The organism is Rhizobium phaseoli (genome assembly GCF_010668805.1).
GTDB classification, from domain to species: domain Bacteria; phylum Pseudomonadota; class Alphaproteobacteria; order Rhizobiales; family Rhizobiaceae; genus Rhizobium; species Rhizobium phaseoli_A.
On record NZ_WUFT01000001.1, the window covers coordinates 390968 to 505258 of the forward strand.

The following is a 114291-nucleotide window of genomic DNA, read 5'->3' on the forward strand; positions in this document are numbered from 1 at the left end:
GGTCGAGTTTGTCGCGCTCGGCCTTGACGGTCGAGCGGAAGATTGCCTCGGGCACAAAATCGTCGATCGGCATCACGCTGAGCACGGCGTTGAGAACGGGCACGAGATAGTGGCCGTCGAGCCGGATCAGCCGGCGCGCATCTTCGACGCCCGGATAGTTGCCGTCGACGATGGCGATCTCGTCGCCGTGACCCATGGATCGCAGCGTAAAAAGCAGCTCCGGGCTCAACAGCGGATCAAGTCCTTTCAGCATGGTCTACCTCCTTGAAAAGTACGTTCTGGTCGGTGAGGTAACGCGCAAAGATCGGCAGGCTGGCGCCGCCGATGGCGCGTGCTTGGGCGCCGACCGCGCCCTCGATAATTTCGGGCATGACGACGCCCTGCAGGTCGAGCTTGGCAGCTTCGTCGATCGTCGCCTGCACCACGCGGCTGCGCACCCACTGGGGAAAACCGCCGTCGATCACGGCGGCGCTGAAATCGACGATCGAGGCGGCGGCGACGATCGCCTGCGCCAGCGCCTTGGCGCTATCCTGGATCCAGGTCTCCATCGGCTCACCGAAATCCACCCAGTCGTCGGCCGAATACCACAGCGGCTCGGGATCGATGCCGCGCTCGCGCAGCATGTTTTCCAGTACGAAGATCGAGGCGATTTCCAGCAACTGCATCGTCTCGCCGTTTTTCCCCCGCACCGGCAGCGGCCCGATGGCGCCGGCAGTGCCGGTCCGGCCGGAAAAGATCGCCGAGTTCAAGACGATGCCGCCGCCGATGAAGGAGCCGATGAAAAAATAGACGAAATCCGGATAGGACGGTCCGACGCCGAAGACCAGTTCGGCGCCGCAGGCGCTGGTCGCATCGTTTTGCATGAAGACCGGATGGGAGACGCGCGCGGCGATGTCGGCCTGCAGGTCGACGTCGCGCCAGACCTCCATGGCGCCGGCCGGCGCGCCGACCTCTTCGGCCCAGTTCCAGAGCTCGAAGGGTGCTGCGATGCCGAGGCCGGCAATGCGGCCACGCTGCTTTTCGTCGAGCCGGGCTTCGAGCTCCTGGATGCCGAAGGTGACGAAGGCGAGGATTTCATCCGGCAGCGGATAGGCATAGGTCCGGTGCAGCTGCATGCGGATGCGGCCGACGAAATCCATCAGCACCAGATCGGCGCTGCGCCGGCCCATCTTCAGGCCGAAGGAATAGACGGCATCGGCATTGAGATGCATCGGGATCGACGGCTGTCCCACACGGCCGCGCACCGGCGCCCCACGCAAAAGCAGCCCTTCCTTCTCAAGCACCCGCATGATGACAGAGACGGTCTGCGCCGACAGCCCGCTGCGGCGTGCGATGTCGGCCTTCGACAGCGCGCCGTAGAGGCGCACCAGCGACAGCACGAGCCGTTCGTTATAGGCCCGCACCCTGACCTGGTTCGCACCGCCGGCCGGATTCAGAATTGGTGGCGGGACCGGTGTATGTTCCGGTCCATCCAAGGACGACATGGCCGCTCCTCCCGATTGTTGGCCTATGCCTGATTTCCACGGAGCATGCCACATCGAATTAATAATTCAATTGGATTTATTTATTGACAAGCCAATTTCTTTTCGCTTTTAATTGCCGTCGTCAAGGACACGGGACGGCTTTGGAAGCTTAACAATCCACGGCAAAGTGTCATATCTTAAAATTCCGGCCCGCAGGGGCGGCGCCGGCAAACTCTGGGAGGAGTTCCATGAAGAAATCTGTTCTCGCTTTCGGCGCGCTCGCGCTTGGTGTCACCTTTTCCGCTCCTGTCATGGCGGCTGACGTTGCTGCCTGCCTGATCACCAAGACCGACACCAACCCCTTCTTCGTCAAGATGAAGGAAGGTGCCACGGCCAAGGCCAAGGAACTCGGCGTCTCGCTGAAGTCCTATGCCGGCAAGATCGATGGTGACAGCGAAAGCCAGGTAGCAGCGATCGAAAGCTGCATTGCCGACGGCGCCAAGGGCATCCTGATTGCCGCTTCCGACACCAAGGGCATCGTCTCTTCGGTCAAGAAGGCGCGTGAAGCCGGCCTGCTGGTCATCGCTCTCGACACGCCGCTCGAGCCGGCCGATGCCGCCGACGCCACCTTCGCCACCGACAACCTGCTCGCCGGCAAGCTGATCGGCCAGTGGGCCAAGGAAACCATGGGCGACAAGGCCAAGGACGCCAAGGTCGGCTTCCTCGACCTGACCCCGTCGCAGCCGACGGTCGACGTTCTGCGCGACCAGGGCTTCATGATGGGCTTCGGCATCGATCCGAAGGACCCGAACAAGATCGGCGACGAAGACGACAAGCGCATTGTCGGCCATGACGTGACCAACGGCAATGAGGAAGGCGGCCGCAAGGCCATGGAAAACCTTCTGCAGAAGGATCCGAGCATCAACGTCATCCACACGATCAACGAGCCGGCTGCTGTCGGCGCCTATCAGGCGCTGAAGGCCGTCGGCATGGAAAAGAACGTGCTGATCGTCTCGGTCGACGGCGGTTGCCCAGGTGTCAAGTCGGTCAAGGAAGGCGTCATCGGCGCCACCTCGCAGCAGTATCCGCTGATGATGGCAGCCCTTGGCGTCGAGGCGATCAAGAAGTTCGCCGACAGCGGTGAAAAGCCGAAGCCGACCGAAGGCAAGTCCTTCTTCGACACCGGCGTTTCGCTCGTCACCGACAAGCCGGTCTCCGGCGTCAAGTCGATCGACACCAAGGAAGGCACGGACAAGTGCTGGGGCTGAGCCCAATCTCTTGAAACTAGAACGGCCGGGGGCTTGATCCCCGGCCGTTTTCGACGGACGATGTACCGTTGCCTCACGAACCGGCTAAGCAAAGACCGGAAGGATATCGGTGACGACCCCCGCGCGAATTCGGCGCGCGGATGCGGAGGAGGAACCATGACCGGAACACAGGAATTCGAACGCGTCCTCGACGGCAGCGACAAAAGCGTCGCCTCCTTCGAGCACCAGAATGTCTCGCTGATCAAGCGTGCCCAGCATTTTCTGCACTCGACGCCGGCCGCCGTGCCGCTGATCGTGTTGGTGCTGGCAATCTTGATCTTCGGGATGACGATCGGCGGGCGGTTCTTCTCGTCCTACACGCTGACGCTGATCCTGCAACAGATCGCCGTCGTCGGCATTCTCGGCGCGGCCCAGACGCTGGTGATCCTGACCGCGGGCATCGATCTTTCGATCGGCGTCATCATGGTCATATCTGCCGTCATCATGGGCAATGTCGCCATCACCTACGGCATACCGACGCCGATCGCAGTGGTCGCCGGGCTTGTCGTCGGCGGCCTTTGCGGATTGCTGAACGGCTTCCTCGTCGCCTACATGAAATTGCCGCCCTTCATCGTCACGCTCGGCACCTGGAATATCGTCATGGCGACGAATTTCATCTATTCGGCCAATGAGACGATCCGCGATACCGACGTCGACGAACAGGCGCCGCTGCTTCATCTTTTCGCCGTGAGCTTCAAGCTCGGCAGCGCCGTGCTCACTCTCGGCGTCATCGCCATGGTGCTGCTCGTCGCGCTGCTCTGGTATGTCCTCAATCACACGGCCTGGGGCCGGCATGTCTATGCCGTGGGCGACGATCCGGAGGCGGCCAAGCTCTCCGGTATCCAGACCAAGAAGGTGCTGCTGACCGTTTACGCTATATCCGGCGTCATCGCCGGCCTGGCCGCCTGGGTCTCGATCGGCCGCAATGGCTCGATCTCGCCGTCTTCGGCCGTGACGGATTTTAACCTGCAGGCGATCACCGCGACGGTGATCGGCGGCATCTCGCTGTTCGGCGGCCGCGGTTCCATTCTCGGCACGCTGTTCGGCGCCATGATCGTCGGTGTCGTGTCGATGGGCCTCAACATGCTCGGCGCCGACCCGCAATGGAAAGTCCTTTTGACAGGCGTGCTGATCATCGCCGCCGTCGCCATCGACCAGTGGATCAGAAAGGTTTCGGTGTAATCATGGCTCGCGAACCCCTTCTCACCGCCCGCGGTCTCGTCAAGCGCTACGGTCGCGTGACCGCCCTCGACAATGCCGATTTCGACCTTTACCCGGGCGAAATCCTCGCCGTCATCGGCGATAACGGCGCCGGCAAATCCTCGCTGATCAAGGCGATATCGGGCGCCGTCACCCCGGATGAGGGTGTGATCACCCTCGAAGGCAAGCAGGTGCAGTTCCGCTCGCCGATGGAAGCGCGTGATGCCGGCATCGAGACCGTCTATCAGAACCTGGCTTTGTCGCCGGCGCTGTCGATCGCCGACAACATGTTCCTCGGCCGCGAGATCCGCAAACCCGGCGTGCTCGGCTCGATGCTTCGCATGCTCGACCGGCCGGCCATGGAAAAGCTGGCGCGCAACAAGCTGTCCGAACTCGGCCTGATGACCATCCAGAACATCAATCAGGCGGTGGAAACTCTCTCCGGCGGCCAGCGCCAGGGTGTCGCCGTCGCCCGCGCCGCCGCCTTCGGCTCCAAGGTCATCATCATGGACGAACCGACGGCCGCCCTTGGCGTCAAGGAAAGCCGCCGGGTGCTGGAGCTGATCCTCGACGTCCGCGCCCGCGGCATTCCGATCGTGCTGATCTCCCACAATATGCCGCATGTCTTCGAGGTCGCCGACCGGATCCATATCCACCGCCTCGGCCGGCGCCTGACGGTGATCGATCCCAAGGAATACACCATGTCCGACGCCGTCGCCTTCATGACCGGCGCCAAGGCGGTGCCGACGGAGCCGGTCGCGGCATGACGGCCAGTACCGAGGAAATTGCCGGCGAGGTCCTCAGCCGCGCCGGTGGTTCCAGACGCTTCCTCATCGGCATTGCCGGCCCGCCGGGGTCGGGCAAGTCGACCATGGCCGACAATCTGGCGGCGGCGTTGAAAGCCAGGGGCGAAAGCGCCGCAGTCCTGCCGATGGACGGCTTCCACATGGATAACGCCATCCTGATCGAACGCGGCCTTTTGGCCCGCAAGGGCATCCCCGAAACCTTCGATGTCCGCGGTTTCCTCGACATCGTCCGTGCCGTCAGGCCAGCCGACCAGGAGGTTCTGGTGCCGGTCTTCGACCGCTCGCGCGAACTCGCAATTGCTTCCGCCCGGCCGATCGATCCCAAGGACCGTTTCATCATCGTCGAGGGCAACTATCTGCTCTTCACGCAAGGCAAATGGGCAGAACTCGACGGCATCTTCGATTACACGATCATGTTGGCGCCGCCGATCGAGGTGCTCGAGGAACGGCTCTGGGCACGCTGGCGCGGCTATAATCTCACTGAGGATGCCGCCAGCGCCAAGGTCTACGGCAACGATCTGCCGAACGGCCGGCTGATCCTCGAAAATCGCCGCCCGGCCGATGTGACGCTGGAGATCGCGCTGGCGTGATGCCGCGACGACGACAGGCATCAAATAAAACAGCTGAAGCGCGGCGCATGAATCGATTTCAATGCGCCGCGCTTTAGTGTTATTCGAAGCCGCAGACGCATCGCTTCGGAGGCCTGCCATGCAATCGATCACCATCCGCCGCCCTGACGACTGGCACCTGCATCTGCGCGACGGCGCAATGCTGGAAGGCGTGATCGCCGATACGAGCCGCACCTTCGCCCGCGCCATCATCATGCCCAATCTGGTGCCGCCCGTCGTCACCACATCGGATGCGACGGCCTATCGCCAGCGCATCCTGAAAGCGCTGCCGGCCGGCCATCGTTTTCAGCCGCTGATGACGCTTTATCTCACCGAGCATACCAGCCCCGACGATGTCGAGGCAGGCGCCAGGAGCGGCCTGATCACCGCCGTCAAGCTCTACCCGGCCGGCGCCACGACCAACTCGCATGGCGGCGTGCGCGATATGGAAAAGGCGATGCCGGTGCTGGAGCGCATGGCAAAGATCGGCCTGCCGCTCTGCGTCCACGGCGAGGTGACGACGCCTGAAGTCGATATTTTCGACCGTGAAGCCGTCTTCATCGACACCGTGCTCGATCCGCTGCGCCGACGCCTGCCCGAGCTGAAGGTGACGATGGAGCATGTGACGACATCGGATGGTATCGACTACATCAAGGCAGCCAAGGCCAATCTCGCCGGCTCGATCACCACCCACCATCTGATCATCAACCGCAACGCCATCCTGGTCGGCGGCATCCGCCCGCATTATTACTGCCTGCCGGTCGCCAAGCGCGAGAACCATCGGCTGGCGCTGCGCGCCGCGGCCGTCAGCGGCGATCCACGCTTCTTCCTCGGCACCGATTCCGCCCCGCATGTCGACCCGCTGAAGGAATGCGCCTGCGGCTGCGCCGGCATCTACACCTCGGTCAACACGATGAGCTGCCTTGCCCATGTCTTCGAACAGGAGGCCGCGCTGGAAAATCTCGAAGCCTTCGTCTCGCTGAACGGCCCCGCCTGGTACGGGCTGGAGCCTAACGAGGACCGCATAACCCTGGAAAAACAGGCCGAGCCGGTCGTCTTCCCCGCCAGGATCGAAACCGGCGCCGGCCCGGTAACAGTGTTCGATCCGATGTTCCCGCTGCATTGGCAGGTGGTGGCGTAAGCGCAGCCGCAGAATTTCAATTTAAAACGGGAGTAAGACCCCGCCCCGACCCCTCCCCACAAGAAGGAGGGGCTAATGCGCGGCGGCCGACCGCGACACGCCTAAACCTTTCCGCGGATGAAACGGCAAAATGAAATGCGGCCCGGCGGCATCCAAGTCCCTCCCCCTTGTGGGGAGGGGTTGGGGAGGGGTCTTCGCTGATATTCATGAAACCGGTTCCCTATGCCCTGAAGCCCAGGTTACCGCCCTACATTTCTGTGTGCAGTGCATCATTTTTTAACGGAATGCATAAGACATTCCTCACTTCAGGTCACATAGGTTGCCAGGATTATCGGCCTGGCTGCAGTCGCGGAGACTGAAAAGAGCATGATGCTTGACTATAACTCCCTGTTGCTGGCGCTGGGCGTTTCCACGGCATGCCTTGCCGTGACCTTGATGGGGAGCTGGCTGGTGCGTCGGGCCGAAACCGTGCTGCTCACCGCGGCCATCGGCCTGGTCTTCGTCATTGCCGGCATTTTTGTCTACGGCGCTTATGTCAACAGGCCAGAGATATGGCTGGGTGTGGCCAATTTCGTGCTGTTTCATGCCGGTTTTGCCACCATATGGGGTGCCGGCAGACAGTTTCTCACCGGACGGCTGGCTTTGCCGGCCATCGCGATCCGGGCTCTGGCCGCGATTGCCCTTTCGGTAGGGCCGCTGCTGGCAGGTTATGACGGCCTGGCCTTCATCGCTGACAATCTTGCCATCGCTTTGCTGCTCTTTGCCACCGCCCGGCAATATTGGCTCGCCCGCGCCGAAGCGCCGGCGCCGATCCTCGGCCTGACCGCGCTCTATACGCTGACGGCGATCTCCTTCGTGCTCTGCGCCGCCGTGCTGATTTCCGACGGCAAGCTGGTACTCGGCAAGGCGCCGAACAACTGGGCCGAGGATCTGAGCCTTGCCGTCTGCATCGCCGGCATGACCGGGATCGGCGCGCTGTCGCTGGCACTGCACCAGTGGCGGCTCGCCGCCCGCCATCGGCTCGAGGCGATCACCGATCCGCTGACCGGGCTGCTCAACCGCCGCGCCCTGTTCGATCAATACGGCACGCGCCCGATGGGCTCGACCACCGCCGTCATCGTCTTCGATATCGACCACTTCAAATCCGTCAACCACCGCTTCGGCCATGCGAGCGGCGACCGCGTGCTCACGGTTTTCGCCGGCGAACTCGCCGGCCATTGCCGCCCCGGCGACATCGCCGCGCGGTTGGGCGGCGAGGAGTTCGCGCTGGTGTTGAAGGAGACCATGCCCGGCCGGGCGGAACTGGCGGCCGAGCGCATCTGCAGGGCTTTCGAGGCGCGCGAGATTCCGATCGACGACGAGGTGCTGAAATGCACCGTCAGCGTTGGCGTTGCGCCCGGGCGCGCCAAAAGCCTGGATTTCGATGCCATGCTGAGTGCTGCCGACAAGGCGCTCTACGCCGCCAAGCGGGGCGGCCGCAACCGGGTCGAGCTCGCCGGCCACCTGCAGGCCGTTCCCGTCGAAGTGGCGCGCACCGCGTCTTGATTCCTGATTGTTCCTCTCATAATATCGCCCCTGGCCGGATGCGGCCAGCCGCCCCGCGACGCTTCTGCGTTATGGTGAATGCATCCAGAAAAATCCTTCACATCCCTTGCCGTTTGGCGATCGATGGCGAACGGGTCAGCAGACGCGGGCACTGATCGTCCTGTTTGCCGCCAACGGAAGGATGAGATATGCGCGACTTTCGCGATGCCAAGCTCATGGCAAAGACATTGCGGCAGGCCCTTGCCGACCGTGATATTTCGCTGAGCCACAGCGAGACCCTCGAAATCGTCGCCCGGCAGTTCGGGCTCGAGCAATGGAATATCCTCTCGGCCAAGATCGATGCGGCGGGTGCTTCCCGCTCCGCTATTGGCATCCAGCCGCCGACGCCGATCTTCCGCATCTTCTCGGTCGAGAAAGCCATGGAATTCTATTGCGGTTTCCTCGGCTTCCATCTCGATTGGGAGCACCGCTTCGGCGAAAACTTCCCGCTCTATTGCCAGGTCTCGCGCGACGGCATGGCGCTGCATTTGAGCGAACACTCCGGCGACGCCAGCCCCGGCGCCAAAGCCTTCGTCCGCGTCGCCAATGTGCGCGCCTATCACGCCGAACTTTCCGGCAAGGACTACCGCTATGTGAAGCCCGGCGTGGAAGAGGCGCCCTGGGGACTTGAGATGACCGTCACCGACCCCTTCAGCAACCGCATCGCCTTTTGCGAGCAGGCATAGGCGGGGCTGGCAAAGTCCGCTGCCCCCCCCTGTGACACCCCCCGGGTCGAAGCCAGAGGACAGGAGGGAGGGCGTGGTAAGTGCCGGCCGAATGAAGCACCCGCTGCGGTGCGTCTCTGCACGCCTACGGCGAGTTTGGCAACAACGCCTACCCCACTCTCCGTCATCCCAGGCCTTGAGCCTGGGATGACGGAGAGTGGGGTAGGCACGGGAAACCATTCACAACGCAGCGCACGGTCAGAGGCGCCATCCGCTAGTGAAACCAGACAATGTCAGTCACGGCCTAAATTGACTTGGTAAGGGTGGTGAGCCCGCGTGGCCACCGGCACCGCTTTCTCAAACCATCATCAGCGCCCTGACGAAGGCGACCGAGGCGAGCAGCGAGGCCACTGTCCGCACATGGTTCCACCACGTCCAGTCCCTGACATAGGCCATCCAGAGCTCGACTGCCTCCGCCCCGCTGCCGCTCACCTTCCCCAGCGCATCATTCATCGGCACGTTGAAGATGATGGTCGAGAGGAAGGAGGCGAGGAGATAGAGGGCAGCACCTGCCAGCATCAGCGTCGAGGCGCCGCCGCGCCAGTCGATCAGGGCGAGCACTGATATGACGATGCAGAGGATCGCCGTCGGCACGAAGAGGGCCATGAACGGCGAGCGGACGATCGTCACATTGATCGCGTTCATCGCCGCAATGCCCTGTTCTGCCGGGATTCTGGCGAAGGCGGTCATGATGAAGGTTGAGAAGGCGAAGAAGATGCCGGCGACGAGGCCGCTGCCGATTGCCGCGGCGACGAGCGAAAGGATGAGGACGATCTGCATGTCGAAGCTCCTTCCAAAGGGTTTGAAACAAGAGAAACTCTCTCATTTGCCAAATGAGATAAACTCTCTTATTTTATTTGTCAACCTGAGGAGCAGACGATGTCGCAGCAGCCGGTCGCAACACGCAGGCGTCAGCCGCAACATACCGGCCAGCCGCGCCGCATCCCCAGCCAGCAGCGTGGCCGCGACCGCTTCGAAAAGATCCTCGCCGTCGCCGCCGAACTGATCGAAAGCCATGGCAGCGACGGCTTGAAGATGAGTGAGATCGTCGAAAAGGCCGGCCTGTCCTTCGGCGCGCTTTACCAATATTTCCCCGACAAGAGCGCGATCATCCGCACATTGGCCGAGCGCTTCAACGAGGAGGGCAGGCGCTGCGTCGAGGCGGAACTGGCTGAGGTGACCGACGCTGCGGCGCTCACCGGCGCGCTTGCCAATATCGCCGACGAATATTACGCCTTTTTCCGCCGCGAGCCGGTGATGCGCGACATCTGGCACGCAACCTATACCGACAAGCTGCTGCAGCAGATCGATGCCGAGGACATGGAATTTCACGCCCAGGCATTGCTCGCTGTGCTCGCCCGCCTGTGGCCGGATCGCGACCGCGACGAACTTCTGGCGATCGCGCGGCTGACGATGCAGCTGCTTGCCGCCGCCGTGCGTTATGCCGTTTCGCTTGGTGCCAAGGAGGGCGATGCGGCGATTGCCCTGTTCAAGAAGATGCAGGGAGCCGATATCGGCCGTCTGTTGCGCTAATACGATCGTCCAGCGTCTGGAAACTCAGGGCTCTTGCTGCTATTCCCGCAGGGAACCGAGCCGAAGGAGAGCCGCATGATCCAGACCACATTTCCCGACCGCGCCGTGATGGCCGAACTGGTGGCCAAGATGCTCTGGGAAATCAAGGCGGTGCATTTCAATGCGGGAGCGCCTTACAAACTCTCGTCCGGCATGGCGAGCCCGGTCTATATCGATTGCCGCAAGCTGCTTTCCTTTCCGCGCATCCGCTCGACGGTGATGGATTTCGCCGCCAGCACCCTGCTGCGCGATGCCGGCTTCGAACAGTTCGATTGCATCGCCGGCGGCGAGACCGCCGGCATCCCCTTCGCCGCCCTGCTTGCCGATCGCCTCGGCCTGCCGATGATCTATGTCCGCAAGCAGCCGAAGGGCCATGGCCGCAATGCCCAGATCGAGGGCAACATGCCGGAAGGCTCGCGCGTGCTGGTCATCGAGGACCTGACGACGGCCGGCGGCAGCATGTTCAAATTCATCGATGCCGTCCGCGCCGCCGGCGGCGTCGTCGATCACGGCATCGCCCTGTTTTTTTACGACATCTTCGGCCAACAGCGTTTTACCGACGGCAAGGTCCGGCTGCATCACATCGCCACCTGGCGTAATGTCCTGGCCGTCGCCAAGGCGCAGAAGCTGTTCGACGGCAAGACGCTCGAGGAGGTCGAAGCCTTCCTCGATGCGCCGCTGGCCTGGTCGGGACGGAATGGTGGCGTAAGTGAGCTTTCGCTCTAGTCTGTTGACAAAAGCTCGCTTTATCGGTTGATGAACGTATAGGTCTGTTGGGAGGAATCTGATGATTTTGTGCTGCGGCGAAGCCTTGATCGACATGCTGCCGAGGGACACGACCCTTGGTGAAAAGGGCTTTGCCCCCTATGCCGGCGGCGCGATCTTCAATACCGCCATCGCGCTCGGCCGCCTCGGCATCCCCACCGCCTTTTTCACCGGCATTGCCGATGACATGATGGGAGAAATCCTGCTGGCGACGCTGAAGGCCGCCAATGTCGATTACAGCCCCTGCGCCATCACCCCGCGCCCCTCGACCATTGCCTTCGTCAAGCTGGTCAACGGTCAGGCGACCTATGCTTTCTACGACGAGGGCACGGCCGGCCGGATGATCACCGAGGCCAACCTGCCTGTCCTTGGCGATGATTGCGAAGCGCTGCATTTCGGCGCGATCAGCCTGATCCCCAGCCCCTGCGGCGAAACCTACGAAGCGCTGCTCGATCGAGAAGCCGCAAGCCGTGTCATCTCGCTCGACCCGAACATTCGCCCCGGTTTCATCAAGGACAAGCCGGCGCATATGGCTCGTATCAAGCGCATGGCCGCCAAATCCGACATCGTCAAATTCTCCGACGATGATCTCGACTGGTTCGGGCTTTCAGGCGACCACGATACGCTCGCCGCCCACTGGCTGAACCACGGCGCCAAGCTGGTCGTCATCACCAAGGGTGCCGAAGGCGCCTCCGGCTACACCAAAGAGCGTAAGGTGACGGTGCCCAGCCAGCGCGTCACGGTGGTCGACACCGTCGGCGCCGGCGATACCTTCGATGCCGGCGTGCTGGCCTCGCTGAAGATGGACAATCTGCTGACCAAGGCACAGGTCGCCTCGCTCGACGAGCAGGCGCTCCGCAACGCCCTGACGTTGGGTGCGAAGGCAGCGGCCGTCACCGTGTCGCGTGCCGGCGCCAACCCGCCCTGGGCGCATGAGATCGGGCTTTAAGGTTTAAGCCGGGGTCTTCATTCCGCGGCCGCCATCGTCCTTAGGGCTCCCGCAAGCGGGCGAAAGAGGATGCCGCAGCGGCTCGATTCCCTCTTCTCCCAGCGGGGGTCCAACGGACGGGTCGAGACCTATGGCTCGACCCCGGTTGGTGCCCGTAGGGCGGATGAGGGGGCCGGCGAAGCCGGTCTGCCCAACTCGTAAGCGCGCCCGGGCTCGAGCGGTCGGCATCGTCTTGCCTGCGCTTGCTGGCAGGGCTCGGTCTGGCGTCGGCGATCAAGCTCCCGCACATGATCGTGCCACGGCGAGGCCTGAGGCGCGTCGACGTATCCGAACGGCCGGTGGCAGTCATTCGCCATCTCACGCGGCGGGTCAGGCGGAATCTCGCCCATGAGTGCGATATCCACTCCAACAAGCCGTAAATCGCACGATGAAGCCTTGGCAAGCTTTCGAATCGTGCTTTAGGTTGCGGCCCGAAAAGCAAACGGGTCGAGCAAAAGATGCGCCTTACAGACTGCTATAATTTTCACGATTTCCGGCGCATGGCCAAACGTCGTCTTCCCGGACCGATCTTCGACTATATCGATGGCGCCGCCGATGACGAGGTGACCTATCGGCGCAATACCGCGGCCTTCGAGAATTGCGATCTGGTGCCCGACGTTCTGAGGGGCGTGGCCGAGGTCGACATGTCGGTGACGGTCATGGGCCAGAAGCTGGCCATGCCGGTCTATTGCTCGCCGACGGCGCTGCAGCGGCTCTTTCACCACCAGGGGGAGCGGGCGGTCGCGGCAGCGGCGGCAAAACACGGCACGATGTTCGGCGTCTCCTCGCTCGGCACGATCAGCCTGGAGGAAGCCCGGCAGATCAGCGACGGGCCGCAGATCTATCAGTTCTATTTCCACAAGGACCGCGGCCTCAACCACGAGATGATGGCGCGGGCGAAAAATGCCGGCGTGCAGGCGATGATGCTGACCGTCGACAGCATTACCGGCGGCAACCGCGAGCGCGACAAGCGCACTGGTTTTGCCATTCCCTTCAAGCTCAATCTTGCCGGCATGACGCAGTTCGCCATCAAACCTTCCTGGGCGATCGACTGGCTGACGCATGAGCGCTTTAGGCTGCCGCAGCTCGAAAACCACGTCAAGATGGACGGCGGCTCGCTGTCGATCAGCCGATACTTCACCGAAATGCTCGACCCCTCGATGTCCTGGGACGACGTGGCGGCGATGGTGCGCGCCTGGGGCGGGCAGTTCTGCCTGAAGGGCATCATGTCGGTCGAAGACGCCAAGCGTGCGGTCGAGATCGGCTGCACCGGCATCGTGCTGTCGAACCATGGCGGCCGCCAGCTCGACGGCTCACGCAGCGCTTTCGACCAGTTGGCCGAGATCGTCGATGCCGTCGGCGATCGCATCGACGTCATGATGGATGGCGGCGTGCAACGCGGAACGCATGTCCTCAAGGCCTTGTCGCTGGGGGCAAAAGCCGTCGGCCTCGGCCGCTACTATCTCTTCCCGCTTGCCGCCGCCGGACAGCCCGGCGTTGAACGGGCGCTGCAGACGATGCGCACCGAGATCGAGCGCGACATGAAGCTGATGGGCTGCACCACGGTCAGCCAATTGAGCCGGCGGAACCTGCGCTTCCGCTCTTGAGGGCGGGGGCGGGGCGGGTCCGTCCCTCATCCGGCTGCCGCCGCCGTCCTTCGGAGTAAACGGGGTGAAGGGGCCGCGACCTCTCGTTCCCCGCCTACACCACGTATGGCACGTCCCTCGCCCCGCAGGCGGGGAAAGGGTCAGGGTGAGGGACAATCCAGAACGCCTACTTCGTAAGCTTTGCCAGCGCCGCAACCAGGCCCTGGGTCGAAGAGTCGTGCGATGCGGCACTCTCTTTACCTTCGACAACCGGCAGCAGGCCCGTTGCCAGCTCCTTGCCGAGCTCGACGCCCCACTGGTCGAAGGAGTTGATGCGGAAGAGCACGCCTTCGACGAAGACCCGGTGTTCATAAAGCGCGATCAGGCGGCCGAGCGCGTAAGGGGTGAGCTTGTCGTAGACGAAGGTGATCGACGGCCTGTTGCCCTGGAAGACGCGGTGCGGGGCGATGAAATCGGCCTTTTTGTCGTCCATGCCCTTGTCGGTCAGCTGCTTCTTGGCTTCGTCGAAGGTGCGGCCCTTCATCAGCGCTTCCGATTGGGCGAGAACGTTGGAGATCAGCAGCTGGTGCTGATGGCGCAGTTCCGGCTCGAAGGCATTGGCGGCGATCATGAATTCGGCCGGGATGATGCTCGTGCCCTGGTGGATCAGCTGGTAGAAGGCGTGCTGGCCGTTGGTGCCGGGTTCGCCCCAGACGACCGGGCCGGAATTTCCCTCGACCGGCGTGCCGTCGATGGTGACGCCCTTGCCGTTCGATTCCATGTCGAGCTGCTGCAGATAGGCGGGGAAACGCGACAGCCGCTGGTCGTAGGGCAGGATGGCGCGGGTGGAATAACCGAGCACGTTGCGATGGTAGAAGCCGATCAGGCCGAGCAGCATCGGCAGGTTCTCGGTAATCGGCGCCTTACGGAAGTGATTGTCTATGGCATGAGCGCCGTCGAGGAACTTGCCGAAATTATCCGGACCGACGGCAATCATCAGCGGCAGGCCGATCGCCGACCAGATCGAATAGCGGCCGCCGACCCAGTCCCAGAAGCCGAAGACGCGGGCGCTGTCGATGCCGAAGGCAGAAACCTTGTCGAGCGCCGTCGAGACGGCGGCGAAGTGGTGCTGCACGGCCGCTTCGCCAAGCGCCTTGGCGATGAAATTGCGCGCCGTCTGCGCATTGGTCATCGTCTCCACGGTGGTGAAGGTCTTCGAGGCGACGATGAACAGCGTCGTCTCAGGCTGCACCAGCTTGAGGATATCGGCGATATGGGCGCCGTCGATGTTGGATACGAAATGCGCCCGCGGGCCGTCATGGAACGGGGCAAGCGCCAGCGTCGCCATCACCGGGCCGAGATCCGAGCCGCCGATGCCGATATTGATGACATCGGTGATCGCCTTGCCGGTGGCGCCCTTCAGTGTGCCGGAGCGGATGTCGTCGGCAAACTTGCCCATGGCGGCGAGCACGGAATTGACGTCGGGCATGACGTCCTTGCCGTCGACCAGAACCGGCGTGTTGGAACGGTTGCGCAGCGCGGTGTGCAGAACGGCGCGATCCTCGGTGAAATTGATCCCCTTGCCGGAGAACATCTCCTCGCGCTTCTTTTCGACGCCGCCCTCTTCGGCAAGCTTGACCAGCAGCTTGAGGATGTCGTCGTTCACCGCCGTCTTGGAAAAATCCATCAACAGATCGTCAAACGAAACCGAAAAGCGCGAAAAGCGCTGGGAATCGGCGGCGAAGGCGGCACGGATATCGGTTGCCTTGGTGGCATCAGCGGTGCTTTTCAGCTGTTCGACGATGGCGTTCATGGGAGGCTCCTCTGGAGGCGGAAAGGTTGCGGAAACTATTCGCTTTATCGGGGGCAAATCAAGTTCAGCCACCGCTCCAGATACAAAAAAGCCATCCGCGGCGAACGGATGACCGTCAATTTCATGAGGTTGTTAAATTAGCCGCGCAGGTCCTTGCGCAGGATCTTACCAACAGGCGACTTTGGCAACTCGGTGCGGAATTCGATGAAGCGCGGGCGCTTGTAATTGGTGAGGTTGGCGATGCAATGGGCTTTCACCTCGGCTTCCGTCAGCTTCGGGTCCTTCCTGACCACGAAGAGTTTGACCGCCTCCCCCGAATGCCCGTCCGGCACGCCAATGGCGGCTGCCTCGAGGATGCCGGCATGCATGGCGGCGACTTCCTCGATCTCGTTCGGATAGACGTTGAAGCCTGAAACGAGGATCATATCCTTCTTGCGGTCGACGATCTTGGTAAAGCCGCGTGCGTCCATGTAGCCCATGTCGCCCGAGCGGAAATAGCCGTCCTCGGTCATCACCCGCGCCGTTTCCTCCGGCTTCTGCCAATATCCGGCCATCACCTGCGGCCCGCGAATGCAGATCTCGCCGACATCGCCGAGCGGCAGCGAATGGCCGTCCTCATCGCGGATATCGAGGTCGGTGGAGGGCATCGGCAGGCCGATCGTGCCGGTGAACTCGGCCGAATCGAAACGGTTGGCGGTGGCAACCGGCGAGGTCTCGGAAAGGCCGTAGCCCTCCGTCACCGGCGTCCCCGTGATCGTCAGCCAACGTTCGGCGACCGGGCGCTGCACGGCCATGCCGCCGCCGAGCGACATGATCAGCGGCGAGAAATCGAGCTTGGCGAAATCGGCATTGTTCATCAGCGCGTTGAACAGCGTGTTGAGGCCGGGGAAGATATGCACGTCGGACTTGCCGAATTCCTTGACGAGGCCGGGAATGTCGCGCGGATTGGCGATCAGGATGTTGCGGGCGCCGAGCGACATGCCCATCAGCGAATTCACCGTCAGCGCGAAGATGTGGTAGAGCGGCAAAGCGCAGAGGAAATTCAGCACCTCGGGCTGCTTCTTGCGCTCGAAGGCCGAGCGCAGCCAGAGCGACAGCTGCAGTTTGTTGGCAAGCAGGTTTGCATGCGTCAGCACCGCGCCCTTGGCAACACCCGTCGTGCCGCCGGTATATTGGAGGAAAGCGATGTCGCTGCCCGTAAGCGCGACCGGTTGGAGGGCTTTTTTCCCGCCTTCGCGCAGCACCTGGGCGAAGCTCTTGTGCTCAGGGATCGACCATGAAGGAACGAGCTTCTTCACCTTGCGCACGGTGAAATTGACGATCAGCCCCTTGACCCCCAGCATTTCGCCGAGCGAGGTGACGACGACATGGCGAAGGTCGGTCTTGTTCAGAACCTGCTCGACCGTGCGGGCAAAATTCTCCAGCACGAAGATCGCCTTGGCGCCGGAATCGCGCAGCTGGTGCTCGAGCTCGCGCGGCGTATAGAGCGGGTTGACGTTGACGACGACGAGACCGGCCCTGAGGATGGCGTAGGTCGCGACCGGGTTCTGCAGCACGTTCGGCATCATCACGGCGACGCGGTCGCCCTTTTGAAGGCCAGTGCTCTGCAGCCAGGCAGCGACCTTGCGCGTCTGGCTCTCCAGCTCGCGGTAGCTCATTGCCTTGCCCATGCTGGCAAAGGCGGTCCGGTCGGCGTAGCGGGCACAGGATTTTTCCAGCAGTTCCGCCAGCGAGGCATATTCCAGCGGCGGAAGCTCGGCCGGAACCACATCCGGATAGGCGGCAAGCCAGGGTTTTTCAGGCTTGGCTGCGTTCGGATGGACGGAAATGCTGTTCATCGTGTCTCTCTCCCTTGCGGCCGCCGCGCCGACGATCGGTCGGCAGATCGACCGAAAGATCCTCCATCTTCCAGTCCGGCAGCTTATGCCATTGCTCGAATGGTTCAAGCCGAATGAAGCTATACTAACCTTGACGTAAACGTCAACGATCGCCGATCGCGCAATCTTGCCGGAGAGGGAACTTTGAACCCGCCATGACGTTGATCCTGCATACCCAATCCGAGGAAACCCAAAGGAGATGCATCATGCTCAATCAGGAAACTGACGCCAACCGCCGTGACCCGGACGCCAAGAGCACGCATTCGCTGATCGCCAGCGACCGCGTCGAAGGCACCCGTGTCTATGGCGCCGACGGCAGGCATATCGGCTCGATCGAACGGCTGATCATCGGCAAGCTCGACGGCCGCGTCGCCTATGCCGTGCTGAGCTTCGGCGGCTTCCTCGGCATCGGTCACGATCACTATCCGCTTCCCTGGGAAAAGCTGAACTACGACACCCAGCTGGATGGCTACCGCATCGACCTGACCAAGGAACAGATCGAAGGCGCCCCGAGCTATGCGGACGATGACGACAGCTGGTACAACGACAATGGCCGCCGGGTTTACGATTACTACGGCGTGCCGCCCTACTGGATGTAACGTCGTCCGATAGGCCGAACTGGAAGGGCCCCGTGCGATGCGGGGCCTTTTTCGTGGTTGGAGCGGCTGGAGAGGAGACGTGCCTTGCAATGGTTGCAAGGAGCGGGGACGGAGCGGCATGTCCCTTCTCTCCAAGGGGAGAAAAGGGAATCGAGATGTTGTGGCAGCCCTTTTTAGCGCCCCGCCACAAGATCATTGGCCGACCGCAGCACTGTGCCGATCGTGATGTCCTCCGCAACGATCCTCTTGCCCGTCTTTACCGCAAACACATGGCTCTCGCCCGGCAGCAGCGTCACCAGCATCGTGTCGACCACAGCATCCGGGTCCAGCCGATCCGCCATCAGGCAGAGATCCTTCAGGAAACTCTCAGCCGTGACCGCAACCGCAAAGCCGCCATCGATCGCGCTGACATCGACGCTCAGCCGCGGCGCCGGCAGGGCGAGTTCGATATCCTCGACGAAATAATGGAAGGCCCGCCTGTCGAGCATTTCGACGACGATAACCTCGTCCTTCGGTAAGTCTGTCCTAACGATATCCTTGGGCAGTGGAAATTCCTTGGCCTCGAAGCGGTCGCAGAGCAGCCGCCAGAATTCGAATTCGGCCAGCACGCTGCCGTCGAGCCGCAAACGCCGGCCGCTGATCTTCGCCCGCCAGAACAGCGTGCGTTCATTGACCGCCACTGCCGCCAGTCCGTCGCCGCGCGGCTGAATGGTCAGCAGGCGTGGATCATAGGCGGCCTTCAGCGCATACCAGAGCGGCTTGCGGCGGCCGGCCGAATCCAGCGCCGCCCATGAGGTCACCGGCCAGCAGTCGTTGAACTGCCAGACCACCGCACCCTTGCAGATATCCCGGTGCGACCGCATGTGCTCGATGCCGAAGCGGATGGCGCGGGCCTGGTTGAGCTGAGTGGCGAAGTGCCAGTCGTCCATCGTCTTTGGCTCCGGCAGATGGCCGGCGAGACCGCGGATCAGCTTGTCATTGCCTTGGGTGGCCTTCTGATGGTGAAAGACGCCGTTCGATTGCGGCGTCAGCGGCTGATCATGCACGCTCTCTTCGATCGTCGCCCAGGCGGCCGGCGCCTGCCAGCCGAATTCGGAGCAGAAGCGCGGGATATAATTGCGGTAGACCTCGTAGCCGACATCGTTCCAGACGTCCCAGATATGTTTGCAGCCATGGCCGTCGGCATTGGGTTCGATCTCCATCGAGCCGGAATAAGGGCTGCCGGGATAATAGGGCCGGTCGGGGTCGAGTTCGGCGCAAAGCCTCGGCAGCAGGTCGAGATAATAACCGAGCCCCCAGCTTTCGCCTGCCTTGATGATCGGCCGCCAGCCCCATTCGTCGAAGCCCCAGATATTCTCGTTATTGCCGTTCCAGAGGATCAGGCTGGCATGCGGCATCAGCCGCACGACATTGTCGCGCACTTCAGCCTCGACCTCGCTTCTCAGCGGCTCGTCCTCCGGATAGGCGGCGCAGGCAAAGAGGAAATCCTGCCAGACCAGCATGCCCATGCGGTCGCAGGCTTCGTAGAATTCGTCGCGCTCGAAGATGCCGCCGCCCCAGACGCGAAGCATATGGATATTAGCAGCCTTGGCCTCCTCGATCCGCCCGGCATAACGCTCCACCGTCACCCGCGACGGAAAACAATCGTCCGGAATCCAGTTTGCGCCGGCGATGAACAGCGGCACGTCGTTGATGACGAAGGTAAAGGCGGAGCCATGCGCGTCGGCCGCGGTGTCGAGCCTAAGCGAGCGGAAACCGAGTTCGCGTTCGTAAGTGTCGAGCAGATCGCCGCTGGCATCGTCGACGAGTTCAAGCGTCAGGGAATAAAGCGGCTGCGCGCCGAGATGGTGCGGCCACCAAAGCTGCGGCGAGGGGAGGGTAAGCTCGAAAGAAACCTCCTCTTCGCCGGCGCCAATCGTAACCGTCTTGGTCATGCCGCCGATTGTCGCGACAAGCCGGCATGCCGCCCCGTCGCCATGCCGCGCCACAATCGCATGCACCTTCACCAGCCCGTCGCCGCCGGCAAGCGTGGCCGACACCCGTGTTTCGGCAAGCCGCGCCCGATCCCAGCTTTCCAGCCTGACCGGTTTCCACAGGCCCGCCGTCACCAGCGTCGGCCCCCAGTCCCAGCCGAAATTGCAGGCCATCTTGCGCATCAGATTGCCCGGTCCCGGATAATTGTTGGGACGGTAGCCGTAATGCCTCTCCATCTCGGCGCCATGGGCATAGGCGGAACGGAAGGTGACGCTGAGGTCGTTCCGGCCGGCCTTCAGCAATCTCGAAACATCGAAACGATAGGTGCGGTTCATATTGAATGTGCGGCCGATCTCTTCGCCGTTGAGCGCGATCGTCGCGATCGTATCGAGCCCGTCGAAGACCAGCTCCTGCACCCTGCCATCGTCAGGCGTTGCCTCGAAGCGGCAGCGATAGCTCCAGTCAGTTTTGCCGATCCAGTCATTGGTGATCTCGTTGACGTCGATATAGGGATCGGCGATCAGCCGGCTGGCGAGAAGGTCGAGATGCACGCAGCCCGGCACCGTTGCAGGGATGGCATCAGGCAGGCCGGACCTTGCTGTATCGTTGCTGCAGGAGAGCGCCCAGCCGGAATTCAGCGTGGTCTTCTCGATCATGGATGGCTCCTGATTATGCCGCTCGAAGCTGTGGGATGAGGTGTTTTGGGAAGGGTGCCGCCGCGATCGGGCGCGGCGTCAGATCGCTCAGAGAAACCGGCCGTGGCGCTGCAGCACCTCGATCTTGTAGCCGTCGGGATCGCTGATGAAGAAGAACAGGCCGAACAGCCTGCCGTCGCGGTTGAGCTCTACCAACTCGCCGGGCTTCAGCCCCAGTTTCGCCAGCCGTTCGCGCTCGACCGCCACCTCTTCGACGGAGATGGCGAGATGGCCATAGCCGTTGCCGAGATCATAGGGCGCGGTCCGGCCCTTGTTGACCGTCAATTCCAGCTCGAAGCCGGTCTCGGAATTGCTCAGATAGATCAGCGTGAAGGTGTCGAAATCGACCCGGTCGGCGACCGAAAGGCCGAAGGCCCTACCGTAGAACTCGACCGAGCGCGCCTCGTCGAGAACCCGGATCATCGAGTGGATCATCTTCGCCAAGTCTGCCTCCCGTTGCATCACGGTGCCGCGCGTCTTTTTAGACGCACAAAGGACGCCGTAGAACTTTGAATTATGCATCGATCACGGCAGTCTTGGTACTCGTCCTCTTACGCCGTGCGCAAGCCGATTCTTCGGGTGATCGCCGCTTCGACCATGCCCATGGCGTCATAGATCAGCACCGCCATCAGGCCGACGATTAGCCCGCCCTGCAGGATGAAGGCGGTATTGTCGGAAATCAGCCCGGCGATGATCACCTCACCGAGGCCCTTTGCCGCAACCGTCGAGCCGATCGTCGCCGTGCCGATATTGATCACGGTTGCGACCTTCAGCCCTTCGAGGATCAGCGGCAGGGCCAGCGGCAGCTCGACGCGCAGCAGCCGCTGGGTGCCGTTCATGCCCATGCCGTCGGCGGCATCGAGAACCTGCGGGGACACCTGCTTCAGGCCGGCGACGGTGTTTTCGAAGATCGGCAGCAGCCCGTAGAGAAACAGCGCGATCAGCGTCGGCATGGCGCCGAAGCCGGTGGCGGGAACGGCGAGCGCCAGCACCGCGACCGGCGGAAAGGTCTGCCCGGCATTGGCGATGGCCCGCGAAAGCGGCAGGAAATCGGCACCGCTTTCCCGGGTGACGAAGATGCCGCCGGCAACGGCGAGCACGGCGCTGCAGGCAATCGATCCGATCACCAACTGCAGATGGCCGGCGGCGAGCGAGGCAAGGCTGTTCTGCGTATAGACGGCCGGCGCATTGTTGCTGGTCAGCGGCACGAGCAGGAAGGAAAGCCATTCCGTCCTGAACAGCAGGATCAGCAGCAAGACCAGCGCCGCCAGGCGGAAGAGATTGGCAACGACGAGTTTCATGCCTTGCGGCCCAGTTCGAGCAGCCGCGTCATCGAGATCGATCCGACAGGCGCCTTCTCGCCATCCTGCACCGTCGCCTCGTCGACACCCTGCCAGATCATTTCGGCCAGCGCATCGCGCAGGCTGAGCGACTGCGGCAAGGTATAGGCGAGGCCTGTTTTGGCCGGTTCCATGCTCTCCTTCAGCGGCAGCAGCGACATCAGCTTCAGCGCCCGGTCGGAGGTGCCGGTCAATTGCTGGACGAAGGGATCGGCCGGTTCGGTGAGGATCTTCTCCGGCGTCGAGCATTGCAGCAGCCGGCCCTCGCTCATCACCGCGATCTGGTTGCCGAGATGGAAGGCCTCGTCCATGTCGTGAGTGACAAGGATAACCGTCGTGCCGAACTGCTTCTGGATCGCCAGCAGATCGTCCTGCGCCTTGCCGCGGATGACCGGATCGAGCGCCCCGAACGGTTCGTCCATCAGAAGCAGTTCCGGTTCGGCCGCCAGCGCCCGGGCGACGCCGACGCGCTGCTGCTGTCCGCCGGAGAGCTGGTGCGGATATTTGTCGGCAAAGGTTGCCGGGTCGAGGTTGAACAATCCGAGCAGTTCCTCGACCCGCCTGGAAATACGTGTGGACTCCCAATCGAGAAGCTGCGGCACGGTGGCGATATTCTGCGCCACGGTGCGGTGCGGAAACAGGCCGTGTCCCTGGATGGCATAGCCGATCTTGCGGCGAAGCTCGGTCACCTCGACGTCGATGACATTCTGCCCGCCGACGTAAATCTCACCTTCGGTGATCGGCACCAGCCGGTTGATCATCCGCATCAACGTCGATTTGCCGGAGCCCGACGTGCCGACGATGACGGTGATCTCGCCCTTCTCGACACGCATCGAGACATTGTCGACGACGGTGGCAGCGCCATAGCGTTTGGTGACGTTCCTGATCTCGATCATGCTCATGCGGCGGATCCCCGGATGCTGTCGATGACCGCATCGAGGATGACGGCCGATGAGAAGGCGAAGAACACGGTCGGCACGGCGCCGAGCAGGACGAGGTCCATGGCCGTCTGGCCGAGCCCCTGGAAGATGAAGATGCCGAAGCCGCCGCCGCCGATCAGCGCCGCGATCGTCACCATGCCGATGGCCTGCACCAGCACGATGCGGATGCCGGTGAGGATGACCGGAAAGGCAAGCGGCATGTCGATGCCGGTGAGGATCTGGCGCCGCGTCAGACCCATGCCGGCCGCGGCATCCCGCACCGAAGGGTCGACGCCCTCAAGGCCGACGACGGTGTTGGCAACGATCGGCAGCAGCGAATAGAGCACCAGCGCGATCAGTGCCGGCGCCGTGCCGATGCCGCGAATGCCGATCGCAGCCGCCAGCGGCACGTGGGTGGCGAGATAACCGAGCGGCAGCATCAGCAGTCCAAACAGTGCGAGGCTCGGGATCGTCTGGATCAGGCTGAGCCCCTGCAGCACGATCGCCCGCAGCTTCGGCACCCAGAAACAGAGGATGCCGAGCGGCAGCCCGAGAATAATGGCGATGGCCAGCGACCCGAAGGCCAGCAGCAGATGCGAGATTGCTTCCGTCTCGAATTGCGGCGCCCGCGTCGAGAATTCCTTCATGATCGACAGGCTGTCGAGCAGGCCGGAGGAAAGCGAGAGGAAAAGCAGCGCCGCATAGGCCGCAAGGGCTGCGACCCGCATCCACGGCGCCAGCCGGATCTTCACCAGCGCATCGGAGATGACGAGCCCGATCACCGCAAACAGCGCCCAGAAACCACCGCCGGGCGTCATCCGCGCCACCGTGCTGCCGGGCGGCGTCGCCGCCGTCGAGACCAGGCCGATCGCAACGATCAGCGCCGCAAGGCAGAGTGTGGCGATGGCAAGCCGGGCAAGGGCGTTGCGCAGCAACAGCGTGGCGACAGCGGTGAGAACGAGCAGCACGGTGAGGATGATGACGGAGGGCTGGGGAAGAAGCTGCGTCAGCAGCATCGGCTTGCCGGCGGCGATGCGGTTCGCCTTGATGTAGATGAAAGGCATCAGCGCCATCGCCGCGATGCCACCGGCCACCAGAACCACGCCGAGCCGGTCCAGCCTGCGGACCGCTGAGGTTTCTTCCATCAAATCAACCCTGTCTGAGCAATCCCGTCCGGCCAACCCTATCAGCAAAGAGAGGCTCCGCCCGCAATCGGGCGGAGCGAGTGATGACTATTTCAGGAAGCCTTTTTCCTTCAGATAGGCTTCGGCGACGGACTTTGCCGGCTCGCCGTCGACCTGGATCTTGGCATTGAGCTTGCGCAATTCGTCGGCGGTCAGGCTCTTGAAGATCGGCGAAAGCACTTCCTCGATCTTCGGATTGGCCTTCAGAACCTCCTCGCGGATGATCGGGGTCGGCGCATAGACCTGCTGCACGTTCTTGTCGTCTTCGAGAACGGTCAGTTCGGCCGCCTCGATCGCGCCGTCCGTGCCGTAGACCATGGCGGTGTTGACGCCATTCGTCTGGTCGGCGGCCGCCTTGATCGTCGCCGCCGTGTCGCCGCCGGACAGAACCACCATCTGGTCGGGCTTCAGCTGGAAACCGTAGGTCGTCTGGAAGGCGGGAAGCGCGCCTGCCGAATTGACGAATTCGGCGGAGGCGGCAAGTTTGGCGGCACCGCCGCCGGCAACCCATTTGCCGAAGTCCGTCAGGCTCTTCAGCTTGTTCGGTTGGGCAACATCGCTGCGCACGGCGAGCGCCCAGGTGTTGTTGGCAGGCGACGGCGTCAGCCAGACGATCTTGTTGGCGTCGTAATCGAGCTTCTTTGCCAGCTCATAACCCTGGTCGATATTCTTCCAGGCGGCGTCATCGGCCTTGTTGAAGAAGAAGCCGGCATTGCCGGTATACTCAGGATAGATGTCGATTTCGCCGGCGGTGATCGCCTTGCGCACGACGGGTGTGGCGCCAAGCGCGATGCGGTCCTGCGTCTTGATGCCGTTGGCTTCGAGCGCAAGCGCGATGACGTTGCCGAGCAGCGTGCCCTCCGTGTCGATCTTCGACGAGACGACGACATCGGCGGCGTGAGCCGCACCCGCCGCGAAGGCGGAGAGCGTGACGGCGAGTGCGAGTTTCTTCAGCATGGAATATCCCCTTGGTTGACACCGTTAGCACTTTGAATTGCTGCATTATGCAGGTGCGCAAACCCCCGGCGGGAGGTTTGCGCACAAGAAGACCGCCGGCCAGCGCGATGAGATCGCATCATGCCGGAATTGCATGCGTGGTTGAAATAGCGTGCACGCCTGAAAAATCGATGCAAGCCCCCTTTAGTATTTACAGCCGCGCCGCGATTATGGCGGCGAATGCCCCTCCGCGCGCGGAAACGCATTCCCTTTTCCAGGGCCGGCGCGATTTGTTTTTGTCCCCTTGCGTGTTTCCGCGATGTTCCGGTGCTCTGTTGCGGATTTCCGCCGCCCGGATTTTTCTATGCCGAAACGATAGCCCGCCTCTGCGAAAGCAGGGATATCTTTTTTCATGAACACATCATATCGTCCGGTTTTTCCAGCGCTTTTCGGAGGTGGCTCGTTTGCATCTTGGCGCCCTGTTCACCGCCCACCATGTTTTGACCTCCGGCTCGGTGCGCGAGACGGGGCGGCGCTTCCAGCTGTCGCCCTCGACCGTATCTGCGGCCATCCATCATCTCGAAACCGAGCTGGCGATGAGGCTGACGGAACGCGCCTCCGGTGAACTGGTCATGCTCATTGCCAGCGGCAGGGTGCTGGAAGGCCTGGCGCCGATCACCGCCGCGGTCAGTGAGCTTGGCCAATTGACCGGCCATGACGGTACGACCGCGGACGCCACCGAGGTCACCGATACTTGCGAGGCCTGGGCATCACGCATCCCCGTCAAGGTCGTCACCATCGAGCGTTTTCTTGAGGTGGCCGACCAGGGCAGCATCAATCGGGCCGCCCGCCGCCTTGGCTTGGGGCAGCCGCAGCTTTCGCTTCAGCTTGCCAATCTTGAGAAATTTCTAGGTCACCGCCTGTTCGAGCGGCAGGCGCAGGGGTCGGTGCTGACGGAGGAGGGCAGGCGCGCCTATCAGATCTTCACGACGATCAGCCAGGCCTGGAACGATCTGAAGTCATCGGCCGACGAGCGCTATCGCCGCGCCGCCCGGTCGCTACGCATCGGCTCGATCATTCCCACCGGATCGGAAAGCTGGGTGGCGCGCTGCCTGGGTTCGCTGGTCTCCGAATGGAATGCGCGCCGCAACAACAATGCGATATCGCTGGTTTCGATGACCGCCGACGATCTGCGCGAGGCGCTGAAGAGCGGCCGCATCGATGTGGCGATCCTCGATTCGGTCTTCGGCCTTGAAAGCTTCCGCCATCGCGAACTGCTGCAGACCGAGATGGTGGTGATCGCACCGCCGTTCAGTACCGAAACCACCGTCGCCGATCTCGTCTCTGCCCACGCGATCTGCATGCCGAGCCCGCGCACCGGCCTCGGCCACGCGGCCATGGCCTTCAGCGACGAGCGTGCGCCGAACCGGCGCTTGCGCAGCCGGGATATCACGGCGGCGGATTCGCTGCCTGTGATCGTCGACCTCGTCGCCAATCACGGCTATGTCTCCTTCCTCGGCCGGGTCAGCGCCATGCCGATCGCCGACAAGGTGCGCATCGTCGAACTCGACGAGCATCTGCCGATGTCCTATCACGTCGCCTTCAATCATCGTAAAGCCGCCGCCGATGCCTGCGCCGTCATCATCGAGGCGGCGGCGAGAATAACGTCTGAAACTGTCGCGCCGACCATGGCACGCGGCAAAGCCAGGGAGAGTGCCGCGTGACCGTCCTGCTGGAAGTGTGTGTGGATAGTGCCGCCGGCCTCGCCGCCGCCATCGAGGGCGGCGCCGGCCGCATCGAGCTTTGTTCGGCGCTGGAGCTCGGCGGTCTGACGCCGCTGCCGAGCCTGATGCGGATCGCCGCCAGGGCGCGCATACCAGTCTACGCGATGATCCGCCCGCATGCCGGTCCCTTCATCTTCGACAGGGCGGACGAGGAAGCGATGATGCTCGATATCGATGCCGTGCGCGCCGCGGGCCTTGCCGGCGTCGTTATCGGCGCCAACCGGCCGGATGGCACGCTCGACATGCCGCTGATCCACCGCCTGAAGGCGCATGCTTCAGGCCTGGGGTCGACCTTGCATCGGGCTTTCGATCTGGTGCCGGATGCCGATCAGGCGCTGGAACAGGCGGTCGAACTCGGCGTTGAGCGCATCCTGACCTCCGGCTGCGCCCTGAAGGCGGCCGACGGAACCGAAACCCTGAAACGCCTCTCGGCAAAGGCGACTGGGCGCATATCCATCATGCCCGGCAGCGGCATCCGCCCCGCCAATGTCACCGCCATCTTGCAGGCAACCGGCGCTCGCGAGGTCCATGGTTCCTGCAGCTCACCTATAGAAAGCGCCGATCCCCGCGCGGTGGCCTTCGGTGTCGAGGCGAAGAGCGCGAACCGGACGGATAGTGCGGTGGTCAGGGAGATGTGCAGGGCGATTGCGTCAATGGAGCGTTAGTGGTCTCGCAATTCCGGACGGAAAGCGTTTTGCGCTTTGAAACGCAAATGCAGTGCTTGCGGCATGGGTCCTCGGGTCAAGCCCGAGGACGACGGAGTGTGGTGTGGGCGCTGCGGCAAGCACAGTCAGCGCGTAGTGGTTTGTAGGAATTGCCGACTTTATTTACGCGATTCCGGCGCAAAACCCGCCCCGCATTTTGCTGGAATTCCTCCGGACGTTCCGCTTCTTGCCGCACAGGTTTCCCCACTCTCCGTCATACTCGGGCTTGACCCGAGTATCCAGGCCGAGCACTCCACGCGCATGTTCTGCGTCGCACTCTACCCACCAACCCTGATCACCGCCTTGATCAGCCCGCTCTTCTCATGCGCCCAGCGCGCGAGATCTTGCGGCGTATCGGCCAACACCGTCCGGTGGGTAATCAGCTTGTCCACCGGCACCAGCCCTTTGGCGATCGAAGCGGCCACATGTTCGAAATCGGCGCGGGTGGCGTTGCGGCTGCCGATCACCATCATTTCGCGTTTGTGGAATTCGGGGTCGGAGAAGCGGATATCGTCCTTGACAACGCTGACCAGCACCAGTGCGCCGCCATGAGCGACGAAGGAAAAGGCCTTTTCCATCGACGGGCCGTAACCCGTCGCGTCGAAGACCACGTCGAAACCGTCGCCATTGGTTTTTTCCCGCACGGCATCCACTGTCGCCTCGTTGGCGACGATGCCGGAGGTGAAGCCGAAGCGCTCCGAGGCCATCTGCAGCCGCTCGCCACTGGTGTCGAGCAGGGTCACTTCATGGCCGGCGATGCGCGAGAAGATCGCTGCCCCCAGCCCGATCGGCCCGGCGCCGATGACGAGTGCGCGCGCGCCGGCGCCGGTCATCGAGCGGCGCACCGCATGGGCGCCGATCGCCAGAAACTCGACCGTTGCCGCAGCCTCCAGGCTCAGTCCCTCGGCGGCATAGAGGTTGCCTGACGGAACCAGGATCTCCTCGCAGAAGGCACCATCGGTATGGACGCCGAGCACCTTGATATTGGTGCAGCAATTCGGCTTGCCCTTGATGCAGGCGACGCATTGGCCGCAGGAGAGATAGGGATTGACGATGACCGGTGTTCCCACAGCCATGGCGACGCCGTCACCGGCTTCCAGCACCGTTGCCGAGATCTCGTGGCCCATGATCCGGGGATATTCGAGGAAAGGGTGTTTGCCCTCGAAGATATGATAGTCGGTGCCGCAGATGCCGACATGGCTGACCGCCAGGCGCACCCAGCCGGGCGCCGGTGCCGCGGGCGAAGGACGCTCGACGATCTCGAGCACGCCGGGCTCCCGGCAAACAACTGCTTTCATGACGGGTCTCGCATTCCTGGAAATTGAAGAGGCCGGCCTTTCGGCCGGCTCTCTGGTGTGTCGCTCAATTGCTCTTGCGGCGGCGCAGCTGGTCGAAGAAGACGATCACGATGATCAGGAGACCGGTGATGATGCGCTGCCAGAAGGAGTTGACGTTCAGAAGGTTGGCGCCGTTGTTGATGGTGGCGAGGATGAAGGCGCCGATCAGCGGGCCGTGTACCGAGCCGACCGCGCCGAACAGGCTGGTGCCGCCGATGACGGAGGAGGCGATCGCCTGCAATTCCCAGCCGTCGGCCTGCGTCGCATTGCCGATCGCGATGCGTGAGGCAAGCAGCACGCCGACGAAGGCGGCAAACGAAGCCGAGAGGATATAGGCGAGGTAGATCATGCCCTTGACGTTGACGCCGGAAAGGCGGGCAGCTTCGGCATTCGAGCCGACTGCGAAGAGATAGCGGCCCCAGCGGCTCAGATGCAGGAAGATGAAGGAGGGCACCGCCACCAGGATGACCATCCAGAACAGGCTCGGAATGCTGAGCAGATCGGCGCGGGCGAAATTGCTGAAATTCTCATTGGTAATGTTGATCGTCGAGCCATTGGTGATCAACAGGCCGATGCCGCGCAGCGACGTCAGCGTCGCCAGCGTGATGATGAACGGCGGCAGGCCCATATGGACGATGCCGAAGCCATGGAAGGCGCCGATCGCCACACCGATGGCGAGCGTCAGCACGATCGCACCCCAGACCGGCACGCCCGCCTGCAGCAGCCAGGCGATGATGACGGTACAGAAGCCGACGATGGCGCCGACCGAAAGATCGATGCCGGCGGTGATGATAACAAAGGTCTGGCCGAGAGCCAGGATCGCCGTCATCGCCCCCTGGCGCAGCAGGTTCGAGATGTTGAGCGGCGTCCAGAAGCTCGGGGTGACCAAGCCGAGCACGATCCAGAGGAAGATCAGAAGCCCGATCAGCGTCAGGCCGAACAGGATGTTCATTTTCCGGCGCGGCGGCGGGGCGACGATTTCGGTAGGGGTGGCAGTCATGAATTTTCTCCCTCTTAGAGCATTTCCGCTTTCTTCAAACCGCGGAAATGCTCTATCTCTTTGTTCTTACGCAATTTCCGGACGCAATACCGCTACGCGGTCTGCTGGAATTGCTTATGCTCAGACGCCGATCGCTTCGCTGAGCACTTCTTCATGCGTTGCCGCGTGGTAATCATGGCTCGCGACGATTTTGCCGCCGCGGAAGACATGCAGCCGGTCGGCCAGTTCATAAACTTCAGGCAGGTAGGAGGAGATCAGGATGATGCCCGCGCCCTCCTTCAGAAGCTTGGCGAACAGCCGGTAGATTTCCGCCTTGGTGCCGACGTCGACGCCGACTGTGGGTTCGTCGAAGATGAACAGCCGGGCGCCGTGGCTCAGCCACTTGCCGATGACGATCTTCTGCTGGTTGCCGCCCGACATGCTGGAGGCCGGAACACGCCGGCTTGGCGTCTTGATGCTGAGATCGCGGATCTGCTTGTCGGCATTGGCCGATTCCCGCGTGTGGTTGATGACAGGCCCGTGGCCGAGGCGCCCGAACACCGGCAGGTTGATGTTGAGGCCGATCGGCAGGTTGAGGCAAAGCCCCTGGTCGCGCCGGCTTTCCGGCGCCAGCGCAATGCCGAGCTCCATCGCCGTGCGTTCGTTGCGGATGTCGACACGTTTGCCCATCCACTCGACATCACCGGCTGTCGTCGGCTGGCGGCCATAGAGGCCGAGCGCGAATTCGCTGCGCCCGGCGCCGATCAGACCATAGAGCCCGACGATCTGCCCGGCCTTGACGCTGAGCGACACGCCTTCGAAGCCCGGGCCGGAAAGCCCGCGGACCTCGACGATCGTCTCGCCGATGGCGATCTCTTCCTTGTGATAGATCTGCTCGATCGAGCGGTTGATCATCAGCGCGATCAGCTCGGCATCATTGGTCTCGCCGATCAGCCGCGTGCCGACATGGGTGCCGTCGCGCAGCACCGAGACACGGTCGGCAAGCTCGAAGACTTCCTCCATGCGATGGCTGATATAGACGATGGTGACGCCTTCGCCCTGCAGGCGGCGGATTAGCTTGAACAGCTGCGCGGATTCCTGGCGCGTCAGATAGGCTGTAGGTTCGTCGAAGATCAGGAACTGGGTGCCGCGCATGGCCGCGCGCGCCGTTGCCACCAGCTGCTGCTGGCCGATCGTCAGCGAGCTGAGCAGCGCGCCGGCCGGCAGGCCGAAGCCGAGATCGTCGAGCACGGCCTGCGCCAGCTTCTGCATCTGCTTCTTGCGCATCAGTCCGTAGCGGTTGACCTCGTCCCCGAGGAAGAGATTGGCGGCGACCGTCAGATGCCGGCAGAGCACGACTTCCTGGTGGACGGCGTTGATGCCGCGGGCGATTGCCTCGTTTGGCGTCGACAAGCCGACAGGCTGGCCGCACCACAGCACTTCGCCGGCCGTGCGGGTAATGACGCCGGTCAGCAATTTGATCAGGGTGGATTTGCCGGCGCCATTTTCGCCGACGATGGCATGGATTTCACCGGCGAGAAAGGTCAGCGTCGCCGGCTTCAGCGCCTGTACATGACCGTAATTCTTCTGCAGGCCCTTGAGTTCGAGGATAGGCGATCCGGCGGGGATACGATTGGCTTCTTTCAGCGTGGCGCTGTCATCATGGCGATGACTGACCTCTTCCAGTCCGATCATGGACCTCTCCTCCTTGTGTCACGTCTGCTCTCCATCCCTGGTAACCATAACATGGATGGAAAAAGCCGCGCCGGTTTTTGAAGCCGGCGCGGCCTTGCTGTCTTGCTTACTTGATCTTCGGGTTCAGCAGCGCGTCGATCTTCGGATCGGCCATATTCGCCTTGGTGACGAGGTTGGCACCGGTGTCGACATTGGCTTCAACCTTCTCGCCCTTGGAGACGGCAAGCGCGGTCTTCACGCCGTCATAACCCATGCGATAGGGGTCCTGAACGACCAGGCCGGCAATCGAGCCCTCCTTGAGGAAGCCGACCGTCTTGTCGTCGCTGTCGAAGCCGATGACCTTGATCTTGTCGCCGAGCTTGTTTTCGGCGATCGCCTGACCGACGCCCTGCGCCAGGATCAGGTTCGAGGCGAAGACGCCCACGAGCTTCGGGTTGGCCGTAATCAGGTCGGTCATCATGTTGAGGCCGGTCGTCGCCTGGCCGTCGCCGTACTTGTCGGCAATGACCTTCAGGCCCGGATGCTTGGTCTTGATCTGATCCAGGAAGCCTTCGCGGCGCTGTTCCAGCGAGCCGACGCCGGGAAGGTTGGTGAGGATGACGATTTCACCCTCTTCCTTGCCGGTCATGCCCTTGATGGCGGCGGCAAGACCGTCGGCGGCGATACGGCCGCCCTGGACGTTGTCGGTCGTCAGGAACGACTTGAACGCCTTGGAGTCGGCGCCCGAGTCGATGCCGATGATCGGAACCGACTTGGCGGCTTCATCGATCGGCTTGCCGAGCGCCTTGAATTCGGTCGGCGAAATGACGACAGCGGCCGGCTTGCCGGCAACGGCATTTTCCAGAATGCTGATCTGGCCGTTGACGTCGGACTCTGCCTGGGCGCCGAGTTCCGGTACCTTGACGCCGAGATCCTGGCCTGCCTTGCGGGCGCCGGCCAGAACGATCTGCCAGTAGAAGGACGTCGTGTCCTTGACGATGATCGGGATCGTCACGTCGGCGGCAAAGGACGTAACCGGCATCGCGGTGGCGATAACGGCAGCGCCGGCAAGCGCCGTAAAGGCGCGACGGGACAGAAGGGATTTCACGATAGTCATAAGGGTTCTCCTCTCAAGATGCGTTCTCCTCCGAATAAATCGGCCGCTGAACGCAGGCGGACGATTTTTATCGATAAAAAACATTTGCAGGGAGAAGCTAGCCGAGGCGCAATCAAATTGCAAGAGCGTCAAACCGGCTTTTTTGCTTTGGTAAATTCCCTCCAAGCAACTGATTTTATTCCAATACAACCATAACCTAAAATAGCTACCGGCTCAGGTCTATCTCATGCGGATGCACGACGCCCTTTTTTAAAATCAGGTTTCCGTACAGCCGGAATTCCGTCGTCGCGACGATATAGGTGGCCTTGCGGGCCATCACGTAGAAGGCAAAGCGCTCCACAGGCACGATCGGAAAATCGCCGGCGCGCCTGGCAATGATCTGCTGGAACTCGGCACAGACCTCCGGCACGGCGTGCGGGTCGCCGACCACCTCCATCCGCCACGCCGCTTCCGGCACGAAGGTGTCGAGCGGCATGTGCGCGAGGATCGCCTCGGCCATATCGGTGGCGCTGACGCCGTCGGCGCGAATGACCGGCGGGCCCATCGAGCCCGAGGGGAAATTGGCGTCCGATATGACGATGTCGTCGCCATGTCCCATCGTCTTCAGCGCGTGAAGCAGGTCGGGGCCGAGCAGCGGATGAATACCCTTGAGCATAGTGTCTCCTCAGACGCGGACAGCTTCGGCGCCGAGCGGCGGCGCGACCAGCGTATAGGGTTCGAATTCGGCATAGATCTCATCGGCAAGCAGCGGTTCGACGATTTCCATGTTGCGGATCAGGCTCGACGGCTTGGCTGTACCCATCAGCACCGATGCGACGATCGGCTCGCGCAGCGGAAACTGCAGGGCGGGTGCGGCGAGTGGCACGCCGTGGCGCTTGGCGATCGCCTCCATGGCGCCGACCTTGGCAAGCACCTCGTCATCTGCCGGCATATAGTCGAAATGCGCGCCCGGCACCGGGCCGGTGGCGAGAATGCCGGAGTTGAAGACGCCGCCGACGACCAGCGACGTGCCCTTCTTCAGGCAGAGCGGCAGAAGTTCGGCGACCGCCGAACGATCGAGCAGCGTGTAGCGGCCGGCCATCAGGATGCAGTCGAGATCGGCATTGCGCATGACGTCGAGGCAGACGGGCACTTCGTTGACGCCGAGGCCGAAGGCGGAAATCGCGCCCGAGGAGCGCAGTTCTTCCAGCGCCTTGATGCCGGAATCGAGAAGCTGCTTCTGGTAGACGGCGTTCTTCGCCGCGCCGTGCGTATAACCACCGATATCGTGCACATAGAGAATATCGATGCGGTTGAGGCCGAGGCGCGCATAGCTGAACTCGACCGAGCGCATGATGCCGTCATAGGAATAGTCGTAATCGGCATCGAAAGACAGCGGATCGACATAGCTGTAATCGGGCACGGTTCCGGTCGGCACCGGCCGCAGCAGCCGGCCGACCTTGGTCGACAGCACGTAGGAGCCATCCGGCTGGTCGCGCAGGAAATCGCCGACCCGGCGTTCGGCGAGGCCGAGCCCATACCAGGGCGCCACGTCGAAATAGCGGATGCCGCTGTCCCAGGCCGCCTGCAGCGTTTCCATCGCTACCTCGCGCGGGCAGGCGCGGAAAAGACCGCCGAGCGCTGCCGCGCCGAAGCTGATTTCGGTCACTTCGAGCTTGGTCTTGCCGATCTTTCTCGTCTTCATCATGCCTCCTCGCCAAGTCTTGGGATTGCGTAAAGGATTTCAGGGCAATTCCAGGAAAAGTGCGAAGCGGTTTTCCGTCCGGAATTGCGTAAAACAAAGGATTAGAGCGTCGCTCCCAGATGCCAGGGCACGAATTCATTGTCGCCGTAGCCGAAGAGTTCGCTCTTGGTCTTCTTGCCGGAGGCCGTGTCGACGATGAGCTCGAAGATCTCACGGCCCTTGCCGCTGATCGTTGCGTCACCGGTGGCGATCGTGCCGCAATCGATGTCCATGTCCTCTTCCATCGAGGCATAGAGCGCCGAATTGCTGGAAAGCTTCAGCGAGGGCGCCGGCCGGCAGCCGAAGCAGCTGCCGCGGCCCGTGGTAAAGGCGATCATATTCGCCCCGCCCGCCACCTGGCCGGTCGCCGAGACCGGGTCGTAGCCGGGTGTGTCCATGAAGACGAGGCCGGGAGCGGTGACCCGCTCGGCATAACCATAGACCGCCGTCAGCGGCGAGCGCCCGCCCTTGGCAACCGCGCCGAGCGATTTTTCCAGGATGGTGGTGAGACCGCCGCGCTTGTTGCCGGGCGAGGGGTTGTTGTCGAGCGAGGCGCCGTGCAGGGCGACATAATCCTCCCACCAGGCGATCTTCTCGTCGAGCTTGTTGGCCACCTCGTCGCTGACCGCGCGGCTGCGCAGCAGGTGTTCTGCGCCATAGATTTCCGAGGTCTCCGACAGGATCGCCGTGCCGCCGGCCGCTGCCAAGAGATCCGCCGCGACCCCCAGCGCCGGATTGGCGGTGATCCCGGAGAAGCCGTCCGAGCCGCCGCATTGCAGGCCGATGATGATCTCGCCGATCGACATCGGTACGCGCTTTTCCTTGCCGACATCGGCGGCGATTTCACGCAGCATGCCCATGGCGCGCTCGACGGCGCGGCGTGAGCCGCCGGCATCCTGAATGTTGAAATGCCGCTTCGAGGCGCCGGCGCCGCTTTGGCCGTAGAGCGTCAGCTGGTTGACTTCGCAGCCGAGGCCGATCATCAGCACACCGCCGAAATTGACATGCCTGGTATAGCCGGCAAGCGTGCGATGCAGCACGTTCATGCCGTCGCCGGTCGAGCTCATGCCGCAGCCCTGGTCATGCACGATCGGCACGAAACCGTCGATGCCTTCGTAATGCGGCAGGATCGTCCGGTTGGCCTCGTCGGCGATTGCCCGGCAGACCGTGGTGGAACAGTTCACGCTGGCGATGATGCCGATGTAGTTGCGGGTGGCCGCCCGCCCATCGGCGCGGCGATAGCCCATGAAGGTGCGCGCTTTGTCTTCACCAGTCGCCATCTCCGGCGCCGAATTGGCGGTGGCCGCCAGCCGGTCGTTTTCGAAATGCAGGTTGTGGCTGTGCACATGGTTGCCGGCCTTGACGTCGGCCGTCGTGCGGCCGATCGCCTGTCCGTATTTCACCACGGCGGCGCCGAGCGGAATATCAGCGATCGCCACCTTGTGGCCGGGATCGATTTTTTCAAGCGTTTCAATGCCGGCAACCGTTGAACCCGGCGCGATGGCCGCCGTTGCGACCGCGACATTGTCACCGGCCGACAGGATGATCCAAGGCAGTTTGTCCAAGTCTCTTCTCCCTAGAGCATGACACCGAAAAATCTGGGCGGTTTTCGGCCGACATCATGCGCCAACTCTTGAATTCAGGAAACACTCGCTGCATCGGCGAATGCGCATTGATTTTGTTTTTTATCTACAATAAACATTTTCAAGTCAACGGGAATATTGATCCTGTGGACGAGCGAGGCAATGAGCCGCAGGCGACCGGAAATAAGCTAAAAGGTCGTTTGAACAAGCCCCGGTCTGTTCGCCCCTGCTTTGCAGAGGCGGTGGACACGAGGGCGGAAAGCGGGGGTCTGGTGGCACGGCAGAATACGGTCTTCAAGGAAGCCTACAATAGGTATGCCGTGGCTCTGCGCACGGATAGCGCACTGCCCTCTGAACCGGAGATCGCCGCCCAGCTCGGCGTCAGCCGCTCCACCGCGCGCGCCATCCTGACCCGTCTCAGCGAGGAAGGCATCATCCGCTGGAACAAGCGCCAGAAGACCGTGCTGCGCCAACCCACAGACCGCGACCTTTTTCCTTCTGAGGAAACCGACTCCCTGCACGATATCATCGAGCGCAGCTTCATGCAGCGCATCCTCGCCGATGATGCGGCCCCCGGCATGCAGATCAACGAGCTGGAGCTGGCCCGCGAAATCGGCACCGGCACAACCAGCGTGCGCGAATTCCTGATCCGCTTCTCCCGCTTCGGCCTGATCGAGAAACGGCCGAACAGCCACTGGACGCTGAAAGGTTTCACCCGCGAATTCGCCCTCGAACTGGCCGATGTGCGCGAGATGTTCGAGCTGCATTCCGCCGCCGAATTCGGCCGGCTTGCGAGGGACAGCCAAGCCTGGATCGATCTCGCCGCCATCCGCGACGATCATCACGCCATGCTTGCCGACATCAACCAGCGCTACAAGGATTTCTCCGTCCTCGACGAGCGCTTCCACCTGTTGATCCACCGCGCCTCGAAGAACCGTTTCATCGCCGATTTCTACGACGCCATCGCCATCGTCTTCCACTATCACTACCAATGGAACAAGACCGCCGCCCGCGAGCGCAACGAGCGCGCCATCCACGAACATCTGGATTATATCGCAGCCCTTGAATCCGGCGACCAGGCGGCGATCGAAACCGCCTGCCGCGTCCACCTGCGTTCCGCCCGCCAGACCCTGCTGCAATCCCTGCCGCAGCTGGCGACCGAGAGCGACTGAGTGTAAGCGAAGGGTGACGAAAGGGGCTGCACGGCACAACGCTAAACGTCGGCACCATGAAACCTTCTGATCCATAAGCCGTTATCTCGCTTATGAGCGGCGCAAAACTTAAACCGAAATCGGTCGACGGCACTGAACCGCAGGGTTCCGAGGCGGCGGCCAAGGAGAAGCCATCGACTGCCGAGGCCGTGCCGCCGCCAGATGTGCCACTGCCAGAAGTCCCCCCGCCAGATCCCATCGAACCCGGTCCGGAACTCACGCCCGAGGAGGCCGAGCAGGCGCGCAAGAAGTATCTGCTCAAACGTTTCTGGATCAGCGCGCGCCACTACTGGGGCCGCGGCGGCGACAGGCTCGCTTGGCTGTGCACACTTGGGCTGCTGGCCCTGATCGGCATCAATGTCGGTTTCCAATACGGAATCAATCTGTGGAATCGAGGGATTTTCGACGCCATCGAGCGACACGATGCCGGCACCGTCTATTTTCTGAGCGCCGTCTTCGTGCCGCTGGTGCTCGGCACCGTCGCCGTTGTCACCACCCAGGTCGCGCTTCGCATGATGATCCAGCGCCGCTGGCGTTCCTGGCTGACGACCGCGGTCATCGGGCGCTGGCTGGCAAACGGCCGTTACTATCAGCTGAACCTGATCGGTGGCGACCACAAGAACCCCGAAGCGCGCATTTCGGAGGATTTGCGGATTGCCACCGAAGCCCCTGTCGATTTCATCGCCGGGGTCATTTCCGCATTCCTGGCGGCCTCGACCTTCATCGTCGTGCTCTGGACGATCGGCGGGGCGTTGACGCTGCCGATCGCCGGTTTCACGGTCACCATTCCCGGCTTTCTCGTCGTCACCGCGGTTCTCTATGCCGCGATCACCTCCAGTTCGATGGCGTTCATCGGCCGCCGTTTCGTCCAGGTCTCCGAGGCCAAAAATCAAACCGAAGCCGAATTTCGCTACACGCTGACGCATGTGCGCGAAAACGGCGAGAGCATCGCCTTGCTCGGCGGCGAAGAGGAGGAGCGCAACGACCTCGACAAGACCTTCACCAATGTGCTCGGGCGATGGGCGCTGTTGGCCCGCCAACACATGCGCACGACGCTGGTGTCGCATGGATCCATGCTGATTGCCCCGGTCGTGCCGGTCCTGCTCTGCGCTCCAAAATTTCTCGAAGGCAGCATGACGCTCGGTCAGGTCATGCAGGCGGCCTCCGCCTTCGCCATCGTCCAGGGCGCGTTCGGATGGCTGGTCGACAACTATCCCCGTCTTGCCGATTGGAACGCCTGCGCACGCCGCATCGCGTCGCTGATGATGTCGCTCGACGGGCTGGAGCGGGCCGAGCAGAGCGACGCGCTCGGGCGCATCAAGCGCGGCGAAACGGAAGGCGAGGCGATGCTCAGCCTGAACGACCTCTCCGTATCGCTCGACGACGGCACCGCCGTGGTCACGGAAACCCAGGTGGCGATCGAACCCGGCGAGCGGGTGCTCGTGTCCGGAGAATCCGGGTCGGGCAAGAGCACGCTGGTGCGGGCGATCGCCGGTCTTTGGCCCTGGGGTGACGGCAGCGTCAATTTCCACGCCGACCGACGCTTGTTCATGCTGCCGCAACGGCCCTACATTCCTTCCGGGACGCTGCGCCGCGCCGTCGCCTATCCCGGCGCTGTCGATAGCTGGACCTCGGATGAGATCAAGACGGCCCTCGACAAGGTGGGACTGGCTTACCTGAACGACAAGATCGAGGAAGACGCGCCCTGGGACCAGACCCTGTCGGGCGGCGAAAAGCAGCGGCTCGCCTTTGCGCGCCTGCTGCTGCACACCCCGGATATCATCGTGCTCGATGAAGCAACCTCGGCACTCGACGAAAAGAGCCAGGACCGGATGATGCAGATGGTGATCCATGAATTGCCCGAGGTGACCATCGTCAGCGTCGCGCACCGCGCCGAACTCGAAGTCTTCCATAGCCGCAAGATCACCCTCGAGAGGCGCGAGGGCGGCGCAAAGCTCGTCAGCGATATCGATCTGATCAAGCGCAAGAGAAAGCGGACCTTGCTGTCACGCGTTCTGGAGAACCGTCGCTCCCCGCGAAAGGCCGGCACGGCGTCGAACAAGGCGCGCAGCCCCTGAATAGAACTGGCCTTCGCTCGGTCGCATTCGTCAATCGCCCGCTGAGGTCTCCGCGCCGGCAATCCGATCCAGATTGTCGATCAGCCGCTTGAGCAGTTCGACGAGCTGGGCTGCTTCCGCCTCCGTAAACCCTGCCAATGCCTCGCTGTTTCCCTGGAACAAGGCCGCAATGGCTGCCGGCATGCTTGCCCGGGCCGCCTTCGTCAGCACGATGTGGCTGCTGCGCCCGTCGGCCGGGTCACGCGTTCGCTCGATCAAGCCATCCCGCTCCATGCGGGTAAGCATCTGCGCCATCGGTGGTTGCTCCACTTTGGCAAAGCGGGCGAGGTCGCGCTGCGTGCTTGCCTTGCCATCTCCAAGTGCCACCAGCACCGGCAACTGGCCGACACCGAAGCCGAGCGGTCTGAGACGCGTCTCGCTCAGCCGAGCAAACCCTCGCGCCGCAAGACTGATGAGATGCCCTGGCGTTGACAGCACGTCTTCATCCATTCCTCTTGCCCTTTTTCACGCGCTTGACCGCTAGATATATATGTACATATGTATATCGGCCGGCGGCATTCGACAATGCCGTTTCGACAACGAGTGTTTTCAATTTTCGTCGAGGAAAACGATATGCCGCAAAATAATGTCGAGATGATCAAGCGCATCTATACCAGCTTCAATGCGAGAGACATCGACGCGGTCCTCGCCCTGCTTTCCGATGATGTCGCCTGGGCCAACGGCATGGACGGCGGCCATATCCATGGCCGTGACGCCGTACGCGATTATTGGACCCGTCAGTGGGCCGTCATCAGCCCGCACGTCGAGCCGGTCGCATTCCAAAAAACCGACGATGGCGCCCTTGCTGTCGAGGTGATCCAGACGGTCTTCGACTTGGACGGCCGGCCGCTGCAGGGGCAAACCCACGGCCTCCGGGACAAGACCGTCACGCATATCTTCCGCATCGAAGGCGATAAGATTACTCGCTTCGATATCGGGGATGGCGTGTCAGCCCAGGCTTGAGCGTCGAGAGCCGAACCGCTTAATGCGAGGTCGCCTCGCTCGCGACGGCCGCGCCTTCGCTTTTCCGGCCATGCCCGACCGGGATCAGCCAGGTGGTGAAGAAGGTCAGCACCGCCACGACCACCACGCCCCAGAAGCTCCAATGCAGCGCCACATTGAAGACCGAGCGGATCGCCGGGTCGGCGGCGAGTGCCGACAGCCCGGTCGGCTGGTTCAGCGCCTCGTGCAGGCCGGCCGCCGCCTCGCCGCCGGCATAGTGATTGATGCCGGCATTGAGGATGGCGCCGAGCACGGTGGCACCGAGCGTATTGCCGAGGCTGCGGGAAAAGATGATCGAGGCTGTGGCGCTGCCGCGCATCGACCATTCGACGCTGTCCTGCACCAGCACGATGCTGGTGAGGCTGATGAGACCCATGCCGAAGCCCATGAAGAACGAGCCGGCGCCGGCAACGATCGGCGAACTGTCAGGGGTCAGGAACAACAGGAAAGAGGCGCCGAAGGGAAACATCAGGCTGCCGACGCGCAAGGTGCGGCGGATGCCGAAGGCCCTGTAGAAACGACCTGAAAGCATCACCGCCAAAGGCCAGCCGACGACGAGCATGGTCAGCGTGAAGCCGGCAACGATCGGCGAACGGCCGAGCACCCCCTGCACATAGATCGGCAGGATTGTCGAAAGCCCAATCAGCGCCATGCCGGCAAGCAACGTTGCCGCATTGCTGGTGGCGATCAGCCGGCGGCTCCAGAGCGGGATCGAAATGATCGGCTCCGGCGCCCGCTTCTCCTGGGCGAGGAAGAGCAGGCCGGAGACCACGAAGACGGCAAAAAGAGACAGCAGGATCCGGGCGCTGGCATCGGTTTCCGTCAGCATGACGAGAAGTGCTACGATCGAGATCGAAAACAGCACCGAGCCGAGGTAATCGATCTTTGCCTGCTTGTGCGCCACGTCCTCCTTCAGGAAGAGCATGAAGGCGATGATCGAGATGATGCCGATCGGCAGGTTGATCCAGAAGATCCAGGCCCAGGAGATATTGTCGACGATGATGCCGCCGGCCAACGGCCCGACGACGGCCGATGTCGCCCAGACGGTTGCCATGAAGCCCTGCACGCGGCCGCGCTCCTCGAGCTTGAAGAGATCGCCGATGATCGTCGTCGTCACCGGCTGGATGGCGCCGGCGCCGAGCCCCTGCAGCAGCCGGAACAGCACCAGCGACATCATCGACCAGGCAAGCCCGCAGAGCAAAGAGCCGACCAGGAAGATCAGGATGCCGCCGATCAGCACCGGCTTGCGCCCGAAAATGTCGGAAAGCTTGCCGTAGATGACAGTCGTCGTCGACTGCGCCAGCAGGAAGGCCGAAAACACCCAGCTGTAATAGGAAAAACCGCCGAGCTGCCCAACGATGCGCGGCATCGCGGTCGCCACGATCGTCGCCTCGATCGCCACCATGAAGGTCGCCAGCATGATGGTGGCGACGACAAGCACGCGGTTCGAGCGATGCGCTGCATTCGACATGATGATCCTCTTCGGGTGCTCCGCAGATGCCGGAAAATGGCAGGCTGGGTAGGGCGATCGCCGCTTGCGGAGGGGTGCGGTACTATTACGTCCTGGAAACCGGCCGGTAAAGCAGTTCTCACGGCAACCGTTATTTTATGCGGTTTCACGGCAGCCGAAACGAAGGCCCGGCGCTCAGCCCCGGGCCTTTCTCCTGTCAGGCGGATATCCGCCTATCCTCACTGCGGGCAGGCCTCGCCGCCCGAGCCGGCATCCCCGGAACCGGCGGTGCAACCCGGCGTCGGTTTGAGATCGGGATTGACGCCGCCCGGATTGATCGTGCTACGGCCGCTGTTGAGCTCGACGCCGCCATTGCCGCTCGTGCTGCCGGTCGTGCCGGGATCGGTGCCGACGGAACCGCTGCCCGCCGAACCAGTGCCAGCGGATCCGGTGCCAGCCGAGCCCGAGCCGGAACTTCCCGAGCCGCCGATAACAGGCGCCACCGAAAGCCGCCCGCTGGAATTCGCTCCACCAGCCGTCTGAGCCATGGCCGAGCCGGCAAGGCCGATGGAAAGGAGGGATATTGCGATGAGTTTGCAGGACATGGTTTTCTCCGTGCTTGTTGTCTCAAGGGGAGAACCATTCCGGCGAGGGCATGTTCCTATCGGAGCCGCGTTTTCATGGTCGTTTGACAGCGGCCGCTGGCCTTTCCCCTTCCGGTAGATCTTTCTGGTTCAGAAAAATTCACGCGACGATTGTTTTCTTCACGGCGACTGCTATCGTTGCCTTACGATATTGAAGGTTTCATCTTTGTCTCTGCGCCGATTATCGTTTGTTTGTTTTGCTCTGTTGTTTGTAATTTCCACTCCTGCCGCCGCCGAAGACCGTCGATCCTTTGGCGTCAACGAGCCGTTGCCGGGTGAGGATCCTACATGCGGCGAAGCAAATCGCGCTTTTGAAAACACGTATAATTCCGGCAGATATTCAAGTCGGATCTATCTGGCGGATGGCAGTCTGTTCGCGGAACATCGATTCAACGGAAAAACGCTGTATGAGCGAAAAGAAGAAGGGGGAATATGGTCTTTGTTTACTCGGTTCCCGAGCGAAACCGTAACAGACGCGGGACCAGTCCTCACCGATTGCAAGCTCATTTCGTATGAAAAGAATGACAATACCAACGTGGGAATATTCTCCGCCAGGTGGCATCGCGATCCTTATTACGCCTCGGTTAAGATATGGCTGTCGACAACAGATCGCCTAGTGCTCAAGACCGAGCGGCTTTTTGCCGCCGGCGCTGGGCCTTTTCCCACTCAAACGGCTGTGGACGTTTTTGAAACCGATCGCGACAAAGTGGTGGTTCCGAGCGGTTTCCTCATCGACCACTCCTGGATTCGATGAAGTTCCCGACAGGTAGACGGTGGAGAGGGACTGCATCATCTTTTGCCCATCAATCGGCAGGGTGAGTGAAGCGCGAGTCTGTGTGATATTACGCAGCCACCCCTGTCATTCGCCATCCATCATTTTAAACTTTCGCGCCGCCCGAGGGCAGAGCATCGTGAACTGCTTGATCAGCGGCGGCATGCCTGAGGAGCACGAAACATCTGCATCCTCTGGTAATGGGAAAGTCACGCGCAGCGGTTCTCCGCTAGCAGGAAGGAAGGACAGGGTACCCTTGCGGCAATCGGCGGTGGAACGATAGGTGTCTTTGCCACTTTCTTTCAGATACATCGCCACGCACTGCTCGACAGTCAGTTTCCCGCCATGTGCGACCGTCTCGCATCCCGGATCTCGCTCGCAGTATTCCTGAAAGTTGGCCTGATTGACGTTCCCTTCCATAACCGCAGCGCGTGAATCGGTGCCGGTCCTGCTGACCAGCGTTCCGTCCCACCCACTACATGAGGCGAGAGGGAAATCCTCGGCCTGTGCCGAGGACATGGCAAAGGTGAAAACCACGATACTGAGAAGCGATATCCGCATAAATCCTCCTAATTGGCAGCATGCTCGCGCTCGATCGACATCCAGCCGCTCATGCGAACTGAAGGGCAGCCCGACCGCTTTGAGTGAAGAAGCCCACGATCTGTTGAAGCTTGCCCGCCGAGCGGCCAAACGTAGCTAAAGGTGGACGCAGGATACTAAAAGAGGCTTGTAATGGAGGTTGTTAGCACGCGATTGAGGAAAAATGGTGCCGCTTGCAGGACTCGAACCTGCGACCCCATCATTACGAATGATGTGCTCTACCACCTGAGCTAAAGCGGCATCTCAGGGCCGAAGCATGCGGCCCGCGATTTGCATGGCGCTGATACAGCCATTGTCCGAAGATTTCAAGCACCCTGTCATGGCTTTGGCAAAAAAGACGGCGGGGGCGGCGAGAGCCGGTTCAGAGGCTGAGCCGGGCGCGGGCGGCCTTGTATTCGGCCTCCAGCCGGTCGACGAGTTTTGCCACCGGCTCGACGGCCTTGACGGTGCTGATGCCCTGGCCGCTGCCCCAGATGTCCTTCCAGGCCTTGGCGCCGCCGACTGCCTGTTCGAAATCCATCTTCGAAACATCGGCTGCGGGCAGGTTGTCCGGGTCCATGCCGGCGGCGACGATCGAGGGCTTGAGATAATTGCCGTGCACGCCGGTGAAATAGTTGGAATAGACGATATCGCCGGCAGCGCCGTCGACGATCGCCTGCTTGTAGGCCTCGGTGGCGCGCGCCTCTTCAGTGGCGATGAAGGGCGAGCCGATATAGGCCATATCGGCGCCCATCGCCTCTGCGGCGAGAATGGCGCCGCCGGTGGAAATCGCGCCGGCGAGCAGCAGCGGCCCGTCGAACCATTCGCGGATTTCCTGGATCAGCGCAAAGGGCGACAACGTGCCGGCATGGCCGCCGGCGCCGGCCGCCACCGCGATCAGCCCGTCGGCCCCCTTGCGGATTGCCGAATGGGCGTGGCGGTTGTTGATAATGTCGTGCAGCACGATGCCGCCATAGGAATGCACGGCGGCGTTCACCTCCGGCACGGCGCCGAGCGAGGAGATGACGATCGGCACCTTGTATTTGACGCAGAGTGACAGATCGTGCTCCAGCCGCTTGTTCGACATATGGACGATCTGATTGACGGCAAAGGGGGCGGCCGGCCTTTCCGGGTGGGCGGCGTCGTGGCGGGCAAGCTCCTCGGTGATTTCGGCCAGCCATTCGTCGAGCTGGCTTGCCGGCCGGGCGTTCAGCGCCGGAAAGGCGCCGATGACACCCGCCTTGCATTGCGCCAGCGTCAGCACCGGATGCGAGATGATGAACAGCGGCGAGCCGATGACCGGCAGTCTCAATTTGTCGCTGAGGATCGGGGGCAGGGCCATGGTTCATCGCTTCCATTGACGTTTACGAAAACGTCAATTTCATAACAGAGAAGAAAACACGATAAAAGGGCGGCTGCCATGCCTTCGTCGATTTCAGCCCGAATATATATGTCTGTGATGGCTGATAAAATAAGGCCCGTCAGCGGTGAAACCCGGCAATAATCCCGCCGATGAACCGCAGCCGGGCCTGCAAGGCTTGCGGTTTGCCGCGCTTGCCGCTACCGAATTTTGATGGAGAACGGCGGGGATTGCAGTCCGATGCCGGGTTCAAGGTGAAGGACTGAATGTGAGCGGATTAGAAACGGCCATCAGAACAGCGCTTGAGAATTCCGATCGCGACAATCCGGAGGTTCGAGCGAGGATCTATCAGTCGGCCCGCCAGGCGCTTGAGGCCGGCCTGCGCAAGCAGGATATCACCGATACCGAGGTCGTTGCCCATCACCGCCATCGCCTGGAAAGCACCATCCACGCCATCGAAGGCGAGGAGCGCGACCGCCTTCATCCACGCCAGAGGCCGCCTGAAGTGCCGGTGCCGCCCGTCGTCGAAATGCCGGCGCCGCCGGTTCATCAAGGTGATGAGGATGATATCGATAATCGCATCGACAGCCCCGTGGCCCAAGAGACCCGCGCTCCCGAGGTGGCCCATAGCCGCGGCGACGATTTCAGCCTCGACGACGTGCATGCCGGCAGTGCCGATCACCTCGCAGCCGCCCCCGTCGGCGAGGAGCGGCTTGCCCGCGGCCAGCGCGCCACCACCATGGATTTCCGCCCGGAGCGGGCGGCAGGCCGCCGCAAGCCGCGCAAGTTCTTTTCCAGGCTGCTGGTCTGGTGCGTCCTGCTTGCTTTCATCGGCATCGGTGCCTGGTGGGCGCACACCTCAGGCCTGCTGCTGACGGCGGCCGAGCGCGACACCAGCGTTGCCAATCCCCCGGCGAGCACTCAGCCCGAGGATTTCACCGGCAATGACGACAGCGCCGGCAAGGCCGCTCCTCACACAGACGAGCCGGTGACCATCGATCCGCAGAACAGTTTTTCCGCCGATTGGATCCCGCTGTTCAAGCCCGAAGAGGCCGACAAGATCCAGAGCGGTCCGCGGGCGCGCACCGAAAAGATCACCGAGAATGACGGCCCCGCCATCCGCCTGATTTCACAAAGCGGCGCGGCCGACGGCAATATCTCGATCAGCGTTCCCGCCACGGTGCTGCAGCAGCTGGCCGGCAAATCTTCGACCATCGCGCTGACGCTGCAATCCACAAGCGACGAGCCGACGCAGGTCACCGTCGAGTGCAATTTCCAGTCGCTCGGCAATTGCGCCCGCCATCGCTTCAATGTCACCCGCGAAAAGTCGGATGCGTTGCTGCAGGTGAAATTCGACCGATCGCTGGCGCCGAATGCGCCGGGCACGCTGACGATCAACAGCGATCTCGACGGCAAGGCGCGCGGCATCAACCTCTTCGCCATCCGCATCCTGCCGGGGCAATAACCCAGCCTCGGCGAAGCCGATGGCGCCGGCCTCGGCGAAGCCGGTAGCTTTCCGCCCGCCGCCTGTTTCAAAAAAACCTATTTCAGGAACCCAGGCCCTGAGCCGATGATCTCTTCGTCGACCTCGCCGAGCGCCTTCTCGTCCTTGCCGTCATAATCCATCCGGTTCAGCATGTGGCGGATGAGTTCGAGCCGCGTCCGCCGCTTGTCGTTGGCGCGGATCACCGTCCAGGGCGCGAAATCCGTGTGGGTTTCCTTCAGCATCCGGTCGCGCTTGTCGCTGTAGTCGCCCCATTTCGTCAGCGCGGCGATGTCCATCGACGACAGTTTCCAGACTTTCAGCGGATCGTGCCTGCGGTCGTGAAAACGCTTCAGCTGCATTTCGCGGCCGATATCGAGATAGAATTTGAAGAAGAAGATGCCCTCATGGGCGATGATCTTTTCGAGCTGCGGCGCCTGTTTGAGGAAATCCTCATATTGCTGCGGCGTGCAGAAGCCCATGACCGGCTCGACGCCGGCGCGGTTGTACCAGGAGCGGTCGAACAGCACGAATTCGCCAGCGGTCGGGAACTGGGCGACATAACGCTGGAAATACCATTGTCCTTGTTCGCGCTCGGTCGGCTTGGTCAGCGCGACGACGCGTGCAAGGCGGGGGTTCATATTCTCCGAGGAGGCCGAGATCGCGCCGCCCTTGCCGGCAGCGTCGCGTCCTTCAAACAGCGCCATCACCCGCTTGCCCGATGCCTGCAGCCAGAACTGTACCTTCACGAGTTCTATCTGCAGCTTTTCCAGCTGCTCCACATAGTCCTCTTCCTTGAGCTTCTTCTTGTGGGGAAAGTCGCCGGATTCCAGTGCGTGTTCATCCACCCAGTCCGGCAGGACGGGATTGTCGACATCGAAGGTGCGCTTCTTGCCGCGGATCTCCAGCTCCACAGCCCTGTTTTCGACGGTCTCGGCCATATGCTCCTCCTCAGCGATCGGTTCTTTCTTGCAGGCGAGCATAGTTACCGTTGAAAATCAAATCTTTCGCGTTCGGCCGGTATTTTTTGTGGGTTTCGCCCGCGGCCTTTCGCATCGGAGCGGCAGCCCGAAAACTACTGTCATGAATTGCCGCTATCAGGCAGAGTTCAATATCAAGAACAACGAATCGACGCCGCGAGGGCACTTGCAAGACGAAATTCCGTGGAGAAAAAACCTGTCGGCGCGCATCCGGCGCGGACGGCCGGTGCTGCTGGCGACGATCCTTTGTGCGCTCGTCGCCCTTGCCGCCGGCATGAACAAGTGGGTGGTGCTCATCCTGCTGCTTGTGATGATCGTCACCGCGCTTTTCAACGAGGCGCCTGATATCAAGGCAGAACCGGTCGAGCCGGTTGAGATCAAGCCGGAGGTGCGGCCAAGCCGCCTGCCTGAGGTGTCGGCCACGCTCGCCGGCCTCGATATCCCGGTCATGGTGCTGTCGGACGATGCCTCGGTGCTCTTCCAGAACCGGGCTGCCGAAAAGGCCTTCGGCGAGGTGGCGCTCGGCGCCCATATATCGGCCCGCCTGCGTTCGCCCGGCGTGCTCGACATGGTGCGCGAAACCATCGCCACCAACGCCCCGAACCAGATCGAGCATGCCGAGCGGCTGCCATCCGAGCGTGTCTATATCGTCCGCAGCGCGCCCATCGAATTTTCGGCAGATGGCGGCCCGCATGAGCGCTATTTCATCCTCTCCTTCCGCGATATTTCAGAGGTCCGCCGCATCGATCGCATGCGCTCGGATTTCGTCGCCAATGCCAGCCATGAGCTGCGCACGCCGCTTGCCTCGCTGCGCGGCTTCATCGAGACCATCCAGGGACCGGCGAAAAACGATCTGAAGGCGCAGGCGCGGTTCCTCGCCATCATGTTCGATCAGACGACACGCATGAGCAGGCTGGTCGACGACCTGCTGTCACTGTCGCGGCTGGAGCTGAAATCGCACATCGCCCCGGATGAGAAGATCGACCTGGTGCCGCTGCTCGGCCATGTCAGGGATGCGCTGGTGCCGCTGGCAAGAGATGTCGGCGTCGACATCAATCTGCATCTGCCCGAAGGCAAGGTCGAGGTGCTGGGCGACCGCGACGAGCTTGTCCAGGTCTTCGAGAACCTGATGGAAAACGCCTGCAAATACGGCCAGGAGGGCAAGACCGTCGATGTCTGGCTGAAGAACGGCACCGGCCAGCCGGTCGAGGTCAGCATCGTCGACAAGGGCCCGGGCATCCCGGCCGAGCATGTGCCGCGCCTGACCGAGCGCTTCTACCGCGTCAGCATCGAGGACAGCCGCTCGAAAAAAGGCACCGGCCTCGGCCTTGCCATCGTCAAACACATCCTCACCCGCCATCGGGCACGGCTGATCGTCAAATCGGAAGTCGGCAAGGGCACGGATTTTACGGTGCGCTTCTGATGTGTCCTATGCGAGGTCTGCGAGGAGCGGAGAGGTTGCGGCATGTTCCTTCTCCCCAGTGGGGAGAAGAGGGAGTCGAGCGGTAGCGGCACGTGCCTTTCGCCCGTTTGCGGGCGTCCGGCAACCGGCGGGCCGTTTATGAAAAATTTTGCAATTCCAGGTCGAGTATGCGGTCCAAACTTTGCGCCCGCTGACGTGACTGGCTGAATGCCGTATAATTTATAATTCAATATCAATTACTTAGTCTGTCACAAATGTTTCACCGATTTGACATAAAAGGACGGTGCTTACAGCGCTAAGAGAGTCCCGCCGATGAAAAAAGGCACTGCGAGGGCCTCTCTAAAGGCCGCACTCACACAAGCCAAAATGCCGGGAGATTTCTAATGAACACCTTCAAGCTCACCGTTGCCGCGCTCGCTGCAACTGCTGCTTTCGCTGGCGCTGCTGTCGCCCGCGACCAGATTCAGGTTGCTGGTTCGTCCACCGTCCTGCCTTACGCAAAGATCGTTGCCGAGTCCTTCGGCGAAACCTTCACCAACTTCAAGACGCCGGTCGTTGAATCCGGCGGCACGGGCGCTGGTCTGAAGGAATTCTGCAAGGGCGTTGGCGAAGACACCATCGACATTGCCAACGCTTCGCGTCCGATCAACAAGAACGAAGCCGAAGCCTGCAAGGCTGCCGGCGTCACCGACATTCAGGAAGTCAAGATCGGTTATGACGGCATCGTCTTCGCAACCGATGCTTCCAACCCGGATGTCGCCTACGTTCCCGCAGACATCTACAAGGCCCTCGCAGCCCAGGTCGTTGTCGACGGCAAGCTCGTCGCCAACCCTTACAAGAAGTGGTCGGAAGTCAACCCGAAGCTTCCGGCTGTTGATATCGCTGCCTATATCCCGGGCGAAAAGCACGGCACCCGCGAAGTCTTCGAACAGAACGTTCTCGCCGCCGGCTGCAAGGCTTCTGGCGCAACCGACGTGATCGCCAAGGAAATCGCCGACAAGGCTGCCCAGGGCAAGGCCTGCGTCGCAGTCCGCAAGGACGGCGCTGCTGTCGACATCGACGGCGACTATCCGGAAACCCTGGCCCGCATCGCCGCCAACAAGACCGGCGTCGGCGTATTCGGCCTTTCCTTCTATGAAAACAACGCCGACAAGCTCAAGGTTGCCAGCATGGGCGGTATTGTTCCGTCGACCGAAACGATCGCCAACGGCACCTACCCGGTGTCCCGCCCGCTGTTCTTCTACGTCAAGAAGGCACATCTCGGCGCCGTTCCGGGCCTGAAGGAATACGTCAACTTCTTCGTATCCGACCAGATGATCGGCCCCGACAGCCCGCTCGTCGAATACGGCCTGGTTGCCGCTCCGGATGCTGAGCGCGACGCGATCCGCAAGGAAGTCGAAGCCGGCAAGGCTATGTAATGACTTTGCCGGCGCGACGCTTTAAAGGCCCGCGCCGGCATTGCCTTGAACCCTGGCGCGCCGACATTTCCGCTTCAGGGTTGAATTCATTCCGCATGATTGGGCTTTTTGGGGCTATGGCCTGGGGACGTAACGAATGAGCACATCCATCATACTCTTGTGCCTTGTGGTGATCGGTGCCGCCGCCTATCTGGTCGCGCGCAGCCGGGCCACGGCACTTGCCGGGGGCCGGTCCTCCGCATTGCATTCACGGCCGGCCTATTACGGCGCCTATGCGGCGATCTGGGCGGTTCTTCCTGCTCTCCTCGCGCTCTGCATCTGGCTGTCGGTCAGCCCCGGTATCATCCAGTCCTCGGTTCGCAGCCACTTCCCTGAAGACGTCAAGGCGCAAGCCGCCGTCGAGCAGGATCTGGGTTATTCGATGGTGGCGACGGTCGCCCGCGGCCTGACGATGCTGAGCTCGGATGAAATCGCAGCGGTTGCCGGCGATCCGGCCGCCCTGCAGGCCAAGCTCAGCGAAAAGGGTGTGCCGCTTGCCGGCCAGCCGCTGCCTTATATGCTCGACGCCGCCAAGACGCTCAACGCCAAGAGCATGACGAGCCGCCTTGCGATGACGGCGGTGGTCTTCAATCTCGCCATTGCCGGCGCCTCCTATGCGCTGCGCGCCATCGCGCCGCGCTTCCGCGCCCGCAATCGGGTCGAGCGCGTCATGCTCTGGGGCCTGCTGCTCGCCTCGTCGATCGCCATCCTGACGACGATCGGCATCGTATTCTCCATGCTGTCGGAAGCCGCCCGCTTCTTTGCCGCCGTTCCCGCTGCCGACTTCTTCTTCGGCACCGTCTGGGATCCGCGTTTTGCCGGCGCCGGCAGCTCGTCCTTCGGCCAGTTCGGCCTGATCCCGCTGCTGCTCGGCACGCTTTATATCGGCATGGTCGCCATGCTGGTCGCCGTTCCGGTCGGCCTGTTTGCAGCGATCTACATGGCCGAATACGCCTCGCCGAAACTGCGCGGGGTCGCCAAGCCGCTGCTTGAAGTGCTCGCCGGCATTCCGACGATCGTCTACGGCTTCTTCGCGCTCGTCACCGTCGGCCCGTTCCTGCGCGATTTCTCCGCTCAGATCAGCGGCCTGCTCTCCGGCAACTACACCAACTTCATTCAGGCGCAGAGCGTTCTGACGGCCGGTATCGTCATGGGCATCATGCTGATCCCCTACGTCTCCTCGCTGTCGGACGACATCATCACCGCCGTGCCGCGGACGCTGCGTGACGGTTCGCTCGGTCTTGGCGCCACACGTTCCGAAACCATCAAGAAAGTGGTCTTGCCCGCGGCTCTTCCCGGCATCGTCGGCGCGCTTCTGATGACCGCCTCGCGCGCCATCGGCGAAACCATGATCGTCGTGCTGGCCGCCGGTGTCGCCGCCCGCATCCAGATCAACCCCTTCGAGCCGATGACGACGGTGACCGTCAAGATCGTCAATCAGCTGACCGGCGACCTCGAGTTCACCTCGCCACAGACGCTGGTTGCCTTTGCACTTGGCATCACGCTGTTCTGCATCACGCTTTGCCTCAACATCTATGCGCTCTACATCGTGCGCAAATACCGGGAGCAGTACGAATGACGGATATTGTTTCTCCCACATCAGGCGTCATCGTTTCCAAGGCGCCAGCGCGCCGCGATATCGGCATCAAGCGCCGCTACGCCGCCGAGCGCCGGTTCCAGGCCTATGGCATCGCCGCCATCTCCTTCGGCCTGATCTTCCTGTTCATCCTGCTGTGGACGGTGATCGGCAAAGGCTACACCGCCTTCCAGCAGACGGCGATCACCCTGCCGATCGAATTCACCGAGAAGACGATCGACCCTGGCAATAAGCGCGCGACCGACCCTTCGGTGCTGATCGCCGCCAACTATCCGGTTCTCCTGCGCGACGCGATCGTCAAGCAGCTGAACGTCAATGCCTCGAGCAAGCCTGACGTGCGCGATGCATCCGCCATGCTCTCCAAGGGCGCGCCGGTGCAGCTGCGCGACATGGTCGTCGCCGACCCGTCGATCATCGGCAAGACCATCAATGTCACGGTGCTCGCCGACGCCAATGTCGACAGCGCCAACAAGGGCCAGATCGACCTGTCGGTCGATGAGAAGAACCGCAAGGTCAACGACAAGCAGGTTGGCTGGATGAACGAGCTGAAGGCGAGCGGCGCTCTCCACAAGCAGTTCAACACCGGCCTCTTCGTCAACGGCAATTCCAGCCGTCCGGAAGCCGCAGGCCTTGGCGTCGCCCTCATCGGCTCGCTCTACCTGATGCTGATCGTGCTGGTGCTGGCGCTGCCGATCGGCGTTGCCGCCTCGATCTATCTCGAGGAGTTTGCGCCGAAGAACAGGCTGACCGATCTGATCGAGGTCAACATCAACAACCTCGCCGCCGTTCCCTCGATCGTCTACGGTCTGCTCGGCCTTTCCGTCTTCATCAACTTCGTCGGCCTGCCGCGCTCGGCGTCGCTGGTCGGCGGCCTGGTGCTGACGCTGATGACCCTGCCGACGATCATCATCGCGACACGCGCCGCACTGCGCGCCGTGCCGCCGTCGATCCGCGCCGCAGCCCTTGGCCTCGGCGCTTCGAAGATGCAGATGGTGTTCCACCATGTTCTGCCGCTTGCCATGCCCGGCATCCTCACCGGCACGATTATTGGCCTGGCCCACGCGCTCGGCGAAACCGCGCCGCTGCTCCTGATCGGCATGGTCGCCTTCGTCGCCAACGCGCCGACGACGCCGCTCGATCCCTCGACGGCTCTGCCCGTGCAGGTCTATATGTGGGCCAACGAGGCCGAACGGGCCTTCGTCGAGCGGACTTCGGGTGCCATCATCGTCCTGCTCCTGTTCCTGATCGTCATGAACATGGGCGCCATCCTCTTGCGTCGTCGCTTCGAGCGCCGCTGGTAAACGGAGTTACAAGATCATGAACATGTTGACGGAAGCTGCAGTTGAAAAAGCGCTGGATCAGAAGATGAGCAACGTCCCCTATAAGATGATCGGCAAGGATGTCTCGGTTTACTATGGCGAAAAGCGCGCGCTTTTCGATGTGAACCTGAACATCCGCGAAAACACCGTCACCGCGCTGATCGGCCCGTCGGGCTGCGGCAAGTCGACCTTCCTGCGGAGCCTCAACCGCATGAACGACACCATCGACGGCTGCCGGGTCACCGGCAAGATCACCCTCGACACCGACGATATCTACGATCCCGATATCGACGTCGTCGAACTCCGCGCCCGCGTCGGCATGGTCTTCCAGAAGCCGAACCCGTTCCCGAAGACGATCTATGAAAACGTCTCCTACGGCCCGCGCATCCATGGCTTGGCCAAATCGAAGGCCGATCTCGACCAGATCGTCGAGACCAGCCTGCAGCGCGCCGGCCTCTGGAACGAGGTCAAGGACCGCGTGCATGAATCCGGCACCGGCCTGTCGGGCGGTCAGCAGCAGCGCCTCTGCATTGCGCGTGCCGTCGCCGTCAGCCCTGAAGTCATCCTGATGGACGAGCCCTGCTCGGCGCTCGACCCGATCGCCACCGCCAAGGTGGAGGAACTGATCCACGAGCTGCGCGAGAACTATACGATCGTCATCGTCACCCACTCCATGCAGCAGGCCGCGCGTGTCTCGCAGCGCACCGCCATGTTCCACCTCGGCAATCTCGTCGAGGAGAACGACACCGACAAGATGTTCACCAATCCCGACGATCCGCGCACCCAGGACTACATCATGGGTCGCTTCGGTTGATTTTGGCGACACCAAGCCTTCCCGTTATTCGAGGATAAAGCCCTATGGCATCGACACATATTTTTTCTGCCTATGATGATGATCTGAAGTTCCTGTCCCGGCGGATTTCCGAAATGGGCGGCCTGGCCGAGCAGATGGTCAGCGAGGCCGTCCGGGCGCTCGTCAACGGCGATACCGCGCTGGCGCAGAAAGTCATCTCCGACGACGTGATCCTCGATCACGCCGAGCGCGAAATCGGCGACAAGGCGATCGTCACCATTGCCCGCCGTCAGCCGATGGCTTCGGACCTGCGCGAAATCATGGGTTCGATCCGTATCGCCGCCGATCTCGAACGCGTCGGCGACCTCGGCAAGAACACTGCCAAGCGCGTCATCGCCGTGCAGAGCACCGGCGTTCCGCGCAAGCTCGCCCGCGGCCTCGAGCATCTGTCCGAGCTGGCGCTCGTCCAGCTCAAGGAAGTGCTCGACGTCTATACGACGCGCTCTGCCGACAAGGCCAATGCGATCCGTGAACGCGACAACGAGATCGACGCGATGTACACCTCGCTGTTCCGCGAACTCCTGACCTACATGATGGAAGATCCGCGCAACATCACCAGCTGCACGCATCTGCTCTTCTGCGCCAAGAACATCGAGCGCATCGGCGACCACGCCACCAACATCGCCGAGACGATCTATTACATGGCGACCGGCGCACAGCCGGAAGGTGATCGTCCGAAGGACGACAGCGCCAACACCGTCGGCGCGGTCACCGAATAAAGCCCCTGCCAACTGATTGCGTGCGCGCCCATGGGGGGCGCGCAAGAGGTCGCAGCCACTTTTCTGAAATTGCGCAGGATGCATTGCTTAAATCACCCCCGGTTTAAGGATCATGCGCGAGGAGACCGACAGGCATGATCCCGAGAGTTGCAGTTGTTGAAGACGAGGAAGCCTTGAGCGTGCTTCTTCGCTACAATCTCGAAGCGGAAGGCTTCGAGGTCGATACCATCCTTCGTGGCGACGAAGCCGAAATCAGGCTTCAGGAGCGCACGCCCGACCTGCTCATCCTCGACTGGATGCTGCCCGGCGTCTCCGGCATCGAGCTCTGCCGGCGCCTGCGCATGCGGCCGGAGACCGAACGCCTGCCGATCATCATGCTGACGGCGCGCGGCGAGGAGAGCGAGCGCGTCCGCGGACTGTCGACCGGGGCCGACGACTACGTCGTCAAGCCGTTCTCGACCCCGGAGCTCGTTGCCCGCGTCAAGGCGATGCTGCGCCGCGCCCGCCCCGAGGTGCTGTCGACCGTGCTGAAATGCGGCGATATTGAACTCGACCGCGAAACCCATCGTGTCCATCGCAAAAGCCGCGAAGTCCGCCTCGGCCCCACCGAATTCCGCCTGCTGGAGTTCCTGATGTCGTCACCGAGCCGGGTCTTCTCCCGCTCGCAGCTCCTCGACGGCGTCTGGGGCCACGATATCTATGTCGACGAACGCACCGTCGACGTCCATGTCGGCCGCCTGCGCAAGGCACTGAACTTCTCCAACATGCAAGACGTCATCCGCACCGTCCGCGGCGCCGGCTATTCGATGGAAGCCTGAGGGGGTTCTAATTTTTATGCCGGTGTCGGCCTCACCCTAACCCGACCAGGGTCGAGCCACTCGTCTCGACCCGTCTTTCCGACCCCCGTAAACGGGGCGAGGGACGTGCCCTGCGAGAGGTTGAGGCGAACTGAGAGGCCGCGACTTGCCCCCTCCGCCCCGTGCACGGGAGAAGGTGCCGGCAGGCGGATGAGGGGCAGCCACCCACTCCAACACACAAAAAAACGGGCCTTCCAGCCCGTTTTTGCATGTCGACAATGTCGCCCGCCTCAGCTCGCCCGCGCTGCCGCCCGGCGACGTTCGTTGACGGGTTGGTAGGCGAGTTTCTGGTGATAGCCGCAATAGGGTGAATTGTCGGGGGACTCGCAGCCGCAGAAGTGGAAGTCATCCTTCAGCGGATCGCCGACTGGCCACTTGCAGGTGCGTTCGGTCAGTTCCGTCAGGCCGAGGCGGCGGGAGATTGGCACGACCACGTTGCCTTTCGGCACGTATCTCATTTCCTCGACCGTTTCGATCTCGATCTCTTCCTTCAGCATCGTTGCGCCCTGCTGGCGGGTAACGGTGTGGGTCGTGATCCGAGAGGTGTAGTTCGGCGCCCGCGGTGCCGATGTGTTGCGTTTCGGCGTTCGCGCCGTGGCGGTCGTGCCGCCGGCCTTGGCGCGGCCCGGAAGGTTCAGCCGATGCACCTTGCCGATAACGGCGTTTCTGCTGACGCCGCCAAGTTGTGCCGCGATCTGGCTGGCGCTCAGTCCTTCGGCCCAAAGCTTCGTGAGTTTCTCGACCCGCTCGTCTGTCCAGTTCATGCCCTGTCTCCACCTTCTGCGTTGGTGATGGCAGAATCCCTCACCGTTGCCTCGGAAGCTCCGAAACAAGAAACGCTTGATCAATTTTGGTGACTAGTTCCGCCGCATGCAGTCTAGTAATTGATCTTTAACCTAGTGTGAGCGTGACTCCGTGACAAGAGTCGCATGAATCCGGATGAATCGAATTCGGAGTTTTCCCCAACTTGCTGCCTCTGCGTGGCATTTCTGCAATAAAGCCTGTTGAAGGTTGAAAACACCGCTGTACAAGCTTGCTGCATGCGCTAAGGGCGCAGTTTTGTTGACATTGCAGCGCGAAAAGGAAATAGTACCGCTGGCCGCCGCAAGGCGGCATTTTTAATTTTTCGGGCCTGGTTTTCTTAGCCGGAGTCCGTTGCTTGATAACTCTGATCGGGAGACCGCGCCATGGCTGAAGCCGCGCCGCTTTATGACACCTATTCTCGTGCCCCGCTGCGGTTCGAGCGAGGCGAGGGCGTGTGGCTGATTACCGAAAGCGGAGAACGTTATCTCGATTTCGGCGCCGGCGTCGCCGTCACCTCGGTCGGTCATAGCAATCCGCATGTGGTCGCCGCGCTGAAGGAACAGGCCGACAAGGTCTGGCACCTTTCCAACATCTATGAGATCCCCGGCCAGGAGCGCCTGGCCAAGCGGCTGACGGAAGCGACTTTCGCCGACAAGGTGTTCTTCACCAATTCAGGCGCCGAGGCGCTCGAATGCGCGATCAAGACGGCGCGCCGCTACCAGTTTTCCAAGGGCCATCCCGAGCGCTTCCATATCATCACCTTCGAAGGCGCCTTCCACGGCCGGACGCTGGCGACCATCGCCGCCGGCGGCCAGGAGAAATATCTCGAAGGCTTCGGCCCCAAGGCGCCGGGCTTCGATCAGGTGCCGTTCGGTGACATCGAAGCGGTCCGCGCCGCCATCACCGACGCGACGGCGGCAATCCTGATCGAGCCGGTGCAGGGTGAGGGCGGCGTGCGCCCGGCCACGCCTGAGTTCATGAAGGCGCTGCGCCAGATCTGCGACGAAAACGGCCTGCTGCTGATCCTCGACGAGGTCCAGACCGGCGTCGGCCGCACCGGCAAGCTCTTCGCCCACGAATGGTCCGGCATCTCGCCCGATATCATGGCGGTTGCCAAGGGCATTGGCGGCGGTTTTCCGCTCGGCGCCTGCCTTGCCACGTCAGAGGCCGCCTCCGGCATGAAGGCTGGCACGCATGGTTCGACCTATGGCGGCAACCCACTCGCCATGGCCGTCGGCAGCGCCGTGCTCGACATCATCCTCGCTGATGGCTTTCTCCAGCATGTGGGCGACGTCGCACTCGTTTTCCGCCAGGGCCTCGCTTCGCTGAAGGACCGCTATCCCGACGTGATCGAGGATATCAGAGGCAATGGGCTGCTGCTCGGCATCAAGGCGGCGGTTCCTTCAGCCGAACTGCTGCAGGCGATCCGCGCCGCGCATCTGCTCGGCGTGCCCGCCGGCGACAACGTCATCCGCCTTCTTCCGCCCCTCGTCGTCACCGCCGAGGAAGCCCGAGAGGGCCTTGCCCGCATCGAGCGCGCCGCCGAGAGCATCCGCGCCGCGAAGGTCAAGAAGACGGCTTGAAGAGATTGCAGCCTTCGGGCGCAGCACAGGTAAGAACATGGCTCCTAAACATTTCCTCGACCTTTCGGCGGTCACCACAGCCGATCTCAGAACCATCATGAACGATGCGCTCGCCCGCAAGCAGGCCTTCAAGGCTGGCAAGGGCGACAAGCCGCTCGCCGGCAAGATGCTGGCGATGATCTTCGAAAAGCCGTCGACCCGCACCCGCGTCTCCTTCGATGTCGGCATGCGCCAGCTCGGCGGCGAAACGCTGTTCCTGTCCGGCACCGAGATGCAGCTCGGCCGCGCCGAGACGATCGGCGACACCGCCAAGGTGCTGTCGCGTTATGTCGATGCGATCATGATCCGCACCACCGAGCATTCCAGGCTGAAGGAGCTTGCGGAGCATGCGACCGTGCCGGTGATCAACGCGCTGACGGATGACACGCATCCCTGCCAGATCATGGCCGATATCATGACCTTCGAAGAGCACCGCGGCCCGATCAAGGGCAAGACTATCGCCTGGACCGGCGACGGCAACAATGTGCTGCATTCGCTGGTCGAGGGCGCCGCCCGCTTCGGCTACCGCATGAACATGGCCGTGCCCCTTGGCTCGGAGCCTAAGGATCACTATCTGAACTGGGCCCGCAATGAGGGCGCCGAAATCATGCTCTGCCATGATGCCGACCGTGCGGTCGAAGGCGTCGATTGCGTGGTGACCGATACCTGGGTCTCCATGAATCAGGAACATCGGGCCCGGGGTCACAATGTCTTCCAGCCTTACCAGGTCAACGCGGCCTTGATGGCGAAGGCCGGCAATGATGCATTATTCATGCATTGCCTGCCCGCTCATCGCGGTGAGGAAGTGACGGATGAGGTGATCGACGGTCCGCAATCCGTGGTCTTCGATGAAGCGGAAAACCGTCTTCATGCGCAGAAGTCGATTCTTGCTTGGTGCCTGGGCGCGATCTGAACCATAATCGGACGCCGCGTGTGAAAAACGCGCGGCCGCGCGAGCGAAGGGCACCTTGTCCTTTCGCTTGAAAACTAGGAGTGAATCCATGGCAGAAGCTGCAGCCGCCCTCGGCCAGTTCGATTTCGCCGGCGATGACCATGTCGTCCCCTTCCAGGTGGACGGGCTGGATGTGCGCGGCCGCGCCGTCCAGCTCGGCCCGATGCTTGACGCGATCCTCGAGCGCCATCATTATCCGGCCCCTGTCGCCCGGCTGCTCGCCGAAGTCGTCGTGCTGACGGTACTGCTCGGCACCTCGCTGAAGTTCGACGGCAAGTTCACCGTGCAGACCAAGGGCGATGGCCCGGTCGATCTTCTCGTCGCCGATTTTTCGACGCCGGAAAATGTCCGTGCCTATGCCCGTTTCGATCAGGCGCTGCTCAACAAGGCTATTGAAGCTGGCGAAACCGAGCCGGAGCAATTGCTCGGCCATGGCGTGCTTGCCTTCACCATCGACCAGGGCAAGTTCGGCCAGCCCTACCAGGGCATCGTCGCGCTCGACGGCACCACGCTTGAGGACATTGCCGGCGTCTACTTCCGCCAGTCGGAGCAGATCCCGACGCGCGTGCGGCTGGCTGCGGCCGAGCTTTTCGACCGCGACAATGCCGGTAAGCCGCGCCATCGCTGGCGGGCTGGCGGCCTTGTCGCCCAGTTCCTGCCGGAAGCGCCGGAGCGCATGCGCCAGCCGGATCTCCACGGCGGCGATGGCGACACCGGCAGCGGCCCGCACGGCGAGGACGATTCCTGGGCCGAAGCGCGGTCGCTGGTCGAGACCATCGATGCCGATGAACTCACCGATCCGCTGGTTGGCACCGAGCGGCTGCTGTTCCGCCTGTTCCATGAGCGCGGCGTGCGCGTCTACGAACCGCGCGCAGTTTTCGATCGCTGCAGCTGCTCGCGCGACAAGATCAAAGGCGTGCTGAAAGGCTTCACTGCCGAGGAGATCGAGGCCAGCCAGGAAGACGGCGAGATCGCCGTCACCTGCGAATTCTGCTCGACCACCTACCGCTTCGAGCCGACCGAACTTCAGCCGGCGGAGTAGGATTGGTTGTCGCTGAGGATCCACGGCCGCGGGTACTGCGTCCAGGTTGGTACTCAGGGGCGACTGCATCCGATCGCAGCCGAACACAGGCACGCGGAGTGCTGCGGCATGGATACTCGGGTCAAGCCCGAGTATGACGGAGAGTGGCGGGCGCGATCGGCAGGAGGCGAGACGTCTGGAGGGAACTCCAGCAAAACGCGCGAGGGGTTTTGCATGGGGTTGCACGATCAAAAACGGCAATTCCAACAAAACCGCTGTGCGCTTGCGCTACTTGCGAGATAAGCCCCCCCAACCTCCGTCGTCCTCGGGCTTGACCCGAGGACCCACGCGGCAAGCACTGCCTTCGTGTTCGAACTGACAAGCAACCCGTCAGTTAAGCACGCGCAACAAACCCGGCGAATCCAGCGAGAAGGCAGGAATGTCGACATCGAACATGTCGCCTTCGTCCGTCTCCATCTGGTAATGGCCGAACATCAGCCCGGAGGGGGTGTCGAGCGGGCAGCCCGAGGAATATTCGTAGGTGTCGCCGGGGCCGAGCCGCGGCTGTTCGCCGACGACGCCCGGACCGGTGACCTCGTCCACCTGTCCGTTCTGGTCGGTGATATTCCAATAGCGATTGACCAGCCGAACGGCGATGCCGGAATTGTTGCTGATGACAATCCGGTAGCCCCAGACATAGCGGTCGTCGTCCGGATCGGATTGCTCCTCCAGATAGAATGGTTCGACGACGACTTCGATATCTTTTGTGAGGGCGCGATACATGCCTTGCACCTTAGTCAAGATATCTTACCCGTATCTTATAAGAGGCGCTGTCCGTCAAGAAACGGAACGTTGATCGTCACTAAAACGGTCGTGATCGAAGTGTTTCGATCGTTAAGCCTAATTGTCGGTGTCAATTGCACTTCCGAACGCCAGCGCGACCGAACTTGTTCCCCCGGCCTCGCCTTCAAGGCCTGGCGAGCCGAACCCTTTCAAGGTTCGGCTCGCCATTATCCCTGGATCAGGCCGAGACCTTGGCAAGCGCCTTGGCGAAATCCTCGATCAGGTCGTCGGTATCCTCGATGCCGGCCGAAAGGCGGACCGTACCCGGGGAAATGCCGAGTTCGGCGCGCGCCTCCTCCGACAGGTTCTTGTGGGTGGTGGTTGCCGGATGGGTGATCAGGCTCTTGCTGTCGCCGAGATTGTTGGAAATCTTGACGATGTCGAGCGCGTTCTGCAGCGCGAAGGCCGCTTCCTTGCCGCCCTTCAGTTCGAAGGCGACGAGGGTCGAGCCGCCGGTCATCTGCTTGGCGATGATATCGGCCTGCGGATGGTCCTTGCGGCCGGGATAGATCACCTTGGCGACCTTGCTCTGCTCGGCGAGGAAATCGGCGATCTTCGCCGCATTCCCGGTCTGCTGCTTGACGCGCAGCGGCAGCGTCTCGATGCCCTTCAGCAGCGTCCAGGCATTGAACGGCGACATGGCCGGGCCGGTGTGGCGGAAGTAGTCGTGCAGGTTCTCGTCGATCCAGTCCTTGTCTGACAGTACCACGCCGCCGAGGCAGCGGCCCTGGCCGTCAATATGCTTGGTGGCGGAATAGACGACGATATGGGCGCCGAGTTCCAGCGGTTTCTGGAACAGCGGTGTCGCGAAGACATTGTCGACGATGACCTTGGCGCCGACCTGGTTGGCGAGCTTGGCAACGCCTGTGATATCGACCACTTCGAGCGTCGGGTTGGTCGGGCTTTCCAGGAAGAACACCTTGGTGTTCGGCCGGATGGCCTTTTCCCAGTTGGCGAGGTCCCGGCCGTCGACCAGCGTGCACTCGATGCCGTATTTCGGCGCCAAAGTCTCGACAACCCAGCGGCAGGAACCGAACAGCGCGCGGGCCGCAACGATATGGTCGCCTGCCTTGACCTGGCAGAGCACTGCCGCGGTGACGGCCGCCATGCCCGAGGCCGTGGCGCGGGCGTCTTCCGCGCCTTCGAGCATGCACATGCGCTTTTCGAACATGTCGTTGGTCGGGCTGCCGTAGCGGGCGTAGATGTAGCCTTCCGTCTCGCCCTTGAAGCGGGCTTCGGCCGCCTCCGACGTCTCATAGACGAAACCCTGCGTGAGATAGATTGCTTCGGACGTCTCGCCATATTGCGAACGCAAGGTTCCGCCGTGGACGAGTTGGGTTGCCGGGCGCCAGGTCTTGCTCATGCCATCACCTTCACATAACAAAAAAACCGGTCGCAAAAGCAGACCGGTTTCAACCCGGTCTTTTTAGCCACTTGTTTAACGTGGCTGCAAGCCGACCGGCCAAATCACCACGGGATAATTCTGCAATACTGCTGTTAGCTGCTTGCGTCAATTCCCCGAGTTTGGTTTTGTCGGCGGCAAATGATGGATGAGGCATGATGGCTCGTGAAACGGGAATTCTGGCGGACGGCGCGATAGCGGCGCTGTTCGAAACGGGTCGTCTGATCTCCGAACGGGAGCTGGACCGCGACCAGATCCAGCCGGCAAGCCTCGACCTGCGCCTGAGCGCCAAGGCTATTCGCGTGCGCGCCAGCTTCATGCCCGGCCCCGCCCATCGGGTGGCCGACAAGCTCGACCGGCTGAGCCTGCATGTGGTCGACCTTTCCGAAGGCGCGGTGCTCGAAACCGGCTGCGTCTACATCGTGCCATTGATGGAGAGCTTAGCGCTGCCGGCCGACATGTCGGCCTCGGCCAATCCGAAGAGCTCGACCGGCCGGCTCGACATTTTCACCCGCGTCATCACCGATTACGCCCAAGAATTCGACAAGATCCCGGCTGGCTATTCCGGCCCGCTCTATCTGGAAATCAGCCCGCGCACCTTCCCGATCGTCGTGCGCCGCGGCTCGCGCCTGTCGCAGATCCGCTTCCGCGTCGGCCATGCTTTGCTCAGCGAGCCGGAACTGTTGAAGCTGCATGAAAGCGAGACGCTGGTCGCCAGCAAGCAGCCGAACGTCTCCGGCAGCGGCATCGCGCTGTCGATCGACCTCGCCGGAGATGAAGACGGCCTGATCGGCTATCGCGGCAAACACCACACCGCCGTCGTCGATGTCGACAAGAAGGCCCAGCACGATATCTATGATTTCTGGGAACCGCTCTATAGCCGCGGCCGCAACGAACTGATCCTCGATCCCGACGAATTCTATATCCTCGTCTCGCGCGAGGCCGTGCATGTGCCGCCGGACTATGCCGCCGAGATGACCCCGTTCGATCCGCTGGTCGGCGAATTCCGCGTCCATTATGCCGGCTTCTTTGATCCCGGCTTCGGCCATGCGCCGGCCGGCGGCCGCGGCAGCCGCGCCGTGCTCGAAGTGCGCAGCCACGAAGTGCCCTTCATCCTCGAAGACGGCCAAATCGTCGGCCGCCTGGTCTACGAGCACATGCAGGAAAAGCCGGCCAGCCTCTACGGCTCCGGCCTCGGCTCCAACTACCAGGCCCAGGGCCTCAAACTCTCGAAGCATTTTCGCCTCTGAGACTTCTCGGCTGCCGCGACTTGACAGCGGCCCCCATCTGTTGGAAATCTCAGCTATCGCGGGTGTAGCTCAATGGTAGAGCAGCAGCTTCCCAAGCTGAATACGAGGGTTCGATTCCCTTCACCCGCTCCAGCTACCCGCGCGCGAAGCCGGCCAAGACCTAATCCCCAAAGAACCGGATCGGCTTGTACCGGCGGTGCGCGATGATCAGGCTGCGATCGGGCTGGATGATGTAGGTTTCCTCCACCTGCTGGCCGTACTGGTCGATGAAATTATGCGGAAAGGCCGAACCAACAGGTGATTTGGTAAGCTTGCTGCGCGGCTGGCCGTTATAAGTGATGCTTCCCGGGATCGGCTCCAGGCCGGGGCCGCTATAGTTACCGGTGCTGCACCCGGCAAGAACGAGTATGCCGATAAGGCCAAGGAGTGCGGGTTTCATGTCCATCCCTTTAGATGCCGCCAACAAAGCGATCTTACTCTCTATTGGCGCCGGCGCATCATGCAAACGGCATGGACAGTTTCAATCCTTCGAGACGTATCGCTTGGAATGGCGTGATCGTGTCAGCGCTTCCATTGCCGAAACCGCGGGGGTCTGCTAGATCAGCAGCGTCGAAAAAGGCAGGATCGGTTGAGGTAAGCCCGATCCCTTCCGTTGGAGCGTCAACAGCGCTCTCAAGAAGCTCTGCTCCGTAGCCCATGGCACGAGAACCCGCGACGTGATCCGCATGGAAATGCGGGATCCCGGCGGCGTGCGGAGACGGCAAATTGCAGTCCCGGGATTTTTTCGAACGGAGACTGTCATGCGCTTGAACCATCTCGATTTTCACGTACCCGATATCACTGCGACGGCGGATTTCTTCATCCGCCATTTCGGCCTGAAACTGAAGGATATGCGCGGCAATAATGGCCTCGCGATCCTCAGCGACGATGCGGGCCTCGAAATCGTCCTCAGCCACGCGATTGCCAAGTTCGGCACCGCCGACCAGGTAGACCTGCAGCGCCAGACCTATCATATCGGCTTCATCCTGCCTGAAAGGGCGGATGTCGATAGGGTGCATGCCGGGCTTGCTGCCGCCGGCGCGGCGCTCTCCGGCCCGCCGGCCGCCATGCGCGGCGGCTCGTTGTTTTATTGCACGGCGCCGGGGAATATCCTCGTCGAGATTGGTTGGCGGCCGGGTTGATTAAGGCGAGAGGTGTTTGCTGCAAAGAGAAAGCTGGGCTCTGGCTTGAGCCCGAGGGCTGCCCCTCACCCTAGCCCTCTCCCCGTAAAAAACGGGGCGAGGGGACGTGCCCTGCGAGACGTTGGTGGGGGACGGAGAGGTTGAGGCTTGCCACCTTCGCCCCGTTTATGGGGAGAAGGTGCCGGCAGGTGGATGAGGGGCAGGCGGCGAACGCTGGGGTATTGTTTGCCTCAGAATTCCGTCCAGTCACCATCCTGGCCTTTCGGCGCGCTGTTGGTTGCACCGAAGGCGCTGGCAAGCGTCTGGCCGAGGGCGCGGGCTGGCGAGGCTGTCGGGCGGGCAGCACCTTCCCGTGCGACGCGGATTGCGGGTGCCTTGGCCACAGGGCGCGCGTCGGCGCGTGGTGCCGCTGCCGGCGGTCGGGCCGAGCCGATCGGTGCGGCGGCGGCAAAGCCGCCGGTGCCGGTCAGCCTGAATTGGCCGAGCAGGTTGTTCAGCGCCGTCGCTTCCGTCGCCAGGCTGTGGCTGGCGGCCGTTGACTGCTCGACCATAGCCGCGTTCTGCTGCGTGCCCTGGTCCATCGTGTTGACGGCGGTGTTGATCTCCTGCAGCCCGATCGACTGTTCGCGCGAGGCTTCGGCGATGGCGTGGACGTGCTGGTTGATTTCCTGCACCTCCTGGACGATCGCGTCGAGCGCCTTGCCGGTTTCGCCGACCAGCGAAACGCCGGTCTGCACATGCGTGCCGGAGTTGGTGATCAGGCCCTTGATTTCCTTTGCCGCCTTGGCGGAACGTTGGGCGAGTTCGCGCACTTCCTGGGCAACGACGGCAAAACCCTTGCCGGCTTCGCCGGCACGCGCCGCTTCGACGCCGGCGTTCAAGGCCAGAAGGTTGGTCTGGAAGGCAATGTCATCGATGACGCCGATGATGTTGGAGATTTCGCCCGAGGACTTTTCGATCTGCTGCATGGCGGAGACCGCCTTGCGGACGATGTCGCCGGATTTCTCGGCGCCGAGGCGGGTGCGGGCGACGAGCTGGCTCGCCTCCTCGGCACGCTTGGCGGCGTCGCGTACCGTCGTGGTGATTTCCTCCAGCGCCGCCGCCGTCTCTTCGACGGAGGCCGACTGTTGTTCCGTCCGCCTGGAAAGCTCGTCTGCGGAAGACCGGATCTCGTTGGCGCCGGCGCCGATCGCCCGGGCGTTGGCACCGACCGTGTGCAGAGTTTCGTTGAGCTTCTCGACCGAGTTGTTGAAATCCTCGCGCAGCGCATCGAGATGCGCGACGAAGGGCTGGTCGATATGCGAGGCGAGATCGCCGGCGGCAAGACGGCGCAGGCCGTCGCCGAGCGCGGAAACTGCGCCTTCGAGTTCGGATGCTTCACGGGTTTTCTGCGCGTCGCGTTCACGCCGCTCGCTGTCGCTGAGGTTACGGTCGGCTTCGGCCCGCGCCTCGATCCGCCCACGCTCGATCGCATTGTCGCGGAAGATCGACACGGCCTTTGCCATCTGGCCGACTTCGTCGCCGCGGTCGAGCCCGCTGACCTCGCTTGTGGTATCGCCTTCGGCAAGCCGCGTCATGCGCAGGCGCAACTGCGTCATCGGGCCGGCAATGCCCATCTGGGCGACGACGACGCTGAAGCCGACGGCGGCGAGCACAGCAATGCCGATCAGAACGAGGCAGAAGACGATCTGCCCGTTGGCCGAAGCCGAAAGCGCGTCGCCGCCGTCCTTGAGCATCGCCATCATCGCATCATTGTTGGCGATCATCTTCGGCGTCAACGCATTGAGCTTGGCATTGACCAGGGCAACATTCGCCAGCGCCCCGGCGCTGTCCTTGGCTTTGCTCTGCTCGATGATCTTGTTCGCCAGCGTTTCGATTTCATCGATGCCGGCCTGAATTTCATCAATCGCCGGCTTGCGGCTGGGCACCAGCGCCAGCGCATCTTTCATCCGGTCTCGGGCCTGCGGCAGCTTGCTCGGCGTGGCGAGCGCTGTGGCGAATGCCGGCGTATCGGGCTTCGTGTCGGCGAGCAGGGTTACTTGCAGCACCGAGGCCACCACCGAGGCGCTGGCGCGCGCGCTCTGCATCGAGGCCAGCGCTTCATGGTCGATGAAGGCGCTGTAGGCGGCGTCCGCACGGCGGAACTCGGCGATGACAAAGATCAGTCCGGCCATCGTGATCAGCCCCAAGAGCGCCACGACCGATATGATTTTCGTGCGGATTTTCAGATGCTTCAACATGGAAATGTCACCCGGTTGACCAGGCATCGCGCGCCCGGTGCTTTGAAATCAATTGTTGCAAACAGAGCGCCGCGTCAGTGCCGCAGCTCAGGGATTATGGCGGGGTTGACGCATGCATCATGCAATCGGCCGGCGGGTCCGTGTCGTCGCCACAAATAGAGGCGATATTCTTTAATTCCGCGCTAACGGCGGGGCGGCGATGCTCACGATTTTTGGGGACAAGGAGGGCACGTGCCATGCGAAAGCGAGCGCGGAACGGAGAGGTGGGGCGCCAAGGCCAAGCCTCGCCCCGGCGATCAAGAGAGCCTCATCCTGAGGCGCCCCGCCTCGAAGGACGGGCGGGCGTTCCGGCGTTGGATCTATGCAACAAGGAGCAGCGTTGCGGCGTGTCCTTCGAGGCTTCAGCCTTCGGCTTCCACGCCTCAGGATGAGGGACGTCGGTGGGTGCCGCGCGGCTGCGAGGCCGATGAGTTCGCGACCGTCGTTCGCTGCCCGCCTATTGATATTCCCCGCCACGTCTGACTCTGTTACATCTCTGCAACGCTTCGCGCTTAGAGACCGAGACCACGATGACCGAATCCAAGCTGGCATCCCCGACTTTGAGGAGTCTTCTGGCGTTCGGCCTGTTTCTGGGCGTGCTTTTTTCGGGTTTTGCCGCATCCGCCCAGCAGGCCGCACCCTCGCTGCCGCTGCTTTTCGATGCGCGCGAACGTCTGGCGAGGCCCGATCTCTCCTCGCTGGTCCGCCTGCGTTTCCTGACCTCGGTCGACTTTCCGCCGTTCAATTTCACCGATCAGAACGGCAAGCTTTCCGGTTTTGACGTCGACCTCGCCCGCGAAATCTGCAGCGAGCTGGAGATTTCCGACAAGTGCCAGATCCAGGCGCTCCCTTTCGCCGATCTCAAGGATGCGCTCGCCGCCTCGCAGGGCGATGCCGTCATCGCCGGTCTTGCCGTGACGCCGGAGCTGCGCCGGCAATTCGTCTTCTCCCGGCCCTATCTGATGCTGCCAGCGCGCTTCGTGCGCAATCTCGCCGTGCCGCTCGACGGCAAGACGGCTGCCGCGCTTTCGGCGCACCCGGTCGGTGTAGTCAAGGGCACGGTGCACGAGGCGATGTTGGCCGCCTTCTTTCCGGCGATCAAGGCTGAGGCCTTCGACACCAAGGACGCCCTGCTTGCGGCATTGAAGGAGCGCAAGGTCGATGCCGCCTTCGCCGACGCCCTGCAGCTTTCCTTCTGGGTTTCCTCGCCGGCCTCGGCCAAATGTTGCGCGCTGTTCGACGGCCCCTATCTCTCCGAACATTTCCTCGGCGAGGGCATGACGATCATGCTGCGGCAGAAGGACAGCGTGCTGACGTCAGCCATCGATCATGCGCTCGCCACGCTGTCGCGCAACGGCCGTCTGCAGGAAATCTATCTGCGCTATTTCCCCTACGGGCTCTACTGACATCCATGTCGCCCAAACCTGTGCAGCGGTTTTGGGATAACGACATGCATAAAACAGCGAGCCTCGGGCCTCAGCCCTTGCGGAAACGGGCAATCGCACTGCGCTCGATCGCCGCGCAGGTCAGCTTGTCGAGGCCGAGCCGGTCGCGCAGCAGGCTGAGCAGCCGCAGTTCTTCGGCCTTGACCGAGAGATCGGCCGAAGCTACTTCGACGGCAAGCGCATAGGCGGTGTCGTAGAGCTTGACGGGCAGGGTGTCGCGCACGGTTTCGAGAACGACGTCAAGGCCCTCAGGCCCGGAAAGCAGCGAGGCGCAGTCGCGAGCCACGGAAATCAGCTTGTCGTCGTCGAAATCCCGGAAAACCGGCAGGAATCCGATCAGTTGGCCGATCCTTTCCAGCTCTCTGTCGTTCATCGTGCTGTCCACGGCGGAGGCCATCACCATCACGTAGATCAGGGCATCATGGGCGGAAAGCGGCTTTTTCATCTCTGATTCCTTTTTCAATCAGCGGAGATTAGGAATTGGCAGCCGCCATTACAAGGGATTGGTCCCGCTCATGACCGCCGCTTATCTCCGGCGCGGATCGTCGCCGTAAAGGCCTTTTCCTGCCTGCTTGGCCTTCTCGGCAGCCGATTCCAGCGGCGAACCTGCGGCGACCTCAGCCCAGCCGTTTTCGGCAAGCCAGGCGCCGAGGTCCTGGGTGCCGAGCCGGCAGGCGGTCGTCGTCATCTCCCTCCATTCGGCTGGATCGATATCACAGGCGATGCTGCGGTTTCGCAAAAGCTGGCGCAGCGCCGTCTTCGCCATCATGCCGCAGGGCCATTGCCGGCCCGCCGGCCCGCATATCCTGTCGGCCGGCGTCGGCACCACGCCGGCAAGCTGAAGCTTGCGCTCGCCAAACGACAGCATGCCGGCATTTTCGACCGCCGGCCGCGTCAGCTCCATCGGCTTTTTCGCGGGAGTACTTGCGGCTTGCCCGGCGGCAATCTCGGCGCGTGGTCCGGTATCGGCGGGTTTGGGCGCCGTGCCGTCGGCTGGCCCGGGGGAGGGCGGCGCCGGCGGTTGCGCCGCCGGTTCCGCCGAATGGGCGATCACCTCGGCCCGGTCGTCCGAAATCGTCGGCGGTTCGCCGGCCTCGAGGTTCGGATCCACCGAAGTCGCCGTCTCCTCTGCCGACACGGTCTCTTCCCCGGCCGTGCCGCCGCGCAGCCTTGTTTCGCCCGCCATCAGCAGGCCGGCCACCACTGCCATTCCCGTAAGACCTGTGAACAAGGCGGCAGGGCGCATGGAATATCTTCCTATTGACTGGCCCAGATGATGCGGGCGATCCAATCGACGTCGGAAAGCTCGAGTGTGCGGTTGGCATGTTCGGGATTGAGCGACATCAGCTCGATCGATCGCGGGCTCTGGCGCAGCAGTACTTTGGCCATCACCTCGCCCGCGCATGTGCGCACCACGACGCGGTCGTTGCGGCGCACCTGCGCTCCCGGCGCGACGATTAGCACGTCACCGTCGCGGTAGAGCGGCATCATGCTTTCGCCCTGCACCTCCAGCGCATAGACGCCGGATTTCTGTGTCGGGGCCGCCGGAAATTCCACCACGTCCCAGCCATGGCCGGCCGGAAAACCGCCATCGTCGAAAAAGCCGCCGGCGCCGGCCTGCGCGAAGCCGAGCAGCGGAATCGAGCTTCCCTGCGGCGGAAAGGCGTCGTCGGGCTCTCCGCCAAGCTCTCCGGCCAACTGCTTGGCCAGCTGTCCGGAAAGACCGGCATCCGGCCGCAAGAAGACGAGAAACTGCTCCATGCTCGCCCCGGTCGCACCGAGCACCTTGGCAATCGATTCCGTCGAAGGCCAGCGCAGCCGCCCGTCGGCGGAAAGCCGTTTCGACTTGTTGAAGGAGGTGGGGTCGAGCCCGGCGCGGCGCGCAAGACCGGATGGAGTCAGGTCATGCCGTTCGGCAAGCCTGTCGATCGCTCCCCAGATCTGGTCGTGTGACAGCATATGCGCCCGATTCCGTGCGGCTCGTGCATGCCGCGCTTAAACCAGGTCGAATATTAACTGACCGTGCCGCCCGAGTAAAGGTAAAGGAGGAATAAAATCCTGTTATTGAAAGTGTTTAGGCGACCATCGCCATATTGATCTTGCCGAGCTGGATGACCGCCTGGGTGCGGCTGTCGACGTCGAGTTTCAAGAGGATCGCCGAGACATGCGCCTTGATCGTCGCCTCGGAGACGCCGAGTTCATAGGCGATCTGCTTGTTCAGCAGGCCCTCGGCCAGCATGGTCAGCACCCGGCTTTGCTGCGGCGTCAGCGTATGCAGGCGGTGGATCAGGTCGGCGACATCGGGATCCTGCTCCTGCCCGTCGCGATAGTTTTCCGGCGTGGCGATATCGCCGGCGAGCACCGTCTGGATGCTGCGGCGAATGCCCTCGATGCCGGAGGATTTGGAAATGAAGCCGGACGCGCCGAGTTCCAGCGCCCGGCGGATCGTCGTCGCATCGTCGCTTGCCGAGACGATGATGATCGGCAGGCTGGCGAATTCGGAGCGCAGCGCCATCAGGCCGGAAAAACCGCTCACCCCGGGCATGGCGAGGTCGAGCAGCATCAGGTCGGCATCCGGATGGGCGCCTGCAGCCGTGCGCGCAGCGGCGAAATCGCCGGCCTCGACGATCGCCTGCCGGCCTTCCATGCCGATCACCGCCTGACGCAGCGCATCCCGGAAAAGCGGATGATCGTCCGCAATGATGATGGTCTGTTCGTGCATCGAAAACTCCCTCCCAAGAGCCCGATCATTGCCGGCGCGCGAACGCCATCCCTCCGCGTTCCATGCCGGCTTTCTCAAGTGATTATATCAGATCAGGTCTTCTGCGGAAGGGGATTGACGTTTTCCTCAGCCTGGAACTCCTTCACCATCCCCATGAAACTCTTCATCATCTTCTCCATGATGCTGATCGAGCGGTCGACTTCGGCATCGCTCGGCAGCGCGCGCTGGATGGGGCCGCCTTGTTCCAGCTTCGTCACCCGCTCGGAAAGCCGGTCGAGTTCGTCCTCATAGGCCGCCCGTTCGTCGGCCGCCATCCGGCAGACCAGGGCGCCGTCCTTGTCCTGGCAGATCGACATTGCCCCGGTCTGCCGGTCGAGCCGGACGAAATGGTCGCCGCTCTTTTCCACCTGGAAGCGGCTTGCATCGGCCTCGGCCGCCGCGGCGCCAAGCGGCAGGAGGGTAACGCCAAGTATCAGAACCAAAATCTTCATCGTCTCATCCTCCGGAATTTTTTTCTGCCGATCCCGTTTTTAACGGCCGGGGCGTGGACATCGCCGCCTCTTTCCGGCAAAGCGCTGGTGATCGAGGACCAGCAATCGCGAGGCCATGATGAGCGTGACACCGACCCTTTACAAGATCGTGACGGAAACGCTCTGGCAGCAAGCCAGACAAACCGGCATTTTTCATGGCGCCGGCATCGATCTCAAGGATGGCTTCATCCATTTCTCCACAGCCGATCAGGTGAAGCAGACCGCGGCGCTGTATTTTGCCGGCCAGTCCGGCCTGCTGCTGATTGCCGTCGATGGCGGGGGTTTTGGCGATAAGCTGGTGTTCGAACCCTCGCGCGGCGGCGATCTCTTTCCGCATCTCTATGCCGACCTGCCGCTTGAAGCCGTGCTCTCGGAAGTACCGCTGCCGCTCGACGAGACCGGCGCCCATGTCTTCCCGGAGCTGCAGCCATGATTGATCCCTTCAAGCGCCTCGCCCGCAAGGGTCTCTTCCTGTTCGATCCGGAAACGGCGCATGGCATGTCGATCGCCGCGCTGAAATCCGGCCTGGTGCCGGCCTGCCAGCTCACCCCCGATCCGCGCCTGCGCCAGACCGTCGCCGGACTCGTCTTCGAAAACCCGCTCGGCATGGCCGCTGGCTACGACAAGAATGCCGAGGTGCCGGAAGCGCTCTTGAAACTCGGTTTCGGCTTTACCGAAATCGGCACGGTGACGCCGAAGCCGCAATCCGGCAATCCGCGGCCACGCATCTTCCGCCTGGTCGAGGATGAAGCCGTCATCAATCGCCTCGGCTTCAACAATGAAGGCCATGAGGCGGCTTTCGTGCGCCTTGCCGCGTTGAGCGGCAAGGGCATGGTCGGCGTCAATATCGGCGCCAACAAGGACAGCGACGATCGCATCGCCGATTACGTCGCCGGCATCCGCCGTTTTCATTCAGTGGCGCGGTATTTCACCGCCAACATCTCTTCGCCGAACACGCCGGGCCTGCGCGACCTGCAGGCGCGTGAAAGCCTGGCGGCGCTGCTGTCATCAGTGCTGGCGGCGCGCGACGAGGCAGCAGCGACATCCGGCCGCAAGGTCCCGGTCTTTCTGAAGATCGCTCCTGATCTGACCGAGGAAGGCATGGACGATATCGCCGCGGAAGCGCTGTCGCATGCGCTGGATGGCCTGATCGTCTCCAACACCACGCTGTCGCGCGACGGCCTCAAGGATCAGCGTCAGGCGACGGAAATGGGCGGCCTTTCCGGCGTGCCGCTGTTCGAAAAATCGACTTCGGTGCTCGCCAGGATGCGCAAGCGTGTCGGCGCCGCGCTGCCGATCATCGGCGTCGGCGGTGTCTCCTCGGCCGAAACCGCGCTGGAAAAGATCAGGGCGGGCGCCGATCTCGTCCAGCTTTATTCCTGCATGGTCTATGAAGGCCCAGGTCTGGCCGGCGATATCGTCCGCGGCCTCTCCAAACTCCTGGATCGCGAAAAGGCCGGCTCGATCCGCGACTTGCGCGACACAAGGCTGGACTACTGGGCGGCCCGAAAAGCCTGATCGGCCCGCGGCTTGACGAGTATCGCCAGGAAAAAGCCGCGGAAGAGCAGGAAGGCGTTCATTGCCAGCCACAGGCCGTGATTGCCAAAGAGCGGCACGAAGACGGCGAGCATCAGCAGATAACCGGCAAAGGACATCAGCATCCGGTTGCGCATCTCGGCCGACCATGTGGCGCCGATGAAGACCCCATCCATCAGGAAGGCGAGCGCGCCCGTCAACCCGGTCACCGCCGCCCAGGGCAGGTAGCTCGCTGCCGCCTGCCGCACCTCCGGTGGGGTCGTCAGCACCGAGATCAGCCAGGGCCCGGCGAGGAAGAAGAAGGCGGAAACGATCGCTGCCAGTCCGAAGGACCACAAGATGGTCAGCTTCAGTCCGCGGTCGAAGGCCGGCCGGTAACGTGCACCGATCGCCCGGCCGGTGATCTGCTCGGCGGCATTGGCAAGCCCGTCGAGATAGTAGCTGGAGAGCAGGACGAAATTCATCAGCACCGCATTGGCGGCAAGGGTGACGGCGCCGAAACCGGTGCCGATCCGGGTCATGATGGTGAAGGCACCGATCAGCACGAAGGTGCGGATCAGGATATCGCGGTTGAGCGCGAAAAGTTCCGCCAGCCGATGCCGCGAAAAGATCTCCGCCCATGCCGGCCGCTCGGCCCTGGCAAAGCCGCCGAGCACGATGAAAAGCCCGGCGAGCGCGCCGGCCGTCTCGCCGGCCATCGTTCCCCAGGCGACCCCCGCCACGCCCCAATCGAGCGTCAGGCCGAGATAGATGGACAGCAGGATGTTGATGCCGTTGATGATTGCCTGCAGCAGCAGCCCGATCTTGCCCTGTCCGCGCCCGAGCACGAAGCCGAGGATGGCGTAATTCCCCAGTGCAGCCGGTGCGGCGAGGATGCGGATCGAAAAATAGGTGCTGGTCGCCTCGGCGATCGCGCCTTCCGCGCCCATCAGCCGCAACCCAGCCGCACTCAGCAGCGGCGAAAGACAGAGCAGCGCCAATCCGCAGCCGAGCGCCGAAATCATCGCCCGGGAGAAGACCGCCTGCTGCTCGTGCCCATCCCGCCGGCCATAGGCCTGCGCCATCAGACCGGTCGTCGAGGCGCGCAGGAAGTTGAAGCTGCCCATGATCAGATCGAACAGCATCGCGCCGATCGCCAGCCCCGCCAACGCTTCCGGATCACCCATACGGCCGACGACGGCGGTATTCGTCAGCCCGAGCATCGGCGTCGTCATGAAGCCGAGCGTCATCGGAATGGCGATCGACAGCACCAGCCGGTGCGTCACATCGAAAGCGAATCTGTTGTCGTTGCTGCGCGTATCCATGCCAGCCTTATCTCGAGGCCGAATCGCCTCAGCTGGAAAGCACCATGGCCCAATAGGGCAGGTTCCTGGAAGATGCATTATGGGCGACGGCGACGCCGAGGCCGTCATAGCGCCCGAGCATATTTTCCAGATGATGCGGCGAGTTGATCCAAGCCGTCACAACGGCATCGACGCTCTGCTGGCCGGAAGCTATATTCTCAGCCGCCGGCAGCTGGACGCCGCTCGCTTTGACCCGTGCCCCGAAACTGTCGGTCAGCCCCATCAGATGCGCCATCTTGCCGGCGCTCGCCATGCGTTTGGCCTGGAACAAGGCGGCCGTGCTCGCCGCCGGATCGACAGCTAGCGGCGGCAGACCGTTCTTCGCCCTCAGCTGGTTGACCAGCGGCAATACGCTCGCCGTTTCGTCCTCGCCGTTCGACGGCGTGCCGGCAAGGTGCGGGGTGGTGGTGCAGCCGGCGATGCCGGCGGCAAGCGAAAGCCCGGAAAAGATGAGCAGGCTGCGTCTGGAAAGATCGATCGATGTCATGTTACCGGCGATAGCTGAAAAGGCGAAGGATGACGAAGAGCGGGATGACGATCGTCGCCCCGAGCAGGAGATAGTCGCCGACGCGCCCGAGCGCCGAGAAACCCCGATGCCAGATTTCCAGGATGAAGTCCCGGAACCCATAGATGATGTTCCACGGCGTCAGGCCAAAGACCGTCATGACGAAACCGACGATCAGCGACACGACGATAAGCTTTATCAATGTGCGGGCGAAGGAATCGCCGAGGAACTTGTTCACCTGATCGGACATGCGCCATCTCCTGTTTGCCCTTGGAATAAGGTTGCGGCGTTCTACCCGCAAGCCCTTTCCGGAATTGGCTGCTTCGCCTGTGAAATAGGACTTGAGTTTTTTTGTGGCCGCCGCCAAATGCGGGCAAACCAAGGTTGAATTATGCAGTCCCACCAGCTTTCCTCAGGCGATGTCATCGCCGACCGCCGCGCCGATTATGCCCGCATGCTCGAAGAAGGCGGTGAGCCGGAGGCGGCGGCCGAGCTGATGGAGCAGGCCCTCGAACTCGTGCCCGGCTGGGCCGCCGGCTGGTATCGCCTCGCCACCTATCGCGAAAAGGCGGGCAAGAGCGATGCCGCGATCGAAGCCTATCGCAGCACGCTCGCCCTCGATCCTGAAGATATCTTCGGCGCCGCCCTCAAGCTCGCCCTTCTCGGCGACGTCGCCACACCCGATCGGCCGCCGAGCCGTTATGTCGAGCGCCTGTTCGACGACTATGCCGACCGTTTCGAATCAGCGCTGGTCGAAAAACTCGATTACAGCGTCCCGCAGAAGCTCGCAGCCCTCGTCGCGTCCACCGGCAGGCAATACCGATTGGCCGTTGATCTCGGCTGCGGCACCGGCCTGCTCGGCCCGGAAATCCGTGGCCGTGTCAGCCGCCTCGAAGGCTTCGACCTCTCGCAGAACATGCTGGCCAAAGCCGCCGAGAAGCAGGTCTATGACAGTCTCGCCCAGGCCGATTTGTCGCTGGTACCGGATCTCTCCAGTCTCTTTGCCGATGCCGCGCGCCATCGCGCTGATCTGGTGACGGCCGCTGACGTTCTGATGTATCTCGGCAATCTCGAAAGCGTCTTTGCCATCGTCGAAGACCTCGCCTCCACTGGTGCCGACATCGCCTTTTCCGTCGAGGATGCGGGGGAGGGCGACGGCTTTCATCTCGCCCCATCGCTGCGTTACGCCCATTCGGAAGCCTATGTGCGGAAGCTGCTCGCCCGTCACGGTCTCGAAATCCTTGAGATCGTCAAAACGGTCATTCGCAAAGATGGCGGCAAACCGGTTGCCGGCATTCTGTTTCTTACGCGAAAGTCTGCGTGAGCGAATATTTCTTGCGATGTTTTTATAGGTCAGTATTGCTTACCTATTTCGCTTGATCGGCTCACCGAAAAACCCGATACTGCACCGCATCGGCAGCGAGCCCAGCAATAAACGCCAAGGCGCTCAAGCTCATTTCATAACCCAAAATTTCGCCGCGCCCGGGCTTTCCGGCGTGTTCTTGAACTCGTCTGCCGTGGAGACTGGCGACATGACACAGCTCATCAATGCCCTTGGCGGCTTCTGGAATGCCAGCGCCACGCGCCATGCCCCGATCGAAGATGTGCAGGGCATATTCTCCGGCAGCCTCGTCGCCGCCCTCGGCCTCTACGTGCTTGCCAGCGCCGGGCTTCTCACCGGCAGCACCGCCGGTGTGGCCTTCCTTCTGCATTATGCCTTCGGCGTCAATTTCGGCCTTGCCTTCTTCCTGCTCAACCTGCCGTTCTTCTGGCTCTCCTGGAAGCGTCTCGGCATGGCTTTCACCATCAAGACCTTCATCGCCATCGGCCTGACTTCGGTGCTATCAGACGTGCAGTCGCGCTTCTTCTCCATTTCGAGCATCCATCCGGCCTGGGCAGCCCTTCTCGGCGGCCTGCTGCTCGGCTTCGGCGTGCTGGCGCTCTATCGCCACCGCGCCAGCCTCGGCGGCGTCGGCATTCTCGGCGTCTACCTGCAGGAGCGTTTCGGCATCCGCGCCGGCCTCGTCCAACTCGCCATCGACCTATGCGTGCTCGCCGCCGCCTTCCTCGTCACCACGCCGCCAGTGGTCTTCTATTCCGTCCTCGGCGCCGTCGTCCTCAACCTCTTCGTCGCCATCAATCATCGGGCTGACAGGTACATCGCGCTCTAACATTACAAATCGGTAAGGCATTCTAAACAAACCGTAACTTGCCTCTGCTCAGCCATGACGCGACACTGCTTCCTGCGCCGGATTTGATGAGGTGAGTTATGTCAGATTTGGAAAAGCTTGTGAGACGCCGCATGCAGGAAGAATACGCCAAAGGCGCTTCCGCAGAGGAAATCGCGAAAGTCGTCCGCGATCTCTTCAACAGCATCGACCTTTCGTGCCCATCGCCTGATGCCGTTGCCGTGCGAGCCACTCAGAATTACGAGTGACCCTATATTCAACCGACCCGAGATTTTCGGGTCGGTCGCGGGGATGCCATCATAAAGGCGCCCGTAGGGCCGATGATGGAGCTGATAAGCCCACGTAAAAATCGCAGTGGCGCCCCGATTCCTCGCTGCTCTTGCTCCACAAACCACCCCACACTCCGTCCTCCTCGGGCTTGACCCGAGGATCCACGCTGGCCTCCATCGGGCGGGGCGTGGATCCCAGGCTCAAGGCCTGGGATGACGGAGGTTGGGGGCTGTTTTGCCAAACTCGCCGTTGATGCAGCGGATGGCACGTCGCACTTCCTGGCTCAACGCGGTGCCGTGTGGCCCCGCGTTTGCTTGGGTTGAACTGGTCTCAACCCGGTGGCATTGGCCTCACGCGGCCTTTGTCACCGCATCGATCGGATGCTGCGAGCGGAAGCCAACGGCAAGGCGGTTCCAGATATTGATCGCGCCGATCGCCACGGTGATCTTCGTCATTTCCCCCTCGGAGAAATGCGCCTTCAGCGTCTCGTAATCGGCATCCGGCGCGCCGGTTTTAGCAATGTTCGTCACGGCGTCGACCCAACCGAGCAGCGCCCGTTCGCGGGCGTCATAAACAGGTGATTCCCGCCAGACACACATCAGGTTGATCCACTGCTCGCTCAGCCCATCATGGCGGGCTTCCTTCACATGCATGTCGACGCAATAGGCGCAGCCATTGATCTGCGAAGCGCGCAGCTTGATCAGGTGAATGAAGCGGCGCTCCAATCCGGAAGACTGGATGTACTGCTCGAGCGCGACGATCGCCTTATAGGCATCGGGGGCGGCTTTGGCGAAGTTGAAACGCGGTTGCATGGTCTTCTCCTTTGTTATGGCTCAGCGAGCCGTCTTGCGTTCGTGGATTTCCAGGAAGGCGCAGCTTCGGGCTGCGATCGATCCGTCGTCGAGAGCGGTCAATTCGATACCGAGGTCGGCGATGCTGGTCTTGGCGAGTTCGGCCCGATAGGCTCGTTCGGCTTTGAGCATCGCCGCGCTGATGTTGCAGGGCGTGGCGAAGAGGCGATCGGCGACCGGGTTCGGTCCACGCTGGCGGATTTCGGCGCAGCGGAAAGCCGGTGCCGGTCCCTCGACCGCGAGAAGAATGTCGAGCAGCGAGATCTCCTCGGCCGCCTTCGCCAGGCGGTATCCACCTTTCGGCCCTGGGACGGTATTGAGGAGGCCGGCGCCCGACAGCGCCTGCAGATGTTTCAGGAGATAGCTCGTCGAAACGCCGTGGAACTCCGCTAGTGCTGCGGCCGAAAGCACGCCGCCTTCGGAGAGGCCGGCAAGCATCGCGACGCTGTGAATGGCCTGCTCGACCCCATCGCTCATCTTCATCGAAACTTCTCCCTAGGTCGTGGATAAAATATATCCACGATTATGCCGGTTGTCAACAGGGCGCTGCTTGCCTTTCTCCCGGCGCCGGATAGAAACTGAAAAAGTCGACAGGGGAACATCATGGCATCCAACGCCTTCGCAGGCCTTCTGAATTCCAGCGCCGATCGCCACTCGCCGTTCGATGACGCCCAGGGCATCGTCGCCGGCAGCATGCTCGCCGTGCTTGGCGTCTCCCTTCTCTCCGGCGCGGGGCTGCTTGCCGGCGGCACGGCGGGCCGCGCCTTCCTCGCGCATTATGCGACCGGAATCAGCTTCGGCCTTTGTTTCTTCGCGGTGAACCTGCCCTTCTATTATCTCGCCTTTCGCCGCCTGGGTCTTGCCTTCACCATCAAGACCTTCGCCGCCATCGCCCTGACATCGGTCCTGTCCGAATTCGTCCCGGATTTCATCGGCATCGCCCATGTCAATCCTTTCGCCGGGGCGCTCTTTGGCGGCCTCGTCATCGGCGCCGGCATGCTGGCGCTGTTCCGTCACCGCGCCAGCCTCGGCGGCATCGGCATTCTCGCCCTCTATATTCAGGATCGTTTCGGCTGGCGCGCCGGCTTCGTTCAGCTCGGCTTCGACGGCATCATCCTGGCGCTCTCCTTCTTCGTCGCCAGCCCCTTCATCATCGCCTGCTCCGTGCTCGGCGCGGTCGTGCTCAATCTCACGATTGCCATCAACCATCGCAAAGACCGCTATATCGCCATGTGAAAAGCCGCCGCTCTTCTTTTTCCCTCGGATTTCACTAGTTTCAGGGCGTGGACCAGATCGATGCCGAAGCCCGCGTTTTGCTGCCTGCCGCCTTCACCCGCTGGTTTGCGGAAAAGGGCTGGCGGCCGCGCGCCCATCAGCTGGAATTGCTCGCCCGCGCCGAGGCCGGTGAAAGCACGCTGCTGATTGCGCCCACCGGCGCCGGCAAGACGCTCGCCGGTTTTCTGCCGTCGCTTACCGATCTCACCCGCCGCGGTAGGATTCCGCCCGGCTCTGCCTTCACCGGCATCCACACGCTCTATGTTTCGCCGCTGAAGGCGCTTGCGATCGATATCGAGCGCAACCTGACGAAGCCGGTCGAGGAGATGGGCCTGCCGGTCACCGTCGAAAACCGCACCGGCGATACGCCGAACGCCAAGCGCCAGCGCCAGAAGCTCAACCCGCCGGATATTCTGCTGACGACGCCGGAACAGGTCGCCCTGCTTCTGGCCAACCGCGAGGCCGAGCGCTTCTTCAAGGACCTGAAATATGTCGTGCTCGACGAGCTGCATTCGCTCGTCACCTCCAAGCGCGGCCATATGCTGTCGCTCGGCCTTGCCCGTCTGCGCCGCCTTGCCCCCGGCCTCCAGACCATCGGCCTGTCGGCGACCGTCGCCGAACCGATGGATCTGCAGAAATGGCTGGTCCCTCAACAGGAGGGCAGCGAACATCACGCCGGTCTCGTCGTCGTCGAAGGCGGCGCCAAGCCTGACATTTCGATCCTGTCGACCGAAGAGCGCATTCCCTGGGCCGGCCATTCCGCCCGCTATGCCATCCCCGATGTCTACCGGCAGCTGCTCCACCACCAGACGACGCTGCTCTTCGTCAACACCCGCAGCCAGGCGGAAATGCTGTTTCAGGCGCTGTGGACGATCAATGACGACAATCTGCCGATTGCCCTCCATCACGGCTCGCTCGATGTCGCCCAGCGCCGCAAGGTCGAGGCGGCGATGGCCGAAAACCGGCTGCGCGCCGTCGTCGCCACCTCCACCCTCGATCTCGGCATCGACTGGGGCGATGTCGATCTCGTCATCCATGTCGGTGCGCCGAAGGGCGCCTCGCGTCTTGCCCAGCGCATCGGCCGCGCCAATCATCGCATGGACGAGCCGTCGAAAGCGATCCTCGTGCCCGCCAATCGCTTCGAGGTGATGGAGTGCCAGGCGGCCCTCGACGCCAATTATATCGGCGCGCAGGACACCCCGCCGGTCGGCCGCGGCGCGCTCGACGTGCTCGCTCAGCACGTGCTCGGCATGGCCTGCGCCGAACCCTTCGACATGCTGGAACTCTACGATGAAATCATCAGCGCCTCGCCCTATGCCGACCTCAGCTGGGAGACCTTCGAGCGTATCGTCGATTTCGTCGCGACCGGTGGTTATGCGCTCCGCACCTACGAGCGTTACGCCCGCATCCGCAAGACCAAGGAGGGCCGTTGGCGCGTTTCCAATCCGGCCGTCGCCCAGCAATACCGCCTCAACCTCGGCACCATCGTCGAAAGCCCGATGCTGAACATCCGCATGGTCAAGCGCGGCGAGGGCGGCCGGATCGGCCGCGGCGGCGCCACGCTTGGAAAGGTCGAGGAATATTTCCTCGAGCAATTGTCGCCGGGCGATACATTTGTCTTCTCCGGCAAGGTGCTGCGCTTCGAGGGCATCCGCGAAAACGAATGCCTGGCATCGCAGGCCTTTTCGCTCGATCCGAAAATCCCCTCCTACAACGGCGGCAAGTTCCCGCTGTCGACCTATCTCGCCGAGCAGGTTCGGGCGATGATCGCCGATCCCGACCGCTGGCGCCATCTGCCGGATCAGGTGCGCGACTGGCTGTCGCTGCAGAACGACAAGTCGATGCTGCCGAAGCGCGACGAGTTCCTGATCGAAACCTTCCCGCGCGGCAGCCGCGCCTATATGGTCGCCTATCCGTTCGAAGGCCGTCTTGCCCACCAGACGCTCGGCATGCTGCTCACCCGCCGGTTGGAGCGGGCCGGCGCCAAGCCGCTCGGCTTCGTCGCCACCGATTATTCGCTGGCCGTCTGGGGCCTCGAGGATTTGGGGCTGATGATCGCCAATGGCAGGCTCAGCCTCTCAGACCTCTTCGACGAGGATATGCTCGGCGACGATCTCGAAGCCTGGCTCGACGAATCTTTTCTGTTGAAGCGCACCTTCCGCAATTGCGCCGTGATTGCGGGCTTGATCGAGCGCCGTCATCCGGGCAAGGAAAAGAGCGGCCGCCAGATCACCGTCTCGGCCGATCTGATTTACGACGTGCTGCGCAGCCACGAGCCGGATCACATCCTGCTGCAGGCGACGCGGCAGGATGCGGCGACGGGACTTTTGGATATTGGCCGGCTTGGCGATATGCTGAGGCGAATCAGGGGCCACATCACTCACCGCGCTCTCGACCATATTTCCCCGCTCGCCGTGCCGGTGATGCTGGAAATCGGCCGCGAATCGGTGCCGGGCGAGGCCCATGATGCGCTGCTCGCCGAAGCGGCCGACGATCTGATCGCCGAAGCGCTCGCTTGAGACTTGTTTGGGAATATTGACCGTGATCAACCGCCTGGCGCTTGCGCGCGATATATCGGGACAGACCGCGATGCCGGGGATCGAGACATCGGTCCATGGCATTGCCGCCGTCTGCGATCCGCTCGGCGCGCTTTATCTGCCGGATGCCGGCCTGCTCGTCGTCTCCGACCTGCATCTGGAAAAGGGTGCCGCCTTCGCCCGCCGCGGCATGATGCTGCCGCCTTATGATACGCTGGCGACGCTGACCGTGCTTGCCGCCGTCATTTCTCGCTATGATCCGAAGCTCGTCGTCTCGCTCGGCGACAGTTTCCACGACCGCATCGGATCGGCGCATCTGCCGGAGAATTTCCGGGCGCTGATCGTTGCCATGGCCCGCGGCCGCGAATGGATCTGGGTCAATGGCAATCATGATCCCGAGGGCGTCGTCGATCTGCCAGGCGCCTCGGTCGACGAGATGCATTATGCCGGCCTGACCTTCCGCCACGAGCCGAGGAGCGGTTTGCAGAGCGGCGAAATCGCCGGCCACCTGCACCCGTCGGCGACGGTGCGCCGCCGCGAGAAATCCGTCCGCCGCCCGTGTTTCGCCACCGACGGCGCCCGCCTGCTGATGCCGGCCTTCGGCGTCATGAGCGGCGGCCTGGATCTCGCCCATCAGGCGATGAAGGGCCTGTTCGACACATCTTCGCTGATGGCGCATTTGCTGGGGCGCGATCGGATCTATTCGGTCAAGTACGGGAATTTGCGGGGGTAGCGATTGCTATCTCGGATAGGGCGTGCCGTGTGATACCCCCCTCTGCCCTGCCGGGCATCTCCCCCACAAGTGGGGAGATCGGCAAAACGTTGGCTCGCCAGTCCCTCTCCGACGCCGTGCGGAACACCAGTTCGTCATTGCTTGGGGAAACCATCGCGCCCAGCCAATCTCCCCACCTGTGGGGGAGATGCCCGGCAGGGCAGAGGGGGGCGGCCACGGCACACCCTGAAATCAATCACACTCCTGCAACTGCTGCTGATACGTCCCGGCCATCCGCGCAAATTTCTGCGCCGTCTGCTGCAATTGCCCGTTCGAGCGCCAGTCGCCGCGTTTGTACCCTGTCGGGCCGGAATAATAGGCGAGATAGAGATTGTATGCGTCGTTCAGCGGAATGCCGGTCTCGGCGCTGTTCTGGGCGTGATACCAACCGATGAAATCGATCGCGTCGGCGAAGTTCGCCCGCCGCGCCGTCCAGTTCCCGGTCTGCGACTGATAGTGATCCCATGTCCCGTCGAGAGCCTGCGAATAGCCGTAGGCGGTCGACGGCCGGGTCCAGGGAATGAAGCCGAACAGCTTGGTGCGCGGCGGCCGGGCGTAGGGCTGGAAGCCGGATTCGGTATACATCGTCGCCATCAGGATCGGCACCGGCACGCCGTATTTCTTCTCCGTCCGCTCGGCCGCACGCTGCCAGCTGGAGAAGAGCCCGTCGCGCTCGTCGAAGACGGCGCAGATGTTCCTCGTCTGCTTCGGCGCCGTCGCGCAGCCGGCAAGCAGCGCGAGACCCACGGCGGTCAGAACGATACGAGTACGCATGACAAAACCTCTCGTTTCCGAGAGATTACTAACTCGTAAATGTTAAAAACCGGTTTTTAGTCGAATACGAACTTCCCTGGATAGCTGCCTGTGCCGGCCAGGGATGGATGCCGTCGCGCAGCCAGAGGACGCTGTCGCGCCAGAAGCCCTCGGAATGGCGTGCATGGAACAGGCCGAAATGGCCGATCGCCTCGAAGTTGAGATCGGCGGGCTGCAACAGCACTTCGCCGATCTCGGCGTTGCGGTAATAGGCAAGCGTGCGACGGATCGCCGGCACGGTTCCGAGTTCGTCGTCCGACATGGCGACAGCAAGAATAGGTGCGGTCACCGCAGCAAAACGTTTGAGCACCTCGTCGCGCTCCGCGGCCGGGTGGCTCATCTCCATGCGCGCCCGGCGAAAGCTCCATTCATGGGCGACGCCGGCCGGCAGATCCTCGAGCCAGCCGAGCCGTTTGCCGGGAAAATAGCCGAAGAGCGCCGTCAGCACCGGCATGACGAAGTGCCATTTCATCAGCAGCCGCATCCGGTGCGCAGGCGCATAATCGCGCCAATAGGCGTATTGGGCGCCCACCGTCAGCATGCGGTCGATCCGGCCGGCATGTTTCGAGAGGCCCGGCAGAAAACCGCCGATGCTGTGGCCGACGACATAGAGCGGCTGGTCTGCCCGTCCGTCCATCAAGCACAGCGCCGCGTCGAAATCCTGTTCGCCCCACTCCCGCCAGCGATAATCGCAGCCGCGGAGTCGCACCGGCCGCGAAAGCCCGATGCCGCGATAATCATAGGTCAGCACGTCGAAACCGTGAGCGGCGAGAAAGTCGGCGTAACGATGATAATAACGCGCAAGCACGCCAGTCGCCGGATTGATGATGACGCTGGCACGTGCCTTCGCTTCACCCGAGGTCCAGAGATGGCCGCCGAGCAACACGCCGTCGCTGCATCGGATCTCCACCGGTGCAGCTACTGCCGGCCGTTCATCTTGTTCTTCCGCAAGCGGCAGGTCTGCGCCTTCGGCCATGCTCCGTCTCCCCATGTTCGGGGCGATGATAGAGGCGGGATTTCAGCAGGAAAAGCCGAATGCGGCCACAGATTGGGCCGCCGGCGTCATCAGATAGTCTAACCCTCTACGCTTTGATGGGCTCGTAACGCAGGATCACCGCGCCGCTTTCCGTCGTCGAGGATTGGATGAGCTTCAGCGCCACCTGCTCCCCTGCAGGCTTGAAAAGCGGGTAGCCGCCGCCGAGAAGGACGGGCACGACGCAAATCCTGACTTCATCGATAAAGGCCGGATTTCAGCGGGATTGAGGATGACCGCATCGGCGCCATGCGCTCGCTTGACCGCCTGCCATGACAAGGAAGAAATTCGCTTGATACCGGGCCTTGCTGCAGATCAGTCCTTGCGGAAGATCAGGCTGGCGCCCCAGCCGGTGATGACGGCGAGCAGGACGGACGCACAGCCGTAGAGGATCGGCTGGCCATGCGCAGCGTCGGTAATCGTCTGCTCGATGCCGGTCTTGATGACGCGCAGCGGCAGCGATTGCTGGGTGATAAGATTGCCGCTCTTGAACAGATAGGCGCGCACCGTGTGGACGCCGTTCGGAATGTTTGCCGGCAGGCGCAGGCTGGCCTTGAAGAGGTTGGAGGAAACGAAGCGCACGCCGCTCGGGTTGCGGTCGTAGAACCCGCCGCCCTGCTGCAGCCGCCGGAAGGCATCGCGGAATTCGCCGAGATTGCTGCCATCGCCGACAAAGCCGACCGGCGTCAGCGGAATGTGATCGATGCCGATCCCCTGATCGGTCAGCTCGAGCGGCGTCGTCAGGTCGTCGATCATCCGCGAACTCGACATCGAATAGGAGTGCGGCACCGCCTCGAAAGTCATCGAACGTGTATTGACCCAGATCCCGAAGACGCGCTCCTTCTTGCGCACCGTCGCATCCTGGCGCGGACCTTCCAGCACCACGACCACGTCATATTGGCCGATGGCGAGCAGCAGCTGGTCGGTGTTCGAGAGCGCCCCGAAGATCGTCAGGTCGGCGCCATGGAAATCCGAGGTGATGGCGATTTCGCTGGTCGACGTGCCGATCTCCAGCCCTTCACGCACCGCTTCGCTTGCCTGCCCAGGCAGCCATTGTGCTCCGGCGGCCGCCGGCAGCAGGCAAAGAAGCGCGATGGCGGCAGCAAGCAGGCGCATCACTTGCCCGCTCCCATCACCACCGAATAGATGTCGGCCGGCGTCACCACCAGCGCGATCGCCAGACGCACGCCGACGGCGAGCACCAGCAGGCCGAGCAGGGCGCGTAGCTGCTCTCCGCGCAGCTTCTGGCCGACACGCACGCCGTATTGCGCGCCGATGACGCCCGCCACCATCAGGATGAAGGCGAGCACGATATCGACGGAAAAGTTCGTCGCCGCCTGGACGATCGTTGTATAGGCGGTCACGAAAATGATCTGGAACAACGAGGTGCCGACAACGACATTGGTTGGGATGCGCAACAGATAGATCATTGCCGGCACCATGATGAAGCCGCCGCCGACACCCATGATCGAGGTGAGGATGCCGATCGCAAAGCCGAGGGCAACGATCGGAATGACGCTGAGAAAGACCTTCGATTTCTTGAAACGCACCTTCAGCGGCAGTCTGTGCACCCAGTGCTGGTGGCCGGGCTTGCGTGGCGCCGGCGGCTCGTTGCGCGCCGCCCGCCGCATGGCATTGATGCTTTCGAGCAGCATCAGTCCGCCGACCGTGCCGAGGAAGATGACATACATCAGCGAAATGATCAGGTCGAGCTGGCCGATGGCGCGCAGCAGCGAGAAGATCCAGATGCCGACCGTCGCCCCCGATAGGCCGCCGATCAAAAGCACTGTGCCGAGCTTGACGTCGAGCGTGCCGCGCCGGAAATGGGTGATCGCGCCCGAAATCGACGACGCCACCACCTGGTTGGCGCCGGTGGCGACCGCAACGATCGGGGGGATATTGTAGAAGATCAGCAGCGGCGTGATCAGAAAGCCGCCACCGACGCCGAACATTCCAGACAGGAATCCGACGGCCGCTCCCATGCCGAGAATGATGAAGATGTTCACCGACAATTCTGCGATGGGCAGATAGATTGTCACAGCCGACCCCAAATGATGACCACCCCTGCCGGGCGGTTTCTGTCACGACCCCGTTCGAATGCGCACCATACTGTGAAATCGTTGCCAGAGGCTTTCGATCCGCCCCTATGGCGATTGAGATCGAAAGCGGACGATTCGGCAGGTGCGACGATCGATCTGTCCCGCATAATCCGGCTTTTTTCAGATTGCGTGACAGGCGGGGGTAAAAAGTGGAGAAAGCCTGGCGGCATAGTGCCGCCAGGCTCGGATTGCTGACAAAGTCCAGCCGACTCTTTGGGTTCGCGCCACAATCCTCGGCCTTGAGCCGAGGATCCATGCCGCGGCTGTTGGCGGATGCCGTGTGGATGCTCGGCTCAAGGCCGAGCATGACGGAGGGCGGGCGGGCACAAGGGACTGTTCACGGCTCAGAGCCCGGTTCTGGAATGCCATCCACCAACTGAACCAGCCCGTGCGGGTCACGGTCTAATCCGACTTGGCGACGGAGTAACCGCTTTCTCCTAACCTTTCAGCCAATGCGGATAAAGACCGTCCGCCGCGGCGCCTCTCAGATCGCCTTGGCCCCCTGCTTGTTGCGTTCGAGCAGTGCCTTGACGGTTGCGTCTGTCACCTTGCCGTCCGGCTCCTGGCCGACCGACTTCTGGAAGTTTTTGATCGCGGTCACGGTCTTTGCGCCCATTTCGCCATCGGGTGAGCCGGCGTCGAAACCGTTATTGTTGAGGATCGCCTGGATATTGCGGATCGCCTTCTTCATGTCGACGGTCGCCGTCTTGAGGCCGGTGCCGGCCCATTCGTCGGGAATGTCGATGGCGTTGGTGCGATGGTCGACCGGCTCCGGCTTCCAGAGATCGGCCTTGGCGCGCGCCCGCTCGAGTTGGTCCGGCTTCATGGCTTTGGCCACTTCGTCGCGTTTCTGCGCCGCGTCCTTGTCGCCGGCCTTGGCGGCGATCGAAAACCATTTGTAGGATTCTTCGATATCCGCCGGAACCCCGTTGCCCCTCGCGCAAAGGATCGCCAGGTTGAACTGGCTGTCGGTGATGCCGAGGTTGGCGGCCTTGGTGAACCATGAGGCGGCCGTCGCATAATCCTGCTGGCCGAGCGCGCCGGAGGCGTAGAGCACGGCGAGATTGTGCATGGCGCTGGCATTGCCCTGGCTTGCCGCCTGCTCGTAGAAGCCCTTCGCCTTCGCGATGTCGCGTTCGACGCCGTTGCCCTTCTCGTACATGCTGCCGAGCCGGTATTGCGCCGGCGCAAAGCCCTTGTCGGCCGAAAGCTGATACCAGCCTGCGGCCTGCTTCTGATCGACGGTGATGCCGTTGCGGCCGTCGGAATAACGCGCGCCGATCTCAAACAGGGCCAAGACATCGCCGGTTCGCGCCGCATCGGCAAGCGATTTCGGCTGGATGGTATCGGGAATGGTGATGGCGGACTGCGGTGCCGATGCGGCCGGCGTGTTTGCAACGAAGCCCGATGTCTCCTGCGCAGCACCCGACGGGGCGGCAGGCGCAAATGTCGCGGCGTCTTCGCCGTCGAGCGGTGCGGCATCGGTCAGATGATCGCCGGCAACTGGCGGGGTCGTCTCCGGCGCAGCCTGTTCGGCGGCCGGGGGCGTCGCCAGCGCTGTCGGAGCGGCCGTTTCTGCAGCGTTGGTGTCCGGCTGGGCGGATGTTGCCTCAGGCACGGCCGGCGGCGGATTCTCCGTCGCGCCGGTCAGCGCCGAGACTTCGGCTGGCGCCTGCGGGGCGCTCTCGCCGCTCGTCAGCGTCCGGGCAAGCGGGAAGGCCATGATCGCCAGCAGCACGGCGCCGACGGCCAGCAGGATCGGCCGGCGGTAGCGCGAAAAGGCGCTGGTCTTGCCCGTCTTGTCAGACCCATCGGTCTTGCCAGCCTTGTCGACGCTTGCGCCCTTCTTCTCGGCCTTGCCAGCTTGTTTCGGATTGGCGTCCACTTCCATGGCGGCGGCCTGCGCCGCACGGCGCGCGGCTGCGATATAATCGGCGCGATCGGTTTCGGCGGCAGGTTTGCCGCGTGCAGCGCTTTGGCTGGCGCGGACGCGTTCGAGGATCTTCTTCACGTCCGGTGCGCCCGAGCCCGGCTCGAGCAGTTCGTTTGCGGCATCCGTCGGCACCACGTCGGTCGGATCGATCGATGGCGCGGGGTCGATCATCGGGCGTTCGGTTGCCCGGCTCTCGGCTTTCTTGCCGGGCAGCAGCCGCTTGCCGAGGCTGGCGAGCAGGCTGGCCTTGGCCGGCGCCGATGCGTGCGTCGCAGCCTCCTGCGGCCTGGTCGCGGCTTCGATGGCGATCGTGCTCGTTCCGCTCATGGCATTGGCTTGCGCCGGGGCGGCAATTTCGGCTGTAACCTCGGCCGTGCGGATGACAGGAGAGGCCTTTGCTGTGAGGGCAGCGGCCGATGTCCTCTCCATCTCGGCCTCGGCCACCATCAGCGCGTAGGGATCGACATCGAAGTCGACATCGGCCACCGGCATCTGCGCACTCAACCGCCCGCCGCGCTCTTCCATGCCGTCGAGGCGGTCGGCGATATGCACCAGCGTCTCGTGCAGCGCCTTGAACGTCTTGTGCGTGCGCTCCTCGCTGTCGCGGCTGATATCCTCAAGGTGACGCAGATCCTCGGCCAGAGCCGTCAGCGCCGACATGTCGGCAGCGGGAACAGTGCCCTGCGGGCCGCCATGGCGCGAATAGGCCTCGACCACGGCTTCTGCCGCCTGGCGTGCTGCCTCGATGATATATTCGTCGCTGGTCGCCATATAGTCTTCGATCGCGCCCATGCGGCGATCGAATTCGGCAGGGATCGCGGCGCTTTCGCGCGGCGCGTTCATCAGTGCCGAAAGATTGGCGATCTGGTCTTCAAGGTTCTTCAGCGCATGTGGATCGGTCGGCGCTGCCGATGTGCTCTCTTCCAGCCGGGCGGCAATGTCGCTCAGCCGTCCTTCGAGACGCAGGAAGGCACCGTCATCGACCGCGGCGGCCGGTGCGGGCTGTTGATAGGCCATCTCGTCGATGCGCCGGGCGAGATGATCGAGCCGCTGCGCCAAGACGTCGTTGACCGCGCCGTTCTCAAGCGCATCGATCTTGCGGGAAATGTCGGAAAGCGCGCCGGTGAGATCGGGCTGCGTCGTCGTCTGCGTGCGCTCCAGGAGATAGGAAAGATGCTCCAGCCGTTCGTCGAGCCGTGACGTCGCTTCCGCCTTCGTCAGCTCTTCGACCCGTCCCGTCAGCGCCTCTAGTCGCATCGCCAGCTCGTCATCAGGCGTTGCGCGGTTGGCCGCATCATGGCTCATCAGGTCGATCTGATCGGCCAGTGCCGAAAGCCGGCCTTCCAGCCGCTGCATCAGCGCCGGATCGTTGGTGGCAGCCGCGCGCCCGCTTGCCGCGATTGCCCGGCTGATCTCGTCGAGCCGCGTGTCCATGGCGGCGAACTGTTCCGACATGACCCGGTCGTGCGGCTGGATCATGTTGCCGAACTGCTCCATCGCCGTGGCGATGGCGATGAGCTTGTCCTCAAGCGCCCGGACCGCCGGGCTTTCGCCCATGCCGCCGATATGGCGCTTGATGTCGTCGAGCCGGTAGGCGAGCGAAACCAGCTCTTCCTGCAGCCCCTCGGTATCGAGCGCCGCAAGCCGGCTCTCGAAGCCGTCCCAGCGGTTTTCCATATGGCGCAGCGAATCCTCGCGCGCCAACCCGTCCATCAGCGAACGCAGCTCCTCGAAATCTTCGCGCAGCCCGGTCGCCTCCGGGCCGCTCGAACGGCCGGTCAGCTGAGTGATGCTCTGGGCAAGGCGGCCCATATCGGCGCGCATGTCGTCGGCGAAGCGGCCGTCTCCGGCATTGGTCTTGATCTCGCGAAGTTCGGCGCGCAGCGCGGTCATCTCGCGGGTGACGCCTTCGGAAATATCGCGCTTCAGGTCCTGGCGCAGGTTGACGAGCGCCTGGGCGATCTCGGTCATCGTGTCGTCGCCCGCACGGAAGGCGGGTGCGGGTTGTGGTGCGGCGGCGCGCGGCGCGGGTTCGCGCAACTGCGGGGCCGGCTCGCGTGTGTAGGCTCGCTCGCGGCCCGCTTCAAGCGCGCGCTGACGCTGGCGGATTTCGGAAAGCGGATCCGGCCGCGGCTCGAGCGGCGCCCTTGCCGGGCGCGGAGCATTGGAGGCCGGGTAGGGTTCGCGCTCGGCCGGTGCCGTGCGCGGCCGCTGTTCGCGCCCGCTGCCCATCAGCCCTTCGATGCGTGCCTCCAGCCCTTCGATCGTGCGGTTCAGCGCATCGAGCGAGGTCCTGTCGGACTGTCGGGAAGGATTTGATCGCGATCCGTTCATCTTCTTGCTCGCTTCGACTGCTCGACTCCTCGTCAGAGCTCGATCCGTGGCTTTTCCGTCTGTGGCCGGCGTCTTCACGCCGACCGGAGCACATCATTCATAAGAGGTTAGTCAATTAGACTTTCCTCAAGCTGGACGATGTAGCGGCATCCCTGGGAAACGCGAGATTGGGAAAAGGAATGCGGATTGCTACTGCTCAATCCGCACCTTTCACGAAACGTGGTAAACAAGCCGTTAATGTCGATGAGAATTTTTTAACGTTTGTGTTCCAAACGCCGTCTTAGGCGGCAATTGCCCGTGAATTCGTCAGATCGAATGGCGGTGGGGCGCCTAGGTCGGCCGCTTATATTGCAGCTCGATCTTCACGCCTTCGGGACCATAGACGAAGACCGGGCCGAGATCGGTGTCGGGAATATCGTAATATTCGTAGCGATAGCCGCTCGCCTTGATGCGCTCCAGCGCTGGGCCGAATTCATAAAGGCTGAAGGCGACATGATTGAAGATTCCCGGCGGAAAATCGGTGCTGCGCGACGTCAGGCTGAGGTGGATGACCGGGCGTTCGTCCAGATAGAGCCAGTGGCCGGGCGAGTCGAAGGGTGGCCGATAGCCTTCCTCGACGCCGAGCACGGTTTTGAGGAAGCCGATCATACGAGGGGCATCGCGGGTATCGATGGTGACATGGTCCAGGCGCGGCATCGGTGTCCTCCCCTCAGTTCCGGCGACGAAACATAGTCTGTTCATTGTCGCCGCGAAAGCTGCCTTCTCCGCCGAGGGCAGCTCAGAAATTCTCCGTCCAGGGCCGGACTTCCACTTCCAGCGACCATGCGCTTCGGTGCTGGCGAAGCACGTCGATATAGGTCTGGGCGATCGCCTCCGGCGAGAGCGTGCCATCCGGCTTCTCCGCCAGGTCCGGCCGCATCTGCGAGCGCACCGCCCCGTCGATGACGAAATGCGCGACATGGATGCCCATCGGCCCGAGTTCACGGGCCGCGCTCTGGGCAAGGCCGCGCAGCGCAAATTTGCCCATCGCGAAGGGGGCCGATTGCGCATAACCCTTCACGCTCGCCGAAGCGCCGGTGAACAGGATGGCGCCGCGGCCGTGCGGTATCATCCGCTGCGCCGCCTGCTGCGCCACCAGAAAACCGCCGAAGGCGGTGGTCGCGATCGCCTTTTCGACATCGGCGGGATCGAGTTCGGCCAGCGGCCCGCGCAGGCGGGCGCCGGCGTTGAAGATCACCACGTCGGGACCGCCGAGCGCGCCGGCAGCCTCTTCGAACAGCGCCGCAACGCTTGCCGGCTGCGAGACGTCGGCGGCAAAGGCGCTGGCGCCGGTCTGCTCGATGAGCAGCTGGAGCTTTTCGACATTACGGGCGGCAAGCCCCACCTTGACGCCGAGCGCCGATAATTGCCGGGCAAGCGACGCACTGATGCCGGAGCCCGCGCCGACGATGAGGGCGCTGCCATAGGGAAAGTCGGTCATCATATCCTCCTCGATGAATCGTCCGGAAGACGTAGGAACTCCGAGCGGCCTTCGCTACTGCCCGTGCGAATTTCCGTGCGGGTGCGCCGCATCGATCGAATAGGCGCTGATGCGCGACAGGTGGATGAAGGAAAGGCCAGTCTCCTCCGCCCAGCCGTTGAAGGTGGGATCGAAGTCAAGACCGCGGCGGCTCTTTGCGCAGAGGCGCTACTACGGCTTGTCGATCAAAAGAGGAGCCACCAACGGCTTTGGTTTGTTACCCTTGTAAAACATCAGTCTTGCTAACGAACAGTAGCTCTTCAGATCGCCGTTGGCTTCCTTCTCAAGCCGCTTCATTTCTGACCGGAAATAGGGATCAAGGGGCGGAGAGATACCGGTTCCGGACTCATACCCGGCGAAGAAATCGCCATTTAATTCAAGCTTTCCGCAATACATACCCGCAACGACCGCCCCGGCGGAATAAGATAGGAACTGCTCTTTCGTCAACATGGGATGGGGCGTGGGTTCCTGGGCAATTACCACAGAACAACTGATCAACAATCCTGTGGCGGCACCAATTACATGTTTCAAATGCGATTTCCTGAACGCCCTATTTCATTATGCTCCGGTATAGCAGCTGGCCACCGAGCGATCGAAACCAATTTTTCGCGATGGTTAAGACAGTGCTGCTGACCTACCGCGATGCTACGATTTGCTGCCGCCGGCCCGAAGAGCTGGCCGCGTGATAGACGCTTCCGCTTATACCCCCCTCTGTGATGGAAAAGGAAGATGAGATGGCGTTTGTTCCTCGCGGCGCTTCGTCGCCGCGGATTCGTCCTCTCGAATTTTTCAAGAAAAGACGGTGCAACCCCGGAATTTGACGTTTACGCAAACGTCAATATTTTGTAAGACAGTGCCCGAGGCCGGCGCGACCCGGCAATCGAATGGGAGGAATTTGAGAGATGCCAGTCTACAAGGCCCCGGTGACCGATACGCTCTTCGTCCTGAACGACGTGCTGGGCCTCGAACGCTACAACAATCTTCCCGGTTTTGCCGACGCGACGCCCGACATGATCGAGGCGATCCTCGGCGAGGCTGGAAGGGTTGCCGAGGAGGCTCTCTTCCCGGTGAATTATTCCGGCGATCAGGAAGGCTGCCATCGCCACGACGACGCCAGCGTCTCGACGCCGAAGGGCTTCAAGGAGGCTTACAAGGCCTATCGCGAAGGCGGCTGGATCGGCCTTGCCGTGCCGGAGGAATTCGGCGGGCAGGGGCTTCCCTATACGCTGCATACCGCCGTTGGCGAATATACCTCCGCCGCCAACATGTCGCTGATGATGTATCCGGGCCTGACGCAAGGCGCGATCGCCGCGATCCTCGTCCATGGTTCGTCCGAGCAGAAGAGCACCTATCTGCCGAAGATGGTGGACGGCACGTGGACCGGCACCATGAACCTCACCGAGCCGCATTGCGGCACCGATCTCGGCATGCTGCGCACCAAGGCGGTGCCGCAGGCCGACGGCAGCTACAGGATCTCAGGCCAGAAGATCTTCATCTCCGCCGGTGAGCACGATCTCGCCGACAATATCGTCCACCTGGTGCTTGCCCGCATCGAAGGCGCGCCCGAGGGCACCAAGGGCATCTCGCTGTTCATCGTTCCGAAATTCCTGGTCGGCAAGGACGGTGCGCTCGGCGCCCGCAATGCTGTCTCCTGCGGCGCGATCGAGCACAAGATGGGCATCCACGCCAACGCCACCTGCGTGATGAATTACGACGAGGCGACGGGTTTCCTGATCGGCGTCGAAAACCGCGGCCTCAACGCCATGTTCGTGATGATGAACGAGGCCCGACTGATGGTCGGCCTGCAGGGCATCGCCATTTCCGAGATCGCCTATCAGAACGCCGCCAATTACGCCCGCGACCGTATCCAGGGCCGTTCGCTGTCCGGCCCCAAGGCGCCTGATAAGAAGGCCGATCCGATCATCGTTCATCCCGATATTCGCCGCACCCTGATGACCATCCGCGCCTTCAACGAGGCTGGCCGCGCCTTCCTGCTGTGGACCGCGCTCAAGTCGGACATTGCCCACCGCGCCACCGACGACAAGGAGCGCCAGACGGCCGACGATATTCTCGGCCTCGTCACCCCGATCCTCAAGGGCGTGATGACCGACAAGGGCTTCGATCATGCCGTCATGGCCCAGCAGGTCTTCGGCGGCCATGGCTATATCGAAGAACACGGCATGAGCCAGTATGTGCGCGATGCCCGCATCGCCATGATCTACGAAGGCGCCAACGGCATTCAGGCGCTCGATCTGGTCGGCCGCAAACTCGCCCTGAACGGCGGCCGCGCCGCCATGGCGCTGTTCAAGGAGATCGGCGATTTCTGCGAGGAGAATCGGGATAACGAAAAGCTCTCCTTCTTCACCAAGCATCTGAAGAAGGGCTTGAACGACGTCCAGGGCGCGACCATGTGGTTCATGCAGAACGCCATGGCCAAGCCCGACAATGCCGGCGCCGGCTCCACCGATTACATGCACCTCTTCGGCCTCGTCGTTCTCGGCTATATGTGGGCAAAGATGGCGAAAGCCGCCGAGGACGGCCTCGCATCCGGCGACGGAGCCCGCGAGGATTTCCTGAGGAATAAGCTGATCACGGCGAAATTCTTCATGGAGCGCATCATGCCGGAAACCGCCCTTCGCAAGGCCCGCATCGAAGCCGGCGCCGACACGATGATGGAACTGGCCGCCGAAGCGTTTTGAGCTAACGGACTCCCTCCCCCTTGTGGGGAGGGTTGGGGAGGGGTCTTCTCTCCTCCTTCCAAGATTCGAGGCAAGATAGATTGCCGCCAGGGAGACGAGACAATGACCGAGGTTTTCATTTACGATCACGTCCGCACACCGCGCGGCCGCGGCAAGAAGGACGGCGCCCTGCATGAGGTGCCCTCCGTCCGCCTTGCGGCCAAGACGCTGGAGGCGATCCGCGACCGCAACGGGCTCGACACAGCGACCGTCGACGACATCATCATGGGCTGCGTCGATCCCGTCATGGATGCCGGCGCCGTCATCCCCAAGGCAGCCGCCTTTGAAGCCGGTTACTCCAACAGGGCGCCCGGCATGCAGATCTCCCGTTTCTGCGCCTCCGGCCTCGATGCCGTCAATTTCGGCGCCGGCAAGATTGCCCAAGGGGCCGACGACATCGTCATCGCGGGCGGCGTCGAAAGCATGTCGCGCGTCGGCCTCGGCATGTCGGGCGGCGCCTGGTTCATGGACCCCTCGGTGAATTTCCCGGCCTATTTCATGCCGCAGGGTGTCTCGGCCGATCTGATCGCCACCAAATACGGTTTCAGCCGAACCGATGTCGACGCCTACGCCGTCGAGAGCCAGAAGCGCGCCGCCCATGCCTGGCAGCAGGGCTGGTTCGATAAGTCGATCGTTTCGGTCAAAGACCAGAACGGTCTGACGATCCTGGATAAGGACGAGCATATGCGCCCCGGCACCGACATGCAGGCGCTGGCGTCCCTCAACCCCTCCTTCCAGATGCCCGGCGAGATGGGCGGCTTCGAGGCCGTCGGCATCCAGGCCCATCCGGAAATCGAGCGCATCAACTATGTCCACCATGCCGGCAATTCCTCCGGCATCGTCGATGGCGCCGGCCTCGTCCTGCTCGGCTCGAAGGCCGGCGGTCAGAGCATGGGCATAAAGCCGCGCGCCCGCATCAAAGCCTTCGCCAATATCGGCTCCGATCCGGCCCTGATGCTGACCGGACCTGTCGATGTCACCGAGAAGCTGCTGAAGCGGACCGGCATGCGCCTTGCCGACATCGACCTCTTCGAGCTCAACGAAGCCTTTGCCGCCGTGGTGCTGCGCTATATGCAGGCCTTCGACATCGACCACGACAGGATCAACGTCAATGGCGGCGCCATCGCCATGGGCCATCCGCTCGGCGCCACCGGTGCGATGATTCTCGGCACGGTGCTGGACGAGCTCGAACGCCGCGACTTGAACACCGCGCTGGTGACGCTCTGCATCGGCGCCGGCATGGGCACGGCGACGGTTATCGAACGCGTTTAATGGGATTTAACCCTCCCCCTTGTGGGGAGGGTCGAGCAAAGTGAGGGGAGGGGTCTTTTGTCGAGAAGCCCCTCCCCAACCACTCCCCACAAGGGGGAGGGGCTTCACCGCAAGAGAATTCAGGGAGAGGAATTCCCAAGATGAGCACCTACACCAATTTCACGCTCGAAACCGACGCCGACGGCATCGCTCTCGTCACCTGGGACATGCCCGGCAAATCGATGAACGTCTTCACCGCCGAAGTGATGGCCGAGCTCGACGCCATTATCGACGCCACGGTTGCCGATGCCGCCGTCAAGGGTGTCGTCATCACCTCGGGCAAGTCCACCTTCTCCGGCGGCGCCGATCTGTCGATGGTCAAGTCGACCTTCACTTTCTACCAGGATGAGAAGGAAAAGAGCCCGCAAACGGCCGTGCAGAAGCTCTTCGATAGGGTCGGCAGCATGACCGGCCTGTTCCGCAAGCTCGAAACATCGGGCAAGCCCTGGGTTTCCGCCATCAACGGCACCTGCATGGGCGGCGCCTTCGAAATGTCGCTTGCCTGCCACGGCCGCGTCGCCTCCAATGCCAAGAGCGTCAAGATCGCGCTGCCCGAGGTCAAGGTCGGCATCTTCCCCGGCGCCGGCGGCACACAGCGTGTGCCGCGCCTGGCCAATGCCCAGGATGCGCTGCAGATGATGACGACAGGCCAGTCGCTGACCGGCTCCCGCGCCAAGGCGATGAACCTCGTGCATCAGGTGGTCGAGCCGGACCAACTCATCCCCGCCGCCAAGCAGATGATCAAGGATGGCCTGAAGCCGATCGCCCCCTGGGACGAGAAGGGGTTCAAGGCGCCCGGCGGCGGCATCTGGACGCCGGCCTCGGCCCAGCTCTGGCCGGCAGCACCCGCGATCCTGCGCCGGGAGACTTCGGGCAATTATCCGGCAGCGCTTGCCATCCTGAAGTGCGTCTATGAAGGCTTGCAGGTGCCGTTCGACACCGGCCTGAAGATCGAGCAGCGTTATTTCACCGAGGTAGTGCAGACCCGCGAAGCCTTCTCGATGATCCGTTCTCTGTTCATCTCCATGCAGGAACTCGGCAAGGGTGCGCGCCGTCCAGCCGGTCACCCGAAGACCGAGCTGAAACATGTCGGCGTCGTCGGCGCCGGCTTCATGGGCGCCTCTATCGCTTATGTCACCGCCGCCGCCGGCATTCCGGTGACGCTGATCGACCGTGACTTGGAGGCTGCTGCCAAGGGCAAGGCTGTCTGCGAAGGTCTCGTCAAGGATTCCGTCGGTAAGGGGAGATTTACGCAGGACGAGGCCGCAGCCCTGCTCTCCCGCATCACGCCCTCGGCCGATTACGCCGACCTCGCCCATGCCGATCTGGTCATCGAGGCGGTGTTCGAGGATCGCGAGGTGAAGAAAGCGGTCATCGAGGCTGTGGAAGCCGTGCTGCCGGAAGGCGCGATCTTCGCCTCCAATACCTCGACCCTGCCGATATCAGGGCTGGCAAAGAATTCCAAACGCCGCGCCGATTTCATCGGCATCCATTTCTTCTCGCCGGTGGAAAAGATGATGCTGACCGAGGTCATCCTCGGTAAGGAGACCGGCGACAGGGCGCTCGCCGTCGCGCTTGATTATGTCGCGGCGATCAAGAAGACGCCGATCGTCGTCAACGACACCCGCGGCTTCTTCGTCAATCGCTGCGTGCTGCGCTACATGTCGGAAAGCTACGATATGCTGATCGAAGGCGTGCCGCCCGCCATGATCGAGAATGCCGCCAAAATGGCCGGCATGCCGGTGGGACCGTTGGCGCTCAACGATGAAGTCGCCATCGACCTGTCGCTGAAGATCCTCAAGGCCACCGCCGCCGATCTCGGCGAGACGGCGATTGATCCGAGGCATATGGAGCTCATCTCCCGCATGGTGGAAAAGGAGGGTCGCTTCGGCCGCAAGAATTCCAAGGGCTTCTACGATTATCCGCCGAAACCGGCGAAGAAATCGCTCTGGCCCGAGTTGAAGAGCCTCTACCCGCAGAAGAAGGCGGATGACATTGACATCACAGTCCTAAAGCAACGCTTCCTCGTCACCATCGCGCTCGAAGCCGCCCGCACCGTCGAGGAAGGCATCGTCACCGATCCGCGCGAGGCCGACGTCGGCTCGATCCTCGGCTTCGGCTTCGCGCCCTATACCGGCGGGGCGCTGAGCTACATCGACGGCATGGGCGCAACGGCCTTCGTGGACTTGGCGGAAAAGTTAGCTAGGACTTACGGAGATCATTTCAAGCCGACGCCGCTGCTGAGGGATATGGCTGCCAAGGGTGAGACGTTTTACGGACGGTTCGATCCCTATGCGGGGGCGAAGGTGGCGGCGTAAGCTGTTTTAGGGCGGGCGACTTTTACCGTCATACCGTGGCCGCCCCCTCTGCCCTGCCGGGCATCTCCCCCACAGGTGGGGAGATCGGCTGGGCGCACCGCTTCCCCAATCAACTGGCGTCGCAGCCGGGTCAACGGTAGGGAGACGGAAAGGTTTGGCCACTTGCCAATCTCCCCACCTGTGGGGGAGATGCCCGGCAGGGCAGAGGGGGCTTGCACGGCACGACGTTCAAAAAATGCTCCACCAAGCTGAACTCGACTTTTCCGTGCTGCGGCCTTGCCACGGACACAATTTCCGATTAAACGTTCTCGCATCGATCTTGCTAGATGAACTTTGAAACGACGCTCGCGTCGTTCCTGGCGAACTTCCTCCAAAATCGGTTTTCATCGCTGCTCGGCATTTTTCCGGGCTGCAATCTTCTATGAACGATTCGAAAAGGATATCGTCATGAGCACAGGTACCGTTAAGTGGTTCAACGCAACCAAGGGCTTCGGCTTCATTCAGCCGGATGACGGCGCTGCCGACGTTTTCGTCCACATCTCGGCCGTTGAACGCGCCGGCATGCGTGACCTCAAGGATGGCCAGAAGCTGTCTTACGAGCTCGTCCGCGACAACAAGTCCGGCAAAATGTCTGCAGACCGCCTCCAGGCGGCCTAAATCTTGACGCGTCCTCTTGGATGCGTGAAGTTTTGAATATCATCTCCCTATCGTGACCACGGATGTACTGGCACGGTTCGTTGAGATGGCAGGGAAGGTCGGGTTAGCCCGGCCTTTTTCGTATCTGGTCGGCCGATGCCGCGCCTCCTCAAGAACTGCCGTTCGAATTCTCAGTCGCGAGACGCCTCTACGGCCTCCAGCATCTCCATCACCCGCGCCATCACCGCCCTCGCGGCATCGAGCTCGGTAGCTGTAAACGCGGCGCCCAGCCCATCCGCCCATCCGGCCTGCGCCGCCTCGATCAGCCCCAGCCGTGCGGCTCCTTCGGCCGTCAGCCGGACCAGCTTGGCCCGCTGGTGCTGCGGGTTGTCGGCATAGGCGATCAGCCCTTCCTTCTCCAGCACATCGGCAAGCCGTTGCACGCCCTGGCGGGCGAGACCGAGCGCGCGGGCAATCTGCGCCACCGACATGTCGCCTCGCCTTGCCGCAGCCAGCACCTGCCAGCGCGCGCTTGTCTGTCCTGCAGGCTTTGCCAGATGGTCGCCCGCCGCCGTCAGATGGCCGGCCAGGCGAAGGGCGGTGATTGCGAAAGCGGAAAAGGCATTCCCTTCCATCGTCCGCTCCGGTCGATTTTGTTTGACAACATGTTGTCCATTTTGTATTTCATTCATAGTGACAACATATTGTCATATGGCGGCGCTGAACGCAACATCGAAGGAGGAGCGCGACATGAAGAAAACCCATAAGGGAAGCTGCCACTGCGGCAGAGTGCACTACGAGGTGGACATCGACCTCGAGGAGGGCACTGGCCGATGCAATTGTTCGATCTGCGCCAAGCGGCGTTATTGGGGCGCCAACGTCAAGCCGGAAGATTTTCGGCTGATGTGCGACGAGGCTGAGACATCGGACTACCAGTTCAACACGATGAGCGGTCATCACCGCTTCTGCCGCACCTGCGGCGTGCCGGCCTACGGCAACGGTTATGTCGAGGCGATCGGCGGCGCCTATGTCTCGATCAACATCGCCTGCCTCGACGATATCACTCCTGAGGAACTGGCAGCCTTATCAGTCCGTTATTACGACGGCAGGCACGATGCCTGGTGGAACGAGCCTGAAGTGACGAGTTATCTCTGAAGCAATTCAGGCAAGACTGCGCGGCGGTTTTGCATCCGGAATGACGCAAAGAGAAATGCATCTTGTCGGATCGTCCTCCCGCCGTTCGTCCTCTGTCTATCGTGAAAAAGGAGAACGGTTGTGAAAGACGAAGCCAATGCCAGGCACGAAGAAGAGGCAATCATCGCCATGCTGATGATGCGGGCCAAGGCGCTCGGTGAAAAGAACGCCGAAGAGGCGCTTTCCTATGAGGCTGAGGATTCCGTCGAGTTTTCGCTGGCGCCGCCGCTCGTCATCAATGGCAAGGACGAGGCCGGCGTGCAGGCCTGGTTCGATACCTGGGAAGGCCCGATCGGCGGCGAAGTGCGCGATGCCAGATTGACGGTCGGCGGCGATGTCGCCTTCTGGAGCGGTCTGACGCGCATGACCGGCACCAAGACCGATGGCACCGCGGTCGATCTCTGGTTCCGCCAGACCCTCGGCCTCGTCAAGCGGGATGGCCGCTGGCTGGTCGTCCATCAGCACGCTTCCGTCCCCTTCGCCATGGATGGCAGCGGCCGCGCGCTGCTCGATCTGACGCCGCAAAGTGCTGGCCCTGTTGAATAATTGCGTTGCCGGTCAAGCATCTCGCGCAGACTGTGCAGCGGTTTTGCGGCAAAGGAATATCTAAAAACAAAGACTTAAATCACGAGCGCGAACTTGAGGGATCGCGAGCGTGATTTAGAGAATAAGAACTTTGTTTTAATCAAATTTTGCAAGCATGGGGATTGGGAGGCCTTCAGTTTCTGCTGGATGACGGTTGTTTAAACGTGCCGGCGAATTGGACTTAAGGCGTGCGTTAGTACAGCAGCGAAGGCGGGCGGGAACATGCTTTTCAAGTCTACGACAAGTCGCAATCTTTTCTCTGTGGCGGCCTGCGGCGTCATTGCCGTTATTGTCGCTTCGGGTGCCATTTTCTATCGGTCCTATACCGAAATTCGCAGCGGCAGCATCGAACAGATGCGCCAGATCGCGACATCAGAGGCGCTGAAAGTCGAAAGGGATATCGGCGGTACCGTGCATATCGTGGACGGACTGGACTCGGTGCTGACGACGATGAAGGAGATGGGCGACACTGATCGTGCCAGGGCGGACAAGGTCCTGCTCAACCTGCTGCAAGCCAACCCCCCAGTCCTTGGAACTTGGACCGGATGGGAACCGAATGCTTTCGACGGCAAGGACAAGGACTATGTCGGCAAGGAAGGACACGACGCGACAGGCCGCTATGTGCCCTATTGGGTGCGGAGCGGGGGGCAGATCACGCATACGGCGTTGACGGATTACACCGTGGCCGGAGCGGGCGATTACTATCAACTGCCGTTTACGCAGCGCAAAACCGTTGTCATCGAGCCGTATTCTTATGCGATCGATGGAAAAGACGTCTTGATGACCTCTGTCACCAAGCCGATTGTCATCGATGGCAAGGCGGTCGGCGTTGCAGGCCTTGACCTTTCGCTCCAGGACACCAACAAGGCGCTGTCAGCGGTTCGACCGATGGGAGCGGGCTTGCTTGGCCTGGTGACCACTGCCGGCAAGATCGTCAGTCATCCGGATGCAGGTCTCATCGGCAAAAGCCTTTCCGAAACCGGAGCGAAAACTGCGGATTGGGACCGTCTGATCGCCAATCCCGGTGTTGAGCGTGAAGTGACCAATGAAGACGGCAGTGTCTCCCTGGCAATTGCCATCGCCGTCAAGCTTGCCGAGAGCCCCAATTGGTATGCGATCGTTTCGGTTCCGAAGGCAACACTGTTCGGGCCGCTCTATGCGGTGGTGCGGGATGCCATCGTCGCGACGAGCCTGGCGGCGGTGCTGCTGGGTCTTGCCGGGTGGCTGATCGCACGCCGGTTTGTAGGCCGGATTTCCGGCGTCATCGCCGAGACCGCCGAGATTGCCGCGGGCAAGCTCGATGTGACCCTGAAGGATGGCGAGGCGAAGGATGAAATCGGCGACCTGTCGCGCTCGCTGAAGGCGCTGCTGGAGGGCAATCGCGCAAAGGCGCGGCTGGAGGCCGAGGCATCAGAAAACCGCGCGCTGCAGGAAAAGGAGCGTGCCGAGCGCGCCCGGATCGACCAGGCCCAGGAAGCGGACGTCAAATTCGCCGTCGGTGAATTGGCACTTGGCCTGGCGAAGCTTTCGGAAGGCGACATGACGGTCGCACTCGATCATGCTTTCGCAGCAACGCTGGACGAGACTCGCATCAATTTCAACGAGTCGGTCGTTAAATTGCGTTCGGCGCTGGTGTCTTTCTCGCAAAATGCCGAGGTCATCCAAAGCGGCACCGAGGAGATCCGTTCTGCGGCCGACGATCTTGCCCGGCGCACGGAACAGCAGGCTGCCTCCGTTGAAGAAACTGCCGCAGCGCTCGAGCAGATCACCACATCCGTCAAGGATTCCACGGCACGTGCGGAAGAGGCCGGATCGATGATTGTTCGCACCAAGGAAAATGCCGAACGGTCCGGCCAGATCGTGCAGCGGGCTGTCGAAGCGATGAATGACATCGAACAGTCGTCCAAGTCGATATCGAATATCATCGGCGTCATCGACGAGATCGCCTTCCAGACGAACCTGCTTGCGCTGAATGCCGGCGTCGAGGCCGCGCGCGCCGGTGAAGCCGGCAAGGGCTTCGCCGTCGTTGCCCAGGAAGTCCGTGAATTGGCGCAGCGCTCGGCTGGCGCAGCCAAGGAGATCAAGGCGCTGATCGGCGCTTCGGGCGGCCAGGTGCGACATGGTGTTGCCCTGGTGCGTGAGACCGGCGATGCCTTGGACGGGATTGTTCAGGAGGTGCAGCAGATCGACCGCAATGTCCACGCGATCGTTCAATCCGCCCGCGAGCAGTCGACCGGCCTTCAGGAAATCAATACCGCCGTCAATCAGATGGATCAGGCGACGCAGAAGAATGCGGCGATGGTCGAGGAGTCGAATGCGGCGGCCCACACGCTTGCGACCGAGGTCTCCGCCCTGTCCGGACGGTTGGGCCAGTTTCGCCTCGATACCGGCACGGGCATGACGTCGGCGATATCGCGCTCGAATGCGCCGCGTCCGATCGCCGCTCCGAAAATCGTATCATCGCACACGGCCATCCCGGTTCCCTCTCCGGCCCGTGCATTGAAGAGGACGCTGGCGACCGCTCTGGGTGGCGGTTCAAAGGCAACCGCTCCGGCCGACCACGGCTGGGAGGATTTCTGACCCGATCCGTTCAACGGAACGCGGTGACGGATCCCCGTCACGGGTGGTCGCGGCCACGCCCTCACGCGGTCGCCTTCCGACGGCCGGCGCGAAGCCCCAGCAGTCCGACGCCCATCAGCAGCAGGATGGCCGTCGCATAGATATCGGTCGTCAGGGCATAACCGGCCGATTTCGCCAGGAACCCGGCAAGGATCGCCGGCAGGCTGAAGGCGAGATAGCTCTGGACATAGAAGGCCGATAGCAGTCCGGCCCGCTCATCCGCCTTGGCGAGCGGCATGATGGTGCCGATCGAACCGAGGAAATTGGTTCCGAAACCGGCGCCGGTGAAGACCGTGCCGATGAGAAGCAGCGGCACATTGGCGAGATGCACGCCGGCAACCACCGTCAAAATGCCGAGCGTTTTGGCCGACACGCCGAAACCGAGATTGGCCGAGGCCGACTTGCTGCGCCTGAGATAGACGGCGATCGCCCCGCTCGCCATCAGCGCGGTCACGACGGCCCCGCCGGTCAGCGGCGCGCCGCTGCCGGTGGTGCTGGCGACCAGCGACGGGACCAGCGAGAGATAGAAGCCGGCGAGCGTCCAGTTGGCGATGTTGATCGGCGTCACCAGCGACAGCGGCCGTTTCACCTGCTGGGGAATGGCGACGCTCGGGATCAGCGAACCGAGCGCGCCCGGTCGCGTGCCGCCGGTCTCGTGCGTCAACCAGATGCCGGCTGCCAGCACCGTGAAGGCAAGGAGCAGCAGCGCATAGGTGAGATGCATCGGGAAGGGGCCGTATTGGATCAAAGCGCTGGTGCCGACCGCGCCCACCGCCATGCCGCAAAGCGGCGCGATCGAATTGACGATCTGCCCCTTTGCCCGGTCGACATCGACGAGAGCGGCGCCAAGCGAGGCGCCGGCGATCCCGGTTGCAATACCTTGGACGATCCGCGCCGCGATCAGCCAGCCGGGGCCGCTGGCGATAACGAAGAGGCCCATGGCGATGATTTCGAGCACCAGGGCGAAAAAGATCACCGGCTTGCGGCCGAGATGATCGGAGATCGAACCGGCAGTCAGCAGTGCCGCCAGCAGCGCGAAAGCGTAGACCGCGAAGACCACCGTGATCAGCACCGGCGAAAGCGAGAAATTTTCCTGATAGATCCGGTAGAGCGGCGTCGGCGCCGCGGAGGCGCCGAAGAAGGTGGCGAGCGTCAGCGCATGAAAACCGATCGAGGGTCTCTGCGCATTCCCGGTGGATTTGGCTGCGGCGACCATATATAAGTCCTCTTAAAGCTAATCCGTTGCGTTAGCTCCATGTAGGACGAATGCATGGTAAAGGCAAATTCTTTGCGTTTATGGTTCTGTCAAAGATATTGAACCATGGTATGCCTGTCGCCCGGAAGTGTGCCGCGGTTCCGGGATAACGACATGCATAAAACAAAGAAACGAAAGTTGGATTGCAGGCATGGCGGTAAAAGAGACTCTCCGTCCGGGCGGTAGAAGCGCTCGGGTTCAGGCATCGGTGCATAAGGCGGTCCACGAGTTGCTGGCCGAGATGAACCGCGCTGAGGTGACGATCCCGCTGATCGCCGCCAGGGCCGGCGTGACGCCGTCGACCATCTATCGCCGCTGGGGTGAGCTGCAGGCGCTTCTTGCCGATGTTGCCGTCGAGCGGCTGCGGCCGGATATGCAGCCGGTCGATGCCGGCAGCGGTAAGGCGGACCTCGAAGCCTGGGCCGAGCAGTATGCCGAGGAAATGTCCTCCGGGCCGGGCCGCGAGATGATCCGCGACGTGCTGGCTGCGCAAACGGGCGCAAATGCCTGCAAATGCAGCGAATATACCCGCCAGCAGATCATAGTCATCGCCGAAAGGGCAAAGGCGCGCGGCGAGATCTTTCCGGATCTCGACCGCGTTATGGATCAGGTCGTGGCGCCGATCATGTACCGCATCCTGTTCGGTGACGTGCCGGATGCGGCGCGTGTGCGCGATCTTATCGCGCGTGTCATGAGTACTGTGAACTGACTGTTACTCCGCAGCCGCGCGCTTCAACCCGGAAATCTGGGTGATATAGGCGCGCAGCGCTGCCGGCCGCACCGGCTTGTGCTGAACGGCGATGCCGTATCGCTCGGCTTCGCTGCGCACCTCCGGCGTCCGGTCGGCCGTGATCAGCAAAGCGGGGATATCGGCGCCGAACTGCCGACGAAGATGCAGGATTGCGGCAATGCCGGTGCCGTCGTCGAGATGATAATCGGCGATGACGAGATCCGGCGGCCCGCCATGGCCGTCGCTTGATATCACCTCGGCGAGACTATCCAGCGCCTCCACCTCGCAGCCCCAGCCGCTGAGCAGCAGCCGCATACCTTCGAGAATCTTTGGTTCATTATCGATGCAGAGGATCTTCAGCCCCTTGAGCGGTTGCCCCGGCCGGTCGGCAGCAGTGGTTGCCGTTGCAGCCTCCGCGGGACGCGAAACGTCGAGCGGCATGGCGATGCGGAATTCCGTGCCCTTGCCATGCGTCGAGTGCAACTCCACAGGATGGTTGAGAACGCGAGCGATGCGATCGACGATCGACAGGCCGAGCCCGAGGCCGGAGGCGGTTTTGGCGCCTTCGTCCAGCCGGGCGAATTCCTTGAACACCGTGCGGAATTTCGACGGAGGAATGCCGATGCCGGAATCGATCACCTGAATGATCACCTGGTTGCCGCGCCGCCGCGCCCCGACCAGCACCTTGCCGGTGATCGTGTATTTGATGGCGTTGGAAACGAGGTTCTGCACCAGCCGACGCAGAAGATTGGGGTCGGAGCGCACCCTGAGCGACGTCGGCATGACCACCAGCTTCAGCTGTTTTTCGCGGGCGATCGGCGCAAAATCGGTCTCGATCCGCTCCAACAGGTCGGAAAGTGCGACGGCGGCAAGCCGCGGCCGCATGGCGCCGGTATCGAGCCTAGAGATATCGAGCACGGCGCCGAGAATGGTTTCGACCGATTCCAGCGCCGAATCGATATTGCGCACGATCGGGCTGTTGTCGGATTGCGCCATGCGCTCGACCAGCGCCGAGGAATAAAGCCTGGCGGCGTTCAGCGGCTGCAGAATATCGTGGCCGGCGGCGGCGAAAAAGCGGGTCTTGCCGATATTCGCCTCGTCGGCGGCGGCGCGCGCCTCGGCGAGTTCGTGGTTGACGCGGGTCAGCTCGGCGGTGCGTTCGGCGACGCGCTGCTCCAGCGTCTCATTCGCCTGTTTCAGCGCCTGGTCGGCGCTGACGCGCTGGGTGATGTCGGTGAAGGTCGCGACAATGCCCTTGTCGGGCATGGCGTTGGAGCGCACCTCGATGATCCGCTCGCCGCCGCTGAGCACCAGCGCGAAGGGTTTGTCGAGCGTCAGGAAATGCCGCACCGTCTGATTGAGATCGCCGGGCGCGATGTCGCCGCGCTCACTCAGCGTGGTGACGATGTCGGCGAGGGGAAAACCGACCTGGCCGGCACTTTCCGGCAAGTCCAGCAATTGCCGGAAGCGCCGGTTCCAGATCGTCAGCCGGTTGGAACTGTCGAACACCGCGATGCCCTGGTCCATCTGCGAAAGTGCGGTCTGCAGCATGTCCTGGTTATATTGCAGCGCCTCGCTTGCCTGGTCGAGCAGCCAGGCGGTGTCGGAAGAGGCATCCTCGATCTTCTGCAGGATCAATGACAGCACCAGCCGGGCCGAGGACGAGCCGATGGCGCTGCCGAGCAGCTGCTCGCTGAAATGGATGAGCGCCATGTCGGCCGGCTGTTCGTCCTCCAGCTTGCGGCCGGAGCTTTGCTCATAGGTTGTCAATGAGCGCTGCATGCGCTCTTCGCCGAGATAACGCGAGATCGCCGCCTTGAGATCGCCGACGCTGATGCGGGTCTTCCAGCCGCGCGTGGCAAATTGCGAGCGCGAATGCCGCTTGACGAAGATGCCGGCCTGGATGCGTTCGAGCGGCCGGGCATTGCGGGTGAGCGAGCCGACGACGAAGAAGGCGGTGTTGACGAGCAGGCTCATCGCTGTTGCATTGACCAGCGGATCGGCGTCGGCTGCGCTGAACAATGTCGTGCCGGGAAAGATGAAGCCGAGCACGGCGCTCGCCACATAGGAATAATCGGGACCGCCGAGCGAGGGCAGGAACAGCAGGTAGATCCAGATGATGAAGCCGGAGGAAAGCCCGAGGATCGCGCCGCGCGCATTCGCCCGCCGCCAGATCAGCCCGCCGATGAGGGCAGGAGCGATTTGCGCGATGGCGGCAAAGGAGAGAAGGCCGATCGAGGCCAGGCCGGCGGTGCTGTCGGTCGAGCGGTAATAGGCGTAGCCGAACAGCAGCACGGCGAAAATCGCGCTGCGGCGGATGTTGAGCAGCGTCTTGGCGAAATTGTCGCGCTGGCTGGCGCGGCCGGCGAGTTTGCGCCGAAGGAAGATCGGCATGATGATGTCGTTCGACACCATGATCGACAGCGCCACGGAATCGACGATGACCATCGCCGTTGCGGCGGAGAAGCCGCCGATGAAGGTGATCAGCGACACCACCGGCATCTCACCGGCAAGCGGCAGCGACAGCATGTAGAAATCGGCGTTACCCGCGCCGCCGAAGGTCAGCAGCCCGCCGATCGCCACCGGCAACACGAAGAGATTGATCGCGATGAGGTAGGTGGGAAACAGGAAGCCGGCGAGTTTTAGCTGTTTCGGCGTCCGGTTTTCGACGACCGTCACGTGGAATTGCCGCGGCAGCAGGATGATCGCGAAGGCCGAAAGCAGGATCAGCGTTATCCAGCGGCTGATCGGCGTATGGTAGTTGAGCGCCGACATGACCAGCTCATTGTCGACGGTCTTCTGCCAGAGATCGGTCGGGCCATCGAAGAGAAACCAGATGACGCAGAGGCCCGCGGTCAGGAAGGCGACGAGCTTGACCACGGATTCCATCGAGACCGCGAGGATCAGGCCATCCTGATGCTCAGTCGCATCCGTATGGCGCGTGCCGAACATGATGGCGAAGCAGGCAAGCACCAGCGTCGCGATAAGCGGCAGATCCAGGAAGTAGAGATTGCCGCTGCCGATGCCGTAATCGGACGGGTTGACCATGGCGCTGACGGTGCTGGAGATCGCCTTGAGCTGCAGCGCGATATAAGGAATGGTGCCGATCAGCGAGATCAGCGCGACGATCGTTGCGACCGTCGGGTTTTTGCCGTAGCGCGCGGCGACGAAATCGGCAACCGAGGTGAGCTTCTCGGCCTTGGCGAGCTCGATGATCCGGCGAAGCATCGGCATGGCGAGCGTGAACACCAGGATCGGGCCGATGTAGATGCCGGCAAATTCCAAACCGCGCTGCGCCGCAAGCCCGACGCTGCCGAAATAGGTCCAGGAGGTGCAGTAGATCGCCAGACTGAGCGCATAGACCACCGGCCATCCGCCTTCGAGGTCGCCTTGGTCGCGCTTCTTGCGGTCGCCATAGCTTGCCACGGCGAAAAGCAGAAGCAGATAGCCGAAGGCAGACGCGAATATGACCCAGCCTGGAAGCATTGACCCTCCGCCGACGGAAAATCCGCCGGGACCTCTCGCAACGTGGAGCAGCTTAAGTCATTTCAGGTGCTTTGAAAATTCCTGCCCGTCTAGGCCTTAAGTCAAAGACCGCCAGAGGTATCGCCAAATAATTGCGATTGCCGATTGATTAATTGCAGTGAAGATGTAGCTAATAAAAGCAATCGTATACTGTCAGAAATGGATCGAAGGGGGACGGATCCGATGCTCAACGACTTCAAGGCCTTTATCGCCCGCGGCAATGTCATGGATCTTGCAGTCGGCGTCATCATCGGCGGCGCCTTCGGCGGCATCGTCAAATCCTTGGTCGACGACCTGATCATGCCGATTGTCGGCGCCATTTTCGGCGGCTTCGATTTCTCGAATTACTTTCTGCCACTTTCGTCGGCCGTCAACGCGCCGACGCTTGCCGCCGCCCGCGCGCAAGGGGCGGTCTTTGCCTATGGCAGCTTCCTCACCGTTCTGATCAACTTCCTCATTCTCGCCTGGATCATCTTCCTGATGGTCAGGGGCGTGAATTATCTGCGCCTGCAGGTCGAGCGCCAGGAAAAGGCCGCGCCGGAAGAGCTGCCCGCGCCGCCGGCCGATGTCCAGTTGCTGACGGAGATCCGCGATCTGCTCGCCAAACGCCCGACGGCCTGATCGGGGTTGAAGCCGGTGGCTTCCGACGGCGTACCGAGGTTCCTCAATAGCTCCGTCCGCCCCACCCTCCGTCATGCTCGGGCTTGACCCGAGCATCCACACCGCGTCCATCAGCAGCCACCGCATGGGTCCTCGGGTCAAGCCCGAGGACGACGGAGGGTGGGTTGGCTTTCCAGTCAAACTCGCCCATGGTGGACTGAGGTCCGCCGCGTTGAGCTGCCTCACCACGCCGGCGCACCAGGCCATTCATCACGAAAATCGATATGCCATCACTGGATATCATGGGATTTGCCGACGCAAATCCACTATGAAGGCGGAAACCGGAGATATGCATGTCGATCGTCAAGAGCCTCAGCCCGCGCGCCATGGCGGCGCCAGAAAGCGGGATCGTCGAAGTCGTCAACTATGCCCGTGGCCGCGAAGGCCTGTTGCCGCTCTGGGTGGGTGAAGGCGACCTGCCGACGCCCGATTTCATCAGCAGGGCGGCGATGGACGCGCTTGCTTCAGGCGAGACCTTCTACACCTGGCAGCGCGGCATTCCGGAGCTTCGCCAGGCGCTTTCGGATTATTACAGCAGACATTTCGGAATCCGGCTTCCGGTCGAGCATTTCTATGTCACCGGTTCCGGCATGCAGGCGATCCAGATCGCCGTGCAGACGCTGACCTCGCCGGATGACGAACTGGTTTACCTCACCCCCACCTGGCCGAATATCGCCGCCGCCCTCGAAATCGCCGGCGCGCGCTCCGTCGGCGTCGAGCTGCAGTTCGAAGGCGGCAAATGGGCGGTCGATCTGAACCGCGTCGAAGCCGCGATCACGCCGAAGACCAGGGGCATCTTCGTCAACACGCCGTCGAACCCGACGGGCTGGACGGCGACGAAGAAGGATCTTGCCGATATCCTGGCGCTGGCCCGCCGGCACGATCTCTGGATCATGGCCGATGAAATCTACGCCCTCTATTATTTTGCCGGTGGTCGGGCGCCCTCTTTCCTCGATGTGATGGAGCCGGACGACAAGATCATCTTCGTCAATTCCTTCTCGAAGAACTGGTCGATGACCGGCTGGCGCGTCGGCTGGATCGTCGCCCCGCCTGAGATGGGCCAGGTTCTCGAAAACCTCATCCAGTATTCGACATCGGGCGTGGCGCAGTTCATGCAGAAGGGCGCCGTGGCGGCCCTGAATGAAGGCGACGATTTCGTCGCTGCCAATATCGCCAAGGCGACCCGCTCCCGCGATATTCTCTGCGACGCGCTTGTCGCCACCAACCGCGTCGAAACGCTGAAACCGGACGGCGCGCTCTACGCCTTCCTGAAGATCGACGGCGTCACCGACAGCCGCAGCGCCGCCATCGATATCGTCGACAAGACAGGCGTCGGCCTTGCCCCCGGCACCGCGTTCGGTCCCGGCGGCGAACTCTTCCTGCGCGCCTGCTTCCTGCGCGATCCCACCCAGGTGGCGGTCGCGGCCGAGCGTCTCTGCAACTATATCCTCAAGCTATGATAGTGGCCGGCCGGCTCGTTTTGTGCCGGAATCGCCCGATCGATAAAACTTGAGCAAAGCCTGAAATCGGCCTCTAACCACAAGTCCAAACATACCGGTTCAAACGGCCCCGAACGGCCGTTCGATAAGAAAATTGGAAAGAAAAACCGGGCCTGATGCCCCTGCTTATCAAACGAAAGCAGGGATGCGGGTCATGGCGGTTTTGGTGACGGGCGGGGCCGGATATATCGGCAGTCACATGGTTTGGGCGCTGCTCGATGCAGGTGAGGATGTGGTCGTGCTAGACCGCCTCTCCACGGGCTTTCGCTGGGCCGTGGCGCCGGCGGCGCGCTTCTATCTCGGCGACGTTGCCGATCCCGACATCTTGAAGAAGATCTTCATCGAAAACGACATCGAGTCGATCGTCCATTTCGCCGGTTCCGCCGTCGTCCCGGTCTCGGTCGCCGATCCGCTCTCCTATTACGACAACAACTCAGGCAAGACCCGGGCGCTGCTTTCCGCCTCGGTCGAGGCCGGGATCCGCAACTTCGTCTTCTCCTCGACGGCGGCCGTTTACGGTCAGCAAAAGACCGACCTGCCGGTGAAGGAGACGGCCTCCCTCAATCCGGAAAATCCTTACGGCCAGTCGAAGCTGATGACCGAGTTCATGTTGCGCGATGCCGCCGCTGCCTATGATTTCAACTACGTCGCGCTGCGTTATTTCAACGTCGCCGGCGCCGATCCTGATCAGCGGGCCGGCCAGTCGACCTCAGGCGCCACCCACCTCATCAAGGTTGCCTGCGAGGCAGCGCTCGGCAGGCGCGACAGCGTCAGCGTCTATGGTGTCGATTATCCCACCCATGACGGCACCGGCGTGCGCGATTACATCCATGTCACCGATCTTGTCGATGCGCATCTGAAGGCGCTGCAGCATCTGCGCCGGGGCAAGGGCTCGCTCGTTGCCAATTGCGGTTATGGCAGCGGCTATTCCGTGCTCGACGTGCTGAACATGGTCACGCGCCTGCACGGACATTCCTTCAAGATCCACATGGCGCCGCGACGCGCCGGCGATTCGGCCAGCGTTGTCGCCGATGCCTCGCTCGCCCGGCAGGTGCTCGATTGGAAGCCACGGCACGATTCGCTCGAAACCATCGTCCAAAGCTCGCTCGACTGGGAAATCTTCCTGTCGAACCGAAACGTCGACGACCTGCACAGCATCCACCGGGCACTCGCAGCCGCTTCGTTCTGAGTGGCGCTTGGAAAAGGCAAGATGAAGAACTTTCTGGCCTCACTGCAGCTGCAAAAAGACAATCCGACGCTTCTGACGGCGCAGTTCCGGGCCCTGTCGTCTCAGATCCCTATTCTCTATATTCTGCTGGTCATCAACGCCCTTGCGGTGGCGATCACCCATCTCAAATCCGCGCCGCTCTGGCTCTCGCTCTATATTCCTGTCGCCTTGAGCATCGTCTGTGTCTTCCGTCTCTGCTGGTGGGAGATCAGGGGCAAGGAAAATGTCACAGCCGAGCGGGCTTACAGGCTGATGAAGATCACCATATCGGGCGCCGGCATCCTCACGATCGCCTTCGGCAGCTGGGCGATCGCGCTTTACCAGTACGGCGATGCGTCCCAACAGGGCCAGATCGCCTACTTCCTCGTCGTCACCGGCATTTCCTGCATCTTCTGCCTGATGCATCTGCCGATGGCGGCAGCGCTCACCACGGTCATCACCTTCTCGGCCATGGTCGCGACCTTCATGTTCTCGGGCAATCCCGTTTTCGTGGCGACCGCCGTCAGCGGCCTCTTCCTGATCCTGCCCTTCCTCAGGGTGATCAACAGCTATTTCCAGAATTTCGTCGGCCTGGTGCAATTGACCGAGGAATTGAAGCAGAAGCGGGCGGAAGCCGAGGAGTTGAACCTCGTCAACAGCCGCAACGCCCTGCAGGACCAGCTGACGGGCCTCGCCAACCGCCGCAGCTTCTTTCTCTCGCTGGAAAAGCGGCTGCAGAAGGATCCGTCCGCGCCGCCCGTCCTCGGCATTCTCGATCTCGACGGTTTCAAGCCGGTCAACGATGTCTTCGGCCATGCCGCCGGCGATCTCGTGCTTAAGGAGACCGCCCGCCGCTTCACCGCGCTGGTCGGCGAAGAGGGCATCGTCTCCCGTCTCGGCGGCGACGAGTTCGGCATCATCTTCCCCTGTTCGATGACACGCCAGGCGATCGCCGATCTCGGTCAGGCGCTCTGCGCCGCCGTCCGCGACCCTTACGAAATCCCCGACGGCTCGGTCCGCGTTTTCGGCTCCTGCGGCATCGTCTATCCCGAGATCGGCAAATACACCGCCGAGGATCTCTACGAGAAAGCCGATTTCGCTCTCTACCAGGTCAAGAGCAAGCGCAGCAGCGGCGTCGAATTCTTCT

Annotated in this window: 103 protein-coding genes, 2 tRNA genes, 1 pseudogene and 1 riboswitch (2 of these 107 only partly in view); of the genes and pseudogenes, 53 read left to right on the top strand and 53 right to left on the bottom strand. The window is 62.4% G+C overall.

The genetic code is table 11. The annotated features are described in order from the left end of the window. Both GR197_RS02045 and GR197_RS02050 read right to left on the bottom strand, forming a co-directional pair. Window positions 1-253 carry the 5' portion of an RbsD/FucU family protein gene (locus GR197_RS02045; protein WP_164006366.1) on the bottom strand. Its footprint begins 224 nt before the window's first position, so 253 of the gene's 477 nt are visible here — the first part of the coding sequence; it begins with the start codon at window positions 251-253; the stop codon falls past the left edge of the window. Then, window positions 237-1484 carry an ROK family transcriptional regulator gene (locus GR197_RS02050; RefSeq protein ID WP_164006367.1) on the bottom strand — a complete coding sequence of 416 codons (1248 nt, stop codon included), beginning with the start codon at window positions 1482-1484 and terminating at the stop codon, window positions 237-239. Before GR197_RS02050 ends, GR197_RS02045 begins: the two co-directional genes overlap by 17 nt. A 227-nt stretch (window positions 1485-1711) precedes the next feature. On the opposite strand from GR197_RS02050, the gene GR197_RS02055 reads away from it, so the two are divergent. The 7 genes from GR197_RS02055 to GR197_RS02085 all read left to right on the top strand — a co-directional run bounded on the left by GR197_RS02055 (window position 1712) and on the right by GR197_RS02085 (window position 8795). Next, entirely contained in the window at window positions 1712-2731 is a 1020-nt protein-coding gene (locus GR197_RS02055) for a sugar ABC transporter substrate-binding protein (protein ID WP_007633648.1), read from the top strand. Window positions 2732-2887: 156 nt separating this feature from the next. Next, window positions 2888-3952, top strand: a complete 1065-nt coding sequence (locus tag GR197_RS02060; RefSeq protein WP_164006368.1) for an ABC transporter permease — start codon at window positions 2888-2890, stop codon at window positions 3950-3952. Window positions 3953-3954: 2 nt separating this feature from the next. Further along, window positions 3955-4737 (top strand): ATP-binding cassette domain-containing protein, encoded by a 783-nt coding sequence (locus GR197_RS02065; RefSeq protein ID WP_164006369.1) that lies wholly within the window; start codon window positions 3955-3957, stop codon window positions 4735-4737. Then, window positions 4734-5366, top strand: a complete 633-nt coding sequence (locus GR197_RS02070) for a nucleoside triphosphate hydrolase (protein ID WP_164006370.1) — start codon at window positions 4734-4736, stop codon at window positions 5364-5366. Before GR197_RS02065 ends, GR197_RS02070 begins: the two co-directional genes overlap by 4 nt. Before the next feature lie 118 nt (window positions 5367-5484). Then, on the top strand, window positions 5485-6525 hold the full coding sequence (gene pyrC, locus GR197_RS02075) for a dihydroorotase (RefSeq protein ID WP_164006371.1): 1041 nt from the start codon (window positions 5485-5487) through the stop codon (window positions 6523-6525). 366 nt (window positions 6526-6891) lie between these two features. After that, a complete protein-coding gene (locus GR197_RS02080; RefSeq protein ID WP_164006372.1) occupies window positions 6892-8070 on the top strand; it encodes a GGDEF domain-containing protein in 1179 nt (392 codons plus the stop codon). A 188-nt stretch (window positions 8071-8258) separates the two neighbouring features. Next, complete coding sequence (locus GR197_RS02085; RefSeq protein WP_164006373.1) at window positions 8259-8795, top strand: glyoxalase superfamily protein; 537 nt, start codon at window positions 8259-8261, stop codon at window positions 8793-8795. A 336-nt stretch (window positions 8796-9131) separates the two neighbouring features. On the opposite strand, the gene GR197_RS02090 is transcribed toward GR197_RS02085, so the two are convergent. Then, a complete protein-coding gene (locus GR197_RS02090; protein ID WP_164006374.1) occupies window positions 9132-9614 on the bottom strand; it encodes a DUF1772 domain-containing protein in 483 nt (160 codons plus the stop codon). A gap of 99 nt (window positions 9615-9713) precedes the next feature. On the opposite strand from GR197_RS02090, the gene GR197_RS02095 reads away from it, so the two are divergent. The 4 genes from GR197_RS02095 (at window position 9714) to GR197_RS02115 (ending at window position 13766) form a co-directional block, all read left to right on the top strand. Continuing rightward, on the top strand, window positions 9714-10367 hold the full coding sequence (locus tag GR197_RS02095) for a TetR/AcrR family transcriptional regulator (RefSeq protein WP_164006375.1): 654 nt from the start codon (window positions 9714-9716) through the stop codon (window positions 10365-10367). A 75-nt stretch (window positions 10368-10442) separates the two neighbouring features. After that, entirely contained in the window at window positions 10443-11132 is a 690-nt protein-coding gene (locus GR197_RS02100) for an orotate phosphoribosyltransferase (protein WP_164006376.1), read from the top strand. A gap of 61 nt (window positions 11133-11193) precedes the next feature. Further along, on the top strand, window positions 11194-12120 hold the full coding sequence (locus GR197_RS02105; RefSeq protein ID WP_164006377.1) for a carbohydrate kinase family protein: 927 nt from the start codon (window positions 11194-11196) through the stop codon (window positions 12118-12120). A 497-nt stretch (window positions 12121-12617) separates the two neighbouring features. After that, window positions 12618-13766, top strand: coding sequence for an alpha-hydroxy acid oxidase (locus GR197_RS02115; RefSeq protein WP_164006378.1), 1149 nt, complete (start codon window positions 12618-12620; stop codon window positions 13764-13766). Window positions 13767-13932: 166 nt separating this feature from the next. Here GR197_RS02115 and pgi read toward each other — a convergent pair whose 3' ends face one another. Beyond that, a complete protein-coding gene (pgi, locus tag GR197_RS02120; protein ID WP_164006379.1) occupies window positions 13933-15558 on the bottom strand; it encodes a glucose-6-phosphate isomerase in 1626 nt (541 codons plus the stop codon). 137 nt (window positions 15559-15695) lie between these two features. Next, the gene (locus tag GR197_RS02125; protein WP_164006380.1) at window positions 15696-17396 is read right to left on the bottom strand and encodes a long-chain fatty acid--CoA ligase; all 1701 of its coding nucleotides are present in this window, start codon (window positions 17394-17396) and stop codon (window positions 15696-15698) included. A 245-nt stretch (window positions 17397-17641) separates the two neighbouring features. Here GR197_RS02125 and GR197_RS02130 point away from each other — a divergent pair, with 245 nt between their 5' ends. Continuing rightward, complete coding sequence (locus GR197_RS02130) at window positions 17642-18034, top strand: PRC-barrel domain-containing protein (protein ID WP_003588818.1); 393 nt, start codon at window positions 17642-17644, stop codon at window positions 18032-18034. A 173-nt stretch (window positions 18035-18207) separates the two neighbouring features. Here the strand turns inward: GR197_RS02130 and GR197_RS02135 are convergent, their stop codons facing one another. The 7 genes from GR197_RS02135 to GR197_RS02165 all read right to left on the bottom strand — a co-directional run bounded on the left by GR197_RS02135 (window position 18208) and on the right by GR197_RS02165 (window position 25497). Then, a complete protein-coding gene (locus GR197_RS02135; protein ID WP_164006381.1) occupies window positions 18208-20664 on the bottom strand; it encodes a glycoside hydrolase family 2 protein in 2457 nt (818 codons plus the stop codon). Window positions 20665-20751: 87 nt separating this feature from the next. Beyond that, a complete protein-coding gene (locus GR197_RS02140) occupies window positions 20752-21147 on the bottom strand; it encodes a VOC family protein (protein ID WP_164006382.1) in 396 nt (131 codons plus the stop codon). A gap of 107 nt (window positions 21148-21254) precedes the next feature. Continuing rightward, a complete protein-coding gene (locus tag GR197_RS02145) occupies window positions 21255-22004 on the bottom strand; it encodes an ABC transporter permease (protein ID WP_164006383.1) in 750 nt (249 codons plus the stop codon). Then, complete coding sequence (locus GR197_RS02150; RefSeq protein WP_164006384.1) at window positions 22001-22945, bottom strand: ABC transporter ATP-binding protein; 945 nt, start codon at window positions 22943-22945, stop codon at window positions 22001-22003. The genes GR197_RS02145 and GR197_RS02150 overlap by 4 nt, the downstream gene beginning before the upstream one ends. Further along, window positions 22942-24108 carry an ABC transporter permease gene (locus GR197_RS02155; protein WP_164006385.1) on the bottom strand — a complete coding sequence of 389 codons (1167 nt, stop codon included), beginning with the start codon at window positions 24106-24108 and terminating at the stop codon, window positions 22942-22944. Before GR197_RS02155 ends, GR197_RS02150 begins: the two co-directional genes overlap by 4 nt. Window positions 24109-24195: 87 nt before the next feature. Then, window positions 24196-25104: a glycine betaine ABC transporter substrate-binding protein OsmF gene (osmF, locus tag GR197_RS02160; protein WP_007633609.1), complete on the bottom strand. Its 909-nt coding sequence runs from the start codon at window positions 25102-25104 to the stop codon at window positions 24196-24198. Window positions 25105-25311: 207 nt separating this feature from the next. After that, window positions 25312-25497: an acetyltransferase gene (locus tag GR197_RS02165; RefSeq protein ID WP_204330005.1), complete on the bottom strand. Its 186-nt coding sequence runs from the start codon at window positions 25495-25497 to the stop codon at window positions 25312-25314. A 50-nt stretch (window positions 25498-25547) separates the two neighbouring features. Here GR197_RS02165 and GR197_RS02170 point away from each other — a divergent pair, with 50 nt between their 5' ends. Next, complete coding sequence (locus GR197_RS02170) at window positions 25548-26807, top strand: LysR family transcriptional regulator (protein WP_164006387.1); 1260 nt, start codon at window positions 25548-25550, stop codon at window positions 26805-26807. Then, window positions 26804-27532, top strand: coding sequence for a copper homeostasis protein CutC (locus tag GR197_RS02175; RefSeq protein ID WP_164006388.1), 729 nt, complete (start codon window positions 26804-26806; stop codon window positions 27530-27532). Before GR197_RS02170 ends, GR197_RS02175 begins: the two co-directional genes overlap by 4 nt. 317 nt (window positions 27533-27849) lie before the next feature. On the opposite strand, the gene GR197_RS02180 is transcribed toward GR197_RS02175, so the two are convergent. The 7 genes from GR197_RS02180 to GR197_RS02210 form a co-directional block, all read right to left on the bottom strand. After that, window positions 27850-28869 (bottom strand): zinc-binding alcohol dehydrogenase family protein, encoded by a 1020-nt coding sequence (locus GR197_RS02180; RefSeq protein ID WP_164006389.1) that lies wholly within the window; start codon window positions 28867-28869, stop codon window positions 27850-27852. Between the two features lie 64 nt (window positions 28870-28933). Next, complete coding sequence (locus tag GR197_RS02185; protein ID WP_003588807.1) at window positions 28934-29908, bottom strand: ABC transporter permease; 975 nt, start codon at window positions 29906-29908, stop codon at window positions 28934-28936. 120 nt (window positions 29909-30028) lie between these two features. Beyond that, the gene (locus GR197_RS02190; RefSeq protein ID WP_164006390.1) at window positions 30029-31582 is read right to left on the bottom strand and encodes a sugar ABC transporter ATP-binding protein; all 1554 of its coding nucleotides are present in this window, start codon (window positions 31580-31582) and stop codon (window positions 30029-30031) included. Between the two features lie 106 nt (window positions 31583-31688). Continuing rightward, window positions 31689-32678, bottom strand: coding sequence for an ABC transporter substrate-binding protein (locus GR197_RS02195; protein WP_164006391.1), 990 nt, complete (start codon window positions 32676-32678; stop codon window positions 31689-31691). Between the two features lie 205 nt (window positions 32679-32883). After that, on the bottom strand, window positions 32884-33333 hold the full coding sequence (locus GR197_RS02200) for an RbsD/FucU family protein (RefSeq protein ID WP_164006392.1): 450 nt from the start codon (window positions 33331-33333) through the stop codon (window positions 32884-32886). A gap of 9 nt (window positions 33334-33342) precedes the next feature. Beyond that, on the bottom strand, window positions 33343-34362 hold the full coding sequence (locus tag GR197_RS02205; RefSeq protein ID WP_164006393.1) for an aldo/keto reductase: 1020 nt from the start codon (window positions 34360-34362) through the stop codon (window positions 33343-33345). A 101-nt stretch (window positions 34363-34463) separates the two neighbouring features. Further along, on the bottom strand, window positions 34464-35966 hold the full coding sequence (locus GR197_RS02210; RefSeq protein ID WP_164006394.1) for a UxaA family hydrolase: 1503 nt from the start codon (window positions 35964-35966) through the stop codon (window positions 34464-34466). A 290-nt stretch (window positions 35967-36256) separates the two neighbouring features. On the opposite strand from GR197_RS02210, the gene GR197_RS02215 reads away from it, so the two are divergent. Continuing rightward, window positions 36257-37156, top strand: a complete 900-nt coding sequence (locus tag GR197_RS02215; RefSeq protein WP_164006395.1) for a GntR family transcriptional regulator — start codon at window positions 36257-36259, stop codon at window positions 37154-37156. 92 nt (window positions 37157-37248) lie between these two features. Further along, window positions 37249-39273, top strand: coding sequence for an ABC transporter ATP-binding protein/permease (locus tag GR197_RS02220; protein WP_164006396.1), 2025 nt, complete (start codon window positions 37249-37251; stop codon window positions 39271-39273). A gap of 30 nt (window positions 39274-39303) precedes the next feature. Here GR197_RS02220 and GR197_RS02225 read toward each other — a convergent pair whose 3' ends face one another. After that, the gene (locus GR197_RS02225; protein ID WP_164006397.1) at window positions 39304-39762 is read right to left on the bottom strand and encodes a MarR family winged helix-turn-helix transcriptional regulator; all 459 of its coding nucleotides are present in this window, start codon (window positions 39760-39762) and stop codon (window positions 39304-39306) included. A 123-nt stretch (window positions 39763-39885) separates the two neighbouring features. On the opposite strand from GR197_RS02225, the gene GR197_RS02230 reads away from it, so the two are divergent. Next, window positions 39886-40275 (top strand): nuclear transport factor 2 family protein, encoded by a 390-nt coding sequence (locus tag GR197_RS02230; protein WP_164006398.1) that lies wholly within the window; start codon window positions 39886-39888, stop codon window positions 40273-40275. A 19-nt stretch (window positions 40276-40294) separates the two neighbouring features. Here GR197_RS02230 and GR197_RS02235 read toward each other — a convergent pair whose 3' ends face one another. Both GR197_RS02235 and GR197_RS02240 read right to left on the bottom strand, forming a co-directional pair. Continuing rightward, on the bottom strand, window positions 40295-41785 hold the full coding sequence (locus GR197_RS02235; RefSeq protein WP_164006399.1) for an MDR family MFS transporter: 1491 nt from the start codon (window positions 41783-41785) through the stop codon (window positions 40295-40297). 218 nt (window positions 41786-42003) lie between these two features. Then, on the bottom strand, window positions 42004-42369 hold the full coding sequence (locus tag GR197_RS02240) for a hypothetical protein (RefSeq protein WP_164006400.1): 366 nt from the start codon (window positions 42367-42369) through the stop codon (window positions 42004-42006). A gap of 205 nt (window positions 42370-42574) precedes the next feature. Between GR197_RS02240 and GR197_RS02245 the strand changes: the two genes are divergently transcribed. Beyond that, window positions 42575-43162 (top strand): hypothetical protein, encoded by a 588-nt coding sequence (locus GR197_RS02245; protein ID WP_164006401.1) that lies wholly within the window; start codon window positions 42575-42577, stop codon window positions 43160-43162. Between the two features lie 105 nt (window positions 43163-43267). Here the strand turns inward: GR197_RS02245 and GR197_RS02250 are convergent, their stop codons facing one another. The 3 genes from GR197_RS02250 to GR197_RS02260 all read right to left on the bottom strand — a co-directional run bounded on the left by GR197_RS02250 (window position 43268) and on the right by GR197_RS02260 (window position 45101). Continuing rightward, on the bottom strand, window positions 43268-43741 hold the full coding sequence (locus GR197_RS02250) for a hypothetical protein (RefSeq protein ID WP_164006402.1): 474 nt from the start codon (window positions 43739-43741) through the stop codon (window positions 43268-43270). A gap of 203 nt (window positions 43742-43944) precedes the next feature. Then, window positions 43945-44020, bottom strand: a tRNA-Thr gene (locus tag GR197_RS02255). A gap of 121 nt (window positions 44021-44141) precedes the next feature. Then, window positions 44142-45101: an NAD(P)H-dependent flavin oxidoreductase gene (locus tag GR197_RS02260; RefSeq protein WP_164006403.1), complete on the bottom strand. Its 960-nt coding sequence runs from the start codon at window positions 45099-45101 to the stop codon at window positions 44142-44144. A 286-nt stretch (window positions 45102-45387) separates the two neighbouring features. Here GR197_RS02260 and GR197_RS02265 point away from each other — a divergent pair, with 286 nt between their 5' ends. Continuing rightward, window positions 45388-46584, top strand: coding sequence for a regulator (locus tag GR197_RS02265; RefSeq protein ID WP_164006404.1), 1197 nt, complete (start codon window positions 45388-45390; stop codon window positions 46582-46584). 77 nt (window positions 46585-46661) lie between these two features. Here GR197_RS02265 and ppk2 read toward each other — a convergent pair whose 3' ends face one another. Beyond that, window positions 46662-47543: a polyphosphate kinase 2 gene (ppk2, locus tag GR197_RS02270; protein ID WP_164006405.1), complete on the bottom strand. Its 882-nt coding sequence runs from the start codon at window positions 47541-47543 to the stop codon at window positions 46662-46664. A gap of 349 nt (window positions 47544-47892) precedes the next feature. Between ppk2 and phoR the strand changes: the two genes are divergently transcribed. From phoR to phoB, 7 genes are all read left to right on the top strand, one after another. Then, complete coding sequence (gene phoR, locus GR197_RS02275; protein WP_432444192.1) at window positions 47893-49005, top strand: phosphate regulon sensor histidine kinase PhoR; 1113 nt, start codon at window positions 47893-47895, stop codon at window positions 49003-49005. Window positions 49006-49388: 383 nt separating this feature from the next. Then, complete coding sequence (locus GR197_RS02280) at window positions 49389-50423, top strand: substrate-binding domain-containing protein (protein WP_164006406.1); 1035 nt, start codon at window positions 49389-49391, stop codon at window positions 50421-50423. Window positions 50424-50559: 136 nt separating this feature from the next. Beyond that, a complete protein-coding gene (pstC, locus tag GR197_RS02285; RefSeq protein WP_164006407.1) occupies window positions 50560-52041 on the top strand; it encodes a phosphate ABC transporter permease subunit PstC in 1482 nt (493 codons plus the stop codon). Then, window positions 52038-53360 (top strand): phosphate ABC transporter permease PstA, encoded by a 1323-nt coding sequence (pstA, locus tag GR197_RS02290; RefSeq protein ID WP_164006408.1) that lies wholly within the window; start codon window positions 52038-52040, stop codon window positions 53358-53360. Before pstC ends, pstA begins: the two co-directional genes overlap by 4 nt. A gap of 16 nt (window positions 53361-53376) precedes the next feature. After that, a complete protein-coding gene (gene pstB / locus GR197_RS02295; protein WP_007633576.1) occupies window positions 53377-54192 on the top strand; it encodes a phosphate ABC transporter ATP-binding protein PstB in 816 nt (271 codons plus the stop codon). Between the two features lie 44 nt (window positions 54193-54236). Continuing rightward, on the top strand, window positions 54237-54950 hold the full coding sequence (phoU, locus tag GR197_RS02300; RefSeq protein ID WP_164006409.1) for a phosphate signaling complex protein PhoU: 714 nt from the start codon (window positions 54237-54239) through the stop codon (window positions 54948-54950). 134 nt (window positions 54951-55084) lie between these two features. Then, window positions 55085-55768, top strand: coding sequence for a phosphate regulon transcriptional regulator PhoB (gene phoB, locus GR197_RS02305; RefSeq protein WP_007633570.1), 684 nt, complete (start codon window positions 55085-55087; stop codon window positions 55766-55768). 269 nt (window positions 55769-56037) lie between these two features. Here phoB and GR197_RS02310 read toward each other — a convergent pair whose 3' ends face one another. After that, on the bottom strand, window positions 56038-56571 hold the full coding sequence (locus tag GR197_RS02310) for a GcrA family cell cycle regulator (RefSeq protein WP_164006410.1): 534 nt from the start codon (window positions 56569-56571) through the stop codon (window positions 56038-56040). 423 nt (window positions 56572-56994) lie between these two features. Between GR197_RS02310 and GR197_RS02315 the strand changes: the two genes are divergently transcribed. From GR197_RS02315 to GR197_RS02325, 3 genes are all read left to right on the top strand, one after another. Beyond that, a complete protein-coding gene (locus tag GR197_RS02315) occupies window positions 56995-58194 on the top strand; it encodes an aspartate aminotransferase family protein (RefSeq protein ID WP_164006411.1) in 1200 nt (399 codons plus the stop codon). A 37-nt stretch (window positions 58195-58231) separates the two neighbouring features. Continuing rightward, a complete protein-coding gene (gene argF / locus GR197_RS02320) occupies window positions 58232-59146 on the top strand; it encodes an ornithine carbamoyltransferase (RefSeq protein ID WP_164006412.1) in 915 nt (304 codons plus the stop codon). Window positions 59147-59234: 88 nt separating this feature from the next. After that, window positions 59235-60227 (top strand): Hsp33 family molecular chaperone, encoded by a 993-nt coding sequence (locus GR197_RS02325; protein WP_164006413.1) that lies wholly within the window; start codon window positions 59235-59237, stop codon window positions 60225-60227. A gap of 369 nt (window positions 60228-60596) precedes the next feature. Here GR197_RS02325 and apaG read toward each other — a convergent pair whose 3' ends face one another. Then, window positions 60597-60989, bottom strand: a complete 393-nt coding sequence (apaG, locus tag GR197_RS02330; RefSeq protein ID WP_164006584.1) for a Co2+/Mg2+ efflux protein ApaG — start codon at window positions 60987-60989, stop codon at window positions 60597-60599. Between the two features lie 238 nt (window positions 60990-61227). Beyond that, a complete protein-coding gene (locus GR197_RS02335) occupies window positions 61228-62412 on the bottom strand; it encodes an O-succinylhomoserine sulfhydrylase (RefSeq protein ID WP_164006414.1) in 1185 nt (394 codons plus the stop codon). Between the two features lie 42 nt (window positions 62413-62454). After that, a riboswitch (SAM riboswitch) is annotated at window positions 62455-62533 on the bottom strand. 73 nt (window positions 62534-62606) lie between these two features. On the opposite strand from GR197_RS02335, the gene GR197_RS02340 reads away from it, so the two are divergent. After that, window positions 62607-63701, top strand: coding sequence for a 2'-deoxycytidine 5'-triphosphate deaminase (locus tag GR197_RS02340; protein WP_164006415.1), 1095 nt, complete (start codon window positions 62607-62609; stop codon window positions 63699-63701). Window positions 63702-63759: 58 nt separating this feature from the next. After that, window positions 63760-63833, top strand: a tRNA-Gly gene (locus GR197_RS02345). Between the two features lie 28 nt (window positions 63834-63861). Here GR197_RS02345 and GR197_RS02350 read toward each other — a convergent pair. Next, window positions 63862-64140: a hypothetical protein gene (locus GR197_RS02350; protein ID WP_164006416.1), complete on the bottom strand. Its 279-nt coding sequence runs from the start codon at window positions 64138-64140 to the stop codon at window positions 63862-63864. Between the two features lie 361 nt (window positions 64141-64501). On the opposite strand from GR197_RS02350, the gene GR197_RS02355 reads away from it, so the two are divergent. Beyond that, window positions 64502-64882 (top strand): VOC family protein, encoded by a 381-nt coding sequence (locus tag GR197_RS02355; RefSeq protein WP_164006417.1) that lies wholly within the window; start codon window positions 64502-64504, stop codon window positions 64880-64882. Window positions 64883-65112: 230 nt separating this feature from the next. On the opposite strand, the gene GR197_RS02360 is transcribed toward GR197_RS02355, so the two are convergent. Next, window positions 65113-67122, bottom strand: coding sequence for a methyl-accepting chemotaxis protein (locus GR197_RS02360; protein WP_164006418.1), 2010 nt, complete (start codon window positions 67120-67122; stop codon window positions 65113-65115). A gap of 569 nt (window positions 67123-67691) precedes the next feature. On the opposite strand from GR197_RS02360, the gene GR197_RS02365 reads away from it, so the two are divergent. Beyond that, window positions 67692-68567 (top strand): transporter substrate-binding domain-containing protein, encoded by an 876-nt coding sequence (locus GR197_RS02365; protein WP_164006419.1) that lies wholly within the window; start codon window positions 67692-67694, stop codon window positions 68565-68567. A 70-nt stretch (window positions 68568-68637) separates the two neighbouring features. On the opposite strand, the gene GR197_RS02370 is transcribed toward GR197_RS02365, so the two are convergent. The 5 genes from GR197_RS02370 to GR197_RS02390 form a co-directional block, all read right to left on the bottom strand. Continuing rightward, window positions 68638-69051, bottom strand: a complete 414-nt coding sequence (locus GR197_RS02370; RefSeq protein WP_164006420.1) for a tellurite resistance TerB family protein — start codon at window positions 69049-69051, stop codon at window positions 68638-68640. 81 nt (window positions 69052-69132) lie between these two features. Further along, window positions 69133-69852, bottom strand: coding sequence for a thermonuclease family protein (locus GR197_RS02375; RefSeq protein ID WP_164006421.1), 720 nt, complete (start codon window positions 69850-69852; stop codon window positions 69133-69135). Between the two features lie 11 nt (window positions 69853-69863). Beyond that, on the bottom strand, window positions 69864-70565 hold the full coding sequence (locus GR197_RS02380) for a S24 family peptidase (RefSeq protein WP_164006422.1): 702 nt from the start codon (window positions 70563-70565) through the stop codon (window positions 69864-69866). Between the two features lie 115 nt (window positions 70566-70680). Continuing rightward, the gene (locus GR197_RS02385) at window positions 70681-71328 is read right to left on the bottom strand and encodes a response regulator (RefSeq protein WP_164006423.1); all 648 of its coding nucleotides are present in this window, start codon (window positions 71326-71328) and stop codon (window positions 70681-70683) included. Between the two features lie 92 nt (window positions 71329-71420). Further along, window positions 71421-71819 carry a hypothetical protein gene (locus tag GR197_RS02390; protein ID WP_164006424.1) on the bottom strand — a complete coding sequence of 133 codons (399 nt, stop codon included), beginning with the start codon at window positions 71817-71819 and terminating at the stop codon, window positions 71421-71423. Window positions 71820-71937: 118 nt separating this feature from the next. Here GR197_RS02390 and GR197_RS02395 point away from each other — a divergent pair, with 118 nt between their 5' ends. Together GR197_RS02395 and GR197_RS02400 are read left to right on the top strand one after the other, a co-directional pair. Beyond that, the gene (locus GR197_RS02395; RefSeq protein WP_164006425.1) at window positions 71938-72291 is read left to right on the top strand and encodes a DUF952 domain-containing protein; all 354 of its coding nucleotides are present in this window, start codon (window positions 71938-71940) and stop codon (window positions 72289-72291) included. Beyond that, complete coding sequence (locus GR197_RS02400) at window positions 72288-73376, top strand: quinone-dependent dihydroorotate dehydrogenase (protein ID WP_164006426.1); 1089 nt, start codon at window positions 72288-72290, stop codon at window positions 73374-73376. Before GR197_RS02395 ends, GR197_RS02400 begins: the two co-directional genes overlap by 4 nt. Here the strand turns inward: GR197_RS02400 and GR197_RS02405 are convergent. Genes GR197_RS02405 through GR197_RS02415 form a run of 3 tightly spaced genes read right to left on the bottom strand, consistent with a single transcriptional unit; the run spans window position 73352 to window position 75492 of the window. Then, complete coding sequence (locus GR197_RS02405) at window positions 73352-74698, bottom strand: MATE family efflux transporter (RefSeq protein ID WP_164006427.1); 1347 nt, start codon at window positions 74696-74698, stop codon at window positions 73352-73354. The two genes, GR197_RS02400 and GR197_RS02405, sit on opposite strands and share 25 nt — an antisense overlap. Window positions 74699-74726: 28 nt before the next feature. Continuing rightward, window positions 74727-75224, bottom strand: a complete 498-nt coding sequence (locus tag GR197_RS02410) for a CAP domain-containing protein (protein WP_164006428.1) — start codon at window positions 75222-75224, stop codon at window positions 74727-74729. Window position 75225: 1 nt separating this feature from the next. Beyond that, window positions 75226-75492, bottom strand: a complete 267-nt coding sequence (locus GR197_RS02415; RefSeq protein WP_164006429.1) for a DUF6460 domain-containing protein — start codon at window positions 75490-75492, stop codon at window positions 75226-75228. A gap of 141 nt (window positions 75493-75633) precedes the next feature. On the opposite strand from GR197_RS02415, the gene GR197_RS02420 reads away from it, so the two are divergent. The 3 genes from GR197_RS02420 (at window position 75634) to GR197_RS32595 (ending at window position 77679) form a co-directional block, all read left to right on the top strand. Continuing rightward, on the top strand, window positions 75634-76566 hold the full coding sequence (locus GR197_RS02420) for a class I SAM-dependent DNA methyltransferase (RefSeq protein WP_164006430.1): 933 nt from the start codon (window positions 75634-75636) through the stop codon (window positions 76564-76566). A gap of 208 nt (window positions 76567-76774) precedes the next feature. Beyond that, window positions 76775-77413, top strand: a complete 639-nt coding sequence (locus GR197_RS02425; RefSeq protein ID WP_164006431.1) for a YitT family protein — start codon at window positions 76775-76777, stop codon at window positions 77411-77413. Between the two features lie 131 nt (window positions 77414-77544). Continuing rightward, complete coding sequence (locus tag GR197_RS32595) at window positions 77545-77679, top strand: hypothetical protein (RefSeq protein ID WP_281409506.1); 135 nt, start codon at window positions 77545-77547, stop codon at window positions 77677-77679. Between the two features lie 372 nt (window positions 77680-78051). Here GR197_RS32595 and GR197_RS02430 read toward each other — a convergent pair whose 3' ends face one another. Together GR197_RS02430 and GR197_RS02435 are read right to left on the bottom strand one after the other, a co-directional pair. Beyond that, on the bottom strand, window positions 78052-78513 hold the full coding sequence (locus GR197_RS02430; RefSeq protein WP_164006432.1) for a carboxymuconolactone decarboxylase family protein: 462 nt from the start codon (window positions 78511-78513) through the stop codon (window positions 78052-78054). Window positions 78514-78534: 21 nt separating this feature from the next. Next, the gene (locus GR197_RS02435) at window positions 78535-79035 is read right to left on the bottom strand and encodes an RrF2 family transcriptional regulator (RefSeq protein WP_164006433.1); all 501 of its coding nucleotides are present in this window, start codon (window positions 79033-79035) and stop codon (window positions 78535-78537) included. Window positions 79036-79155: 120 nt separating this feature from the next. Between GR197_RS02435 and GR197_RS02440 the strand changes: the two genes are divergently transcribed. From GR197_RS02440 to pdeM, 3 genes are read left to right on the top strand one after another with little or no spacing between them, the layout of a single operon-like run. After that, complete coding sequence (locus GR197_RS02440) at window positions 79156-79788, top strand: YitT family protein (protein ID WP_164006434.1); 633 nt, start codon at window positions 79156-79158, stop codon at window positions 79786-79788. Window positions 79789-79835: 47 nt separating this feature from the next. Then, window positions 79836-82346 (top strand): ligase-associated DNA damage response DEXH box helicase, encoded by a 2511-nt coding sequence (locus GR197_RS02445; protein WP_164006435.1) that lies wholly within the window; start codon window positions 79836-79838, stop codon window positions 82344-82346. A 22-nt stretch (window positions 82347-82368) separates the two neighbouring features. Beyond that, window positions 82369-83097, top strand: a complete 729-nt coding sequence (gene pdeM, locus GR197_RS02450; protein WP_348643236.1) for a ligase-associated DNA damage response endonuclease PdeM — start codon at window positions 82369-82371, stop codon at window positions 83095-83097. 231 nt (window positions 83098-83328) lie between these two features. Here pdeM and GR197_RS02455 read toward each other — a convergent pair whose 3' ends face one another. The 9 genes and pseudogenes from GR197_RS02455 to GR197_RS02495 form a co-directional block, all read right to left on the bottom strand. Beyond that, entirely contained in the window at window positions 83329-83910 is a 582-nt protein-coding gene (locus tag GR197_RS02455) for a transglycosylase SLT domain-containing protein (protein ID WP_164006436.1), read from the bottom strand. A gap of 28 nt (window positions 83911-83938) precedes the next feature. Next, entirely contained in the window at window positions 83939-84925 is a 987-nt protein-coding gene (locus GR197_RS02460) for an alpha/beta hydrolase family protein (protein WP_164006437.1), read from the bottom strand. A 106-nt stretch (window positions 84926-85031) separates the two neighbouring features. Beyond that, window positions 85032-85187, bottom strand: a pseudogene (locus tag GR197_RS02465) (dihydrofolate reductase family protein); the annotation flags it as partial. A 110-nt stretch (window positions 85188-85297) separates the two neighbouring features. Then, complete coding sequence (locus GR197_RS02470) at window positions 85298-86098, bottom strand: TIGR02186 family protein (RefSeq protein WP_164006438.1); 801 nt, start codon at window positions 86096-86098, stop codon at window positions 85298-85300. Next, window positions 86098-87021 carry a TSUP family transporter gene (locus tag GR197_RS02475; RefSeq protein ID WP_164006439.1) on the bottom strand — a complete coding sequence of 308 codons (924 nt, stop codon included), beginning with the start codon at window positions 87019-87021 and terminating at the stop codon, window positions 86098-86100. Before GR197_RS02475 ends, GR197_RS02470 begins: the two co-directional genes overlap by 1 nt. A 544-nt stretch (window positions 87022-87565) precedes the next feature. After that, window positions 87566-91348: a peptidoglycan-binding protein gene (locus GR197_RS02480; RefSeq protein WP_164006440.1), complete on the bottom strand. Its 3783-nt coding sequence runs from the start codon at window positions 91346-91348 to the stop codon at window positions 87566-87568. A gap of 330 nt (window positions 91349-91678) precedes the next feature. After that, window positions 91679-92044 carry a VOC family protein gene (locus tag GR197_RS02485; RefSeq protein ID WP_164006441.1) on the bottom strand — a complete coding sequence of 122 codons (366 nt, stop codon included), beginning with the start codon at window positions 92042-92044 and terminating at the stop codon, window positions 91679-91681. A gap of 82 nt (window positions 92045-92126) precedes the next feature. After that, window positions 92127-92828, bottom strand: coding sequence for an SDR family NAD(P)-dependent oxidoreductase (locus GR197_RS02490; RefSeq protein WP_164006442.1), 702 nt, complete (start codon window positions 92826-92828; stop codon window positions 92127-92129). A 210-nt stretch (window positions 92829-93038) separates the two neighbouring features. Further along, on the bottom strand, window positions 93039-93398 hold the full coding sequence (locus tag GR197_RS02495) for a hypothetical protein (protein ID WP_164006443.1): 360 nt from the start codon (window positions 93396-93398) through the stop codon (window positions 93039-93041). A 371-nt stretch (window positions 93399-93769) separates the two neighbouring features. Between GR197_RS02495 and GR197_RS02500 the strand changes: the two genes are divergently transcribed. The 4 genes from GR197_RS02500 (at window position 93770) to GR197_RS02515 (ending at window position 99891) form a co-directional block, all read left to right on the top strand. Beyond that, window positions 93770-95566, top strand: coding sequence for an acyl-CoA dehydrogenase C-terminal domain-containing protein (locus tag GR197_RS02500; RefSeq protein ID WP_164006444.1), 1797 nt, complete (start codon window positions 93770-93772; stop codon window positions 95564-95566). A gap of 102 nt (window positions 95567-95668) precedes the next feature. Continuing rightward, window positions 95669-96877 (top strand): acetyl-CoA C-acetyltransferase, encoded by a 1209-nt coding sequence (locus tag GR197_RS02505; RefSeq protein ID WP_164006445.1) that lies wholly within the window; start codon window positions 95669-95671, stop codon window positions 96875-96877. 140 nt (window positions 96878-97017) lie between these two features. Continuing rightward, the gene (locus GR197_RS02510) at window positions 97018-99234 is read left to right on the top strand and encodes a 3-hydroxyacyl-CoA dehydrogenase NAD-binding domain-containing protein (RefSeq protein ID WP_164006446.1); all 2217 of its coding nucleotides are present in this window, start codon (window positions 97018-97020) and stop codon (window positions 99232-99234) included. 447 nt (window positions 99235-99681) lie between these two features. After that, window positions 99682-99891: a cold-shock protein gene (locus tag GR197_RS02515; protein WP_003545273.1), complete on the top strand. Its 210-nt coding sequence runs from the start codon at window positions 99682-99684 to the stop codon at window positions 99889-99891. A gap of 170 nt (window positions 99892-100061) precedes the next feature. Here GR197_RS02515 and GR197_RS02520 read toward each other — a convergent pair whose 3' ends face one another. After that, window positions 100062-100562, bottom strand: coding sequence for a MarR family winged helix-turn-helix transcriptional regulator (locus GR197_RS02520; RefSeq protein ID WP_164006447.1), 501 nt, complete (start codon window positions 100560-100562; stop codon window positions 100062-100064). Between the two features lie 58 nt (window positions 100563-100620). On the opposite strand from GR197_RS02520, the gene GR197_RS02525 reads away from it, so the two are divergent. The 3 genes from GR197_RS02525 to GR197_RS02535 all read left to right on the top strand — a co-directional run bounded on the left by GR197_RS02525 (window position 100621) and on the right by GR197_RS02535 (window position 104229). After that, entirely contained in the window at window positions 100621-101025 is a 405-nt protein-coding gene (locus GR197_RS02525; RefSeq protein ID WP_164006448.1) for a GFA family protein, read from the top strand. Between the two features lie 120 nt (window positions 101026-101145). After that, the gene (locus GR197_RS02530; protein WP_164006449.1) at window positions 101146-101610 is read left to right on the top strand and encodes a nuclear transport factor 2 family protein; all 465 of its coding nucleotides are present in this window, start codon (window positions 101146-101148) and stop codon (window positions 101608-101610) included. 261 nt (window positions 101611-101871) lie between these two features. Beyond that, the gene (locus GR197_RS02535; protein WP_164006450.1) at window positions 101872-104229 is read left to right on the top strand and encodes a methyl-accepting chemotaxis protein; all 2358 of its coding nucleotides are present in this window, start codon (window positions 101872-101874) and stop codon (window positions 104227-104229) included. 61 nt (window positions 104230-104290) lie between these two features. Here the strand turns inward: GR197_RS02535 and GR197_RS02540 are convergent, their stop codons facing one another. After that, window positions 104291-105484 (bottom strand): MFS transporter, encoded by a 1194-nt coding sequence (locus GR197_RS02540; RefSeq protein WP_164006451.1) that lies wholly within the window; start codon window positions 105482-105484, stop codon window positions 104291-104293. Window positions 105485-105674: 190 nt separating this feature from the next. On the opposite strand from GR197_RS02540, the gene GR197_RS02545 reads away from it, so the two are divergent. Continuing rightward, window positions 105675-106232: a TetR/AcrR family transcriptional regulator gene (locus GR197_RS02545; RefSeq protein ID WP_164006452.1), complete on the top strand. Its 558-nt coding sequence runs from the start codon at window positions 105675-105677 to the stop codon at window positions 106230-106232. A 3-nt stretch (window positions 106233-106235) separates the two neighbouring features. Here GR197_RS02545 and GR197_RS02550 read toward each other — a convergent pair whose 3' ends face one another. After that, window positions 106236-109739 carry a PAS domain-containing hybrid sensor histidine kinase/response regulator gene (locus GR197_RS02550; RefSeq protein ID WP_164006453.1) on the bottom strand — a complete coding sequence of 1168 codons (3504 nt, stop codon included), beginning with the start codon at window positions 109737-109739 and terminating at the stop codon, window positions 106236-106238. Window positions 109740-109961: 222 nt separating this feature from the next. Here GR197_RS02550 and mscL point away from each other — a divergent pair, with 222 nt between their 5' ends. The 4 genes from mscL to GR197_RS02570 all read left to right on the top strand — a co-directional run. Then, complete coding sequence (gene mscL, locus GR197_RS02555; RefSeq protein ID WP_164006454.1) at window positions 109962-110399, top strand: large conductance mechanosensitive channel protein MscL; 438 nt, start codon at window positions 109962-109964, stop codon at window positions 110397-110399. A 332-nt stretch (window positions 110400-110731) separates the two neighbouring features. Continuing rightward, window positions 110732-111898 carry a pyridoxal phosphate-dependent aminotransferase gene (locus GR197_RS02560; RefSeq protein ID WP_164006455.1) on the top strand — a complete coding sequence of 389 codons (1167 nt, stop codon included), beginning with the start codon at window positions 110732-110734 and terminating at the stop codon, window positions 111896-111898. Between the two features lie 193 nt (window positions 111899-112091). Next, window positions 112092-113126 (top strand): UDP-glucose 4-epimerase GalE, encoded by a 1035-nt coding sequence (galE, locus tag GR197_RS02565; protein ID WP_164006456.1) that lies wholly within the window; start codon window positions 112092-112094, stop codon window positions 113124-113126. A gap of 21 nt (window positions 113127-113147) precedes the next feature. Then, a protein-coding gene (locus GR197_RS02570) for a putative bifunctional diguanylate cyclase/phosphodiesterase (protein WP_164006457.1) crosses the window boundary here: on the top strand, window positions 113148-114291 show its 5' portion. 818 nt of this gene lie beyond the right edge of the window; 1144 of the gene's 1962 nt are visible here — the first part of the coding sequence; its start codon is at window positions 113148-113150; its stop codon lies off the right edge, out of view.

Coding starts and splice junctions, on each gene's coding strand:
- GR197_RS02050 (WP_164006367.1), bottom strand. CDS start 1,484: ATGTCGTCCTTGGATGGACCGGAACATACACCGGTCCCGCCACCAATT.
- GR197_RS02055 (WP_007633648.1), top strand. CDS start 1,712: ATGAAGAAATCTGTTCTCGCTTTCGGCGCGCTCGCGCTTGGTGTCACC.
- GR197_RS02060 (WP_164006368.1), top strand. CDS start 2,888: ATGACCGGAACACAGGAATTCGAACGCGTCCTCGACGGCAGCGACAAA.
- GR197_RS02065 (WP_164006369.1), top strand. CDS start 3,955: ATGGCTCGCGAACCCCTTCTCACCGCCCGCGGTCTCGTCAAGCGCTAC.
- GR197_RS02070 (WP_164006370.1), top strand. CDS start 4,734: ATGACGGCCAGTACCGAGGAAATTGCCGGCGAGGTCCTCAGCCGCGCC.
- pyrC (WP_164006371.1), top strand. CDS start 5,485: ATGCAATCGATCACCATCCGCCGCCCTGACGACTGGCACCTGCATCTG.
- GR197_RS02080 (WP_164006372.1), top strand. CDS start 6,892: ATGATGCTTGACTATAACTCCCTGTTGCTGGCGCTGGGCGTTTCCACG.
- GR197_RS02085 (WP_164006373.1), top strand. CDS start 8,259: ATGCGCGACTTTCGCGATGCCAAGCTCATGGCAAAGACATTGCGGCAG.
- GR197_RS02090 (WP_164006374.1), bottom strand. CDS start 9,614: ATGCAGATCGTCCTCATCCTTTCGCTCGTCGCCGCGGCAATCGGCAGC.
- GR197_RS02095 (WP_164006375.1), top strand. CDS start 9,714: ATGTCGCAGCAGCCGGTCGCAACACGCAGGCGTCAGCCGCAACATACC.
- GR197_RS02100 (WP_164006376.1), top strand. CDS start 10,443: ATGATCCAGACCACATTTCCCGACCGCGCCGTGATGGCCGAACTGGTG.
- GR197_RS02105 (WP_164006377.1), top strand. CDS start 11,194: ATGATTTTGTGCTGCGGCGAAGCCTTGATCGACATGCTGCCGAGGGAC.
- GR197_RS02115 (WP_164006378.1), top strand. CDS start 12,618: ATGCGCCTTACAGACTGCTATAATTTTCACGATTTCCGGCGCATGGCC.
- pgi (WP_164006379.1), bottom strand. CDS start 15,558: ATGAACGCCATCGTCGAACAGCTGAAAAGCACCGCTGATGCCACCAAG.
- GR197_RS02125 (WP_164006380.1), bottom strand. CDS start 17,396: ATGAACAGCATTTCCGTCCATCCGAACGCAGCCAAGCCTGAAAAACCC.
- GR197_RS02130 (WP_003588818.1), top strand. CDS start 17,642: ATGCTCAATCAGGAAACTGACGCCAACCGCCGTGACCCGGACGCCAAG.
- GR197_RS02135 (WP_164006381.1), bottom strand. CDS start 20,664: ATGATCGAGAAGACCACGCTGAATTCCGGCTGGGCGCTCTCCTGCAGC.
- GR197_RS02145 (WP_164006383.1), bottom strand. CDS start 22,004: ATGAAACTCGTCGTTGCCAATCTCTTCCGCCTGGCGGCGCTGGTCTTG.
- GR197_RS02150 (WP_164006384.1), bottom strand. CDS start 22,945: ATGAGCATGATCGAGATCAGGAACGTCACCAAACGCTATGGCGCTGCC.
- GR197_RS02155 (WP_164006385.1), bottom strand. CDS start 24,108: ATGGAAGAAACCTCAGCGGTCCGCAGGCTGGACCGGCTCGGCGTGGTT.
- osmF (WP_007633609.1), bottom strand. CDS start 25,104: ATGCTGAAGAAACTCGCACTCGCCGTCACGCTCTCCGCCTTCGCGGCG.
- GR197_RS02165 (WP_204330005.1), bottom strand. CDS start 25,497: ATGAAAAAAGATATCCCTGCTTTCGCAGAGGCGGGCTATCGTTTCGGC.
- GR197_RS02180 (WP_164006389.1), bottom strand. CDS start 28,869: ATGAAAGCAGTTGTTTGCCGGGAGCCCGGCGTGCTCGAGATCGTCGAG.
- GR197_RS02185 (WP_003588807.1), bottom strand. CDS start 29,908: ATGACTGCCACCCCTACCGAAATCGTCGCCCCGCCGCCGCGCCGGAAA.
- GR197_RS02190 (WP_164006390.1), bottom strand. CDS start 31,582: ATGATCGGACTGGAAGAGGTCAGTCATCGCCATGATGACAGCGCCACG.
- GR197_RS02195 (WP_164006391.1), bottom strand. CDS start 32,678: ATGACTATCGTGAAATCCCTTCTGTCCCGTCGCGCCTTTACGGCGCTT.
- GR197_RS02200 (WP_164006392.1), bottom strand. CDS start 33,333: ATGCTCAAGGGTATTCATCCGCTGCTCGGCCCCGACCTGCTTCACGCG.
- GR197_RS02205 (WP_164006393.1), bottom strand. CDS start 34,362: ATGAAGACGAGAAAGATCGGCAAGACCAAGCTCGAAGTGACCGAAATC.
- GR197_RS02220 (WP_164006396.1), top strand. CDS start 37,249: ATGAGCGGCGCAAAACTTAAACCGAAATCGGTCGACGGCACTGAACCG.
- GR197_RS02225 (WP_164006397.1), bottom strand. CDS start 39,762: ATGGATGAAGACGTGCTGTCAACGCCAGGGCATCTCATCAGTCTTGCG.
- GR197_RS02230 (WP_164006398.1), top strand. CDS start 39,886: ATGCCGCAAAATAATGTCGAGATGATCAAGCGCATCTATACCAGCTTC.
- GR197_RS02235 (WP_164006399.1), bottom strand. CDS start 41,785: ATGTCGAATGCAGCGCATCGCTCGAACCGCGTGCTTGTCGTCGCCACC.
- GR197_RS02240 (WP_164006400.1), bottom strand. CDS start 42,369: ATGTCCTGCAAACTCATCGCAATATCCCTCCTTTCCATCGGCCTTGCC.
- GR197_RS02250 (WP_164006402.1), bottom strand. CDS start 43,741: ATGCGGATATCGCTTCTCAGTATCGTGGTTTTCACCTTTGCCATGTCC.
- GR197_RS02260 (WP_164006403.1), bottom strand. CDS start 45,101: ATGGCCCTGCCCCCGATCCTCAGCGACAAATTGAGACTGCCGGTCATC.
- ppk2 (WP_164006405.1), bottom strand. CDS start 47,543: ATGGCCGAGACCGTCGAAAACAGGGCTGTGGAGCTGGAGATCCGCGGC.
- phoR (WP_432444192.1), top strand. CDS start 47,893: ATGATCGTCACCGCGCTTTTCAACGAGGCGCCTGATATCAAGGCAGAA.
- GR197_RS02280 (WP_164006406.1), top strand. CDS start 49,389: ATGAACACCTTCAAGCTCACCGTTGCCGCGCTCGCTGCAACTGCTGCT.
- pstC (WP_164006407.1), top strand. CDS start 50,560: ATGAGCACATCCATCATACTCTTGTGCCTTGTGGTGATCGGTGCCGCC.
- pstA (WP_164006408.1), top strand. CDS start 52,038: ATGACGGATATTGTTTCTCCCACATCAGGCGTCATCGTTTCCAAGGCG.
- pstB (WP_007633576.1), top strand. CDS start 53,377: ATGAACATGTTGACGGAAGCTGCAGTTGAAAAAGCGCTGGATCAGAAG.
- phoU (WP_164006409.1), top strand. CDS start 54,237: ATGGCATCGACACATATTTTTTCTGCCTATGATGATGATCTGAAGTTC.
- phoB (WP_007633570.1), top strand. CDS start 55,085: ATGATCCCGAGAGTTGCAGTTGTTGAAGACGAGGAAGCCTTGAGCGTG.
- GR197_RS02310 (WP_164006410.1), bottom strand. CDS start 56,571: ATGAACTGGACAGACGAGCGGGTCGAGAAACTCACGAAGCTTTGGGCC.
- GR197_RS02315 (WP_164006411.1), top strand. CDS start 56,995: ATGGCTGAAGCCGCGCCGCTTTATGACACCTATTCTCGTGCCCCGCTG.
- argF (WP_164006412.1), top strand. CDS start 58,232: ATGGCTCCTAAACATTTCCTCGACCTTTCGGCGGTCACCACAGCCGAT.
- GR197_RS02325 (WP_164006413.1), top strand. CDS start 59,235: ATGGCAGAAGCTGCAGCCGCCCTCGGCCAGTTCGATTTCGCCGGCGAT.
- apaG (WP_164006584.1), bottom strand. CDS start 60,989: ATGTATCGCGCCCTCACAAAAGATATCGAAGTCGTCGTCGAACCATTC.
- GR197_RS02335 (WP_164006414.1), bottom strand. CDS start 62,412: ATGAGCAAGACCTGGCGCCCGGCAACCCAACTCGTCCACGGCGGAACC.
- GR197_RS02340 (WP_164006415.1), top strand. CDS start 62,607: ATGATGGCTCGTGAAACGGGAATTCTGGCGGACGGCGCGATAGCGGCG.
- GR197_RS02350 (WP_164006416.1), bottom strand. CDS start 64,140: ATGAAACCCGCACTCCTTGGCCTTATCGGCATACTCGTTCTTGCCGGG.
- GR197_RS02355 (WP_164006417.1), top strand. CDS start 64,502: ATGCGCTTGAACCATCTCGATTTTCACGTACCCGATATCACTGCGACG.
- GR197_RS02360 (WP_164006418.1), bottom strand. CDS start 67,122: ATGTTGAAGCATCTGAAAATCCGCACGAAAATCATATCGGTCGTGGCG.
- GR197_RS02365 (WP_164006419.1), top strand. CDS start 67,692: ATGACCGAATCCAAGCTGGCATCCCCGACTTTGAGGAGTCTTCTGGCG.
- GR197_RS02370 (WP_164006420.1), bottom strand. CDS start 69,051: ATGAAAAAGCCGCTTTCCGCCCATGATGCCCTGATCTACGTGATGGTG.
- GR197_RS02375 (WP_164006421.1), bottom strand. CDS start 69,852: ATGCGCCCTGCCGCCTTGTTCACAGGTCTTACGGGAATGGCAGTGGTG.
- GR197_RS02380 (WP_164006422.1), bottom strand. CDS start 70,565: ATGCTGTCACACGACCAGATCTGGGGAGCGATCGACAGGCTTGCCGAA.
- GR197_RS02385 (WP_164006423.1), bottom strand. CDS start 71,328: ATGCACGAACAGACCATCATCATTGCGGACGATCATCCGCTTTTCCGG.
- GR197_RS02390 (WP_164006424.1), bottom strand. CDS start 71,819: ATGAAGATTTTGGTTCTGATACTTGGCGTTACCCTCCTGCCGCTTGGC.
- GR197_RS02395 (WP_164006425.1), top strand. CDS start 71,938: ATGAGCGTGACACCGACCCTTTACAAGATCGTGACGGAAACGCTCTGG.
- GR197_RS02400 (WP_164006426.1), top strand. CDS start 72,288: ATGATTGATCCCTTCAAGCGCCTCGCCCGCAAGGGTCTCTTCCTGTTC.
- GR197_RS02405 (WP_164006427.1), bottom strand. CDS start 74,698: ATGGATACGCGCAGCAACGACAACAGATTCGCTTTCGATGTGACGCAC.
- GR197_RS02410 (WP_164006428.1), bottom strand. CDS start 75,224: ATGACATCGATCGATCTTTCCAGACGCAGCCTGCTCATCTTTTCCGGG.
- GR197_RS02415 (WP_164006429.1), bottom strand. CDS start 75,492: ATGTCCGATCAGGTGAACAAGTTCCTCGGCGATTCCTTCGCCCGCACA.
- GR197_RS02420 (WP_164006430.1), top strand. CDS start 75,634: ATGCAGTCCCACCAGCTTTCCTCAGGCGATGTCATCGCCGACCGCCGC.
- GR197_RS02425 (WP_164006431.1), top strand. CDS start 76,775: ATGACACAGCTCATCAATGCCCTTGGCGGCTTCTGGAATGCCAGCGCC.
- GR197_RS32595 (WP_281409506.1), top strand. CDS start 77,545: ATGCAGGAAGAATACGCCAAAGGCGCTTCCGCAGAGGAAATCGCGAAA.
- GR197_RS02430 (WP_164006432.1), bottom strand. CDS start 78,513: ATGCAACCGCGTTTCAACTTCGCCAAAGCCGCCCCCGATGCCTATAAG.
- GR197_RS02435 (WP_164006433.1), bottom strand. CDS start 79,035: ATGAAGATGAGCGATGGGGTCGAGCAGGCCATTCACAGCGTCGCGATG.
- GR197_RS02440 (WP_164006434.1), top strand. CDS start 79,156: ATGGCATCCAACGCCTTCGCAGGCCTTCTGAATTCCAGCGCCGATCGC.
- GR197_RS02455 (WP_164006436.1), bottom strand. CDS start 83,910: ATGCGTACTCGTATCGTTCTGACCGCCGTGGGTCTCGCGCTGCTTGCC.
- GR197_RS02460 (WP_164006437.1), bottom strand. CDS start 84,925: ATGGCCGAAGGCGCAGACCTGCCGCTTGCGGAAGAACAAGATGAACGG.
- GR197_RS02470 (WP_164006438.1), bottom strand. CDS start 86,098: ATGCGCCTGCTTGCTGCCGCCATCGCGCTTCTTTGCCTGCTGCCGGCG.
- GR197_RS02480 (WP_164006440.1), bottom strand. CDS start 91,348: ATGAACGGATCGCGATCAAATCCTTCCCGACAGTCCGACAGGACCTCG.
- GR197_RS02485 (WP_164006441.1), bottom strand. CDS start 92,044: ATGCCGCGCCTGGACCATGTCACCATCGATACCCGCGATGCCCCTCGT.
- GR197_RS02490 (WP_164006442.1), bottom strand. CDS start 92,828: ATGACCGACTTTCCCTATGGCAGCGCCCTCATCGTCGGCGCGGGCTCC.
- GR197_RS02500 (WP_164006444.1), top strand. CDS start 93,770: ATGCCAGTCTACAAGGCCCCGGTGACCGATACGCTCTTCGTCCTGAAC.
- GR197_RS02505 (WP_164006445.1), top strand. CDS start 95,669: ATGACCGAGGTTTTCATTTACGATCACGTCCGCACACCGCGCGGCCGC.
- GR197_RS02510 (WP_164006446.1), top strand. CDS start 97,018: ATGAGCACCTACACCAATTTCACGCTCGAAACCGACGCCGACGGCATC.
- GR197_RS02515 (WP_003545273.1), top strand. CDS start 99,682: ATGAGCACAGGTACCGTTAAGTGGTTCAACGCAACCAAGGGCTTCGGC.
- GR197_RS02520 (WP_164006447.1), bottom strand. CDS start 100,562: ATGAATGAAATACAAAATGGACAACATGTTGTCAAACAAAATCGACCG.
- GR197_RS02525 (WP_164006448.1), top strand. CDS start 100,621: ATGAAGAAAACCCATAAGGGAAGCTGCCACTGCGGCAGAGTGCACTAC.
- GR197_RS02535 (WP_164006450.1), top strand. CDS start 101,872: ATGCTTTTCAAGTCTACGACAAGTCGCAATCTTTTCTCTGTGGCGGCC.
- GR197_RS02540 (WP_164006451.1), bottom strand. CDS start 105,484: ATGGTCGCCGCAGCCAAATCCACCGGGAATGCGCAGAGACCCTCGATC.
- GR197_RS02545 (WP_164006452.1), top strand. CDS start 105,675: ATGGCGGTAAAAGAGACTCTCCGTCCGGGCGGTAGAAGCGCTCGGGTT.
- GR197_RS02550 (WP_164006453.1), bottom strand. CDS start 109,739: ATGCTTCCAGGCTGGGTCATATTCGCGTCTGCCTTCGGCTATCTGCTT.
- mscL (WP_164006454.1), top strand. CDS start 109,962: ATGCTCAACGACTTCAAGGCCTTTATCGCCCGCGGCAATGTCATGGAT.
- GR197_RS02560 (WP_164006455.1), top strand. CDS start 110,732: ATGTCGATCGTCAAGAGCCTCAGCCCGCGCGCCATGGCGGCGCCAGAA.
- galE (WP_164006456.1), top strand. CDS start 112,092: ATGGCGGTTTTGGTGACGGGCGGGGCCGGATATATCGGCAGTCACATG.